Genomic DNA, 108,085 nt, shown 5'->3' on the forward strand with positions numbered 1-108,085 from the left:
AACCGACCCAGCGCTGGCGTGCCACTGGCAATCCGTGCAGGACGGCCTTCGGCCACGCAACCCCGCGCCACCGCGATCCGAACCAACGAGGTTCCCGGAATGGGCGGATACCGCCCTGGACACCATCTGCGGCCTACTGATGAGAACCTTCACCTCCAGCAACCCGGCCACCGCGCGGCAAGCTCACTGGCCACAACTCCGACAGCAGCTGATCATGATGATCGAAGGCGAAGCACCGACCAGATCCGAGCATTCCTCGACGACAGTTCCCGCCGGCTGAACACCGGCGCGGTCGTATATGATTGGCGCGCACCAGCTTCGCGATATGTATTCGATCGCTCTCGATCACATATTGCTGGAGTGTTTCTCCGCGATCTGAATGCAAGTCCCCTCTCGCGCACAGATCGGTGGCATATGTGCCACTTTCGGCCACCCGGCACCCGGCACCCGGCACCCGGCTGACGGTGTCATGCCCGGAGAATTGCCTGATCCTCGTCCGCGCCACGACCGACGGATCCGTCCTGGTGACACGTGCCGGGTCTTTCCGGGTCCCGGTCCGCAAGCGCCGCCGCGGCGGGCTGCTCCAGAGCGAACTCCACACCTGACACCAGCTCGTGCTGTCCTTCGCGGTAGATCGAAATGGCCACCGGGATCAGGAAGTGCAGCGCGGCTGGTTCATCTTCGGATTCCGCAGCGGTAGAGCGTGTCCTGGCCCGGCATCCCCTTGGGCGCCTTCCCGAGCAGGTCGGACCTTGCGGCGCCTGAATTACGTCGAAGGCCATTGCCTGGCCAACCTCGATCGGGCGGAGGTCCGACGAATTCGATGGCAGAGAAGTGCAGGCCGAAGAATCCTGCCGAGCGCCCGGCAATCAGCTGTGCAGCGAACACCACCATCTCGCGAGGTCGAGCGCTTCCAAGTCCGTGAGGTCGCGGTGAATCTCACCGCTGGACAGCTTCACGGCGAACAGATCGAACTCGACAGGCCCCTCATCCTCATCCACTGTCGCCAGCTCGACCCCGGCCGGATCCGGCTCGATGAGAGCGAACCGGTTGTCGATCGTCAGGTTCATCCGCTGAACCGCGCGGACAACCCGAACCACCTGAGCTCGATCTTGTTCTGCCACCAGCGCGACGCTAGTCCGCCTGGGGCCCCCGCCTGGAAACTTCGACCGTTTCGTACTCACACGATCAACAATCAGGCACTGTGAGGCAACAACTCTCGACAAGGCTCCGCGAGTCCGCCTGCCACATTCGGAGTTCCATCGCGTCGCCCTCCAGGAACCAGTCCACGGCCCCTGCCGACGAAGCCGCGCACGATGACGTCGGACGCGCTCGACCCCGAAAACAGCGAGACTCCCGGCGAGACTGCGGTTTTCACCGCAGCAGCACCGGGAGTCCGCGAGCCGGGGGCAGTTATCTGCCTACCCGATCGCTCAGGGCAGGACCTGGGGAACGGCCTCGGGGTTCACGTGGCCGACGACGCCACCGATGATGGCACCGACGATCGCATGGGGGATCGTGCCGAGGATGAGGCAGATCGGGTAGCCGACGCCGAGCAGGACCACGGACGGAAGGCAGTTGACCAGGGTGGCGAGCGCACCGATGCCGGCACCGGCGAGAGCGCCGTTGACCACCGGGTCGGAGTTCTCGGCGGTGGGATTGGTCGCCACCTCGTGCAACTGGGTCTCGATCACGTCCGAAACGACGGGAGCGACCTCGGGATCGATCGCCTCCGCGACAGCGCCTTCGCCGGAAAGCTCGGTGTCCTGCGCGATCTCCGCGCTTACCGGGGTCACGGAACCGAACGTGAACTCGGCGATGGCGGTCTGGACGCCGCCACCCGGGATGACCGTCGCGACGGCAGGCTGAGCCTGCTGATCGGCGAAGGCATCCGCCGACGCGACACCGTTACCGGCGAAGGTGACCGCCACAACCACCGGCAGTGCACCGAGAAGAAAAAGGCGAGTTGAGCGCATGAACATTGAGTAATCCCTCTCGACGTTGTGCCCCCCAACCCGGACCAATCGAATGTCGACCGAGCTATTAGTAATAGCTCTACCGTCTTATTGGCAACTTTTATGATCTATTTCACATTGACAGCGGGATACCAATCCGCAATCGCCTGTGCCTCTCGGTGCCGCGCTATGCCGGTTCCGACTGCGGATCAAGTCATTGAATATTCAAGCGGGGCGCGGGGCGTACATGATGACCGCGACGCCGATCAGGCAGATCAATGCGCCGATGATGTCCCATCGGTCGGGGCGGAATCCGTCGAGCGCCATCCCCCACAGCAGCGATCCGGCCACGAAAACTCCACCGTAAGCGGCGAGAATGCGGCCGAAACTGGCGTCGGGCTGCAGTGTCGCGACGAATCCGTAGATGCCGAGGGCAACCACACCGGCACCGATCCAGGCCCAGCCGCGGTGTTCGCGAACGCCCTGCCAGACCAGCCAGGCGCCGCCGATCTCGGCGAGCGCGGCCAGGACGAACAGCAGGATCGAGCGCACCACGGTCATCGGCTGAGCCTAAATGTCCGGGTCACCGGGTAGTGACCGTGGCGGAGCAACCGCACGCCGAGCCCGCGCACGACCCCGCTGTCGCTCCGGTGCCGCATTTGTTGCGCCGCGCCCGCGCGCGGGACCAGATGAGCCCGGCCACCCCGATCGCGATCAGCGCGAAGCCGAGCGGCTCGAGCCAGGACACACTGACCAGCACGGTGCCGCCGCCGAGAATCCCGGCCGCGATCAGGATCGGGGCCAGGCAGCACCCGATGCACAGCAGTGCTCCCGCACCGATCGGTGCCCACCAGCGCCGTGTCTCGGTGTTCGGTTCAGCAGTCACAGCCACCACCGCCGGATCTCGAGGCGTGGATGCCGTCGTCGAACGGGACCGGGCACGTGGGGATTTCGCTGCATGCGACCAGGTCGTCGCAGCCCGCCGCGAGCGCTGCGCGCAGGGTGTCGCGGACTGCGGTCAGTTCGGCGAGTTTCGCGTCGACCTCGGCGAGTTTCTGTGCCGCGCGGGCCTGGAGTCCGGTATCAGCGCGGCGGCGTCTGGTGCCGAGTTGGGTGGCGGCCAGTAGCTCGGCGACCTCGTCGAGAGTGAACCCGAGGCGTTGGGCGGCCTTGATGACCCGCAGGACGGTGACGGCCTGCTCCGGGTACATGCGGTGCCCGCCCAGGGAGCGGTCCGGTTCGGCCAGCAATCCGCGGCGTTCGTAGTAGCGCAGGGTCTGCGCGTTCACACCGGCGGCCGCGGCGAGCTCGTTGGTGCGCAGGCCGGGTGTCATCGCTGGGCCCGGTTCGCGGCGGCGACGCGGGCGGCGAACGCGTCGAGTACCTCGACATAGGCGACCGGGACGCCGACGCGAAGCACAACGCCGGTGTCGGTGGTGTCGAAGTCGAAGGTGAAGAACGAGCAGCAGCTCGACTCCCGGGCGGCGAGATCCCGGGCGACAGCTTCGGCGCCGACGTCCAGGACCAGCTCCAGCCGCGTCGGGCCGGTCCGGTTCGAGCTGCGTACCGACTCGGCGAAGAACCGGTCGAACTCGGCTATCCGGATCGGTTGCTCGACGGTGGGCAGGGTGCACGCGGCCGGCACCCAGTCCCCCTGACCTGGTGAGATCGTCATGAATCCACGGTAAGCCTGTACCCGGGTACAGGATGCAAGTGCTGATTCCGATTCTTCCGGCGTATGCGAGCGTTCGGCCCGCTGATCGCCCCGGGGTGCGTTCACCCACTGTTTGCTTGTCGACTGATTCGACAACCGTCAATATCGATGGGTGTCGAAACCGCTCTCGTCCTGTCAGCCGCAGGACGCTTCCCCGTGTGAGGTCACCCCGCTGACCCGGGAACCGCTGTCCGCCGAATCCGCCGCCGAACTGGCGGCAACGTTCAAGGCGCTGGCGGATCCGGTGCGGTTGCGACTGTTCAGCCTGGTCGCCAGCCGCGGCGGCGGCGAAGCCTGCGTGTGTGATCTGTCCGCCGGGTTCGAGGTGAGCCAGCCCACCATCTCCCACCACCTCAAGGTGCTGCGCGAGGCGGGGCTGCTGTCGAGTGAGCGGCGTGGGTCGTGGGTCTACTACCGGATCGAACCGCGCGCACTGGCCCCCCTGGCGCAGGTGCTCGATGTCACGACCGTCCCGGCGGACGCGCGGTGACCGACATTCGACGCCGGCTCCTGGCCGAGTTCGTTGGCACGGCCGCACTGGTCACGGTCGTGGTCGGTTCGGGTATCGCCGCCCAGCAGCTCACCGACGATGTCGCCGTGCAGTTGCTGGCCAACTCCACCGCGACCGTCTTCGGCCTCGGCGTGCTGATCCTGGTTTTCGGTCCGGTGTCCGGCGCGCACTTCAATCCCGTGGTTTCCCTGGCGGATTGGCTGCTCGGACGCCGTCACGGCACCGGCCTGGGCTTGATCGACGCCCTCGCCTACGCGGTCGCGCAGATCGGCGGCGCGGTCTGCGGCGCCGTGCTGGCCAACATCATGTTCGACCTGGGCGCCTGGCAGGTTTCCACCCACGATCGGATCACCACCGGGCACCTGGTCGGTGAGATCGTCGCCACCGCCGGACTGATCGCGGTGATCTTCGCGCTGGCCCGCAGCGGCCGGGCGGCCCTGTCCGCGTCGGCGGTCGCGGCGTATATCGGTGCGGCGTACTGGTTCACCAGCTCCACCAGTTTCGCCAATCCCGCGGTCACTATCGGCCGCGTCTTCTCCGACACGTTCGCCGGCATCGCACCCACGTCCGCCCCCGGATTCATCGTCACCCAATTCGTCGGCGCGGCACTGGGTCTGGCGTTGATCGTGGTGCTGTATCCCCGCTCGGCGAGCGCGGCTGCCGACAACGCGGTGATTCCGCATGCCGCGGATCGTCCCGCCGCCAGTCCCTCCGACCCGACAACTCACTGACTGATCGCGTCCGCGAGCTGCTCGCCTCCCTCGACATCACCACCCACTGAAAGGACACCCCCGTGTCGACCAAGCCCAGCGTGCTGTTCGTCTGCGTCCACAACGCCGGACGATCCCAGATGGCACAAGGCTTTCTGACTCACCTCGCCGGTGACGCCATCGAAGTGCGGTCCGCGGGCAGCGCTCCCGGCGCCGCCCTCAACCCCGCCGCGGTCGAGGCGATGGCCGAAGTCGGCATCGACATCACCAGCCAGGCGCCCAAGATCCTCACCCCGGACGCGGTCGAAACCTCCACGGTCGTGATCACCATGGGGTGCGGGGACGCGTGCCCGTACTTCCCCGGCGTCGACTATCGCGACTGGACGCTGGAGGATCCGGCGGGCAAGGGTGTCGAGGCCGTCCGCCCGATCCGGGACGAAATCCGTACGCGTATCGAGAAGCTCATCGCGGAACTGATCCCGGCGTAGCACCGCCGCCTAGGCCGACACCTCGGCGGTCTGCTTGCGGGCGCGTTCGGCGACGGCGGCGGGCATCGGCTCGTGCCGGAGATAGCCGCGGGCGAACGAGCCCGCACCGTGTGTGAGTGATCGCAGGTCGATGACGTACCGGCTCAGTTCGAGTTCGGGTACCTCGGCCCGGATATCGGTGCGGCCGGGCTCGGCCGGTTCGGTGCCGAGAATGCGGCCGCGCCGGGTGGACAGGTCGCCGAGGACGGCGCCCAGCTGGTCGTCGGGGACCGTGACCCGCACGGCGGCGACCGGTTCGAGCAGCAGGGTTCCGGACGCGTCCGCCGCGTCGCGCAGGGCGAGGGCACCCGCGGTCTGGAAGGCGGCGTCGGAGGAGTCCACCGAATGCGCTTTCCCGTCCACCAGCGTCACCCGCACATCCACCAGCGGATATCCCGGAGTGACCCCGCGCGCGGCCTGCGCCCGTGCCCCTTTCTCCACCGACCCGATGAACTGCCGCGGCACCACCCCGCCGACCACCCGGTCGACGAACTCGAACCCCGTCCCCGCGGGCAGCGGTTCCACCTGGACCTGGCACACCGCGTACTGCCCGTGCCCACCGGACTGCTTCACCAGCCTGCCGCGCCCCTCGGCCGCCGCGGCGAGCGTCTCCCGCAGCGCCACCCGATACGGTTCCACGTCCACCCGCACCCCGAACCGCCCGCGCAACCGTTCCAGCGCCACATCCCGGTGGGCTTCCCCGAGGCACCACAGCACCAGCTGGTGGGTGTGTTCGTTGTGTTCCAGCCGCAGGGTCGGATCCTCGGCGACGAGCCGGGTCAGGCTCTGCGAGAGCTTGTCCTCATCGGCCTTGCCCTGCGCCCGGATAGCCACGGGCAGCAGGGGTTCCGGCAGCGGCCACGGCTCGATCAGCAGGGGTTTCCCGGTGCCGGACAGGGTGTCGCCGGTTTCGGCGTGGCCGAGTTTGCTCACGAACGCGATATCGCCCGCGACGGCCTCGAACAGGGTCCGCTGTTGTTTTCCCAACGGCGCGGTGACCCCGCCGACCCGGTCGTCGGCGTCGTGCTCGGGTCCGCAGACGTGGACGGTGTCCTCGCTGTGCAGCGTGCCGGAGAACACCCGCACCAGCGATACCCGTCCCACATACGGGTCGGACGAGGTCCGGATGACCTCCGCGGCGAGCTCGCCCGCCGGATCGCAGCGCAGCGCGGTGGGCGCGGCGCCGTCGCCGCGCGGCACGGCCGTCAGCGGGTGCTCGATCGGTGTCGGGAATCCGGCCGTGATCAGTTCCAGCAGTTCGAGCGTGCCGAGGCCCTGTTCGGCGTCCTCGGCCGCCGGTGCCGCGAACAGCACCGGATGGAAGCTGCCGCGGGCGACGGCTCGTTCCAGGTCGTCGACCAGGGTGTCGAGTTCGACGGGTTCGCCGTCGAGGTACCGGTCCATCAGCGTTTCGTCTTCGCTCTCGGCGATGATCGCCTCGATCAGCCGGTCGCGGGCCGGGTCGATCACCGCAAGCTGGTCCGTCGAAGGTTCGGTGCGCACCCGTTTCCCGCTGCGATAGTCGGCGACGCGTCGCTCGAGCAGTTCCAGCAGTCCGGTCGCGGGCCGGTGCCCGTCGGGGCTCTTCGGCCCGTAGACCGGCAGGTGCAGGGGCAGCACGGTATCGCTCGCGCCGTCGGTCAGCAGCGCCTGACAGGTCTGCACCAGGTCCGCGTACTCCGCCCGCGCGGTGTCCAGGTGGGTCATCACGATCGCGCGCGGCATCCCCACCCGCGCGCATTCGGCCCACAGGTCCCGCGTCGCCCCCGCCACGCCCTCCACCCCGTCGGCCGCCGACACCAGGAACAGCGCCGCGTCCGCCGCCCGCAACCCGGCCCGCAGTTCGCCGACGAAATCCGGGCACCCCGGCGTATCGATCAGATTGATCTTCACCTCGCCCCACTGCACCGGGACCACCGAGACCTGCACAGACCGGTGCTGTCGCCGTTCGACCTCGTCGTAGTCCGACAGCGAGGTCCCGTCCTCCACGCGGCCGGCCCGGTTCACCGTCCCGGTCGCCAACGCCAGCGCCTCCACCAGCGTCGTCTTCCCCGCACCACTGCTGCCGACCAACGCGACGTTCCGGATGCTCTCCGGTCGCCACGCACCGTTCGTCCGATCCGCCATGTCGCACGCTCCCTCGGGTTGGGGACCCGGCCCCTTCGAGCTTCCCACCGCAGGTAGGGGCACGTCCACGGTTTCTTGCCGATCGTTGTCGGCCACCGCACGGGGAGCCCGAGGCCTTCGCCGAGATCCGGGCGGCGGGCGGGGCCGCCTGCTCCGAGGCGACCGAGCGGCAGGCTGTGCGGTTACGGGTTGTCGAATCCCGCCTCGGTGAAGACCGCGCGGGCCTTGTCCGAGCCGATGAACTCGACGAACGCCGTGGCGGCCGCGGCGTTGGGTGCCTTTGCCAGGGGCGCGACCGGGTAGTCGTTGATCGCCTTGCTCGATTCGGGGAAGTCGATGCCTTCGACCTTCGTGCCCGCGGCGTGCACGTCGGTGCGGTAGACCAGGGCGGCGTCGACCTCGCCGAGCGTCACCTTCGTCAGCACCGCTTTCACGTCGGCTTCGCGGGTGTCGGGCTGCGGGGCGATTCCGGCGGTCTCGAACACCGTCTTCGCCGCGGCACCGCAGGGGACCTGCTCGGCGCACAGGGCGATCTTCGGTTCGGTCTTGCCGAAATCGGCCAGCCCGGTGATGCGGCCGGGGTTCCCGGCGGGCACCGCGATCTCGAGGCGGTTGCGCACGAACGTGACCGGCTTCGCGGTGATCTCCCCCGCGTCGACGACCTGCTGCATGTTCTTGGGCGCTGCCGAGGCGAACACGTCCGCGGGCGCGCCCTGCTTGATCTGCTCGGCCAGCGCGGAGCTGGCGCCGAAGTTGTAGACCACCTTCACCCCGGGATGCGCGGCCTCGAACTGCTTGCCCAGTTCGGTGAAGGTCTCGGTCAGCGAGGCGGCGGCGAAAACGGTCACGGTGCCGGTGACCTTGTCGGCCGAGGCGGGTTCGGTCGTCGTGTCGCTTCCACAGCCGACCGTGGCCAGTGCCAGGGCGCCCGCCATCGCGACGCCACAGACCATGCGAGTCATCTTCAACTTCATCAACTTTCAGCGGTTCCGGTTCAACAGGTGAGGTCGGGCCCGTATCGATCGGGCGGTCGCAGATGCAGCACGGTAGGCAGTCGCTGTTTCCGGGCGGTCACGACACATCCTCCCACCGGTTACGGTTACCTCTCCGCAGATGCGGGGATTCTTGTGAGATCACCTCGGGGATGCGGAATAACAGGGCTGATCGTACTTCAACTGCGAACATCATGTGCGGCGGTCCGAGAGGGCCGGCTCAGTACACGTCGCGGACATACCGCTTGTCGGTGGCGAGTTTCTCGACGTAGGCGTCGGCATCCTCTTCGGACATCGCGCCGTGGTGGGACACGATCTCGCGCAGGGCCGCGTCGACGTCCTTGGCCATGCGGGCGGCGTCGCCGCAGACGTAGAAGTGGGCGCCGTCGCGCAGCCAATTCCACAGGTGCGCGCCGTGCTCGCGCATGCGGTCCTGGACGTAGATCTTGGCCCGCTGGTCACGGGAGAACGCGACGTCCAGGCGGCTCAGCACACCGTGTTGCTGGAGTTCGCGCAGTTCGTCGCGATAGTAGAAGTCGGTGGCTTCGTGCTGTTCGCCGAAGAACAGCCAGTTCGGGGCCTGGTCGCCGCGGGCGCGGCGGTGTTCGAGGAAGCCGACGAACGGGGCGACCCCGGTACCGGGACCGACCATGATCGCCGGGATGGCCGGGTCGTCGGGTGGCCGGAAGTGCGGCGCGGGCTGGACGTGAAGGACCAGCGGCTGGTCGAGGTCGACGTCGGCGAGGTAGGCCGAGCACAGGCCGCCGCGCGGGCGTCCGGTCGGGCCTTCGTAGCGGATCACCGACACGGTGGTCCGCACGATCGCGGCGTCGACCAGCGGGCTGGAGGAGATCGAATACAGGCGCGGCTGTAGCCGTTTGAACAACGCCACCCACTGCTGCGGCCCGGCCGACAGCGCGAATTCGGCGGCGATGTCCACGGGTTGCCGTCCCCACAGCCATTTCGCGAGTTCGCCCTTGTTGTCGGGGCGCAGCAACCACTTGATGGTGCGGTCACCGGCTTGTTCGGCGACGAAGCGCAGCAATTCGGTGGTCGTCTTGGTCAGGTCGAGGTAGCCCTCGAGTGCGATCGACAGCGGCATCGGACCCGCCTTGGGCACCTCGACGACAGCGGCCGGGTCCAATCCGGTGACGGCGAGGAATTCCCAGACCAGGCCGAGGTCGTTGGCCGGTCGGACGCCGAGTGCGTCGCCGACGTCGTAGCGCAGATCCGATCCGGTCAGGTCGTAGGTGAACTGGCGGACCTCCTTCTGCGCGCCGGCCAGGCTGAGCAACCGGTTGCCGACCAGTCGTCCGGTGGGGGTATCGATGCGGACCGCGGTGCTGGTCGAGCCGGACATCGGCGCCGGGACAGTGGCCGGAGGCGCGAGGGCTGCGGTGGACTCGGGTGGCGGGTCGCCCAATGCCGGCAACAGGTGGGCGAGCCACGCGTGCGCGGCTTCCTCGAAGTCGGGTTCGCAGTCGACCCGATCGATGATCCGCTCGGCGCCCAGCTCGGCGAGGCGTTCGTCGAGGCGTTTGCCGTGGCCGCAGAACGCGTCGTAGTTCGAGTCGCCGAAAGCCAGGACCGCGAACCGCGAACCCGCCAGCACGCCCCCGGGCGCCGCCGCCAGTGAGGTCCAGAAGGTGGCGCCGTTGTCGGGGGCGTCACCGTCGCCGAAAGTGCTCGACACCACCACCAGATCGCAGTGCGGCGGAAGCTTGTCGATCGCGATCTCGTCCATGCCGTGGACCGCGGGCGCACGTCCGGTTCCCGCGAGCGCGGGTACCGCGATGGCGGCGACGAAGTCTTCGGCGTTGCCGGTCTGCGAGGCCCACAGCACCACCAGCGGCCGGACCGCGGCTTCCGCGGATGCGGTGCCGACCTCGGCCGGGTGCACCGGTTCGACGGTGGGCGCGAGCTCGTGGGTCACGGCCTGGTGCGGACCGAACACCCCCGCCAGCATCCCGTTCACCCAGGCCGTGGCCGGTGCCGGCAGCGGTGCGCTCGGCGGCAGGACGGGGAGGACGGCGGTGTCGAGGCGGTCGATGCCGGAGAGGAATCCGGCCAGATAGGCCCGGTCGGTCTCCGACAGGGGCGGAAGAGCCAGGTCACCCAGGCCGAGCGCGGCGGCAGCGGCGGCCACCGATCCGGCCGATACCCCGACGCCGGGCACGCTTGTCGGCGGCGCGATGGTGGCCGCTGCGCCGTCGACGACCGGCGCGTCGGCGGTGGGCTCGACGACGATCGGTGCGGGCACCTTCATCAGCCGCACAGCGCAGACCTTGAATTCGGGCTGCTGGGAGATCGGGTCGACGGCGTCGTTGGTGACGGCGTTGACGGCCCGGTACTCGCCGAACAGGTCGTTCCAATGGAACGGGGCGAACACATCACCGACCCGGACACGGTCGGTGACCACGGCGGGCAGCACGGCGCGACCGCGCCGGGAGGCGACCTCGAGCCAGTCCCCAGCCGACACGTCGAGGCGGGCGGCGTCATCGGGGTGGACTTCGACGAACGGGCCGGGATTGAGCTTGTTCAGCTTGGCGATCTTGCCGGTCTTGGTCAGCGTGTGCCATTGATGTTGCACGCGACCGGTATTCAGCACGAACGGGTAGTCGTCGTCGGGCAGTTCGGCCGGTTCCAGATTCGGTCGGGCGAAGAACACCGCGCGCCCCGACGCGGTCGGGAACCACAGGCGCGGCGTGGTGCCGTCCTCGCGGACGCGGAGCTCCTGACTGATCCCGTCGTTGCGGTAGCGGATGGGATTGCGGCACGGGCCGTCCGGGGCGATCGGCCACTGCACCGAGCCTTCGCGGAGCCGGGCGTAGGTGGCCCCGCGCAGGTCGTAGCCGGTGCGCGGATTCCAGGCCTGCTTGATCTCCTCGAAGATCTCCTCGGCGCTGCCGTAGGTGAAGGCTTCGGAATAGCCCATCGCGCAGGCGATTCGGGCGATGATCTGCCAATCCGGGATGGCCTGGCCCGGCGCCGGGAGGGTCTTGGGGATCAGGGTGAGGTTGCGTTCGGAGTTGATCATCACCCCTTCGCCCTCGATCCACAGCGTCGCGGGCAGGATCACATCGGCGTAGGCGTTGGTCTCGGTCTCGGCGAAGACGTCCTGGGTGATCACCAGCTCGGCCGCTTCCAGCCCGGCCAGCACCGTCTTGCGATTCGCCACTGTCGCCACGGGATTGGTGCAGATGATCCAGCACGCCTTGATCTCGCCGGCGGCCATGCGGGCGAACATGTCGATGGTGCCGCTACCGACCTCGGTGCGCAGTGTGCCCGCCGGGACCTGCCACAGCTTCTCGATGAACTCGCGATCACCGTCGACCAGGACCGACCGCTGTCCCGGCAGACCCGGTCCCATGTAGCCCATTTCGCGTCCGCCCATGGCGTTGGGCTGGCCGGTCAGGGAGAACGGGCCGGAGCCGGGACGGCAGATCGCACCGGTGGCCAGGTGCAGATTGATCAGGGCGTTGGAGTTCCAGGTGCCGTGCGAGGACTGGTTCAATCCCATTGTCCAGCAGCTCATCCACTCCCCCGCCGTGCCGATCAGCTCGGCGGCGCGGCGCAGGTCCTCGACCGCGACGCCGGTCAGCGCGGCGACGGTCGCCGGGGTGTAGTCGGCCAGGAACTCCGGCATGCCCGCCCAGCCCTCGGTGAACTCGGCGATGAACTCCTCGTCGACGTGTCCGCCCTCGACGAGCAGGTGCAGTAGGCCGTTGAGCAGTGCCAGATCGCTGCCGGGCGTGACCTGGAGGAACAGGTCGGCCTTGTCGGCGGTCGCGGTGCGGCGCGGGTCGACCACGATCAGCTGTGCCCCGGCCTTGACGCGATCCATCATGCGCAGGAACAGGATCGGGTGGCAGTCGGCCATATTGGCGCCGATCACGAAGAACACGTCGGCGTGATCGAAGTCCTCGTAGGAGCCGGGCGGGCCGTCCGAACCGAGCGACAGCTTGTAGCCGCTGCCCGCGCTGGCCATGCACAGCCGCGAGTTCGACTCGATCTGGTTGGTCCCGATGAATCCCTTCGCCAGCTTGTTGGCCAGATACTGGGCTTCCAGCGTCATCTGGCCCGACACGTACAGCGCCACCGCGTCGGGGCCGTGGGTGTCGATCAGCTGCCGGAGCCGCTGTGCGGTGTCGGCGATGGCGGTGTCCACCGATCGCGCGACGGGCTCGGCGCCTCGTTCGGCGCGCACGAGCGCGGTGTCGAGGCGGCCGTCGACCCCGAGCAGGTCGAGGTGGCTGCCACCCTTGGTGCACAGGCGTCCGCCGTTGGCCGGATGTTGTTTGTCGCCAGGGGCTTTGCGTACTCGCGTGGTGCCGTCGGCTCCGGTCTCGACCTCGAGCGCGATGCCGCAGCCGACACCGCAGTAGGAGCACACCGTGCGGATCGGCCCGGTCATCGCGGGAGCGGGATCAGTTCGGCGAGCGCGCCCCTGGTGCCGCCCGGCGGGAGCAGCGCGAGCGCTTGGGCCTCGACCAGATGCGCCAGGTGCGGGATGCCGACGGGGCCGGTGGCCCGCCACACCCCGCCGCCGACCTGTCCGACCGGGACCACTTCGGTCAGGTCCGCGGTCGCGGCGCAGCGGTCGACCAGGCGCCCGAGCATCGGCGGCACCGGATCGCGCGCGGTCAAGGCCTCGAGGACGCGCCGTCCGGTGACCATGAGCGCGGCGATCGCTTCGAACGGATCGGCGGGCACCGCGAGCAGGGTGCGTCCATCGGGTAGCCGGGCGAGCAGTTGGTCGCCGCCGGGGCGCATCCGGACGCCGTCGACGAGGAGGTCGGCGGCGATCTCGGCCAGCAGGAAACGAACTTCCTCGAGCGCGCCGACGACAACGACGACCTCGGCCTCGGCCGGCAGCGCGAACCACGAGCGCAGCAGTTCGCCGTCGCTCATCGGCCACACCTTGCCGGAGCGGATGTCGCACGCCCGCAGGAAGTCCGAGATCACGGGGGCGACGGCGTCGGGTGCCCACTGCGCGCCGCGGTTGACGCCCCGGCCGAGCCGACCGCTGGTCACGAGGACATCGGCCGACAGCGGTCCGCGCACCGAGGCCTGCCCGACCCGCGCGCTCGATCCGACCGAGACCACCGCCGGGCCGACCCGCGCGCCCGCCGAAGCCAGCACCATGCCCGCGTGCCACTGCGCACCGCGGACCCGGGTGTCGTCGGACTTGGGCGCTCCCGCGGCGCGCATCAGCACGGCCTGGCCGAGCACGCGCGCGAATTCCACGTGAGCGTCGCGGATCACCGCCGTGGTGCACAGCGGTGTCGAGGTCCCGGCGGTGATCCGCGCGGCTTCGCCCACCGCCAGCGCCGGGGTCGTCGAGTTCACTTTGCCCGCGCGGACCACCCAGTAGGGGCCGGGTCCGCTGACGGCGTAGCCGTCGCGGGCGGCGGTGTCGACGGAGGGTTCGGCGGTCTGGGCCAGCAGCGGCCGCGCCAGGGTCGCGCCGACGGCGTCGGACAGCAGTCGTGTCGCCGGCGCGATCGGCCGCAGCCCCCGACGGACCGCCGGCCCGAGGTCCGCGACCGCGATCCGCGCTGCGCATTCCGGCACCGGGTCCGCGGTGAACGTCTTTCCCGCGGCACCGGCCGCGACCTGCTGCAACCCATCGACTCCGACCATGTCACGATCCTCAGTATCGGATATTGCCGCTCAATATCACCGCAGTTGCCCATTTATCACCGACTTCTCACCCGCATTTGCAGGTCGGTGTGCGCTCGCCCGCCGGCCGACCTCAATCGCGAGGTCACGGCGGGTATGAGCGGGAATGTTCGACAGGGAAGGTGGCCGAATCCGCAGGAGAGGAGACTCAGATCACGTTCGTCCGCAAGTGCGGATCTGCTTGAGTCGACACCATGGCCGACATCCTGCTGTTCTCCTACGGAACCCTGCGTCAACCCGAGGTGCAGCGCACCGTGTTCGGCCGCGAGCTCGACGGCAGGCCCGATGCGATCGTCGGCTACCAGCTCGGTGAGGTGACCATCACCGACGCGGCGGTCATCGCGGCCAGCGGCAGCACCGTGCATCCGGCGCTGGTGCCCGCCGACCCGGATTCCGGCGTGGACGGGACCGTATTCGCCCTCACCGCAACCGATCTCGCGGCAGCCGACGACTACGAGGTCGACGACTACACGCGGGTGCTGCTGCCGCTGCGCTCAGGTGCGAAGGCGTGGGTGTATGTGCTGACGGGCGCCGCTCCGGACGGTGTCGATCACGCGGGATAGGTGTGGATCTCGGTCGCTTTCACCGAGGCCCACAGCCGTGCTCCGCTGTGCAGGCGCAGGTCGGCGACGGTGGCGGGGGTGATCTCGGCCAGGACCGGCGGGGCGCCGTCGAGCCGGACTCGGGTGGTGTGCGCGTGCTGTTCGAGGCCGGTGACGGTGACCTGCCAGGTGTTGCGCGGGCTGCCGCTGGGGCGTTCGGGATACAGGCTGACCGCGGTGGGCGCGAACGACACGTGGACCGGGCCGTGCGCGGGTTCGGCGATGGTGAAGGCCGCGCCGCCGCCGAGGTCGACGATGGTGCCCTCGGCCGTGCCCCGGTAGAGGTTGAGCCCGACCAGGTCGGCGACGTAGTCGGTGCGGGGGCGGCGGGCGACCTCGCTCGGCGCACCCTGCTGGACGATGGCGCCGTTCTCGATGATGATCAGCCGGTCGGCCAAGACCATCGCGTCGAAGGGGTCGTGGGTGACCAGCACGGTGTGGCCGGGGTAGTCGCCGAGGTGATGGGCCAGTTCGGCGCGAACCTGCAACCGGGTGCCCGCGTCGAGCGCGGCCAGCGGTTCGTCGAGTAGTAGCAGGGCCGGGTCGGTCACCAGGGCCCGCGCGAGCGCGACGCGCTGGGCCTGACCGCCCGACAGCGCACGGGGTTTCGCGTGCAGGTGCTCGCCGAGGCCGACGCGTTCGAGCCAGGCGCCGGCCGCGGCCCGGGCGGTGGTGCGATGCTGTCCGCGAGCGCGCGGACCGAAGGCGACATTGTCCTGGGCGCTCATGTGCGCGAACAGCAGATAGTCCTGGAACACGACGCCGACCTCGCGTCGTTCCGCCGGGACGAACCGGTCCGGCGGCGCGTCCCAGACGTGATCGTCGAGGACGATCCGCCCGCCGGTGAGCGGGGTGAGCCCGGCCAGCGCCCGCAGGGCGGTGGTCTTGCCCGCGCCGTTGGGTCCCAGCAGGGCGACGACCTCGCCCGGGGCGACCTCGATCGCGATGTCGAGTTCGAACGACGCGCGGGTGACGCGGATATCGGCGGTGAGGGTCACAGGGCACCCCGCGTCCACCGGTCCCGCAGCGCCACCAGCACCGCCACCGACACCGCGAGCAGCACGACACTGAGCACGATCGCGTCCTCGGGATCGGTCTCCAAGGCCAGGTAGACGGCCAGCGGCATGGTCGTGGTCGTCCCGGGATAGCTGCCAGCGAAGGTGATGGTCGCGCCGAACTCGCCGAGCGCCCGCGCCCAGCACAGCACCGCGCCCGCGACGACGCCGGGCAGCACCGAGGGCAGCGTGACCCGGCGGAAGGTCAGCCACCGCGACGCGCCGAGGGTGGCCGCGGCCTCCTCGTAGCGCGGATCGGCGCCACGCAGCGCACCCTCCACCGCGATCACCAGGAACGGCATCGCGACGAACGCCTCGGCCACGATCACGCCCGCGGTGGTGAACGGCAGCGAGAAACCGAACCATTCGTAGAGGTATCGGCCGACCAGACCGCGTCGCCCCAGCACCAGCAGCAGCGCCACACCGCCGACGACCGGCGGCAGCACGAGCGGCACCGTGACCAGCGCACGGACGAACCGCTGACCGGGCACCTCGCCGCGCGCGAGCAGCCATGCCAGCGGGATGCCGAGGACAAGGCATACCAGCGTCGCCGAGCTGGCGCAGATCAGCGAGAGCCGCAGCGCCTGCCAGACCTCGGGACTGCTCAACCGCTCCGGCAGGGTCCGCCACGGCGTCCGCAGCAGCATGCCGAGCAGCGGCAGGGTCAGAAAGACCAACCCGCACACGGCGGGCACCAGCAGGATCAGCGGCCGCCTGCCGCGCACGGCCCGCCGCCGGGCGACCCGTGTCATGATCCGGCCCGCACGATCGACCTCGTCAGCTTTCCGGAACTTCGACGACGACATGCGTCGACTTGACCGAGGCCACCGCGATACTGCCGACCTCGAGCCCGAGCTCGTCGACCGAATCGCGGCTCATCAGCGACACCAGCTGAAACGGCCCGGCCTGCATCTCGACCTGCGCCATCACGGTGTCCTTCACGATCCGCGTGACGATCCCGCGCAGGCGATTGCGCGCCGAGGACGCGACCGTGATCCCCGGCTCCGGCGCCTCCGCATTGTGTTGCAGGAATTCCGCCAGCTCACGACCCTCGACACCCTTGCGCCCGCTGTCGAGCTGGATCGCGGTGAGCCGCCCCTGGTCGATATACCGGCGCACGGTGTCGTCACTGACACCCATCAAGGCCGCAACTTCACTGATCCGCAGATTCGACACGATAGGCAGCATATTCGGAGCACTTGCGGAACACTCGACCCCCGGTCTCTCGGATCCGGTCCGACGCGACGGGCGCCGGATGAACCGGAGTCGACGAGCCGAGGACAATCGCGCTTTCGCGTTGCCGCCGCCCACGGCTCGCAATATCGTGGTGCGCAACCGATCCGGCTGCGGCGCGACGAAGCGCTCGCACCGATGAGACTCACGCCCCGGCCGACCGTTTCCACCACGTCACCGTCCACTCGACGGACCACCCGTAGCCGCACACCGTCGGGTCGACGCCACGACCAGACACCGTTCGCGCCCGCCGTCGGCAGCGCATTCACGCAGTCACCCCGAGCAGGAAAATCTGTGAGCACCACCAGCGTCATCTATCGGCACACCTCTGTCTACAACCTCCTCATGCGCGGGCTCTACGGCCGCCACTACGGAGCCCGATTCGAAGCGATCGCCGCGTTGATCCCCGACGGAGCCGAGGTCCTCGACCTGTGCTGCGGCCCGGCCACCCTCTACACCCGCTACCTGCGCGGAAAGTCGGTCCGCTACAAGGGTTTCGACATCAACGAACGCTTCGTCGAGCGGCTCGTCGCCGCGGGCGGAGACGGCCTCGTCTGGAACCTCAGGGAAGACACCGCGCTGCCCCGCGCCGACTACGTCGTCATGCAGGCCAGCCTGTACCACTTCCTGCCCGAGCCCGACCCGGTCGTCCGGCGCATGCTCGAGGCCGCCCGCGAGCAGGTGATCATCGCCGAACCGATCCGCAATCTCACCACCAGCTCCAACCGGACCCTCGCGCGGTTGTCGGGCCGGTTCACCGACGCGGGCGAGGGCGCTCAGGCGCACCGATTCACCCGCGACACCCTCGACCGGGCACTCGCGCGCTACGCCGACCGCATCGCGTCGACCAGCCTCATCGCCGGCGGTCGCGAGCAGCTGTATGTGCTCACACCGGACCCGCGGGCCCATGTCACCTCGGCGTCCTGACCACCGCGGGCACCGCGATCGCATCCCCTGCCGAGTGCCGCCCATCGCTGTAGGGTCTGCTGCGTGACCGACAGAGCTGTACCGATCACGGCGGCTGACCCCACTGGCTCCGAATCCCGCGAACACGAAGCCGGAGAACCGTTCTCCCGATCCGGGAGGATTCGCTGGGGCATCGTCACCGTCGTCGGCACGATCGTCGGCTACCTGGCGGTGCTGCTGGCCGACCCGCGCCACTACTACCTCGACGACACCGAATCCCAGTACACCGGCTTGTGGGTCGGGCTCGGGCGCTCCCTGCGCGCGGGCGATTTCCCCGCGCTGTGGCCCAACCAGTGGATGTCGGGCAACAACACCATGGACGACGCGGGCCTGTTCAACCCGGTGCAGCTGCTGATCGACGTCATCGCGCCGTCGGTGGACAACATGGCCGTCTACGCCACGGTCGTCAAGCTGGTGTTCTCGATTCTGTGCGCGCTCGGCGTCTACCGGATCTGCCTGGTCTATCGAGCGGCTCCCGCGTGGAGCGCCGTCGCCGGTGTCGCGTTCCCGCTGTCCGGGTTCTTCCTCTTCTTCGACCAGGCCAGCTGGATGACGGCGCTGACCGGAACCGCCTGGATGCTGCTGGCCTGGGCCTCGGCCGTGCGCTACACCCGCGGTGACGGCGGACCGATCCCCGTCTTCGTCTTCCTGTACCTGACGATCTCGACGCAATACATCTTCCCCGCCGTCGAGGCCGTGCTGATGCTGTTCGCCATCGCCGTCGGCGAACTGGTCGCCCGGGGCGACTGGCGATCGGTCCTGCGGCTGACGGCCGTGTCGGCGTGCGCGGGCCTGGCCGGGCTGCTCACCTTCCTCCCGTCGATGCTCTCGGCGAAAGTCACCTGGCGCGGCACGGCGCAGATCAACAACGACAATTTCCTCGCGGTGCCGTGGTCGGAATCCCTCAACGCGAGCCTGCCGACGGTGTCGCCGGCGTTCACCACCTGGTGGGGCTATATCCAGCCGTTCCCGGTCACCTACGTCGCGTGGTTCCTCATCCCGATCCTGGCGTTCGTCGACTGGGACCGGGCCCGCCGCCACTGGCGCGAACTCACCACCGTCGCCCTGTTCACGATCATGATGCTGATGTGGACGGCGGGCCCGGGCACCATCGGCCCGCTCCGGTGGCCCGCGCGGGTGCTGCCGATGCTCGCGATCGGTCTGCTCGTCCTGGTCTGCGTGCTGGTGGGACGCTTCGGCACCACCGCCAACGCGCGGGCGCGCGGCATCGCCGCCGGCGTGCTGATCGGCTTGCTGTGGATTCGCACCGCCTCCGCCGATCCCGCCGACTGGATCAGCCACGGTGTGGCCGCGGGGTTCGTCGCCGCGGCGGGCGCGGGCGTCTTCTGGCTCGCCCGGCATCGCAACACCGCGGCCGCGTGCGTGGCGACCATCGCGGTGATGTTCCCGATCGCCTTCTATCAGGTGGGTCACGCCCTGCCCAACATCATGTCCTACAACCTGCCGACCAGCCGTGCCGAGGCCAAGGCGGCGTTCCCCGACCTGCCCGGGTCGACGATCCAGCTCGCCGACCGCGCGCTGCTGCAGCCGGGTGACAAGAGCCTCGACGGCGCGTACGGGTCCCTGGTGTTCGGCAACTACGCCAAGTCGCTCGAGCTCGACTACGTGAACGGCTACACCCCGACCGGCCATTTCTATTTCGGTGAACTGCTGTGCATGCGCTGGGATTCGAGCGTGTGCCCCGATGCCTATCGCCGCATGTTCGCCCCCGAGTCGACGACCGGGCGGACCCTGGTCGATCTGATGCTGCTGGATCGGGTGGTGCTGCAGAAGGCACTGTTCCCCGAGGCGGGCAACCAACCCGCGCCCACCGGATGGCATTTCGTCCGCTACCCGGATCACGAGCGCTACATCTGGGTGCTGGAACGCGATGGTGGCGCGGTATCGACGGTCAACGGCCGGGTCTCCGCCCTGCGCGGAGTGTCGGCGACCTCGCTCACCGAAGCCGATATGTCGAGCACGCTGCGGGTCAGCTCCGCCGACGGCGGCCGGATCGTGTTCGCCCGCCTGGCCTGGCCCGGTTACCGCGCGACGCTCGACGGCAAGCCGATCCCGATCACCAACGTCGCGAAATCGATCACCGCAGTTGATATCCCCGCGGGCACCGACAACGCTGTCCTCGAACTGACGTGGCGCCCACCGGGCTGGAAGATCGGCGCCGCGACGGCCGCCGCCGGTCTGACGGGCCTGGCGGTGCTGCACTGGCTCTACCTCCGCACCCGCCGCCGCGCCGCCATCGCGTCACCTCCCGACCACGACGACCCGGTCGCCGCCCCGGCCGATGCACACCCGGCTTCGGCCGGATCGACGCCCGATCAGACCGACTTGGCGACCGTCATCGCAGCGCCGCGTCCAGAGCGGCAGCCAGGTCGCGTGAACCGCTGACCGTGATCTTCTCGCCGTTGAGGAAGAAGCTGGGCGTGCCCGCCACGCCCAGCGTCAGCCCCTCGTCGAAGTCCGCCCGCACGCGCGCCGCCGTCGCGGGGTCGGTGTAGGCGGAATCGAAAGCTGCCATGTCCAAGCCGATTTCGGCGGCCAGGTTCCGGAACACGGCGTCCTGGGCCACGCGCTTCTCACCCCAGTCGGCCTGCGTTTCGAACAGGCGTTGATACATCCGCTCGAACCGGCCCTGCCGCGCCGCCGCCTCGGCGGCACGCGCCGCGCGCCCCGAGTTGACGTGCGCCGGAATGGGGAAATAGCGCACGACGAAGCTGACACGGTCGCCGTACTCGGCGCGTAGTCGCTCCATGGCCGGATACATCGCCCCGCAGGCCTCGCACTCGAAGTCCAGGAACTCCACCAGCGTCACCCGTGCCCCGGCAGGGTCCGACAGCCGATGACTGTCCGGCCGGACCGCCATCGCGGGTTGATCGGTCGCGGCGGCTCCTGGCACCGGAGCGCGGTCGTCAGTGCGGGCCGCGGCCAGCACGACGGCGCCCACGACGATGACGAGCACCGTGGCCAGCGTGGTCAGAATCCTCGTGCGGCGGGAGACCGTGCGCGTGTTCACCGACGCCAACTCCTGATAAACAAGACAAATCGGGCAGATTCGATCATGGCCGCCATGCTAGCCATACAGTGCGGACATGCGGATACACCCCTGCGGGGCCGACGATCTGGACGAGCTGGCGGCCCTGCGAGCGGACCTGTGGCCCGACAGTTCCGTCGACGAGCACCGTGCCGATGCCGGCGAACACTACGACGGCTCCCGCGCCGCCGCCGCGTTCCTGGCCCGCGACGAGCACGGCACGGCCGTCGGCTTCGGCGAGGTCACCCTGCGCCACGACTACGTCAACGGCTGTGAGACCTCACCGGTCGCCTTTCTCGAAGGGCTCTACGTCGTTCCCACACACCGTCGCGGCGGAGTGGCCCGGGCGCTGTGCGAGGCGCTGGAGACTTGGGGCCGACACCAGGGCTGCACCGAATTCGGTTCCGACGCCCTGCTGGACAATGCCACGGGACAGCGGATGCACGCCGCCCTCGGCTTCACCGAACGCGAACGCGTCGTGTACTACCGGAAGATGTTGTGACAGAGGCGGTACGGCCGCGCCGAACCCGCACCCGCCTCACGTCGTGGTGTTGAGATGCACGGCGACGCCGGCCGTTCCGAGGATCGTCAGAGCGTGCGCGGAGACCAGGTCGGGGCGGCCGTCGCTGTTGAAGTCGGCGGTGGCCAGCGCGTTGTTCAGGGTTCCGCCGGGCAGCTGACGGGCCGGGGCGAAGGTGACGGTCGCGGCGCCCGGCGTGGTGTCGTTGCGCAGGATCGAGATCCCGCCCGGCAGGCCCTGGACGGATCCGTCGTTGGCGGTGGCGAGGTCGAGACGGCCGTCGCCGTCGAAGTCGGCGGTGACCACGTACTCGGGGACCAGGCCGGTGCCGAATACGGCTGCGCCGGAGAACATGTCGGGGAAGACGGGCGTCGCCGCGCCGTCGGGCGTGTGGTTGGTCATCACCATGACCCCGCCGAGCGGGGTGCCCAGGCTGAGCGCGGCGGCGATGTCGGGCATGCCGTCGCCGTCGAAATCCCCGGTCGCCACGGAGTTGGCCAGGGGTGAGATCAGGTGGTGGGTGCGGAACACCGGCTGCTCCGCGCCCGCGGGGGTGTCGTTGACCAGCACGCTCACCTGACTCGAAAAGGTCTGTCCGACGATGAGATCCGGCTTCGCGTCGGCGTTGACGTCGGTGATCGACAACCCTTCGGCGACGAAGCCGCCGTCGAAGGAGAACGGGCCGCTGAAGCTGATCTCGGCGGCACCGGCCTGCGTCGTGTTGACCAGGACCTGGACGTTGGCGACGACCACATTGAGCGCGTTGCCGATCACCAGATCCGGTTTCCCGTCACCGGTGACGTCACCGGCTTCGATCTGCGTGGCGCCCAGACCACCGGTGAACGTCCGCGCCGCGTCGAACCGTGCGGTCATCGCGTGATCCGGGGTTCTGTTGGCGAACACCGCGACTCCGCCGTCGTTCACGGTGCCGGTGTTCGCGGAGGCGAGATCGAGCGTGCCGTCGGCGTTGAAATCGGCGGCGGCGATCCCCGAGGTGAACGGCCCGGACGGCAGCTGGGTGGCGGGACCGAAGCGGGCGTCGACACCGCCGGCCGCGGTGTCGTTCATCAGCACCGAGATTCCGCCCCAGCCCAGCTGGAGGGCCTCGGCGGTGGCGATATCGGGACGGCCGTCGTTGTTGAAGTCACCGGTCGTCACATCCCACAGCACGCCCGAGGCGGAATCGAAGAATCGCGGCTCGGTGAACGACAGTGGGCCCGCCGCGGCGGGCCCGGCGCCGAGGACCACGACCGCGGACAGCGCCATCCCTACCGTGACGGCGCGGCGGGTGAACGGCACAGGTTTCATCATCGAATTCCCATCTCTACTGACCGGTGATGGGACGAAAAGTTATCGGCGGCACCTCGCCGAATCCATGTCCGCACGCGACACCATGGTGATATTTTCGGCCACTGTCGCAGACAGTGAAGCGCGAGCAGGAGGTCGCGATGATGGTGACGACACGGCGCTCCTCGGTCGGCCTGGCGCTGCTGGTCGACCTCGGGCGCGAGTTCGGCGTACCGGTCGCCGACTCGTTGCGCGGCACCGGGCTGAGCGAGGCACAGGCCCACGATCTCGCCGGCGAGATCGACGCGGCCCAGGAACTCCAGGTCGCCCGCACTCTGCTCGCCACCTGCGACGAGCCGTGCCTGGGGCTGCTCGCGGGCGCGCGCTACAACCTCACCACCTACGGCAGCTGGGGCCTCGGCATGGCCACCAGCGCGACAGTGCGCGACGCGACCCAGTTGGCCATTCGCTACCTCGCGCTGACCCACTCGTTCTGCCGCATGAGCCTGGCCGAGATCGACGCCACGGCCTGCTTGCACATCGACGCCGACGACGTCCCCGCGGATCTGCGGGTCTTCTGCACCGAGCGCAGCGCCGCGGCGGCGTTCATGACCGCCCGCGACGCCCTGACCACCCTCCGGCTCGACCGCGCCGAGTTCGACTACCCCGCCCCACCCGACGCCGACCGATACGACCTCTTCGATGCCCCGATCCGGTTCGGCGCCGACCGCACCCGCCTGGTCTTCGATCGCACCCTGCTCGACCAGCCGATGCCACGGGCCAACGTCTCGACCACCCGCTGGTACGAGCGCCAGGCTCGCGACCTGCTCGACCGGCGCAGCCCGCACCCGACCTTCACCACCCGGATCCGCGCCTACCTGCTCGAGCACCCGGTCGAACTGCCCTCGGCCACCGAGACCGCGGCCGACTTCGGGATCGGCACCCGCACCCTGACCCGGCGACTGACCGCCGAAGGCACCACGTTTCGCGCCGTCCTCGACGAGGTCCGCGAACAACTCGCCGAAGAACTGCTGCTGTCCGGCCTCACCGTCGAGCAGACCAGCCAACGCCTCGGCTACGCCGAGCCCGCCAGCTTCCACCACGCCTTCCGCCGCTGGAAGGGCATCACCCCGGGCAGCTTCGCCCGTGATCGCGACTGAGCCCTTGGCGGCGACGCGGGCGCGGGTCATGCTCTACGGGTCGGCCATCGACGTCAGGGAGGGACCGATGGGATCGAGGCATGAACCGGGCACGTGGTGGCGGTTGGCGATCGCCGCCTCGGCCGGTGTCATCGTCGCCGTGGCGGGCCTGATCTTGCTGCAGTGCGTGTACATCGCGCTGCGCTCGCGGCTGTCGACCGATCCGCTGGCCGATCCCCACGGCTACGAACTCATCGCCGGCACCGTGCTCGCCTTCCCCGCCGCCGCCGTGGTCGCGGTGGCCGCGCCGCTTCTCGTCGCGCCGGGCCCTGGCCGGGCACGCTTGACGAAGACCGTGACGATCCTGCTCGTGGTCCTGACGCCGCTCCCCCTGATAGCACTGCTCACCGCCTGAACCCGACCTCGAGCCACACTCGGCGGCGCCTGATCAGGTGCAGCAGTTGGGGTCGAGGACCACGCAGAGCGCGGAGAGGGAGTCGCGGCGGGCGCGGTGGAAGGTGTTCATTCCGCGCCGCTCGGATTCCACCAGTCCGGCCTTGCGGAGCTGACCGAGGTGATGGGAGACGGTGGACTCACCCAGGCCGACCTCGGCGGCCAGGTCGCCGCCGTTGCGCTCCCCCTGCGGGGCGGTGAGCAGCAGCGACAGCAGCCGGACCCGAACCGGGTCGGCGATCGCCTTGAGCCGCAACGCCACTTCGAGCGCGGCGGCGTCGTCGACCGGTCCCGCCGCGACGGGGGCGCAGCAGACCGGGGCGGACATGTCGATCACGGGTAGCGCCTTGGGCATGACATCGAGACTACCCGCGGTATTGACATATGTCGAAAAGGTGAGCAGACTCGGCAGCAGAAGTTCTTCGATATATGTCACACAAGTGGAGGTTCGATCATGTCTCGCATCCAGCTCGCCCTCAATGTCGACGACCTCGACACCGCCGTGCGGTTCTACTCGACCCTGTTCGACACCGAACCGGCCAAGCGCAAGCCCGGCTACGCCAACTTCGCCGTCACCGACCCCCCGCTCAAGCTCGTCCTGATCGAGAACGCCGGACAGGGCGGGTCCATCAACCACCTCGGCGTCGAGGTCGAAACCTCCGAGCAGGTGCACGGCGAGATCGCCCGGCTCTCGAACGCCGGCCTGTTCACCGAGGAGCAGATCGCGACCACGTGTTGCTTCGCCACCCAGGACAAGGTGTGGGTGACCGGCCCGGGCGCCGAGCGGTGGGAGGTCTACACCGTGCTTGCCGACAGCGAAACCTTCGGCACCGCACCCGAACTCACCGACGCCGCAGCGGTCGAGGTGTGCTGCGGCACCGCCGCCGAAGCCGAGGCAGAAGGCGCGTGCTGCGGCAGCCAGGCCAAGGAGAAGGCGGTGGCATCCGGCGCCGGCTGCTGCGGCTGATCGGAGCGCCTCGCGACCGTCCGAACCTCGCTTTGCCGGGCGCGTTCCCGACGATGGTGACGCGCCCGGTGTTCCCGATGCGGGCGGGCCGCAACCTACGCGGGCGAATCCAGCGTGACGGCGCCGGGCCGCGCCCCGACCGGAGCCAAGGTCGGCCGCTTGGCCACCCGGCCGTCGCCGGACGACTTGCCGGTGAGGCGTCGCAGCACCCACGGCGCGAGAAATCCAGTCACCCAGCGGATTTCGGTGGCGACGGCGGCGGTCACACCCTGCTGGGCCGGGTCGGGCGGCAACGGCTCGGTCCAGGCGCTGCCGGATCCCGGCAGATCCAGTACTTCGGCCAGCGCGTCCGCGATGCGCTGGTGTCCGAGCGCACTGGCGTGCAGGCGATCCCACGACCACATACGCGGATCGGTGCACACCGGGTGGGCGGCGGTTTCCGCCACGAGCACGCCGTGCCGTCGCGCGACGGCGCGGATCTCCTCGTTGAGCGCGGCGACGCGGCCGCCGAGGGGCCTGGTCACGGGGTTGATCCGGGTGATGTCGGGGACGGTCACCGTCGCCACCACCGCGCCCTGCGCGATCAGCGCCGCGAACATCGCGTCGAGATGGCGGCCCACCGCGCCCGCGTCGAAGTCCGGGCGGAGCAGGTCGTTCACGCCGGCGATCACCGTGGCGACATCGGGGCGCAGCGCCAGCGCGGCCTCGAGCTGCTCGTGGCGCACCTGGCCCGCGAGCTTCCCGCGCACCGCCAGATTCGCGTACCGCACGTCGGGATTCGCCCGCGCCATCGCCATCGCGAGCCGGTCGGCGAGGCCGATCAGCCCGGTGTCGTCGGTGCCGTCGCCGACCCCTTCGGACTGACTGTCCCCCAGCGCGACGTAGCGGGCGAACGACGGATCGCTCACGCCGAAGCCTGGCTCTCGATCGCCGCGCGGGCTTCCTCCTGGATGCGCGGGAACTGCTCGGCCATCCGGGCGGCCAGCGCCTGGGCCGCCGAGAGCGGTCGCACCATCACCGTGAACTCGTCGATCCTGCCGTCGGCGTCGAAGTGCAGGAAGTCGCAGCCGGTCAGCTGCAAGCCGTTCACGGTGGCCTCGAACACCAGCGCGTGGTCGCGACCCGCCGGGTCGCCGATCTCGCGCACGTAGCGGAAGTCCTCGAACACGCGCAGCACCCCGCGCAGGATCGCCGCCGTCACCGCCTTGCCGGGGTACGGGGCGAACGCCACCGGGCTGGTGAACACCACCTCGTCGGCCAGCAACTCCTCCACGTTGTCGAGATTCCTCGCCTCGACCGCGGCCCGAAATCGTTGATGCACACGTGCCTCCTAAGCAAATAATTGAATAGATCTGATCGAGGCTATCCCGCGTCGACATCGCTGTCCAGGGTCGCCTCGCCAGTGCCCGAATTGAATAGTTCAATCCTGTAGGATCAGCCGATGGCGTTACGACATGCGGTACTGGCCACGCTGATGGAAGGCGAGGCGTCCGGCTACGACCTGGCCAAGCTCTTCGACGCGGCGGTCGCGAACTACTGGATGGCGACCCCCCAGCAGCTGTACAAGGAGCTCGAGCGGATGACGGCCGACGGCCTCATCGAGGCGCGGGTGGTCGAGCAGGAGAAGCGCCCGAACAAGCGGCTGCATTCGATCACCGAATCCGGCCGGGAGGCCCTGCGCGCCTTCATCGCCGACTCGACCAAACCCACCGTCATCCGCGACGAGATGCTGGTCAAGGTACAGGGCATGGACTCCGGCGACGCTCCGGCCGTGGCCGCGGTCCTGATCGAGCGCATCGGCTGGGCGGAGGCGAAGCTCGCCCGCTACGAACGGTCGCGGACCCGCATGCTCGCAGGCCGCAGCGAGCAGGCCTACCTCAGCGAATCCGCGCACATCGGCCCCTACCTGACCCTGTTGCGCGGCATCGCCTTCGAACAGGAGAACATCCGCTGGGCTCAGTTCAGTCTGGACGCCATCCGCCGCCGCGACGCGGCCGTGGCCGATCCGGCCGACGGCGAGGACTCGACCGCCCGCCGGTGACCACGCGACCGGAGCCCGCGTATCCCGGCGGCGAAAGTGCCCGTCGAGCGACGATCAGCGCAGATACGCCTCGATCCAGTTGCCGAACTCGCAGGCCAGGTGCCACTGGTGTTCGGCGATGTAGAGCTCCGGCACCGCGGCCGGGAAAGCGACCTTGAGCTGCGCGCGGAACCCGCCACCCGGCTCGTCCCGGAATTGGTGGCAGACCCCGCCGATGACCTCACCGTCGTCCACCGAGGCGATTCCCGCGACCGCGAGCGGATAGCTGGGGTCGGCCGGGACCATCACCCGGGCGGGATCGGTGTAGTCGACCAGGAATCGGCTCGCCAGCATCGCACCGCCGGTCACCTCGACGACCTCCTGGCGGCCGTCGGGCAGGGTGGCGATGATGTAGTGGTCCGGGCACGCGTCGGTCCACACCGCCCGGTTGTCGCGCACCCGGGCGCGGTCGAACCAGTCCACGAAGCCCTGGGCGGTGCCCCGCTCACTGGCGATCTCGGTGGTCGCCACCACCCAGCGCCCACCGGAGGCCGCCAGCGCCGCCCTGGTCCCGGCCTCGGAGGCGACCAGCTCACCGGCCAGCAGTTCCCGCAATCCGTTCTCGCCGATCAGGATTCGCGCTCGCGCCAGCGCCACCCTGGCGGCGGGGATGTCGTCCACCTCGACCGCGAAGCGCGCGATGAGCGAGTCCAGCTCACCGGCCAGCAAACCCGCGTAGTCCTGGCGCAATCGCGCCGCGGCGACCGACAACCGCCGCCGCTCCCACTCGACCACCCGCGTCTGATCCACGACGGCGCCATCGATGTAGGTGCGCAGGCCCACACCCCTCGCGGGTACGTCCGGAGCCGCCAGACTCCCGCCCGCGCCGACATAGGCCGCCGCCGCGGTCACCGCCGCCGTGGTCCCGGCCGCACGAATCATGAAACTTCTCCTGGTCAGCATCGACCATTCCCTTCGGATACCCGCTGTCCGCGCCGCACCGCGGCCGCACGACAGCCCTTCAGTTAAAGCAAGGCAAACTTGCGTTAAGACAGCATCCGTTAGCTGGACCACAGTGTCAACAGCCGGCTATCGATAAACGCCACGAACATCTGCGTTTATCGAAGCAACGTCGGCGCATGGCGGCGATCACAGGGTCCGGGGCCGCAGGCGACCGGCCGTGAAGAGCGGCGTGAGCGGCCGGAGCGGGATCGGGGGCACCCACACACCGAGCAGGTCGACCCGGTGCAGCCGGGCCTCGAGAACGCGGCCGATGCCCATCTGGTCGAGGGGATCGCGTTCGGATCCGCCCACCGTCAGCTGGAAGTCGTCGATCCGGCGGACCTCGACAACGCGCTCGCGCGGCGTGAAACCCACCAGCCAGGACGGGAAGACCCCGGCGAGGCCGACCACATTGCGGTGCGGGCGACCCAGGATCGGCGGCGGATCGGGGAGAATCGCGCCGAGCCTGCCGCTCATGCCGAGCAGCGTGTGCCCACGGCGGGTGGCCTCCGCGCGGATCTCGGTGTCGGTGACGGTCCAGTCGATCTCGCCCAGTTTCTTCGGGTAGCCGAGCAGTTCGCGGCCGATGATCAGGGCCACGTCGTCGTCGAGAATCATCCAGGGGCAGTGGATTCCGGTGCCCCGCACGGTCTTGACATGGACGAACAACCCGGCCTCGTGGTAGCCCGGCGAGCCGAAGTTGTTGTCGGGGAAGTACGCGGTGAACAGGTCGGCGCGCGCAGGTCCGGTCAGCCGGACCCCGGCGGGCAGCCACTGCCGCATCCGATCCGGATCGATCTCGACCGTCGCGCTGAAGTAGTGGGCGTCGCGGTAGAGGCTGCGGCGCGGATCGCCCAGGGTGAGCGCGCGACGTAGATCGGTGCTCAGCGACCGCCCGACGGTGCGCAGCGCGGGTTCCCAGACCATGACTACGTGACCTTCCGGTAGACGGCACGCAGCAGCGGCCCGACGAGCGCGCGTGGGGTGTACTGACCGCCGACGGTCTGCACTTTGGCGAAGACGCCGGGCACAACCCGGCGCCGCCCGGCCGCCATGCCCGCGATCGCCTGCGCCGCGGCCTGCTCCGCGCTCACCCACAGCGGGCCGGGAACCAAGCGGTCGAGCTCGGGCACCTCGGCGACCTCGGTGTACTCGGTGCGCACCGGCCCGGGCGCGAGCAGGGTGCACCGCACCCCGGAACCGGCCAGCTCACTGTGCAGCGACTCGGCCAGCGTGTTGGCGAACGCCTTCGTCGCGGCGTAAGTGGCGTTGCCGGGCCCCGGCTGATTGCCCGCCGTCGAGCCGGTGATCAGGATCGCGCCCGCGCCGCGCGCCACCATGCCGGGCAGCACGGCGAGGGTGAGATCGTGTACCGCGACGGTGTTCACCTCGACCTGTCGGCGCTCGCGCGCCGGATCGGCGGCGGCCAGCGCACCGTAGGTGGCGAAGCCGGCGTTGTTGCAGAGCACGGCGATCTCGCGCCCGGCGAGTTCGTCGCACAGCCGCGCACGTTCGCCGCGATCGGCCAGATCGACCGCGCGGACCTCGGATTCGACACCGTGGCGCGCGGCCAACCGGTCGGCCAGCTCGCGCAGCCGATCCTCGCGGCGCGCCACCAGGATCAACGAATATCCACGCTGGGCGAGACCTTCGGCGAGCGCGGCGCCGATCCCGGACGACGCTCCGGTGACGACGGCCCTGGTGCTCGGCGTGGGAGTGGGCAGCGACATGGGTCCTCCTCGGAAGTCAGAACTGGGTGAGGGCGCGCGCGGTGACGGTGGTGCCCGCGGCGGCCAGGGTGCGCAGCGCCCCGGGGCCGGACACCTGCTCGTCCCCGGCCGCGATGCGCCGGAAATTCGCCGCGTGCCAGGCGAGCTGGAGGTAGGAATCGACCGCGGTGGCGGCCGCGACGGGGATGCGCGGCGCGGTGGGCAGCTGCTGCGGCTCCCCGGTCCCGGCCAGCAGCTCCGCCGCGATACCGGGCCGCACGGCGAACGGACGGGCGAGCCCGATCACGTCGACCGCGCCGTCGGCGAGCACCTCGTCGATGAACGCGCGGGTCCGGACGCCGCCGGTGAGCATCAGCGGCATCGTCGAGCGGGCACGCAGGTCGCGGGCGTAGCGCAGGAAGTACGCTTCGCGTTCCCTGCCGCCGTCCTGCACGACGCCGGTCATGGCGGGCGCTTCGTAGTTTCCGCCGGAGATCTCCAGCAGATCGATACCCGTCTGCTCGAGCGCGAGGGCGACATCCAGCGATTCCGCCTCGGTCAGTCCCCCACGTTGGAAGTCCGCCGAGTTGAGCTTCACCGAGATGATCGCGCCCGGCCCGATCGCCCGGCGCACGTCGGCCACCACTTCCAGCAGCAGCTGACGACGGTTGGCCGGGCTGCCGCCGTATCGGTCGGTTCGCTGATTGGCGACCGGCGAGAGGAACTGTGACAGCAGATAGCCGTGCGCGGCATGCACCTGCACCCCGGAAAAGCCCGCCGCCACCGCCAGTTCCGCAGTACGGGCGTAGCGGCGGCGCAGATCGGCGATGTCGTCGAGGCGCATCGCCCGCGGCCTGCGCAGGTTGAAGCCGAGCGCCCGCGGCCGCAGCGCCGACGGCCCGACCGGGCGGCGGTGCAGCGGTCCGACCGCGACGCGGCCGGGGTGATTGATCTGCATGACCATGACCGAGCCCGCGCGGGATCCCGCACGCGCCCAGTTGCCGACGGCCTCGAGGTGCCGCTCGTCCTCGAGCGTCACATTGCGCGGCTCGACATAGGCGCGGCGGTCGATCATGACATTGCCGGTGATGAGCAGACCGGCGCCGCCACGCCCCCAGGCGCTGTAGAGCCGGGTCAGCGTCGCGCTCGGCGCGCCGGTGAGCTCACCGAGCTGTTCGCTCATGGCGGCCTTGGCGATCCGGTTGGGCAGGCTCACCCCGCACGGCAGTGCCAGCGGACTGCCGACGGCGACGACGCGGGGCGAACGATTCCTGGGTGGCATGGGAACTCCTGGTGTGGCGGAACGATTTCGGGGTCAGGCGAGGAGACGGGCGGCAGCACGTACCGTCAGCAGCTGGGCCAGCGCGCGCATCAGCCAGCGACCACGCACCACCTCCCAGCGCAATTCCGGTCCGCCCGCCAGGATTTCGGCCGACGGCTCGGCGAAGCGGGCGTAGAGATCGCCGACCGGGGTGCGCAGCCGCTGCTGGAGCAGCGCGGCTTCGGCGAGCAGCCGGGAGCTGTTCATCAGCAACATCCCCGCGCCCGAGCGCGGCGCGACCAGTCCGGCGAAATACAGGTTGGCCAGGCCGGGCGCGAAGGTGTGCGACACCAATCGGGGCTGGCCGTTCCGCCAGTCGAGCAGGCCGTCGCGCAGGAACGGGAAGGTGGTCTTGAACCCGGTCGCCCAGACGATGGTGTCGTAGACACCGCTCGTGCCGTCGGTGAAATGCACCGTGTCACCGTCGAAACGCGCGATCTCCGGCCGGACGGCGATCCGGCCGTGCTTGAGGAAATACGGGAGCTGCTGGTTGACCACGAGGTCCTGATCGAAGATCCGGTGCTCGGGCCTGGTCAGTCCGAAGCTTTCGTACCGGCCCATCCCGAGGAGGACGAGCGAACGGAAGACGGCCTCCTGCACCACCCGCGGCACCGGTACCGAGCCGACGTCGAAGTTGCCGCTCGGAATTCCCAGCACGTACTTGGGGATGAACCAGTAGCTGCGGCGCAGCGAGATCTCGGCGGTCCCGAAGGTCACCGCGGCCTCGACGGCCAGATCGCAGCCGGAGTTACCCGCGCCGACCACGAGCACCCGCGAACCCGCCAGGTCGGCGGGGCGCTTGTAGTCCTTGGAGTGGATCTGTTTGCCGGTGAACTCGCCCGGATAGACGGGGATGCGCGCATCCCAGTAGTGGCCGTTGGCGACCACGACGCCGTCGTACTCCCGTGCCGTGCCGTCGGCGAATTCGACCCGCCAGCCGGCCAGGCCCGTCGCGTCCAGCGGGGCGATCTCCGTGACCAGGGTGTCGAACGCGATGCGGTCATCCAGCCCGAACTCGGTCGCGAAGCCGCGCAGGTAGTCACGCATCTGCGCGGCGCTCGGGAAGTCCGGGTAGTCGGCGGGCATCGGGTGATCCGGGTACTCGGTGACTCGCTTGGAGCTGATCAGGTAGGTGGAGTCGTACACCCCGTGCGACCAGTTGCCGCCGATCGCGGCCGTGGCTTCGACATGGTCGTAGTCCAATCCCAGATCCGTGTAGGCCTTCGCCACCGCGAGCCCGGTGTATCCGGCCCCGACGATGCAGTACCGACGCGCCATTGCTACCTCCCAAAAGCTACAGTCACTGTAGCTACAGTGTGTGTAGTATTTGCGCAGGCGCTGCCGGATGTCAAGCAGCCCGCGATACCGAGAGATGGACGGCGATCATGGCCGAACGGCGAAACCGTGCGTACGCACCGCGCATGGCACCCGAACAGCGGCGCGAACAGCTGCTCGACGCGGTCTTGCGGGTGATCGTCGACCAGGGCGTCCACAAGGTGTCCATCGACACGGTGGCGCGGGCGGCCGACGTCAGCCGTCCCGTCGTCTACGGCCTGTTCACCGATTCCGACCAGCTGCTGCGCGCCTCACTCGACCGGGAGGAAGCCGCGGCGCTGTCCCAGCTGGCCGCGGCGGTGCCGGTCGCCACCGCGGACGAGCCGGCCGCGGCGATCGCGGCAAGTCTCGAACACTTCCTCACGGCCGTACTGGCCGCGCCCGACCGCTGGCGAGCCGTCTTCCTCATCGCGGATGCCAGCACCCCGGCCTTCCGCCACCGTATCGACCGCGGGCGGCAGTCCTTCATCGGCGCGCTGACCGCTTTCGTCCGCGACGCCTGCCCACCCGAACGCCTGCCCACCCTCGACGTGGAACTCACCGCCCGCACCCTCTACGCCCTCTTCTGGGAAGCGGGCCGCCTCGTCCTCGCCGACCCCGAATCCTTCCCCCCACAACGCATCCGCGCCTACGCCGACACCCTCATCCCCGCCCTGCCCGGCTTCCGCGCCCCGCAGTGAACGACCGGCTCCGCACCACACCGCTCCAGCGGTGACCATTTGATCGAACCGGAGTCGTTCGGGCAGCCGCTGCCCGCGCGCGCGTGGCACGTGCAGTACAAGTCGATCGACAGCGCAGGCCGGCGCTATCGTGACGCAAGCGCAGCGCGCCTATGCCCGGAGCTCCGGGTGACCGGGGTCGCACTGGGCGGGATCGTCGCGGATCTCGAGGCCACTTGAACGCGGTGGTGCGGCGTGCCAGCCCCGGTACCGACCGGGCGCACCCACCGCGCCGACCCTGATCTACCACGCCGTCGCCGACGAATTCGCCCCCGTGGCGGCCCGCGCCTTGGCCGGGAACTACTGTGCCACCGGCATTCCCGTCCAGGTCGTCGAGCATTCGATCGGCGAGCACGGCACCGAGGCCATGGTCGGACTGCCGACGGCCCTGACCTACCTGGCCGACCGTTTCGCCGGCAAGCCGGCGGCGAGCACCTGCTGAGGTCAGGTCATCGTGGTCCGGTCGGACACTCCCCGCCAGCCACACGGCAGACCGCAGGTAGCGACCACCTCGGTCACGATGTGGCCATCGACGAAGGTGGCGACCGCGTGGGCTTGCGCCGGGTATCCACAGGCGCCACAGGTGCCGAAGTAGTTGAGGATCTCCTGGCTGACCCCGGCGGCGTAGTTCGGCACCGGATTCACGGTCACCCCCTCAGCGGTAGTAGTTCGCCCATCGCCCGAGGACGACCTGGACGAACGGACGGAGGAGGGGGGCGGTCCAGCTCAGCGGGACGAAGGCGAAGACAGCGGGCCTGCCTGCGATCGTCCATCGGAGAAGCGTTGCGCCGTCCGGTGTTTCGGTGAGCCGGAAATCCATGGTGTAGGACTCGACGAGCAGCGGGATCGAGGTCTTGACGGCGGCCACGCTCAACCGGGTGTGCGGATCGCGGCGGGTGACCTGTTCCGCGGCGGCGAAGACGATGGCGTCGAGGGTACGGACGGTGCCGGGACCACGCGCCTGGTCGCGGTAGCTGACGCCGTCGATCATCGGGATCCAGGTGAAGGCCCCGTCTTCGAGGGCGGACCACACCTCCCAGGGCATGGCGGGGAAGTACTGCTCGACCGTCATCCGGAAGGTCGGGCGCCGGGATTCGAGCAGCCGGATCGTCGGGTCGTCGACCGGTGGGATCTCGGTGGCGCGCAGGCGGACGGCACGGCGCTGCAGGACGAGGAGGACGACGAGACCGCCACCCGCGGCCACGAGGAGCGCGCCGAGCGCGGAACCGAGGAGAACGAGCCACATCACGGGTGTCACGGGGCGGGGCGCAGCAGGGGCGAGGAGACTTTGCTGGTCAGCCATCGGTCGCCGGACTTGGTCAGCGACAGGGTGATCGACAGCTGACCGCGCCGGGGCTGCTGTTGTGTCCCGACACTGGCGATGGACTGGTCGACGACCACGATCGCCTCGGCGGTGTCGGTGTCGCTGGTGGCGATCGCGCAGTCGACGGTGCCCGCCGTCGACTGCACCCGGCCCTGGACCAGCACCTCGCGCAAATCGGCGCTGGTGGACTCGAATTCCTGTTTCCACGCGCCGGTGGCCCGGTCGAGCACGGCGGCGAAGTAGGCATCGAGATCGGTGGCGTTGTAGGTCGACAGCACCGAGCCGTAGGCGCAGGCCGCCGCCCGCGCCTCGGTGCGCGCCCGGTCGAGTTCCCCGGCACGGTGGTGCTGCCAACCGAAGTACCCGCCGGCGGCTGTGCCGCCGATGCCGAAGGCGACCGCCAGGGCGACCACGATCGAGGTGGTGCGATTCCGGCTCCTCGATGGTGGTGTTGCCGCGGTGGCGGTTTCCTCGGATTCCGCCGCGGCGGGGGCTGTCGATTCGTCGGTGTCGGTCATGGAGTTCCTTTCGGTTGCGGGGGGCATCAACGGCCGGGCAGCGGCGCGGACCGCTCGTCGCCGGTGCTGCCCGGCGGTGGTCCGGCGGTGTTGTCGGGCGTCGCGGGCCGTGGCGCGTTGGCCGACCCGCGGACCTGCTGCGCGGGATCGCTGGTGACGCAGTAGTTGTAGAGGCGGACGGTGCCGTCGGAGACGGTGGCGGGCGAGACCGGGATGGTGTCGTACTCGCAGAACGGCCGCGGCCAGATGTCCACCATCGTGTGGAAGGCGTTGTCGTGCGCGGGAACTCCGAGCAGTGCGGTGCCGGTGCGCAAGGCCGGGAACAGCGCCGTCAGCGCCGGTGTGCGCAGCCGGGCCGCCTGGGTGATGGCCCGCAGGTTGGTCACCAGGTTCGTGATCGGGTCGGTGGTCTCGGCGACCACGCCGCCGAGTGTCGCCAGCTGTCCGGGGCCGAGGTCGAGCAGGCGCCGCAGCTCCTGGTCGGCGGCGGCGAACTGCCCGAACAGCACACCCGACCCTTCGACGAGCGTGCGCAGGTCCGGCTGGGCGTGCGAGGTCGTCTCCGCGATGACGGACAGCTTCTCGACGAGGTTGCGGGTCTGCGGAAGCAGTTCCGTCATCCCCACCATGGCCTGGCTGATCCCGCTGATCACGGTGCGCAACTGGTCCGGCCCACCGGCCAGCGCCCTGTCGAGTTCGGCGACGATGACGTTGAGCCGTTGCGGATTCAGGCCGCCGATGAAACCGGCCGTGTCGGTGAGGAACTCGTCGATGGTGACCGGTGTCGCGGTCCGGTCCCGTTCGACGACCGCGCCGTCGGACAGATAAGGGGCGTCGTTGGAATCGGGCCGGAAATCCAGATACTGCTCCCCCGCCGCCGACAATCGGGCGACGACGACAGCGCCACCCGCGGGCACGTGATACCCGGCATCGATATCGACGACGGCGGTGACGCCGGTCTCGGACAACTCCAACGAGCGCACCGTCCCCACCCGCACGCCACGGAAGGTGGCATCGGAATGCTCGAGCAGCCCACCGGAGCCGGCCAGTTCCACCCGGACGGTGAAGCTGTCCCGCAGCGGGTCGACCCGGATGACATCGACGAGCAGATATCCGCCGCTCACCAGCAGCGTCAGCACCAGGCCCACCGCCGCGATGCCGTTGACGTGCTGTTTCGCCCAGGCTGCGGCCCGGAGCAGGTATTGCGCGGCGACCTCGAGTGCCACACCGGCGAACCAGATTCCGGCGGTGAACACGAGCGCCAGCGTGTACCGGACGCTGCCACGGGGGTACTCGGTCATCGCCCACCACCCTGCAATCGGCCGATCACCCGGGCGAGGACTTCGGCGAGGCTGCCGACGAAGGCGCCGGGGTCGGATCCGTCGGGCAACCTGCTGCCCTGCGGGTCGGTCAGGGCGCCGACGCTGAGGTAGGAAATCGTCGCCGCGACCGCGAGGCTGGTGCCCTGGGTGGTCGCCAGCAGCGACGGGTGCAGCGCGTGCAGCTGGTCGAGCGCGCCGGCCAGGTTGTCGCCCATCTGGGTGAAGCCGGTCATCAGGGCCTGCACGCTGTCGAAGAGGCCGACGAAATCCGCGCTGCTGGTGGCCGTGAACTCCCCCAGCGCGCCGAGGGTGACCGAGACGTCGGCGGTGAGCTCGGTGATGGCGCGATTGTTCTCGGTGAGCACCGAGATCAGCGGCGGGAAGGTGTCGGCGGCCTGGCCGAGCTCGGCTCTGCGCTGGTTGAGGGTGGAGCTGAGCGCGTCGAGACCGCGCAGGACGGCGTCGATCTGACCGGTTCGCTCGTTGAGCGCGGCGAGCGTGGCGGTCAGCTCGGTCAGCAGGTGCGCGAGCTGGGGACCGCGGCCCGCGAACATCGAGTTCGACTCGCTGGTGATCCGGGCCACCTGGCTGAGCGCGCCGCCGTTGAGCAGCATCGACAGCGACATCATCAGTTCCTCGACCGAGGCGCCCGCAGAGGTGTGGTCCCGATCGATCACATCGCCGTCGGCGAGCATCGGTGTGCCGGAACGGAGTTCGGGCAGCACGATCGCGACGTAGATGTCGCCGAGCGGGGTCGGCTGGCGGAGTTCGGCCCGCGATCCGCGCGGCAGCCGAACATCCGCGCGGATCTCCAGGTCGACGGTGGCCACGAAATCGGTGGTGTCGAGGCCGGTGACGACGCCGATGTCGGTCCCGCCGGTCTTCACGTGCGCGCGATCGGGCAGGTTCAGCGCGTTGTCGAACAGCGCCCGCACCGTGTAGGTGGGGCCGTCGAGGCCGGGCTTGGGCAGCGGCATGGAGTCGACGGTCACCGTGCAGCCCGCGACCGAGCAGGCCGCCAGCGCCAGGACCACCGCGCGGGCGAGCTGGGGCCTCATCGGGTCAGTCCCAGCAGTGCGGCGAACAGTCCGAAGTCGGGCCCGAAGTCCTGGAGCTTGCCGGTCCGGCATCCGTCGGCCCTTAGCTCGACCCGCTGGCAGAACAGCGCGAGCAACTCGTTGTCGAGCAGGCTTTTGTCCGTCAGCAGGTGCAGGCGCACCGCCTTGGCCTCGGGACTGACCGCGTTGCCGAGGTTGTCGAGGAACAGCGGTGCGATGTCGACGATCTCGGTGAGTCCGCGGGCATGGTCGCGCATCTGCGCGGTGATCGTGATCAGGCGCAGCAGCGCGTCGGTCAGCGGTTGCTCGTTCTCTCCGACGACGGCGCTGGTGTTGGCGACGAAGTCGTTGATCTGGGTGAGCACGGCCTGCAGTCCCGGGGACTGCTCGCGCATCAGCGTGACCAGCTGGGTGAGCCGGGCGCTGAAGTCACGGACCGTCGCGTCGTTGTCGGCGAGGATCTGGGTGACGTCGTTGAGCCGGACGATCGCGTTGGCGATCTGGTCCTTGTTGGCCAGGGTCACGTCGAAGGCGCCGGCGAGCGCGTCCAGGGTTTCGCGAATGCGGTCACCGTTCCCGTCGAGCAGCGGGAACAGCACCCGGCTCGCCATCGGACCATCGGAGTTGTTGCCCGCCAGCGCCTTTCCGATGTCGTCGAAGTTGCGCAGGATGCGGTCCAGCTCGACCGGGGTCCTGGTGCGGGCGAACGGGATGTGGGCGCCGTCGGACAGGGTGGGGCCACCGGTGTAGGCGGGGGTGAGTTCGATGTGCCGGTTGGTGATCATCTGCGGGGAGACCAGCGCCGCGATCACGTCGGCCGGCACGTCGACCTCGGGGTCGACGACCATGTGCACCTGCACGTAGTCACCTTTGGGGACCAGCGCGGTCACCCGGCCCACCGGCATGCCGAGGACGGAGACCTCGTTGCCGACGTACAGGCCCGCGACATTCTCGAAATCCGCCGTGACGGTCTTCTCGCGGCCGAGCAGCCGATCCGGCAGCGAGGTCAGGCTGTGCGGCAGCGCCGAGCAGCCCGACAACAGCAGGGCGACGGCGGCCACGACGGCCAGCCGGACGAATCTCGTGCGCATCAGCGACACCCCTCTACGGCCTGAACGGCACACAGCCAGTTGTCGGGGAACATCCACGGCAGGTAGAGCTCCCCGTACGGGCCGTTGCCGAGGGAGTTGTTGAACTGCCGGAGCGTGACCGGCATGATCTGGAACAGGTTGTCCAGGTTGGCCTTGTTGTTCTGCAGACCCGCCGACATCGTGTTCAGATCGGCGATCAACGGCGCGAGCTGTCCCCCGTTGTCGATGCCCATCGCCTGCAGGTCCTTCGAGACCGCGGCGATACTGTCGAGCAGCTGGGTGACCAGGGTCTGCCGCCGGGCGACCGCGTCGCCGATGGCCTGGCCGCGGGTCAGCAGCAGGAGGACGGCATTCTGGTTGTCGGAGACCACGCTGGAGACCTTGTCGATATTGCGCAGCAGCTGCTCGACCTCGTCCCGGCGCTCGCTGATCACCTGGGCCAGCGAGCCCACCGAGTCCAGTGCCGCCGCGGTCAGCTGCGGCGAGTCGCCCATCTGCCGGGCAAGGGCGTCCAGCGATGCTCGCAGGGCCACGGGGTCCACCCGCTCGAGGTGCTCGAAGGAGTGGGTGTACTTGTCGTCGTTGACGACCTTGGCCAGGTTGTAGGGAACTTCGGTCCGGTCCAGGGGAATTCGCTTGCTTTCTGGTGCCGAGGGCGCGCCCGGATCGAGTTCGACGTGCATCCGGCCGAGGATGGTCGACATCTTGATCGCGGCTCTGGCGTCGTCGCCGACCCGGATGCCGTTGTCGATCGAGAGCGCGGCCTCGATCCGGTCGCCGGCCAGTCGCGTCGACTTCACCGTGCCGACTTCGATGCCCGCGATATCGACGCTGTCACCGGTCCGGAGCCCGGCGGTCTGTGCGAATTCGGCGTGCACGGTGCGGTTGCCGAGGTCGAATCGGGTGAGCGCGCTCGAGCCGAACAGCAGCACCAGCACCGCCGCGCCCGCGCCAAGGCCGAGCCACCAGTGCCGATTGTCCGCGAAGCTCGGTATCGCCTGCCACAGTCGCCGCGCCGTGGGCAGCAGCGCGCGCAGACGCTCGGATGGTCGGGTGGACGTCATTACCGGCATACCTCCGAATGGGAATTGCCACCGATCTGGGTCAACATCCCGGGCGGCAGCACCACACCCCACAGCGAGACGTCGAGACTGCAGACATAGGAGTTGATGTAGGTGCCGTTGCCGCTGATCCGGGCGAGGCCGGCCAGGACGAACGGCAGTTCGGCGGCGGTGATGTCGAGTCGCGCGCCGTTGGCGATCAGCAGGCGCACGCCCTCGTTCGCGGACTGCTGCGCCTGCGCGAGTCCGGGCCTGATCCGGGCGATGAGATCGGCGAGCTGCCGGGTCGACCCCGAGGCCTGCTCGACCGCGGACGCGAGCGTCGTGCCCTGCTCATAGAGCTCGACGGTGAGGGTGCGAGACTGGGTGATCAGTGTCTCCAGCTCACCGCTGCGGTTGGCCAGACCCTCCACCACCCCACCGAGGTTGGTGATCACCTGGCCGAGGATTTCGTCCCGGTGGCGGAAGGTACTCGCCAGTTGCGCGGCCTGGGTGACCAGCGCGCTCAGCGATACCCCGTCACCCTGGAGGGCTTGAATCAGGGTGTGCGACAACGAGTTGATGTCGTCGGGCTCCAGGGTCGCGAACAGTGGTTCGAAGCCCGCCAGCACCGTGGACACGTCGAAGGACGATTCGGTGCGCTCGTAGGGAATCGTCCCGTCCGGCGGCAGCCGGTTCCCGCCACGGTCCCCGGCGGCCAGCGCGACGTACCGCTGCCCGATCAGGTTCTGGTAGCGGATCAGCGCCTTGGTCGTGGTGGTGAGCTGATGGCGCGACTGCACGCGCAGCACCACCGACGCGCGGCGGTCGGCGTCGAGTTCGATGGCATCCACTCTGCCGACGCGGATTCCGGCCATACGGACGTCGTCGCCCACCCGTAGACCGAGGACATTGCCGAACGTCGCGGTGTAGCGGACGGTGTCGCCGCTGACTCCGCGCTGCAAGGTCGAGAAGATCGTGTAACTGGCCACCAGGGCCAGCCCGACGAACAGCGTCAAGATCAGCAGGGCGGTGCGGGTTTTCATCATGTCAGTTCCCCATCGGCGGTGCGTCGGCGTAGGTGACCTGGACTGCCCCGTCGGCCAGGACCGGCGTGAGCAGCACCAGTTGCGCGGCGTTCGGTGGTCGCCCGACGAGCGCCTCGATGGCCTCGACGCCGTGCAGCGACGCCGGTGCGGTAGCCGACGCCGGGGCGGCGGGGCCGGGGACGACCGCGCTCGGTGTCAGACCGGGGATCGCGGGCAGGCCGGGAATCGCGGGGAGGCCAGGGATCACGGGCGGTGGGCCCGCCGCTTCCAGCCTGCCCGGCAGCAGCTGGGTCGGAATGTGCTGTTCCGGCGCGGTGTACGGCACCGTCGCTCCGCCACAGCGCGGCCCGGCGAGACTGCCGTATCTGGGGCAGTCCGCCGCGGTGTACTGGGTGAACGGGGTGAAGCTGACGTCGACGACCCAGCGCATCTGCCGGTCGGGTCCCCAGTTGAAGACGGTCGCCAGCTTGCTCAGCGCGGTGGCGAGATTGGCGACCGCGGTACCGATGGCGCCGGAGTCGGCGGCCAGCGCACCGAAGGTCTCGTGCAGCCCGCCGACCAGTTCCGGGCCCGCGTCCGGATTGCGCTCGAAGAGGGTGTTGGTGACACCGACCGCGCCGCGCGCGGCGGTCAGCAGCGCGATCAGGTTCGCGCGCTTCTCGGTGAGGGTGCGCGCCGCGGTCACCGACGAGACGAGGGTGTCGACCAGCTGCGGCGCGGACTCGTTGACCGCCGACGCCGCGGCGCCGAGATCGCCGAGCAGGTCACCGATCCCCGGTGTCGCCCGGACCTGGGTGGTCCAGGTGTCGAGTCGCTCGATGGTGGAGCCGGGCATGCGGTAGCTGGGGTCGAGCGCGTCGGCCAGCGTGCCGAGGACGGTGGCCAGCCGGATCGGATCGATGGCGTCGAGCACGGTCCGCAGGGTGGTCAGGGTCGTCTGCAACTGGGCGCCGACCTCGCTGGTGTCCTGGGTGATGGTGGCGCCGTCGCGCAGCGGGTCCGGCGCTGGGCCGTTGTCGACGAGTTCGACGGCCGTGACGCCGAAGATGTTGTTCGGCACCACCCTGACGGTGACCGTGGCGGGAATACGCTGGGCCAGTGCGGGTTCGATGCGCAACCGCACCTCCTGACGCTCGCCCCGCGCGGCGATGTCGGTGCCGGCGACCTGGCCGACCAGTACCCCGCGGAAGGTGACGTCGGCGCGCTCGGGGACGCCGTCGCCGGTGCTGGTCATCCGCGCGGTCACCTCGACGGTGTCGAGGAACTCGCCGTTGTAGCGCAGTCCGAGCAGGTAGACGACCGCGGCGAGGAGCACCGCGATGAGCACGCCGAACAGGCCGAGTCGCAGCGCACTCGGGCCGCGGCCACTGGGATCGAGAATCATGGTCGCCACCTATCCCGTGATCCGGATGCCGGGGTCGATCCCCCAGATCGACAGGGAGAACAGGAGATTGACGAACACGACGGTGACGATGGTCATCCGGATCGCCCGGCCGGAGGCGACGCCGACCCCCTCGGGTCCGCCCGCCGCGGTGAAGCCGTAGTAGCACTGGATGAAGGTCGCCACGGCGGCGAAGACGATGATCTTGAGGATCGAATAGGCCACGTCCACCGGGTCGAGGAACTGGTGGAAGTAGTGGTCGTAGGTGCCCAGCGTCGTCCCGCCGAGGAAGGCCACGGTGAATCGCGTCGCGAGGTAGGCGACGGCCAGGCCCGCGGTGTAGAGCGGCACGATGGCGACGACCGCCGCCAGCATGCGCGTCGTGATCAGGTAGGGCAGCGGCCGGATGGCGATGGACTCCAGGGCGTCGATCTCCTCGGAGATCCGCATCGAGCCCAGCTGCGCGGTGAACCGGCAGCCGGCCTGGGCGCCGAACGCGAGGGTCGCCAGCAGCGGCGCCAGTTCCCGCGTGGTGGCGAATCCGGAGATCGCGCCGGTCAGCGGGCTCATGGTGAGCAGGTTCAGCGCGGTGTGCGACTCCATGCCGACGGTGATCCCGCCGAAACCGCAGAGGATGACCACGACGCCGATCACCCCGCCGCCGACGATCAACGAGCCGTTGCCGAAGCTCACGTCGGTGATCAGCCGCAGCAGTTCCTTCCGATAGTGCTTGAGCACGAAGGGAACAGCCGCGACCGCCTGCAGGAACACCAGTCCCTGATGGCCGAGCCGCACCGGCACGGTCGCCGGCGCGGTGGCGGCGGCGCGCAGCCGGGAGAGCGGCCGCAACAGTGGTGGAACGTAACCGGACGCCATCTCAGAGCACCTTCGACGGGAACACCGCGTTGTAGAGCTGGGTGAGGATGATGTTGGCCGCGAACAGGACGATCGCGGAGTTGACGACCGCGGAGTTCACCGCGTCGGCCACGCCCGCCGGGCCGCCCCGGGTGTGCAGCCCGGTGTCGCAGGCGATGATCGCCGCCAGCGCGCCGAAGACCGCGGCCTTGACCATCGCGACGACCAGATCGGCGGCCACCGCGAAGGAGGCGAAGGTGCCGACATAGGAGCCCGGCGTCCCGTCCTGGATGTAGACGTTGAACACGTAGCCGGTCGCGAAACCGACGAACACGACCAGCCCGCACAGCAGGGTGCTGATCACGACGGCCGCGGCCAGGCGCGGGGCGACCAGGCGGCGGACGGGATCGACGCCCATCACGACCATGGCGTCGATCTCCTCCCGGATGGTGCGCGAACCGAGATCCGCGCAGATCGCCGACCCCACCGCGCCGGCGATCATCAGCGAGGTCACCAGCGGGGCGCCCTGGCGGATGATGCCGAGCCCGTTGACCGCGCCGATGAAGGTGGTCGCCCCGACCTGGCTGACGAGCGAGCCGACCTGGATCGAGACCACGACGGCGATGGGAACGGCGACCAGCAACGTCGGCGTCGCCGACACACTGGCCATGAACGCGCACTGCTTGACGAATTCCGTGGCCGGAAAACGCCGGGTGACCAGCGCGCGGATCAGTTCGGCCAGCGCCCGCCCTGTCATCAGGACCTGGCGCCCGGCCGTCTCGACGGCCCGTTGCGGGTGGTCGCGCCAGTAGGTCAGCCCGAAGGTGATGACCTGATCACGGGCATCTTCGCCCGGTGGTGGAGCTGTAGTCGACGACTGCTGCACGATGGTTCACTCTCCGCGGACATTTTCTACGGTGAAGTAGTTACGAATTACTACGCTAGAGTAGATATATGGACACTGACGGCGCCGACAACGCGGCACCCTGCCGGTGGGGGATCATTTCTCGATGAGCATCGAAGAGGACACCGACGGCGTCTGGCGGATCGCTCCGCCGCGCCCGGCCCGGCCGCGGCGCCGCAACGGACCGCGACTACCGCCGGAGGAACGCCGCGAGCAACTGCTCGACGCCGCCCGCGCGGTCGCGGGCCGGGACGGCTTGGCCGAGCTCACGATGCAGGCGGTGGCCAAGCAGGCCGGCGTCGCGAAGCCCGTGCTGTACGCGATCTACCCCACCGCACCCCAGCTGCTCGACGCCCTGCTGCGGCGCGAACACTCCCGGGGCATCGCCCAGGTCCTCGAGGCCCTGCCCGCGGGCTTCGACGACGCCGACCCGGACGTGGAGTTCGAGGAGGCCGTCATCGCGTTCCTCACCGCCGTCCAGGACGATCCGGTGCGCTGGCGGTTGATCCTCATGCCGGCCGACGGCGCCCCCGCCTCCTATCGCGGCCTGCTCGCGGGCGCCAGGGAGAAGGTCGTCGAGCGCTGCGCCCAGCTGCTCGAGACGGGCATCGCGCGGCGCGGTGGACCCAGCGACGTGGATGTCGAACTGGCCGGTCGCGTCATGCTGGGGTTCATCGAGTCGCTCGGCCGACTGGTGCTGTCGAATCCGGAACTCGCTTCCCCCCAGGCACTCCGGCCCACGGTGCGGGCACTGACCAGGACACTGCCCAAGGCCGGGAACGCGCGGACGCCACCCGAGCATCCGGCGTCACCGTAACCGGATGTCGGAGATCAGCAACGGCGGCCAGGCGATGATCTCGCCGATCGCCGAGAACAGCTTGTCGAAGCCGTGCAGTTCGGCGAGGTGCTCGTGGTGGTAGCCCAGCCAGAACAGCCCGATCAGGAAGTACGGCACGCCGAAGGCGATGCCGAGGAAGATGAGCTGGCGCAGGCTGATCCGGTAGCCGAGCAGTTCTTTGATCATCACCGCTCCCCTTACGCGATCTCGCCGAGCACGGCCTGCGACTCGATCAGTCCCTGGTCGTCCGGCGCTTCCCCGCGACCGAAGACCCTGGCCCGCTGCTTGTCCCGCAGTGCCTGATGTGCCTGTGCGGGAATGTCGTAGCCGTAGCGCTCCTGCGCCTGACGCGGGGTCATCGTGGTCGCGTTGACCGGCGGGATCTTCAGCAGCACCGGACCGGCCACCGGCACCGACATCGGCGAGATCAGCCGCAGCAGCTGAATCTGCAAGCGCGCGTTGAGACTCACCACCGTGAACGCGACGCTCATCGGCGTGGTGACGAGCGCGTCGAGCAGCCTGCCGGTCGGTAATCCGGCCATCTCCCGCATCCAGCGCGGCATGGTTGCCAGGGTGCCCCGGCGCAGGAAGGCGTAGACGATCTTGAAGATCGGCCGGAGCGGCAGCGGGATCTCCGGCATCATCACCTCCGCCCGCAGCAGGTGCCGCATCGCCTTGCGGGCGATGTCGGACCCGATCAGCTGCGGGCGCATCCGCTCGAAGTACTCGCTGATCCCGGCCCTGGTGCGCGGCACGTCCGCGGGGTCGCAGGTCTGTAGTTCCGCCGCCCGCGCGCACTCCGCCCAGTACTGCAGCTCGTCGGCCTCGCTGAGCCGGCCCGGCCCGTACTTCTCATAGGCGACGAGGATGGAATGCCAGGCCGTCAGGTGGATCCACAGCTGGGACTGTGGATCGTTCGCGTCGTAGGACCGCTGGGTGACGGGATCGACGCCGATCCCCTTGGAGTGGATCTTCACCAGGATGTCGGCCGCGTGCGCGGTCGACCGGCTGTCGGCGAACATCACCATGGCGAAATACCGCAGGGTGCGGTCGTAGCGGGTACGCGGCCGGTCGTAGATGGCATGGGTGGCGTCCACCGAGGCGACCAGCGCCGGGTCGAGCTCCTCGATCACCACCGCCCGCTGGAAGCCGACCGTCAGGCTGGTCGGATAACTCCAGACCTGCCACGCGACCGACTCCGGACCGAAGAAACCGTAGTCCTCCGCGGGCGTCAGTGGGGGTATCGACAGCCACTCACGCAAGGACGCCATCGTTGCCATCGCGGGCTCCAATCCATTTACTACCCATGCGTAGAAGTATTACTACGCGTGAGTAGAAACGATAGACCCGCTCCGGGCGGCCAGTCAACGGTTTCGGCCGAAAAATTGCCCACTGACTCAGACAGACACTCGCACGGGCCTTCCTCTGAAAATTGCTGACCGAGGCGATACTCGAGTACAGAGTCGCCGCACAGCAGTCAGACTTCGAGCACATTATCGGGAAATCGACATCAACCAACCCAGACACTGACACTTCAGCTGCGATGCCGCCTCTCGACACAAGGCCGGGTGGCCGAATTGCGTTCGGGCTGAGCGGAATCCTGTCCGTCGGCCGCCGGATCGGATTCCATCGATGACATGGCTACCCAGGCGACTCCGGCGACCGAGACCGACGCGTTCACCAGCGAGTGGCGGGAGTGGCACCGCCGACAGGAGGCGCACCTGTCCGATCGGCACGGATTTCTGGCCATCACGAGCCTGCACTGGCTCGGCGAGACCCCCGAACGGTTCGACGACGCCCCCGGCGCCTGGTCCACCGGCGTCGACGGCGTGGTGGTCGTCCTCGACGAGGGCGAAGAGCTCAGCATCGACGGCGAGACGGTGCGAGGCCGGTACGCGTTCGGCGTCATTCCCGAGCGCGGTGGCGTGAACGCTGTCTGGGGTGACGCGGTGATCGAGGTCGCCAAGCGAGGCGGCAACGACATCGTGCGACCGCGGCATCCAGACAACCCGCTGCGCACGGCTTTTCGCGGCACGCCCGCCTTCGCGCCGGACCGCGCATGGGTGGTGACCGGCCGCTATGTGCTCTTCGACGCGCCGCGGCCGACGACGGTCGGCGCATCGGTGGAGGGGCTCGAGCACATCTACGACGCACCCGGACAGGTCGAGTTCGAGGTCGACGGTCAGCCGTTGCGGCTGACCGCGTTCCCCGGCAAGAACCCCGGGGACCTGTCGGTGCTGTTCACCGACGCGACCTCGGGAGTCACCACCTACGCGGCGAACCGGGTCCTGCAGGTGCCGACGCCGGCGGCCGACGGCACGGTGGTGCTCGACTTCAACCGCGCGGTGAACCTGCCCTGCGCCTACACCGATCTGGCGACGTGCCCGCTGCCCCCGGCGGAGAACCGGTTGCCGATCGCGGTCGAGGCGGGCGAGCAGATCCCTTACGAGCGCCGGGGATGAGCACGCCGCGGATCAGCTCGCTGGCGTTCCTGACCCCGGGCAACTACCTCGACGAGGATCCGTACACGGGCCTCGAGGACACCCTGCGGCTGTTCGAGTACGGCGAGCGTCTGGGGTTCGACGGCGCGTGGGTCCGGCAGCGGCATCTCGAGCACGGGGTCGGGTCGGCGGCGGTGTTCTTGGCCGCGGCGGCCCAGCGCACCAGCCGGGTGGAGTTGGGCACGGCGGTCATTCCGATCGGATACGAGAGCCCGTTCCGGCTGGCCGAGGACCTGTCGCTGGCCGACGTGCTGTCGCGGGGACGCCTGCAGCCGGGGTTCAGCGCGGGGACACCGCCGCACGCCGACCTGATCGGCGATCTCGTCTTCGACGGCGACTGGCGCACCTTCGACCTGTCCTACGGCCGGGTCGCCCGGCTGGTCGAGAACCTGCGCGGCCACTACCTGGGCGACGCCGACACCGTCATCCACTCGCCGGGCAACACCCAGCGACCCCGGCTCCAGCCGCACAGCCCCGGCCTCGCCGATCGTGTCTGGTACGGCGGCGGGAGCACCCGGTCGGTGCGCTGGGCCGCGGAGAGCGGGCTGAATCTGCTCAGCGGCAATATCGTCTTCGGTGATCGCAGCGATGACTTCGCGACCGCCCAGCAGGGCCTGATCAGCGATTACCGCGAGCGGATCGATCCGGCGCGACCGGCGCGTGTCGCGGTCGGCCGGGTCGTGGTTCCGTTCGACAGCGCCGATCGCGCGACCCGCGAGCGGTACCGGGCCTACGCCGCGAGCCGGCACGAACGCACGCTCGGACCGCAGGGCGAGCGGCGGGTGCTGTTCGCCCCCGATGTCGTCGGGACCGCCGAGCAGATCCTCGACCAGCTGCGCGCCGATCCGGTGCTCGCGCTGACCACCGAGCTGCGCCTGGAATTGCCGTACGAGTTCCACCGTGCGGACTACGAGCAGATCCTGCACGACACGGTGACGCTGATCGCTCCCGAACTCGGGTGGAAACCCGCGCTCGGCTAGTTACTCCGGCGGTCGATACGTGACATCCAGCCCCGTCGCGGCATCGATCTGCTCGGGAGTGACCAGCCCGACGGTGTGCGAGACGGCGGCACCGGCGGCCGCGGTGCGGATCGCGAGCGCCGCGGCGGCCACCTCGTCGGGGACGTCACCGATCACGAACAGATCGTCGTCGCCGAAGGCGAAATAGCAGGCTTCCACCCGCCCACCGACGCTCTCGACCATCTCGGTGATGGCCGCGCGGCGAGCGCTACCACCCTGTGCGAGGAGGCCGTTGGCCCCGTCTTGCAGATAGCTGACCCGCCACATGTACTTCGGCATACCTTCGAGCCTCCTCGGACTGGGACGCGATCTCGGCGTCAAAAGCCTAGGTCACGACGGCACGCGGCACGGAAAGGCGCGGCCGCAATGATGCGCCACCGTGACGATGGCGATACCGCCTGCCGCAACGACACCGACGGCACCTGGGAACACACCCCGCCCGAGGTCCGGCCGGGTCCGCTGGTCGGCACCATGGCGACCGGGGTGGTCCACCTGTCGGCCGAGGTCGACAACGGTCCGCGGCCGGACAGCGGTTCCGGCGGGGCGTGAGCGCTAGTCCGCGCGGGCGCCGTGCAGGGTGAGGGTGTCGTCGATGCAGCGCGCGATGAACGCGTCGTCGAGCGGCTCGTCGCCGACCAGCAACCGGAAATACAGTGGCGCCGAGAGGGTTTCGAGAACCTCGCGCGGCCGCACCGTCGCGGGCAGTTCCCCGCGTTCGACGGCCTTGGTGATCACCTGGGAGCTTCGTTCGAAACGATCGTTCCAGAACTTGCGGCGGGCGGCGTCGACCTCGGGATCGGCCGAGAGCGCGATGGTGGTCCCCACCAGCCGCGCGATGCCGGGGCGGGTGATCAGGTGGGAGATCTGCTCGGCGAGCACCAGCAGGTCGGTGCGCAGGGCGCCGGTGTCCGGCGCGGGGTTGCCGACGGCGGCGAGCTCGGTGACCGCCTCGGCGATCAGGGCGGTGCGGGTGCCCCAGCGGCGGTAGATCGTGGTCTCGGCGACCCCGGCGCGGGCCGCGACGTCACCGATGGTCAGCCCCTCGATGCCGTGCTCGGCGACCTGCTCCAGGGTGGCCGTCAGCACGGCTTCACGCACCCGCGCCGAGCGTCCCCCGGTCCGCTTGCGCGGGCCCGGTGCCGCCACCGGCTGCTCGTCGTCGGTCTCGGGTGCACGCTGCGCCATGCCCCCAGTTCTACTCGACGACGGCGGCGTGCGCGGCCGCGGCCGCATCGACGTGCGCCCCGATGATCCCGCGAATGCGTCTAGGCTCGGCGAACGGCGATTGGCCCGGCGTGGTGTGGGTACGCGCCGGGTGGAGCTCATCACACGGGAGTCCACCGGTCAGCGACGACGAAGGGAGGCGGCGTGCGGAACGGCAACCAGGACGGCGCGCCGCGATCGCGGGCCGTCGGCTTCACGGTTCCGGCCGAACTCGACCAGTTGACCATGGCGCACGCCCTCGCCGAGACGATCCTGCTCATCGAGGGATTCGCCCTCGACGAGGTCACCGACCTGCTGCTGGCCCTGGACGAGGTGGTCACCGCGCTGGTGCTGGCCGCCGTCCCGGGTTCGCACCTCGAGTGCGTGTTCACCGGGCGCGACGGCGTGCTCGGCGCACGTGCCTCCACCCTCGCGCGGGCGCCCTCGGCGATCGACGAGAACGCCTTCGGCTGGCACGTGGCGTCGACCCTGACCGACGCGCTGGCTACGGAGTACAGCGAGTACGACCCGGCACGCGACGGCTACCCGACGACCATCGAATTCGGCTGGATTCGCCGAGCTCACCGGCCCGCGCTGCCCGAGTAGCCCGCCGCCGAGGCATAGCCACCGTGGTGCTGGGTACCCCATTGTCATCCAACTCCGCCCGGAAGCGAGGCACGTGGCGATGACAGTGGAAACGATGACGGCAGGCGAGACGGGTGTCCGGCGATCCCGGTCCAGCGGCGACAGCTACGACAACATCGAACCCTGGTTCGAGAAGCTGCGGGCACTCCCGCCCGACGACGAACACCACGAGGCCCTGCGGGCCGAGGTGATCCGGCGGTGTCTACCACTGGCCGACCACATCGCCCGCAAGTTCACCGGCCGTGGCGAGGCGTTCGACGATCTGGAGCAGACGGCCCGGGTCGGGCTCGTGCTCGCCGTCGACCGGTTCGACGTCACCCGGGGCTTCACCTTCCTGTCCTTCGCGATCCCCACCATCATGGGTGAGGTCCGCAGGCACTTCCGCGATCGCACCTGGGCCGTGCACGTCCCGCGCAGGCTCAAGGAGATCCAGCTGCGGATCGGTCCGGCCACCGAGGAACTGTCCCAGCGCCTGGGCCGGATGCCGAACGCGCCCGAGCTGGCCGCGGAACTCGAGGTCGAGCTGGACGAGGTCACCAGGGCGCTCGTGGCGAGCAACGGCTACCAGACCAACTCGATCGACGGGATCACCGACGACGATCGCGACAACCCGGCGCCGCCGATCGCCGACACCCTCGGCGCCGACGAACCCTGCTACGAGCTGACCGAGAACGCCATCGCGGTGGCGCCCCTGATCGACGCGCTGCCCGCGGAGAGCAAGCGGGTGCTGGTGATGCGGTTCTACGAGAACCTGACGCAGAGCCAGATCGCGGAACACCTCGGGGTGTCCCAGATGCAGGTCTCACGCATCCTGGCCAAGACGCTGGGCGACCTGCGCGAACAGGCGCTGGGCTGACATCCCATAGCCACCGCGCGGTGCGAGCGAGCCCGCTCACATCCCGGTAGCGCCTGGTCGTCCGACCACGATCTGCACGGTGACAGATGTGGACTCGGGAAGGACATGACGGTGGCTGGACGGCATCGAGCAGTGAGCAAGCGCGGCAAGGCCTTGCGCGGACTTCCCGTGGCGGTCGCGCTGCCCGCGGCGATCGCCTTCGGCATCGGGCCGGGCGCCGCCCAGGCCGCGCCGGTGGAAACCGTCTCCTACACCCCTGACCTACCGGATTTCGCGGCCACGCAGGTCGCGTTCGAGACCGCGTCGACAGACCTCGAACACCGTGCCGCGCAGCAGATCTCCTTCGTCGATGACGAGCCGTACCTCGGTGCCGACACGGAAACGGTTGTCCCGCAGCAGAGCACGGACACCCGGCCGATCGCGACGGCGGCCCCGATCGCCAGCCCGATCGAGAACGCCACCTTCCTCGGCTCGACGGCCGGGCAGGTGATCGGCGGCCTGGCCGGTGCCGGGCTCGGCGCGGCGGGCGGTGCGGCGCTGGCCACTCCGCTGGCGGTCCCCACCGCGGGCCTCGGCATCCCGGTCGGCGCGGTCGCCGGTGGCGTCGTCGGCGGTGTGGTCGGTACCTATGCCGGTTACTACGCCGGTGCCTACCTCGGCACTCTGGTCGCCCAGCAGGCGCCGCAGATCATCCCCAACGTGCTGTCCTGACCGGCGTGCGGTGGCGGGCCGGGGTGGCCCGCCCACCGCACGGCTATGCCGGTTGCTGGACCTGGACGGGCGGGTTGTCGGCGTAGAGTTCGGCGATCTCGGCCGTGTACTTCTCGGCGATCACCTTCCGCTTCAGCTTCATGGTCAGCGTCACCTCGTCACCACCGGCTTCCCAGAACACCGGCAGAATCCGGAACCGCTTCACCTGCTCGACCCGCGACAACTTCGCGTTACCCGCCGCCACACCCGCCGCGATCTCCTTGACCACCTCGGGATTCACCGCCAACGCCGCGGCCGAGGCATCGGACAGATTGTGCTGGGCCGCATACGGTTCCGCGCTCTCGGCATCGATGACGATCAACGCGGTGTTGTAGGCCCGGCCATCACCGATCGTGGCCATCGCACCGATCAACGGAGTCGCCGCCTTGATCGCGTGCTCGATAGTCGTCGGTGACATGTTCTTGCCGGAGGCGTTGATGATCAGTTCCTTCTTGCGGTCGACCACCCGCAGATAGCCGTCGTCGTCTACGGTCACCACGTCACCGGTACTCAGCCAGCCCTCGGCGTCGACCGCCTCGGCCGTCTTCTCCGGCTCGCCGCGATAGCCCTTCATCACCAGCGGGCCCTTGACGAGCAGTTCCCCGTCCTCGGTGATCCGCGATTCCATGCCGGCCAGCAGTCGCCCGACCGTCCCGAGCCGGGTCTCGCCCGGCGCGCTGACACTGCAGATGCACGACAGCTCCGACATGCCCCAGATCTCCGAGATCGGCACCCCGAGCCCGGCGAAGAAGCCCAGCGTCTGCGGCGGAATCGGCGCGGCGCCCGAGAGCGCGAAGCGCAGCCGGTCGAAACCCAGCTTCGCCCGCAGCTTCGACAGCACCAGTTCGTCGGCCTTGGCCCACTCGGCGGCGACCTCGTCGGGAACCGGCTGTCCGGCCAGCTGATACCCACTGCGCTCGGCACCCACCGCCAGCGCCCACCGCATGCCCTGCTTGCGCGTCTCGTCGGGCTCGTTCGCGACGACGAATTCGATAGCGGCCTTGAGCTTTTCCCACACCCGCGGCACCGCGCCCCAGATGGTCGGGCGCAGATCCGCCAGCGCGGCCGCGATCAGCTTCGGGTCCGACACCGCGGTGACCTGGGTGCCGAACACCTCCTGGAGATACAGCGCGGTGAGCCGGTCGGCGATGTGCGCGCTCGGCATGAACGAGGTGATCGAATCACCGAACTCGAAACCGAGCACGTCGCCGAGTCCGTAGGCCTGGAACATCAGGTTCGCGTGCGTGGTCTCCACACCCTTCGGGTTACCGGTGGTGCCCGAGGTGTAGATCAACGTCGCCACATCGCCCGGCTCGACCGCCCGCCAGGACGCGTCGAAGTCGAAATCCGCTGCACCGCCGGCGATCAGCTCGGCCACCGGCACGGTGCCCTCGACCGCGTCGTCGAGACAGACGATGTGGTCCAGCGGCACCCCGCTGTCGCGCAGTCGCTGCACGTACTGCGGCTCGCAGATCACCACGCGCGCGCCCGCGTTGCCGAGGACGTGGGCGAGCTGCTCGGCGGAGAGCGTGTTGTAGACCGAGAACGACGTCGCGCCCACATGCTGGGCGCCGACCTCGAGCGGATAGAACTCGACGCGATTGCCCATCATCAACGCGACGGTGTCACCGCGCCGCACGCCCAGCGCCGCCAGACCCGCCGCCGCGGCACGCACACCGTCGGCGTACTCGCGCCAGGTCATGGTCTGCGCGTCACCCGGTGTACGCAACGCGACGGCGTCGGGATCGATGGTCGCGTTGTATTGGAAAGCGGCACAGAGGGTTTCGAAACGTGGTGTCGACATAGTGTGTGGTTCTTCCGTGTATCAGACCGCGGTCGCGGCCGGTGATTCGAGCAAGGAGGTGACGAAGCGACCCGCGGCGCCGAAGGCGAAACGGGCCTCGGGGGCCAAGGCGGGCATGACCTGGAAGACGTGCATCTGGTCCGGCCACACCTGGAGTTCGCAGGCCCCGCCGACCTGCCGGAGGCGATCGGCCAGTTCGATCGCGTCGGCGGCGAAATACTCGGCCCCACCGGTCTGGATCAGCGTGGGCGGCAGCGTCATGCCCCGTTCCGGCCGCAGTTCGAGGCGATCGCTGGTGAAGTGCGCGACCGCCTTGACCGACAGCGCGTAGGAGATCACCCCGTCGCGGTTCCGGTCGCCGGTGTGGGCGATCCGCAGACCGAGGTCGGCCATCGGCGAGAACAGCACGAGTCCAGCGGGGCCGGGGATCCGCAGGCGGGCGTTGGCGAGGGCTAGATCGGCGGCGAGGAATCCCCCGGCCGAATCGCCCGCGACCACGATCCGGTCCGGCGCGAACCCACGGCGCAGCAGCCACCGGTACGCCCGCGCCACGTCGAGCTGGGCGCACGGGCTCGGGTGCTCCGGTGCCAGCCGGTAGTCGGCGACGAACACCGGGGTGCGGGTCGTCGTCGACAGGCGCGACGCCACCCCTCGATACGCGGCGACCGAGCCGGCGACGAAGCCACCGCCGTGCACGTACAGGATCACCGCGTCGAGGCGATCGGCCTTGGGCCCGGTGACGAACTCACCGCGGACCGCGCCGTCGTCGACCCGGTGCACCGACGTGCCCGCCAGGCTCGGCCCCACCACCCGCATCGCCGCCTCGATCACGAAGCGGGCCACCGGCAGGGTCGCGGTGTTGACCGGGAGCGCGGCGGCCAATGGCTTGACCGTGTGTTCGGCCACCAGCCGGGTTGCCCTGGTACGCAACGACCCCCGGTCCGGCGCGGTCACCGGCCGCTCCGCCGCTCGACCCGGTCGAGCAGATCCTTGACCTTGCCGCTGCCCGCGAGCTGGGCGTCGAGCACCACGTTGACCAGGCCGCGCAGCAGCGCGTAGGGCTCCCACCCGCTGGGGGCGATGGTGCGGGCGGCGCGGCGCGCGATGCCGTCGGCGATCACGGTCGCCGCGTACGTCGCGCTGATCCGGACGTTCAGCGGCCACGGCAGCAGCTCGTCGAGTTCCCGGCCGAGATCGTCCTGGTCGAGCATCGCGTGGGTCATCTCGGTCTCGACGACGCCGAAGTAGGCGATGCCCGCGCTGGCGCCCGCCGCGGCGAGTTCCACCCGCAACGCGCGCCCGAACTGCTCGACCGCGGCCTTGCTCATCATGTACGGCGACCCGGCCATGCCCGGCGCGAACGACGCGCACGACGAGACGACGACCACGTGCCCCTCGGCGGCGACGATGTGGTCGAGGGCGGGATGCACGGTGTTGAAACAGCCTTCGAGATTGATCGCCATCACCCGGTCGAAATCCGCCGGGTCCATGGTGCGGACCGTGGCCGGCTTCGGGGTGACCCCGGCATTGGCTACGACCACATCGAGGCGGCCGAAGTAGTCCACGACGAGCTGCGTCGCGTCCGCCATAGCCCCGCGATCACGCACATCGGCCGTGATCGCCAATGCGCGGCTGCCGAGGCGTTCCGCGGCAGTCTTGGCGGCAGTCTCGTCGATGTCGACGAGCGCGACGAACGCCCCACGGTCGATGAGGATTTCGGCCAGCGCGAGCCCGATGCCCTGTCCCGCGCCGGTGATCAGGACCACCTTGTCGCGGACATCGAAGGACCGGCGACCGAGCAGGTTCGACGGGGTGAGCGCGGTGATGTCCATCAGGCACTCACCTCGTAGGACGAGGCGTCGAATGCGCTGGTGCGCTTGCGGTATTCGAAACTCCAGCTCGGGTAGAGCCCGGCGTTGCGACCGTCCGCGGTCGTGTAGTAGCTGTCACAGCCACCGGTGAGCCACACCGTGGACGCGCTGCGCCGGTGCATCTCCTCGACGAAGCGGTCCTGGACGTCCTGGCGGACCTCCACCCGATGCGCGCCCTTGTCGTGCAGCGTCTTCAGTGCGTCGACGATGTAGGCGACCTGGGATTCGATCATGAACACCGCCGACTGGTTGCCCACCGCGCCGAACGGCCCCAGCGTCAGGAACAGGTTGGGGAATCCGGCGATGGCGGTGCCGAGATAAGTCCGGCGCTGCTTGCGCATGACATCGCCGACCGACATCCCGTCACCGTCCATGACCCGGTCGAAGAACGAGGGCGCCGGATCGAAGCCGGTGCCGTAGATGATGGTGTCGACCGGGATCTCGACCCCGGCGCGGGTGACGACGGAATGCGGCCGCACCTCGGCGATGCCGTCGGTCACCACCTCGACGTTGTCCCGGTCGAGCGAGGGCAGGTAGGCGTCGGAGAAGATCGCTCGCTTGCAGCCGATCATGTAGTCCGGCGTCAGCTTCGCGCGCAGCTCCGGATCGCGCACCTGGCGGCGCAGCTGCCAGCGACCCAGCAGCTCGTACGGGTGCCGGAAGCGGTTGTCGACGAAGCCGACCAGCCCGAATCCTTCGATCGCCGCGTACCAGGCGCTGCGAATCGCCTTCCGCGCCAGGGGCACCCGGCGCAGGACGAAGCGCTCCAGCTCCGGGATCGAGCGGTCCATCCGCGGGATGATCCACGGCGCCGAACGCTGGAACACGGTCAGCGCCGCCACCTTCGGCTGGATCTCGGGGACGAACTGGACCGCCGAGGCGCCGGTGCCGATCACCGCGACCCGCTCGCCGGTGAGGTCGTGGTCGTGGTCCCAGTGCAGGGAGTGGAAGGTCTTGCCCGCGAAGGTGTCCAGGCCCGGCAGCGCCGGGTACTTGGCCTCGGCGAAGATGCCGGTCGACGAGATCAGGTAGTCCGCGGTGAGCGCCCCCTGGGAGGTCTCGAGGTGCCACAGCGAGCGATCCTCGTCCCAGCGGGCCTCGAGCAGTTCGGTGTTGAGCCGGATCCGCGGGACGACATCGAATCTCGTCGCCACGTCGCGCAGATAGGCGAGAATCTCCGACTGCTTGCCGTAGGTCCGTGACCAGTCCGGATTGGGCGCGAACGAATAGCTGTAGAGCTGGGACGGCACATCGCAGGCGCAGCCCGGATAGGTGTTGGCCTGCCAGGTTCCGCCCAGATCCGCGGCGCGTTCGAGGATCGTCAGATCGTCGAATCCGGCTTCGCGCAGTTTGATCGCGAGCGCGATGCCGCCGAATCCGGCACCGATCACGACGATGTGACGGTGTTCGGTTGCTGCCATGATTACCGATTCCTTCCGTGCAGCACGGTGACCAGGCGATCGACGAGGGCGTCGGTGGTCTCGCCGCGGGTGAACGTGGTCAGCGCGGGCGGCATCGCGAAGCGCTGACGGGTGGTCGCCTTGGCGTAGGTGAACTCCTTGAGTCCGTCCTCGCCGTGCACGCGGCCGAAGCCGGAGTCACCGACGCCGCCCAGCGGCAGGCGCGCGATGGTGGCATGGGCGACATAGGCGTTGATGGAGGTGCCGCCCGCGCGGATCCGGTCGGCGATCCGCTTGCCGTTGCGCCGGGAGAAGACGGTGCTGCCCAGCCCGTAGGGCCCGGCGTTGACCCGTTCGATCGCCTCGTCCATGTCCCGCACCCGGGCGACGGTGAGGGTCGGGCCGAAGGTCTCCTCGGTGACGGCGAGCGCGTCTTCCGGTACACCGACCAGGATGGTGGGCTGCACGAACTGACCGTCGATCGCGCGGGCACCCCCCAGCAGGGCCCGCGCGCCGCGCGCCAGCGCGTCCTCGATGTGATCTCGGATGATCTCGATCTGCTTGGGCATGGTGATCGGGCCGATCTTCGCCGCGCCGGTGCCCGCCCGCAGATCTGCCGCGCGGTCGAGGAGTTCGGCGAGGAAGTCGTCGTAGACGTCGGTGTGCACGTACACCCGCTCCACCCCGAGACAGGTCTGGCCCGCGTTCGACATGCCGCCCCACACCGCGGCGTCGGCGGCCGCGGCCAGGTCGGCGTCGGCGTCGACCACGAGCGCGTCCTTGCCACCGAGTTCCATCAGCACCGGCGTGAGTGTCTCCGCGCACGCGGCCATGACCCGCTTGCCCGTGGCGGTCGAGCCGGTGAACCCGATCTTGCCCACCCCGGCCCGGCACAGGGCGGCGCCGGTTTCCCCGAGGCCCGTGATCACCTGGAACACCGGCTGTTCCGGCACCACCGCCGCGAACCGCTCGGCCAGCCAGTGCCCGACACCCGGCGTGTACTCGCTCGGCTTGAACACGACCGCGTTGCCCGCGGCGAGGGCGAACGACACCGACCCCAGCGGCGTGAACACCGGATAGTTCCACGGCCCGATCACGCCGACCACCCCGAACGGGCGGTACTCGAGCGTGCATTCCTGATTCAGGGCGAGCAGCCCCGGCCGGACCGCGCGCGGGCCGAGCACCCGGCGCGCGTTGCCCGCCGCCCAGGCGAGATGTTCGAGCGCCATGGCGATCTCGAGCCGCGCGTCCGAGCGCGGCTTGCCCATCTCGGTGTGGATGAGCTCGGCGAGTTCGGCCCGCCCCCTGGTGATCTCGGACCGCCAGGCGTCCAGTCGCCGGGCCCGCTCACGGAAGCCGATCCGCGACCACCAGTCGGCGGCCCGGCGCGCGTCGGCGACCGTGGCCGCGACGTCGGACGCGGTGTGCAGCGGATACGTGCCGACGACCTTGCCGGTCGCCGGCGAGACGACGTCGAAGGTCGAGTCCTCCCGCGCGGGAACAGAATTCACGGATTCCGCGGAAGAGAGTGTTGTTCGCCCCATCGACGACCCTTTCTCGTTCATGCCCTGCTCAGAGATCGAGGACCAGGGATTCGCCTGCCGCGCGGGACACGCAGGTCAGCATGTGGTCGCCGCGCTCGGCGTCGAGGAGTTTGCGGTCGCGGTGATCGACCTCGCCGGCCAGGACCGCGACCTTGCAGGTGCCGCAGAAGCCCTGCCTGCACGAGTACACGGCGTCCGGCTGGACCCGGGTGATGGCGGACAGGGCGGTCTCGTCCGCGCCCACCCGGACCGTGGTCCCCGATCGGGCCAGCGTGATCGCGAATTCCCGGCCGTCGACCACCGGTGCCGCGGAGAACCGCTCGGTGTGCAGCGAACCCGTCGGGTTGACGGTGAAGGCGTGGCGGTGCGCGGCGTCGAGGACCGGCGGCGGACCGCAGACGTAGATCGCCGCACCGGGCGCGGCCCGGCCGAGCAGTTCGCCGACGTCCGGGGTGCCGAACTCGTCGTCGGGCCGGATGTCGATCCGGCGGCCGCCGAGAACGGCCAGTTCGTCGAGGAACGGCATGGTCGCCCGCGAGCGCCCCAGGTAGATCAACTGCCAGCGCGCACCCGCGCGGGCCGCCGCCCGGACCATCGGCAGGATCGGCGTGATCCCGATCCCGGCCGCGACGAACAGGTACGACGGCGCATCGATGAAGTCGAACGCGTTGCGCGGGCCGCGGATTCGCAGCGCGTCGCCCACCGCCAGCTGGTCGTGCACCTCGATCGATCCGCCCTCGCCGTCGGCGATGCGGCGCACCGCGATCCGGTAGCGGCGCCGATCCGCGGGGTCACCGCACAGCGAGTACTGGCGTTGCTTGCCGGAGGGCAGCACGATGTCGAGGTGCGAGCCAGGCCGCCACGGGGGCAGCGGCGCGCCGGTCGGCGAGGTCAGGGTGAGGCTGGTGACGTCGACCGCCACCGGCTCGATTCCCGCGACGGTCACCGGAATCTCGAAGCCGGTGTGCCGCACCGGGTTCGGTCGCGAGATGAGCGATGCCGCGCGCCCGGAGACGAACAGCTGCCGATAGCCGTCGGCGACGGCGCCGATCGCGCGCAGGGCGGCGGGCGGGGTGTACCGCTCGGTCATCGCCGTCACTGCTCGGCCGCCCGCGCCGCGGGCGAATGCGCGAGATAGCGCAGCGCGCGATCCATCGGACCCAGCTGGGACGGATGGAAGCCCGGCCGCAGGTAACGCGGGATCTCGGTGAGGAACAGACCGAAATTCGGCATGATGCCCCGAGCGGTCGCCCGCACCAGCTGCACCGGCCAGGACGGGCCCTTCTTCGGCGACGGGTCCTTGGCGTAGAGGTAGGCCGAGGACAGGATGAAGGTCGCGAGCAGACTGGTACTGGCCGCCACCGCGGTGCGCGCCTTGCGCGCGTAGCCGCCGTCGACGTACATGTAGGCGTCGTAGACCACGCTGCGGTGCTCGACTTCCTCGGCGCCGTGCCAGCGGATCAGATCGAGCATGGTCGGGTCCATGCCGAGGTCTTCGAACTTGTCGTTCTCCAGCAGCCATTCGCCGATGACGGCGGTGTAGTGCTCCATCCCGGCGAACAGCGCGAGCCGCTCCTTGAGCCATTCCTCCTTCGCCCGGCCGGTCAGGCCGTGGTCGCCGAGGATGCGATCGACGAACCAGGCGAAGGTGCGGACCATCGAGTCGACGTCGAGGCCGATGGCCTGGAGGTGGTCGCGCGCGCCGGCGTGGCTGCTGGCGTGCATCGTCTCCTGGCCGACGAAGCCCTGCACCTCTTCGCGCAGCCGCTGGTCGTCGATGTAGGGCAGGGCCTCGGCGAGCGCCTGGGCCATCGCCCGTTCGCCTTCCGGCAGTACCAGGTGCATGACATTGATGACATGGGTCGCGAAGACCTCGCCCGGGATGTAGTGCATCGGCACATCACCGAAGTCGAAGTGCACGTCTCGCGCGTGGATCGCGTGCGCTTCCTCGCGGTGATGACGCCTCGTTGCGTCAGCGGAGTGAGCCATGCCTCAACCGTACGATGCAACACAAATGATTGCAATGTTGCAGCAACAAATTGTGTGGATATGTTGCACCGGGCCCCGAGTTGCTACCGTGGTTCCCATGACCGCGGCGTCCCCCACCTCGACGAACACCCCCGACACCGACGATTCCGCGGCGGCGCGCATCCTCGACGCGGCACTGGTCCAGTTCGAGCAGGTGGGCGTCAAGAAGACGACGATCGAGGACATCGCCCGCCAGGCCGGCGTCGACCGGGCGACGGTGTACCGCCGGGTCGGCTCCCGCGACGACGTGGTCACCGCGGTGTTCGCGCGGGAGGTCGCGCGGGTATTGGCCGACCTGCGCAGCCTGCCGGGCAAACACGACGACCTCGACGACCTCGTCGCCGACATCCTGGTGACGGTCGTCGGCCGGTGGCGCGATCACCCGCTCGTGCAGCGACTGCTGGTCCTCGAACCGGACCGGGTGATGCCGCACCTCACCACCGACAGCGCGTCGACCTTCACCATGTCGATCCTGACCACCGAATCCATGCTGCGGGAAGCGATCTCGGCCGGACTCCTACCCGAGCCATCGGACCTGCTGGCCCGCGCCGAGGTGCTGTGCCGGGTGGTGCACTCGATGATCCTGGCGCCGAGCGGCCTGCTCCCCTTACGGACCGACGAAGAACTCGACGCCTTCGCCCGCACCTATCTCGTTCCGATCATCACCCGCTGACCGTGCGCGACCAGGTCCACCACGGACAGGTCGCGCGAAACGCGTCCCGTCAGCGCATCGGCGCGACGGGTATCAGCGCACGCAGCACATCGGTGAGACTCGCCGCCGGGATGCGCGGGTCCATCGCCCGCTGCGCGCCGATGCCGTAGGCCAGGCCGACGAAGGCCAGCGCCGCCAGCTCCGGGTCGAGGCGCCGGGTGAGCGCCGGCGAACTCCGCCACGCGGTGGCGATGGCCTGCCGCATCCGCGCCTGCCGGTGCGCGATCGCGGCGCGCAGCGCCTCCTCGTTGGGATCGGCGGCCAGCACCTCGAGTTCGAGTCGCACCCAGGCCAGATTGCCGAGGACATCGGCCAGCTCGACCTCGGCGGAGTCGAGCAGCGCGGGCAGATTCCCGGCGTCCAGCTCGCCGAAGTTCGCGATGACCCGATCCACCGTGCCGATGTAGAGCTCGTCGAGCACAGCGGTGCCGAGCGCGGCCTTGTTGGCGAAATTGGAGTAGACCGCACCCACCGTGTAGCCCGCCCTGGCGGCGACGGAGACGAGCGATGTCGCGCGAAATCCCTGCTCGAGGAACATCGCGGTGGCCGCCTCGATGATCAGCTTGCGCGTCTGCTGCTTGGCCTCGACCCGGTTGACGCGTTGCATGCGGTCAGTCTACTCAGATAACGTGATTATCTGAGTGCTGACGAAAGGCCGCGAAATGCGCGAGGAAAAAGTCACCTTCTGCCGGATCTGTGAGCCGTTCTGCGGCATGATCGCGACAATCGAGAACGACAAGCTGGTCGGCCTGCGACCGGATCGGGATCACCCGTTGTCGAAGGGATTCGCCTGTCCGAAGGGCATGGCGTACCCGAACGTCCAGAACGACCCCGACCGCGTGCGCTACCCGCAGCGGCGGCGACCCGACGGCGGCTTCGAGCGCGTGAGCTGGGACGAGGCGATGACCGATATCGCGGCCCGCCTGCGGCACCTGCGCACGGAGTACGGCGGGCACACCATCGCGAGCTACATGGGCAACCCGGCGGCGCTGAACTACTCGGGAGCGCTGTGGGGTCAGGTCGCCTTGAAGGCCTTCGGCGTCACGAAGTTCTACTCCGCGGGTTCGCAGGACACCAACAGCCGCCTGGTCGCGAACTACCTGCTCTTCGGCAACCTGCTGCTGCAGCCACTGCCGGACCTCGACCACACCGAACTGCTCGTGATCCTCGGGGCCAATCCGGTGGTCTCCCATCTCAGTCTGGCCAGCGTGCCCCGGGTGTCGGACAAGCTGCACGCGATCACCGGTCGGGGCGGTCGCGTGCTGGTGATCGACCCGCGCCGCACCGAGACCGCGCGCGAGTTCGAGTGGCTGCCGATCGTGCCGGACGCCGACGCCTGGCTGCTGCTGTCGCTGGTCCATGTCCTGTTCGAGGAGGAGTTGGTCCCGCACCGGGTCCGCGAGATGGCAACGGGGGTGGACGCCATGCGGGCGCTCGCGGCGCCGCACACCCCCGAGGCGACGCACGCGCACACCGGTATCGACCCGGAGCAGGTCCGCTCGCTGGCCCGTCAGCTGGTCGCCCGGAAATCGGTCATCTACGGCCGGCTCGGCGCCTGCCTCGGATCCTCGGCCACCCTGGTCAACTTCCTGATCGACACGGTCAACCTGCTGGCGGGCAACCTCGATGTGCGCGGTGGCGTGGTCTTCGGACAGTCGCCGCTGCGCCTGATCGAGCTGGCGGCGCGGGCGGGGATGGGCAGCGACTACCAGCCGGGAGATCCGGACACCGGACGGCTCCCGGTGGTCATGGGGATGTATCCCGCCGCGCCGATGGCCAGCGAGATGACCGTCGACGGTCCCGATCGCGTCCGGGCGCTGATCGTCCAGGGTGGCAACCCGGTCCTGTCCACGCCGGCGGCGGCCGATCTGGAGACGGCGATGCAGGGGCTGGACCTGGTGGTTTCGCTCGACCTGTACGTCAACGAGACCAACCAGTACGCCGACTACATCCTGCCGTGCACGGCGATGTACGAGCGGGAGGACCACGCGCTGTTCGCCGGCGCGCACTACCTGCAGCCCTTCCTGCAGGTCACCGACGCGGTCGTCCCCGCGCCCGGCGAATGCCGAGAGGAGTGGGTCATCCTGCAGGAGCTGATGGAGCGCGTCGGCGTCGGGCCCGCGCCACACTGGTTGGTCGCGGTCACCAGCCGGGTCGGCCGGCTGCTCCGGATACAGCCCACCCCGCGCCGGATCCTCGACGCGCTGATCCGGATGGGCACCGTCGGTGATCGGTTCGGCCTCCGTCCCGGTGGGCTCACCCTCGCCGAACTGCTGCGCAGGCATCCACACGGCCTCGTCGTCGCCGAGCAGGTCGAGGTGGGCAGGCTGCGCGAGATCGTGCGGCACAAGGACCACCGGGTCGCGCTCGACCATGCCGAGATCCGCGCCGAGGTCGCGCGGCTGGCGGCCCGCGAACCGGCCGCCGACTTCCCGCTGCGCCTGATCGGACAGCGGGAGCCCCGCTCGGAGAACTCCTGGATGCACAATGTGGCCACGCTGCGGGCGGCCCGCGATCCGCACGCCGCGCGGATGCACCCGGCCGATGTGGTCGAGCTCGGGTTGACCCACCGGGGCCTGGTCCGGCTGGTGTCCAAGGCCGGGGCGATCGAACTGCCGGTCCTGGCGACCGAGGACATCAGCCGCGGCGTGGTGGCCGTGCCGCACGGCTGGGGTCACGGCGGCCGGGGGTCGTGGCGGCGCGCGAACGCGGAGGGCGGGGTGAACGTCAACGAGCTGGCCTCCACGGATCCGGCCGATCTCGACCCCCTGGCCGGAATGTCGCACCTCACCGGCATTCCGGTGCGGGCCGAGCGGGTGGGAGCCTGACGTGGCGTACGTGATCGGTCCGGCCTGTGTCGCCGACTATTCCTGCCTCGAGGTCTGTCCGGCGGACTGCATCCGGCCCCGCCCGGACGACCCCGGGTTCGACTCCGCCGAGCAGCTCTACATCGATCCCCGGTCGTGCATCGACTGCGAGGCGTGCGTGTCGGCGTGCCCGGTCGGCGCCGTGCACGAGGCGACCCGCTTGCCCACCGAGATCGCCGACTACGCCGGGCACAATGCCGCCTGGTTCGAGGAGACCGCATGAAGCCGCTGCGCGTCGCCGTCGTCGGGGCCGGTCCGTCCGGGCTCTACGCCGCGGGCCACCTGCTCGAGGGCCCCGGGGGGACCTACCTCGACGGTCGCCTCACCGCACTGCACACCCGGGCCGTCGAAGTCGACGTCTTCGACCGGCTGCCGACCCAGTGGGGACTGGTCCGGCACGGTGTCGCGCCGGACCATCCCGACAAGAAGCAGGTCGCCACGGTCTTCGAGCAGATCGCGGCGCGTCCCGGGTTCCGGTTCTTCGGCAATATCGAGGTCGGTCGCGACGTGTTGACCCGGGAGCTCGCGCAGTGGTACGACGCCGTCGTCTACGCCGTCGGCGCGACGGGTGACGCCACCCTCGGCATCCCCGGCGAGGACCTGCCGGGCTGCCTGGCCGCGCGCGCCTTCGTGGCCTGGTACAACGGCCACCCCGACTACAGCACGGCCCCGATCGACCTCTCCGGCGAGCGGGCGGTCGTGATCGGCAACGGCAACGTGGCCATGGATGTCGCGCGTCTGCTCACCACCCCGATCGACACACTGGCACGGACCGACATCGCCGATCACGCGCTCGACGCCTTGCGGGCGAGCCGGGTGCGCGAAGTCGTCGTGCTCGGCCGCCGGGGCAGACAGCACGGCGCGTTCAACAACCCCGAGCTCGAAGAGCTGGGGCACCTACCAGGCGTCGACCTGGCCGTCGTGCACGGCGAGCCCGAGGACTCCGCCGCCCTCGACCCGTCGACCGCGCGCAAGCTGCGGACGCTGCACGACTACGCGACCCGGCCGTCGACCGGTGCCGAGCGCCGCATCGTCCTGCGTTTCCAGACCTCGCCCCTGGAGGTCCTCGGCACGGAGTCCGTGCGCGGCCTGCGGGTCCGTGGCCCGGACGGTGACGAAGTGCTCGACGCGGGCTTGGTGCTGCGCGCGATCGGCTACTTCGGGACACCGACACCCGGCCTGCCGTTCGACCACGATCGCGGCGTCATCCCGCACACGGACGGCCGGATCACCGGCGTCCCCGGCAGTTACGTCACCGGCTGGATCAAGCGGGGACCGCGCGGGATCATCGGCACCAACAAGAAGTGCGCGCGCGACACGGTCCGTTCCCTGCTGGCCGACGCCGACGCGGGTGCGCTCCGTCCCGGAACCCACACCGGCGAGCAGGTGGAGCGGGCGCTGCGCGAACGTCGGCCCGCGCTGGTCGACCAGGTCGGCTGGCTGGCCCTCGACCACCACGAGCGCGCCGCGGGCCTCGCGGCCGGGAGGCCACGGGTGAAGGTCACCGACCTCGCCGGGCAACTCGCGCACGGCGTGCGCTGATCCGATCCGGCGGACAACCGGTCAGTCGAGGCAGAATTCGTTGCCTTCGGGGTCGGCCATGACGATGAAGCCGAAGCTCATCGGGGGCTCGGGTTCGAAGCGGCGCAGCCGGGTCGCGCCGAGGGCGACCAGACGCGCGCATTCGGCTTCCAGGGCGGTCATCCGCTCCTCGCCCTGGAGGCCGGGGGCCGCGCGGACGTCGAGGTGGACGCGGTTCTTGGCGACCTTGCCTTCCGGCACCTGCTGGAAGAACACGCGCGGGCCGTCCCCCGCCGGGTCTTCGATGGCCGATCGGGTGTTGCGCTGTTCCGCCGGAACACCGAGCCGGGCGAGGAATTCGTCCCAGGCGGCCAGCGGGTCGGCGCCGTCCGCCAGCTCGACCCCGGGCGGGCCGGGATGCGCATAGCCGAGCACCTCACGCCAGAAGGTCGACAGCGCCTTCGGATCGGCGGCGTCGAAGGTGACCTGGAATCGGCGGCTCATCGCGATAGCTTCCTCTCGTCGGTTCAGCGGATGGTCCCAGTCGAGGCCGACTGCGTCCCTGCGGACACTCTCGCACCAATAGCGGACAGATCAGGTCCGCTATCTCTGGCACGCTGAGAAACGTGACCACCGACAGCGCGGAACGCGGCCAGACCGAGCGGGTCCTCACACTGCTCGGGCTCCTGCAACAGCGGCAGGTGTGGACCGGTCCCGAGCTGGCCGAACGGCTCGGGATCACCACCCGCACGGTCCGCCGCGATGTCGACCGGCTGCGCGCTCTCGGCTATCCGGTCCAGGCCGGTCATGGGGTCGGCGGCGGCTACCGGCTCGGTCCCGGTCAGGAGCTGCCGCCGCTGCTGCTCGACGATCAGGAGGCGATCGCCACCGCGGTCTCGCTGCTGGTCGGCGCGGGCGGGGCCGTCACCGGCGACGGCGCGCTGCGGGCACTGACCAAGCTCGACCGGGTGCTGCCGACCCGGCTCCGGCACGAGGTGCGCGCGCTGACCGGCTCGGTGGAGTCGTTCGGCACCGGGCACACGCCGGTCGACCCGGACGCGCTGATCACCCTGGCCAGGGCCTGTCGGGACGAGGTCGAGGCGGGGTTCGGCTATCCGTCCGCAGGCGCGACGCGACGCAGGCGGGTCGAGCCCTATCGCCTGGTCGCCTCGGATCGGCGCTGGTACCTGTTCGCCTACGATCTCGACCGCGCCGACTGGCGCAGCTTCCGCGTCGACCGGATGACCGAGGTCGCCGCGCGCACCTGGCGGTTCCGGCCGCGCCCCGCACCCGACGCGGCGACCTACGTGCAGGAGGGCGTGGCGAGCCGGGTCTATCCGAAGCAGGCGCGCTTCCTCGTGCACGCGGACGCCGACACCGTTCGCGCCCAGCTCCCCGGCTCGACCGCCGTGGTCCGCGAGCGCGACCGGACGTCGTGCGAAATCCTCAGTGGTGCCGCCGATCTCGACATCCTGCTGGTGCGGATACTGCTGCTCGGCCACGACTTCGCGGTGCTCGATCCCCCGGAGCTGGCGGCGCGCTGTCACGCGCTGGCGGACCGGCTGCGGGCGGCGGGCACCGCGATCCCGGGCGGGACTTGACCTTGACCCTGCGTCAGGGTCGCAGAGTGGTCGCATGACGAACATCAGCGACCACGCCCCGCCGATCGGCGGGTTCCAGGAGATCGACGGCCGACGCCTCTTCGTGTTCCGGTCCGGTACCGGTGGGCCCGCGGTCGTCTTCCTGCCGGGCGCGAGTGCCGTCGGCCTGGACTATTTCGGTGTCCAGCAGCAGGTTTCGCAGTTCACCACCGCCGTCGTCTACGACCGTGGCGGCACCGGGTACAGCGACGCGCTGCCACTCCCGCGCACGGCGGCCGAGGTCGCCACCGAGCTGCGGGAACTGTTGCGGGCCCGCGACATTCCCGGCCCGTACGTGCTGGCGGCCCACTCCCTCGGCGGGTTCTACGCGCATCGGTTCGCGCAGTTGTACCCGGGCGAGGTCGCGGGGCTGGTCTGGCTCGACGCCCTGCACCGCGACTGGGACGACCACGTGCCGCCCGAGGCGCGGCTGGCCGCGACCGAGCGACTCGGGCCCGACCTCGCCCAGCTCGCCGAGCTGCGGCCAGCCATGCGCGCCATGCGGGCCGAGCTGCTCACCGGCTATCCGGCCGCGATCAGGGACGCGCTGCTCGACGCCAAGGGCAGCGACGCCTGGCTGCGCACCGGGATGGCCGAACGCCGCACTCTCGTACCGCTCGCCACCGAATTGCAGGGCGGGCCGGGGATTCCGGACGTGCCGGTGGTCGCGCTGACCGTGGTCTCCGACGACCCGGCCCAGCACGAACTCGACGCCGCCAAGACGCGGATGGACGCGGCCCTGGTCGGCGCCGTCTCGCACGGCGAGCAGCGCGTGCTCACCGACACCTTCCACCACCGGCTCTGTTTCGACCGGCCGGATGCGGTGGTCCGGGCGATCCGGGACGTCCTCGACCGGGCGGCCCGCCCGTAGACTCGGCGGCGACGATATTCGACGACCCGAGGGGACCGGTGCTCACGATCGGCCAGCTCGCGGCGACGGCCGGGGTGACCGTGCGCGCCGTGCGCCACTACCACCACGTCGGCCTGCTGCCCGAGCCGCAGCGCGACGCCTCGGGCTATCGCCGCTACGGCGCGCAGGCGGCGGTGGACCTCATCCGGATCCGCACCCTCGCCGACGCCGGGGTGCCGCTGTCGCGCATCGACGCACTGCTGCACGCCGAGCCCGCCGAGTTCGCCGCCGCCGTCACCGCCATCGACGACGAGCTCCGACGCAGGATCGACCAGCTCACCGACTACCGCCGCCGGATCGCCGCGCTCGACAGCGGCGAGCGCCTGGTGCTGCCCGCCGAGGTGGTCGACCTGCTGGACCGGATGCGCGCGCTCGGCATCGGCGAGCGCCGGATCCGCCTCGAACGCGACGCCTGGATCCTGTTGCAAGCCATCGACCCGCGCGCGCTCCCCCGCCGCGTGCGCGAGAAGAACGCCGACTTCGACGACCCGGCGACGACCCGGTTGATGCTGGCCTGCGACCGATCCGTCGACTGGGACCCGCGCGAACCACGCCTCGACCAGCTCATCGACGAGCTGGACGCCTGGGAGATCGCGCACGAGAGCGACACCGACCGCCCGGCGAACCACCTCGTCACCGCACACATCGCCGAGGCGTCCCCAGCCTGGCAGCGCATCGTCGAAACGCTCGCCCACCGGGCCGAACAGCGTCGGACTTCGGTGCGCGACGGCTGAACCGAACTCAGTCGCCGGGGCCTGCCGGGACCAGCAGCACCGGGCGGTGCGCGTCGTGGACGAGGTGGGCGGACACCGACTCACCGAGCAGGCGTTCGACGAGCGACTGGAGTCCGTGCCGGGGTGCGCCGATCACGATCATCGACGCGTCGTAGGTCTCGGCGAGGGCGTCCAGCAGGTGCGCCGGGTTGCCGCGGCGCGCGTAGTAGGTCCAGTTGCCCGGCAGTTCGGCGAGCCGAGCGCACGCGGCGGCACGTTCCCGCTCGACCGTTTCGGTGACGGCCCGCTCCCAGTCGGCGGCGTCGGGATCGGTGGGCAGATCGTCGGCGTCGATGACGTGGACGACGTGCAGGTGAGCGCCGAGCCGGGTGGCCAGGCCGATCGCGACACCGAGGGCCACATCACTGGCCCGGTGCCGGTCGTAGCCCACCACCAGGTGTGTGGCCGCCGCCGGACCGGCGGGACCGTCCACCCGCAGCACCTCGCTCCGGTCACCCGGTTGTCCGGAACCGTCGGTCATCGGTCCTCCTGAGAAGTCCGGCCGGGCCCACCGAGGCGGTCACCCGCTCCCCACCATCATGCGCTCCGCGGCCCGGCGGCCGGTATCCGCGCCGGACGGGGGTACCGCCAGACCCTCCATCCCGCACAACAACCGCCTTAACCTGGAGGGATGGAGTTCGCCGAGGACATCAAGGAGTTCCTGACGACCCGTCGCGCCAAGATCGTGCCGGGGCAGGTCGGGCTGCCGACCAGCGGGCGACGCCGGGTCGCCGGGTTGCGCAGGGAGGAGGTCGCGCTGCTGGCGGGGGTGAGCGCGGAGTACTACATCCGGATCGAGCGCGGGCGCGTGGACGGGGTCTCCGACGACGTGCTGCACGCGATCGCGAGTGCGCTGCGGCTCGACGAGGCCGAGACCGAGCACCTGTTCGATCTCGCCCGCGCCGCCACCACCCGGCCGGGGCGCAGGCGCGGCCAGGCGCCGAAACGCGAACAGGTGCCCGAGGGGATTCTGGCCCTGATGGATTCGATGACCGCGCCTGCGGTCGTGCAGAACGGCTGCCTCGATCTGCTCGGCGCCAACACACTCGGCCGCGTCCTGTACGGGCCGGTGTACGAACGGCAGACCGGCACCCCGAATCTCGCGCGGTTCCTGTTCCTCGACCCGCGCGCGGGCGAGGTCTTCCCGGAGTGGGAACGCGCCATCGACGAGGTGGTCGCGCTGCTGCGGGTGGAGACGACGCGGGCGCCGCAGTCGACCGCGCTGACCGGGCTGATCGGCGAACTGGCCACCCGCAGTACCGAATTCCGCACCCGCTGGGCCGCCCATGACGTGCGGGTTCATCGCCGGGGCACCAAGACGTTCCGGCATCCCGCCGTCGGCACGCTGGCCCTGCGCTACGAGGCGCTCGAGATCGGCGGCACGGCGGGCCTGACCCTGATGGGTTTCACCGCGGTACCCGGCTCCACCGCCGACGAGGCGCTGCGGCTGCTGTCGAGCTGGGCGGCCACCGAGCAGACAGCCGCGACCACACCGGTGTCCCCGGCGATCGACGAGTAAGCCCTTCGACGACGCGAAAACAGCGCAGCGGCGGAGGATTCCGCCGCTGCGCTGTTCCGGTGTGCGCTCAGTTCCGCGCGGCCAGGTTCTCCTGGAAGAACGGCGTCGCCTCGGTGACGGCCCGCTCGACGTACTTCGGCACGTCGTAGAAGTCCATGTGCGCGGCACCGTCGACGACCACCAGTCGCTTGGGGCTGCGCACCCGCGAGTACAGCCCCGCCGAGGCCCACAGCGAGCCGGCCTCGCTACCCGCGATGATCAGGATCGGCTGTGTGAGCAGGTCCTCCACCAGGTGGAACGCGTCGAAGCCGAAGATCTTCGAGATGCTCTTGGTGAACAGCTTCTTGTTCTGCGCGTTGGGGTGCTGCGCGCGCGGGGTCAGGTAGTAGTCGCTCGCCTCGACCAGGTCGCGCGGTGTGTTCTCGTCCGGCTGCGCGGGCACGTACGGGATGTAGGCGGGTTCGGCGCCCTGCGCCTCGGCGGTGCGCTGCCCGGCGACGGCGTCCAGGGTCGGCACGGCGGCGGAATCGGGGTCGGTGCCCAGCCAGCCACGGCGGTAGGACGAGCCGATGTCGATGCCGCTGACGGTGGCCAGCGCCTTGATCCGGTGGTCGGTCTTGGTCGCGGCGACGGAGTAGCCGCCACCGGCGCAGATGCCGAACACGCCGACGCGCTCGGCGTCGATGTAGCCCAGCGACTGCAGGTAGTCGACCGCGGCGCGGACGTCCTCGACGCGGGCGCCCGGGTCCTCCAGGAAGTGCGGTTCGCCGCCGCTCTCGCCCTGATGCGACGCGTCGTAGGCCAGCGCGACGAAGCCCTGCTCGGCGAACTTGCTCGCGTAGAGCCCCGCGGTCTGCTCCTTCACGCCGCCACCCGGATGCACCGTGATGATCGCGGCGTAGCTGCCGGCCGGGTCGAAACCGGCGGGCAGGTGCAGGTTGCCCGCGATATCGATCGGCCCACTGGGGAACTTGACGGATTCCATGAAAACTCCCTGCTAGAGAAGGTGCTCGACCGATCGGTGCGAGCCTCGATCTCTACTCTGCTGCGCCGTGGGCGAGCGCGGGAGAGCCGGTTTATAGGGGGTACCGGCTGTTCCCCCCACCGGTGCGGATTGACGCCCCAGAAAGAGTGAGTGTACAGTCACTCACATGAGCAAGAGCGGAGCCACCCTCTCCAAGTCGGACGTGCGGCGCGATGCCGTGGTCGACGCCGCGATCGTCGAGTTCGCCAGAACCGGCTATCACGGCACGCCGATCAGCACGGTGGCGGCGACGGCTCAGATCTCGCCGGCGTACGTGTTCAAGCTGTTCCCCGGCAAGGTCGCCCTGTTCGTCGCGGCGCTCGAGCGGTGCTTCGACCGGATCGTGGCGGCCATGTCGAGCGGTGCGGCCAGGTCCACCGGCGAGAGTCCCGAACAGATCCTCTACGACATGGGCGGCGCCTACGCCGAGCTCATCGGCGACAAGAGCCTGCTCATGCTGCAGGTGCACGCCCAATCCGTCGCGGACGTGCCGGAGATCGGCGCGGCCCTGCGCGACGGGCTGGCCAGGGTGACCGAGCTGGCCAAACAGCGCTCGGGCGCCGCGGACGAATACGTCCAGCGCTTCATCGCCTTCGGCCAGCTCTGCCACCTGATCACCACCCTCGGCCTCGACGGCGACAACAGCGCCTGGGCGCAGATCGTCACCGCGGGCATCCGCCACCCGAAACCCCACTGACCGGCAATGCCCCGCCCGGGGCATTTTTTCGGACCATCGAGTGATTGACCAGTCACACACTAGGAGTATCGCCATGTCCACCACCGCCACCGAAATCGTCCTGCCCGGCCGCGTCGAACCCGCGGGCCTGCTGATCACCCGGCGCGAACTGCCCGCGCCCGCCGCCGGCCAGGCGCTCGTCCGCGTCGAGGCCAGCGGCGTGTCCTTCGCCGAGCAGCAGATGCGGCGCGGCAAGTACTACGACCAGCCGCCGTTCCCGTTCGTGCCGGGCTACGACCTGGTCGGCACGGTCACCGCGGTCGGGGCCGACGTCGACCCGGCCCTGGTCGGCACGCGGGTCGCCGCGCTCACCAAGATCGGCGGCTGGGCCAGCCACGCCGTGCTCGAGGCGGCCGACCTGGTGCCGGTACCGGCCGCGCTCGACGCCGCCGAGGCCGAGACCTTCGTCGTCAACGGGATCACCGCCTGGCAGATGCTCTTCCGGACCGCGAAGGTCCGCGCCGGGCAGACGATTCTGGTGCTCGGCGCCAACGGTGGCGTGGGCTCGACCCTCGTGCAGCTGGCTCGCGCCAACGGAATCCATGTCATCGGGACCGCCTCGGCCCGCCATGCCGAGGCGGTGCGCGCCCTCGGCGCGACCTGGGTGGACTACCGCGGCGAGGTCGCGCGGCAGGTGCGGGCGCTCGCCCCCGGCGGGGTGGACGCCGTCTTCGACCATGTCGGCGGACCCGGGATCGCCGACTCGTTCGCGCTGCTCGCACCGCACGGCACGCTGGTCTCCTACGGCACCGCGGCCACCAAGAACGACGAGGGCGATTCCCGGCTGCCGGTGCTGAAGCTGTTCGCCCGGCTGATGCTGTGGAACGCGTTGCCCAACAAGCGCAATGCGCACTTCTTCAATCTCTGGGCGGGCAAGCGGAACCGCGCCGGCTTCCGCGCCCGCATCGCCGCGGACCTGGGACAGGTCTTCGCGCTCGCCGTCCGCGGCGACCTGCGCGCCCAGGTCGCCGCCCGCATCCCACTCACCGAGGCCGCCCGTGCCATGGAACTCGCCGAGTCCAGCACGGTCGTCGGCAAAGTCGTCGTCGTCGCCTGATCCGTTCCACCCCGCACCCAGGAGATCTGTGATGTCCCAGCCTGTTTCGTCCACCGAAGCCCGACCGTCGACCCTGCGCGTCCTGCTCGACAACCGGCCGTCCTACCTGAGTTTCGGGCTGGCCTGGCTGCTCGGCCACGGCGCCTACGCCCTGTCCCACGGCGCCGATCCGCTGCTGCGCCTGCCCGCCGCCGTGCCGACCGCGCTACTGATCGCGGGACTGCTGATCGCGATGGTGATCACCAGCGTCGTGACGATGCGGGCGCAGCGGGGCGCCACCGGCGCCGACGCGGTCGTCGGCAACCTGCTCGCGGTGTCCTGGCTGGTCGGATTCGGCGCCCTGTTCCTCGTGATCACCGCGCTGAGTTCGGCACTGGCCCAGGACGATCTGAAGATGCTGCTCTGGCCGACCGGTTCCGGCTTGATCGTCGGCCTGCTCTATCTCGCGGGCGGCGCCGCCTACCGTGACGTCCTGCAATACGCGCTCGGCGCCTGGCTGGCCCTGACCTCGACGGCCGCCCTGTTCCTCGACGGCGCCAGCCCGTACTGGGTGCTGGCCCTCGCGGGCGGCGGCAGCTATCTGGTCGCCGCGGCGGTCGAACCCCGGCGACGGGCCTTGGCCGCCTGACGTTTTCGCCCGATCGCCCGCCCGGACCCGCCGGGCGGGCAATCGGTGGTTCAGCCCGCGGCGGCCTGCTCGACGACCTCGGCGACGACCTGCGGCTGCGCGACCAGGGAGGCGTGCGACGCGGGGATCTCGCTGGTCGTCGCCCCGATCCGGCCCGCCATGAAACGCTGGGACGCGGGCGGGATGACCCGGTCCTCGCCCGAGACCAGGTACCAGCTCGGCAGGTTCCGCCAGGCGGCGGGACCGGACAGCTCGAGATTGGCGGCGACGGCGATCGAGCGCTGGTGGGCGATCATGTCGGCGGCGGTCGCGTCGTCGACGTCCTGGGCGAACACCCGGTGGAACGACGCGGGATCGACATAGCCATCCAGGCTCTTGCCCGCGAGGCCCTGCGGGTCGTCGACCAGTGCGAGTTGCAGGACCGGGGGCAGCAGCTGGCTGCCGGGGAAGCGGATCGGGTCGAGCAGGAGCTGGGTCGGCTCGCCCTGCGTCGGGGCGAAGGCCGCGATGTAGACCAGGGCGGTCACGTCGGGATCGTCGACATTGGTGATCACCGCGCCGCCGTAGGAGTGGCCGACCAGCACGATCGGCCCGTCGATACCGGCGATGGCGCGTTCGACGGCCGCCGCGTCGTTGGCCGGGCCGCGCAGGGGGTTGTCCGGCACCACCACGCGATAGCCGTCGGCGCGCAGGGCGGCGGCGACACCGTCCCAGCTGGTGGTGTCGGCGAACGCGCCGTGCACCAGCACCACGGTCGGGTGCTCGGCGGCCAGGGCGGGCGCGGCGGTGAGCACGCAGGCGCTCAGCCCGGCGGCCAGCGCGAGGGCCGTGCTCGGTCGGATTCTGCTCATGATCGGTCTACCTCTCCCGGCGATCTCGGATTCAGATGACGTGCGGCACGGATCTCTCCTGTCCACCATCACCGCTGCGGCAACATCTGGCAAACAATCCGCGCGATCCGGTTGACCCTCGGTCGACCCCGGCTGACCATGAAGTCATGGCCACCGATGAAGCTCAACAGATCGACGAAGTCGTCGTCCGCCTCACGCAGCGATATCCCAGCATCGCCCCCGAGTTCATCTCCGACACCGTCCACACGGCCTACGACCGGTTCGCCGACGTGCACGTCCGCGACTTCGTCCCGCTCCTGGTCGAGCGCCGCGCCAGCCGCAGCCTGTCGACCCCGCCCACGTGAGCCGATGAGTGACTTCGGTCCCGCGCGAAAGTGCGCAAAGCCCGTTTCGGCCGTCCGGATCCCGGGCCAGGCTGGATGACATGACCGAGCAAACGGTTCCCCCGATCCCCGACCACCCCACGGTGCGCGCGGCGATCCGGCTCGGGTGCCGGGCGCCGTCAGTGCACAACACCCAGCCGTGGCGCTGGGTCTTCGACGGCACCGCGCTGGAGCTGTGGCGCGACCCCACCCGCGTGCTCACCGAGGCCGACCCGACCGGACGGCAGGCCGTGATCAGCTGCGGCGCCGCGCTGCACCATGTGCGGACCGCGTTCGCCGCCGCCCACTGGCACACCGAGGTCACCCGGCTGCCCGATCCCGACCGCCCGGATCTGCTGGCCCGCATCGAGTTCGCGCCGTGGCCCGATCCGCCGATCGGCGAGCTGCGCCGCGCGGAGGCGATCGACCGCCGCTACACCGACCGGCTGCCGATGGCGGCGCCGATCGGCCTGTCCTCGGTGATGTCCACCGTCGGCGCACTCGTCGCGCCGCACGATCTCGACGTGGATGTGCTGCCGGAGGACGCCCGTCCCCGGTTGACCACCGCGTCCGAGCAGGCCGACGCCCTGCGCACCTACGACATGCAATACCAGGCCGAACTGCGCTGGTGGGCGGGACATTCCGAGAAATCCGACGGCGTCCCGCCGACCGCGCTCGCCTCGGAATCCGAGCGCGCCAGGGTGGGTGTCGCACGCGCGTTCCCGGCACCGGGGCGCTCGGCGCGACGCGGCGAGCTCGACGACGATCACGCGCGCCTCGCCGTGCTGTCCACCGGTGCGGAAGCGACGCTGGACTGGCTGCGGGCGGGCGAGGCGCTCTCGGCGGTGCTGCTCGAGTGCACCGCGGCGGGCCTGTCGACCTGCGCGCTGACCCACATCACCGAACTCCCCGCGAACCGGCGCCTGCTGGCCGGCCTGGCCGGGCGGCCGGGTGCCCCGCAGGTCGTCGTCCGGATCGGCATCGCCCCCGGCGACGAACAGCATCCGCCCACCCCGCGGCGCCCGCTGACCGAGGTGCTCACCGAGAAGTAGCGGTCAGGCGTCGGCCCGGAAGGCCTCGATCGCGGTGGGCAGGGTGGGAAACAGCAGGTCGGGACCGATGCGCTCGGTGAGACCGGACGCGTCAAGATCGTCGCGCAGATCCTGTTTGACCCGCGCCATCGCGAAAACCACCCCGCGAGAGGTCAATTCGTCGCGGACCTGCTCCACGGCGTCGAGCGCGGTGAGGTCGACCTCGACATTGGCTTCGGCGTTGAGCACGAACCAGCGCACCGGTTCGCCGCTGCGCTCGGTCCACCAGTCGACCGCGGCCAGCGCGCGCTTGCGGAAGTCCTCGGCGTTGGCGAAGCACAGCGGCGCGTCGTAGCGGTACACCACCAGTCCGGCCAGCGGTGTCGCCTCGGGGTAGTCGTCCACGTCGTGCATGCCGTCGAGGCCGGGGACGAAGCCGAGGACGGCATCGTGGCCGCGGGCGATCCGGCGCAGCAGGTCGAACACCGACAGCGCGATCGCGACGAGCACGCCGTAGAGGACGCCGAGCACCAGCACCGCGGCGACGGTGCCGAGCGCGAGGAACAGCTCGCTGCGCCGGAACCGGGCGATCCGGCGGAACTCGCGCACGTCGATCAGCCGCAGCGCCGCGTAGACGACCAGCGCGCCCAGCGCCGCCGAGGGGAATTGGGCGAGCAGCCCGGTCGCACCGAACAGCACGACCAGCACCGACACGAGGGTGACCAGGGCGTAGAGCTGAGTGCGCGCGCCCATCAGGTCGGCGATGGTGGTGCGACTGCCGCTACAGCTCACCGGGAAACCGTGGGTGAACGCGGTGGCCACATTCGTCGCGCCGAGACCAGCCAGTTCGGCGTTGGCCTGCACGCGCTCGCCGTGCCGGGCGGCGAAGGCCCGCGCGGTCAGCGCGTTGTCGGAGAAGCCGACGACGGCGATGCCGACCGCGGGCAGCAGCAGGGCCACCACATCGTCGAAGGCGATGGCGGGCAGCCCCGGCACCGGCAGCCCGGCGGGCACCTCCCCGACGACATCGATGCCGAAGCGCTGCAACGAGAACACCCCGACCGCCAGCGCCGCGGCCAGCACCGCGATGAGCGGGCCCGGCGCGCGTGGCGCCCACCGCGCCATGATCAGCAGGGCCGCCAGCACGGTACCGGCCAGGAGCGCGGTGGCCGGATGCCACTGCGCGAGGTTGGACACGAACGATCGCACCTGGTCCAGGACGGACTCCCCCTCGACCGGCACACCGGTGACGGACTCCAGCTGACCGGCGATCATCAATCCGGCGGTGCCCGCCAGATACCCGACGAGGACCGGCCGGGACAGCAAATCGGCCAGTACCCCGAGCCGCGCCAGCGCCGCGACCAAGCACAGCACCCCGACCAGCAGCGCCAGCAGCGCGGCCAGCGCCGCGTAGCGGGACGGGTCGCCCGCGGCCAGCGGCGCCAGCGCGACCGCCGTCATCAGCGCGGTCGTCGACTCGGGGCCGACCGAGAGCTGTCGCGAGGTCGCCAGCAGCGCGTACACCGCCAGCGGCCCGATCGTGGCCCACAACCCGACCACCGGCGGCAGCCCGGCGACGGTCGCGTACGCCATCACCTGGGGGATCAGATAGGCGGCGACGGTCACGCCCGCGACCACGTCCGAACGCAGCCACGCGCGCCGATAGTTCCGGAACTGCCGCAGACCGGGCAGTGCGCGCTCCAACACAGTGCGAACATTGTGCGCCGTCGCGGCCGCGCGCGGCGCCGACGTCACCGGATCGGGACGCGAGTCCCACTCCCGGAGGACCTTCGGCCCTGCCCCCGGCCACCCGCCGGGGGCAGGCTCGAAGCATGATCGGCTACCTGCGGTGTCCCCGGCCGGCGAGGACGGCGGACAATGGAACGCGACGGTCGGTCTTCGAGAGAGGGTCAGCGATGATCACGGTGTTCCTGGTCGACGATCACGAGATCGTCCGGCGCGGCGTGGGTGACCTGATCGCGCTCGAATCCGATCTCGGGGTGGTCGGTGAGGCGGGTACCTGCGCGGAGGCGCTGGCCCGCATCCCCGCGCTGCGACCCGACGTCGTCGTGCTCGACGTGCGCCTGCCCGACGGCAACGGCATCGAGCTGTGCCGCGAACTGCTCTCGGCCGACCCGGCGCCGCGCTGCCTGATCCTCACCTCGTTCACCGACGAACAGGCCATGCTCGACGCGATCCTGGCCGGCGCCAGCGGCTACGTGGTCAAGGACATCCGCAGCCTGGAGCTGATCAACGCCGTGCGCGAGGTCGGCCACGGCAAATCGCTGCTGGACAACCGGGCCGCCGCCGCGCTGATGGCCAAGCTGCGCTCGGAGGCGGCGGAGAAGTCCGGACCGCTGGCGACGCTCACCGAACAGGAGCGCACGCTGCTGTCTCTGCTCGGCGAGGGCCTGACCAATCGGCAGATCGCCGCGCGCATGTTCCTGGCCGAAAAGACGGTCAAGAACTACGTCTCCCGGCTGCTGACCAAACTCGGCGTCGAGCGTCGCACCCAGGCCGCCGTCATGGCCGCCGACCTGGACCGACCGCCACGCGCATGACGTCGGCCACGGCGCCCCTGCCGTGGAAGAATGCCCGGCATGGACGACGAATCGGCGGCCGCGGGCCGGCCCCCGGTGACCGAGACCCTGTCCCAGCTGCGTCTGCGTGAACTGCTGACCGAGGTACAGGACCGGATCACCCAGATCGTCGACGTGCGCGACCGGATGGACCGGTTGATGGAGGCGATGCTCGTCGTCACGGCGGGCCTCGACCTGGACAACACCCTGCGTACCATCGTGCACACCGCGATCGAACTCGTCGACGCCCGCTACGGCGCGCTCGGCGTACGTGAAACCGACAAGACCAGCAACCAGCTCGCCGAGTTCGTCTACGAGGGCATCGACGACCGCACCCGCGTGCTGATCGGCGACCTACCGCGCGGGCACGGCGTGCTCGGGCTGCTCATCGCCGAGCCGAAACCGATTCGGCTGACCAACCTTTCGGACCACCCGTCCTCGGTGGGGTTCCCCGACCGGCATCCGCCGATGCGCACGTTCCTCGGCGTTCCGGTGCAGGTGCGCGGCGAGGTGTTCGGCAACCTCTATCTCACCGAGAAGGCCGACGGACTCGAGTTCACCGAGGACGACGAGGTGGTGGTGCAGGCGCTGGCCGCCGCCGCGGGCATCGCGATCGAGAACGCCCGCCTCTACGAGCAGTCGCGGATCCGGCAGCAGTGGCTGGAGGCGATCCGGGACGTGGCCACCGAACTGCTGGCGGGCAGCCCGTCCGAGGACGTGCTCGAGCTGATCGCCGAACGTGGCCGCTCCCTGACGAATTCGGCGTGCACCTTCCTGGCCCTGCCCGAGGACCCCGATGTCCCGTCCGAGGAGATCACCGAACTGGTGGTGGTCGCGGCGGCCGGTGCCGACGCCGGTGTCCTGGTCGGCAGGGCCATTCCGCTGACGGCGAGTTCGCCGGTGGCGGCGGCGTTCCGGTCGGGCCTGCCGGTCACCTCCGATGCCCCCGCCCACGATCCGGTCTTCGACTCGATCGCCGACTTCGGGCCGGCGCTCACCCTGCCGCTGCGGGCGAACGGCCTGGTCACCGGGGTCCTGACCACGGTGCTCCCGGCCGGGACCACCCCGCCCAGCGACGAGGACCAGGCGCTGATGACCACCTACGCCGACCAGGCGGCGGTGGCGCTGCAACTGGCCGCGACCCAGCGCCGGATGCGCGATCTGGACGTCTACGCCGACCGCGACCGGATCGCCCGTGGGCTGCACGATCACGTCATCCAGCGGCTGTTCGCGGTCGGCCTGTCGCTACAGGGCACGATGCAGCGGGTCCGGACGCCGGAGGTGCGGACCCGCCTGGACGAGACCATCGACGATATCCAGGCGATCGTGCAGGACATCCGGTACTCGATCTTCGACCTGCAATCGAACACCACCACCGACTCCTCGCAGTACCGGAAACGGCTGCACCACATCATCACCGAGATGACCGCCGAGACCGGGCTGCGCACCACGGTCCGGCTGGCCGGGCCGGTCACCGTGCTGGAGCCGCCGCTGTCGGATCACGTCGAGGCGGTGCTGCGCGAGGCGGTGAGCAATGTCGTGCGGCACGCGAAGGCGAACGCGGTCGCGGTGGAACTCGTGGTGCGCGACGAGGTGACGATCGAGGTCGCCGACGACGGCATCGGCATCTCGCCCGAGGTGACCCGGCGCAGCGGACTGGCCAATCTGGCCGCCAGGGCCGCGGCCGCCGGCGGCGTCTTCACCGCCACCGCGCGGCCCGAGGGCGGCACGCTGCTGCGCTGGTCGGCCCCGCTGGACTGAGGGACCAAAGTCCCTGCGGCCCAGGTCCTGCGACCCTGTCCCGGCCCGGCGTCCGGGGCGCAGGGTGGACTCGAGAGAGAGGCCGTCATGTCCCTTCCCGAGTACCCGGGCCGCCCGGTCGTCGCCGGTGTCGACGGTTCGGCGCAGTCGCTGATCGCGGTGCGCTGGGCCGCCGACTACGCCGTTCACCACGGAGCACCGCTGGAGCTCGTCTACGCCGTCGAGATCCCGATCGACTACGGGCCGGGACTCAGCGGTCCGCTCTTCGACGGTGAGGCGCTGCACGCGCACGGTGAGTCCGTGGTCGCGGAGGCGGCGGCGCTGGTCGCCACCGACCGGCTCACCGTCGGCACGGCCGTCGAGGTCGGGGACGCGCGCGCGGTGCTGCGGGACCGCAGCGAACGGGCCGGGCTGGTGGTCGTCGGCTGCCGGGGACTCGGTGCGTTGCGGCGCACACTGCTCGGCTCGGTCAGCACCGCGATCGCCCGGCACGCCGCGTGCCAGGTCGCGGTGGTGCCGGAGGCACCGGTCACCGCCGGTGCGGTGGTCGTGGGTGTCGACGGTTCCGGGGTCAGCGCGGACGCGATCGCGGTCGCCTTCGACGAGGCGAGCAGGCGCGGGGTCCGGGTGATCGCGGTGCACGCCTGGTCGGAGTTCTTCCGCTACGAATCGCGGGCGACGATGCGGGCCGAGGCCGAGGCGGAGCTCTCGGCGAGCCTGGCGGGCTATCGCGAGAAGTATCCCGAGGTGTCCGTCGAGCGCATCGCCGTCGAGGACCGCCCCGCCCGAGCGATCCTCACCGCCGCCGCTGGCGCGCAGCTGATCGTGGTCGGCAGCCACGGCCGCGGCGGTTTCGCCGACGCCGCGCTCGGCTCGGTCGCCCAGGCCGTCCTCCACGGCACCACCTGCCCGCTGATCATCACCCGCCCGGAATCCCCGCGCTGATCGGGGTCACCGCGAGCCGGTGTGCGGTGGCGGCCGGTGCTCGTCCTGCGCCACCGCGCTGCCGAGGTCGGCGAGGAACGCCTTCCAGGTGTACAGCTCGACGCCGGCCCGGCGCGCCGCGTCGTGCGCGTCGGGCCCGAATCCCGTCGCCGCGGGGTTGCTCGACGCGATGGCGTCGATGGCGAGGGCGCGGTGTTCGGCCACCAGGCTCCGCACCTCCCCCGCGGTCAGCTCGTATTCCTTCGTGATCACGACCCGTCTGGTCCCGGCCGCGACGGCGCCGAGCACCACCTCGTAGGCCCGTTTCGCGATCCGCCCGAACCCCTCCACCCCCGCGTGCCGGGCCAGGCCGTTCTCGATGAAGATCCGCTCACTCGTGCGCGCGCTCGCCACGTCCGCGTGCCGCAGCGCGAACAGCAGGTCACCGAGCGAGCCGAGGCCGATGCCCAGCACGTCGGCGCGGTGATAGGTCTGATGGGCGATCGGGCTCGACCGGGTGCCCACCACGAAGTCGACCTCCGGGATCTGCGCGCAGACCGCGTCCAGATCCGCGGCGGTGAACTCGGCCGCCGACCGCTCCAGGCACACCACGATCGCGGGCCCGCACGTCGGCATCCGCTCGACGATCAAGACCTGCTCACCCTCGGGCCGTGTCCGGTAGGTGGCGCCCCTCGACTCCTCCACCTTCTCGGCGATCCACTCGCGGGTGTCCATTCGCTTCCCTCCCGGCCATGGCTCCCCTGCGCCCACCCCTCGATTGTATGGCGCGAAACATGTTGGTAATCAAAAGAACTCGATCGTTACCGATATTCGGGTTGCGGAATCCGGTAACCGGGGGTTTACTGGGCCCTCGATCGGCACCCGGCACCGCCGGGTGCGCGGGTACACGCCGCGAAGTGGGCGAAAGGAGGTGGTTGTCGTGTCCGACGGAAGTCATCGAGCTGTGCTGTCCTTCGTTCACCCGGCGATCGCCTCCGCGACTGCGCGGTAGCGACGCCACCACCCGCCGAAAGGTGTGGTCGTCATGTCGACTCTGGAAATGCTGCTTCGTCTCGGCGCCGGCATCGGTCTCGGTGCGCTGATCGGGATCGAGCGGCAATATCGCGCCCGGATGGCCGGGCTGCGGACCAACGCGCTCGTCGCCGCGGGATCCGCACTCTTCGTCCTGCTGTCCGCCAACGGTTTCCACGGCGCCGACGCCGACCCGACGCGGGTGGCGGCGCAGATCGTCTCCGGCATCGGGTTTCTCGGCGCCGGGGTGATCCTGCGCGACGGCGTCAATATCCGCGGGCTGAACACCGCGGCCACGCTGTGGTGCGCGGCGGCGGTGGGCGCGCTCGCCGGCGCGGGCATGTACGCCACCGCGGCGGCGGGCACGGTCGCCGTCGTCGTCACCAATGTCGCGCTGCGGGCGGCGGGGCGCGCGGTGGACCGGCAGCCGGAGCCCGAAACGGCGGGTGAGCGTGTCGAGTGAATTCTGTTGCCCTGCACCCCGCTCCGCGAGTCCGTAGCCTGGATTCGTGATTACGCTGAAGAAGGAAGACGGCGCGGCCGACCTCGCCGGCATCACCAAGATGAGCGTGGGGGTGAGCTGGGATCCGTCGGCCGGATCCAGCGGCGGCCTGCTCGGCATCGCCCGGCGCAAGCGCGGTGTCGACCTGGATCTGATCGCCATTCTGTTGCAGGGCGGCGAACCCGTCCGGTTCGCCGGGCTGGATTCGCTGAATCCGCTGGGCAACGGCGCGGTGGTGCACACCGGTGACGAGCAGACCGGCGCCGCCGCGGGCGACGACGAGACCGTGCACGTCACCTTCGCCGAGGTCCCGCCCGGCATCGACGCGATCGTGTTCGTCGCCGCCGCCTTCAAGAAGGGTTCCTCGTTCGAGAAGGCGAACAACGTCTCGTTCAAGATCTACGACGCCACCGGCGCCGACAGCCAGCCGGTCGCCGACATCTGGCCCTCGCTGCTCGGCCAGGAGAACGCCAACGCGATCGCCAGGGCGTTCCGCAACGGCCCGGTCTGGCAGCTGGAAGTGCTCGACCGCAAGGGCAAGATCAAGCAGGGCGACCGCCAGGCCCTGCTGCGCTTCGCGATCCAGTAGTCAGTCGCCGAGCTCGGCCAGCCAGGCCGTCGGCGACCGGCCGATCCGCTGGGTGAAGACCCGCGACAGGGCCGAGCTGTTGGCGTAACCGAGCTCGGCGGCAACGGCTTTCACCGAATGCCCGGCCTGCAGCCGCAGCTGGGCGAGCGCGAGCCGCCACGCGGTCAGATAGTCCAGCGGGGTCTGGCCGAGGACGGCCCGGAACCGGGCCGCGAAGGCGCTGCGCGACATCGCCGCGTGCCGGGCCATGCTCGCGAGCGTCCAGTCGCTGCCCGGCGCCTCGTGCAGGGCGAGCAGCGTCGGGGCGAGCTGCGGATCGGCGATGCCGGTGAGCAGGCCGGGTGGCATCGCGACGTCACCGGGGTGATCGAGCAGCCAGCGCAGCAGTTGCAGGAGCACCACTTCGAAGAGGCGATCCGCGAGCACCCGGTGCCCGCACCGATGCCGGTCGATCTCACCGAACAGCAGTTCCAGCGCCTGATCGAGCCCCTCGACCCGCGCGAGCGGGACGACGATCACCGGCGGCAGCGCCCTGGCGAGCGGATGCTCGGCGCCGCCGTCGAAGTCAACGGTGGCACAGGCGAAATCGGTGTCGCCGCAGGCGTCGGTATGGAAGACGTGCGCCAGCGGCCGCGGATAGAACACGACGCTCGGCTCGGCCACCTCCAGCCGGTGCGTCGCGCCGAGCGGATCGCGGTGCTCGACGGTCATCCGCCCGGCGCGAATCAGATGCAGGAACCCCCGCCCCCGCTCGGCGCCGAATCGCGTGACGCCGCACAGCGGTCCGGTGTGCAGCACGTGCGCACGCACCCGGAACTGTTCGAGCAGTGGGGACAGCCGATCGACCGAAGACATCCCCCAAAGTTAGACGATCCGGTACGCATCACGGACTTTTGGTACCTTTTCGACCGATTTCGACGACGAGGCTGGAGGCATGCCCAGGCATCCACCGGAGCCGATCGGTCCCGGTGGCAACCCCCGCACCACGGAGGAATCACCATGTCGCACGTCTCGCTCATCGCCCGGACCGACACCACGGGCGGCACTCGCGAGCTGCTCGATCAGATCGACGGCGCCTTCGGCACCACCCCGGCCATGTTCCGGGCGGTGGCGAATTCGCCCGCGGCACTGCGCAGTATGTGGGGGTCGTTCACCGCGCTCGGCGAAGGCACCTTCGGCCCGGCCCTGACCGAGCTGATCGCGGTGGCCGTGGCCAATCGCAACAGTTGCGAATACTGCCTGGCCGCGCACACCGGCCTCGGCCGCAAGGCCGGGCTGTCCGCCGACGCGCTGTCCGCAGCCCAGATCGGCGCTGCCGACGACCCCAAGACGGCCGCGCTGCTCGGGCTCGCGCTGGAGCTGGTCGAGCAGCGCGGACACGTCGACGACGAGCACGTCGAGCGGGCGCGCGCGCTGGGCTGGACCGACGCCGAGCTCGTCGAACTCATCGCGCACGTGGCGCTGAACCTGTTCACCAACTACGTGAACGTGGCCCTGCGCGTGCCGGTCGACTTCCCGGTGGTCGCCCTGCGGTAGCCCACCCGCGATCCGCCGGGCGGGCGACCCGCCCGGCGGATCGGAGTGACTTTGCGAAGTTTGGTCAAGGGCACTCGATTTCCGTGTTCCCTGAATAGTTGCTGAGTTACCGTTTCCCGCATGGACGACATCGAGTTGGATTTGCCGAGCGTCGCTTCTGCCCATAACGCCGGACGAATTCTGGAAATCGGCGCGGTCGGTCTGCGCAACCCACTGCCCGTCGACGGCGAGCGGACACACGCCTACGTGTCCTGCGTCGACGGCACCACCCTGCGCCTGCCGGATTCGCTGCAGAACTGGGCGATGCAGACCCTCGCGGCGAACTACGACCTACGCTCCACCGGCCTACCCTCGCTGTTCCCGTGCCGCTTCGAATTCGGCATCCGCGACGGCGCCGCCTACGCGATCCCGGTCACCGAGCGGCGCGCCAAGCGCACCCCGCAGCCCACCGCCTGAGCTCCCTCGGCGCTCTATCGTCGACGGTATGCCCGCGGCACTCACCTATCACCCGGCGGGGGCGACCCGCCCCGCCGAAGAATCCTGGACGGCGGAACTCCCCGGGTTCCGCCGGTTCGAGACCTCGGTGGTGATCGGCCACGGCGACCACGTCTGGACCGCCGCGACCGACACGATCCTGCGCTGGGGCATCAAGCGCCGCAGCGGGTTTCGCGTGGCGCCCGACACCCCGGTGGTGACGGACGCCGACTACCGGATCACCGCGGGCTTCGGCCCGATCGTCGTGCACGAGCCGGTGCGGGTGGTGGCGGTCGTCGACACCGGCGACCGGTGCGGCTTCGCCTACGGCACCCTGCCCGGCCACCCGGTGACCGGCGAGGAGGCGTTCGTGGTGCACCGGCGCCCCGACGGTGCCGTTGTCCTCACCCTGCGCTCGCTGACCAGGCCCGCGCGGGCGGGCTGCTGGCGTGCGGCGTTCCCGATCCTGCTGCTCGCCCAGCGTGTCTACCGGCGCCGGTACCTGCGCGCGCTGGTGCGCTGAGCACCGCTCAGGCGATCGGCGGCAGATGCACCACCTGACCGGCGTAGGCCAGGCCCGCGCCGAAGCCGAGCAGCAGCGCGGTGTCGCCGGGCTTCGCGCCGCCGGAGCGCAGCAGCTGCTCCATCGCCATCGGGATCGAGGCGGCGCTGGTGTTGCCGGTCTCGATGATGTCGCGCGCGACGGCCACCGACTCGGGCAGCCCGAGGGTGCGCACCAGCGCGTCGGTGATGCGGATATTGGCCTGGTGCGGGACGAACGCGTCGAGGTCGGCCGCCGCGACCCCGGCCTGATCGAGCGCGGCCCGGCACGCCTTCTCCAGGAACGTCACGGCCCAGCGGAACACCTCGGTCCCGTTCATCCGGATGTACGGGCGCACCGACGTGCCGCCGTTCGCCTCCGCCTCCGCGACCTCGGCGAAGTACTCGAGGAAGTCCTTGTCCTGTTTGATCGCCGAGGTCCGGCTGCCGTCCGAACCCCACGCGACCGGGCCGATGCCCTCCTGCTCGGCCGCGCCGACGACCACCGCGCCCGCGCCGTCGGCGAAGATGAACGCGCAGCTGCGGTCGGAGGTGTCGAGCAGGTCCGACAGCCGCTCCACGCCGATCACCAGGACCTTGCGGGCCTGACCGGAACGCACCAGGTTCGCGGCGTCGCCCAGGGCGTAGCAGAAGCCCGCGCACCCGGCGGAGATGTCGTAGGCGGCGGTGTCGTCCATGCCGAGTTCGGTGGCGACGACCGCGCCCGCCGACGGGCCGAGCACCATCTGCGAGGAGGTCGCGAGCACGACGACATCGATCTCCGCGGCCGTGACGCCGGCCGCCGTCAGCGCGTCGCGAGCGGCCGCGACGCTCATCCCGACGATGGTCTCGTCGGGCTCGGCCCAGTGCCGGGCGGCGATCCCCGAGCGGGTCTTGATCCACTCGTCGGAGGAGTCGATGGCCTCGACGATCTCGGCGTTGGGCACAACCCGGCGCGGGCGATACACGCCGAGGCCGAGAATTCCCGTATGGGTGACCGGAACTGCGGTGGCGATGGGGGTGGGCATGGCATCCTCTCCATATGAACCGATCGGTTCACGCTGGAATAGGTCTAACATGGACCGATCGGTTCAATCAAGGGTTGGGAGGAGATCGGATGGCAGCCGGACCACGCGCCCGACTGATCGAACACACCATCAGCACCGTCCAGCAGCACGGCGTCCACGCGGCCGCGCTGAGTGAACTGCTCAAGCGCAGCAACACCTCACGCAACTCGCTGTATCAGCACTTCCCTTCGGGCAAGGGCGAATTGGTGCAGACCGCGGGCCGGATCGTCTCGCGACTGGTCTACTCGCACGTGAGCACCATGGCCGACGCGTTGCAGACGGCGCCGTCGGTGCAGCAGTGGCTCACCGACCTGCTCGCCTTCTGGCGCATCCCGCTGGAGAAGTCCGACTACAGCGCCGGCTCGTTCATGATGGCCGCCGCGCTGGACGAACTCGACCCGGCCGTCCAGTCCATCGCGGGCCAGGCCTTCGCCGAATGGACCGCGCGCCTGGCCGACGGCATCGTCGCGACCGGCATCGAACGCGCCACCGCCGTCTCACTGGCCGGGTTCCTGCTCACCACCATCGAGGGCACCATCGTGCACAGCCGCGCGCTCAAGTCCCCGCACCCGTTCGATCAGGCCGTCACCCAGCTCACCATCCTGCTCAACCTGCACCTGTCCCAGCGCTAGAGGTGGGCGCGCAGCGTCTCGACGATGGTGCGGCGGGCGGCGGCGCCCTCGGGGGTGGGGGTCAGCGGATAGACGTGGACCAGGCCGTCGGCCTCGTGATAGTCGACCTCGACGCCCGCCGCGCGCGCCTTGTCCACCAGCAGCCGGGTGTCGGGGTTGAGGATGTCGTAGGTGCCGCTGAACACGGTGAGCGGGCCGAGGCCGGCGTGGTCGCCGAACAGCGGGCTGACCATCGGATCGGTCATCGGCAGCTCGCCGCTCCACAGTCGGCCGAAGACCAGGCCGCCGTCGCGGCCGAGCCAGGGATCGAGCGGCAGCACCTCGGTGATCTGCGGATTCTCCAGCGTGAGGTCGAGCGCGGGTGAGATCAGGATCGTCCGCGGCAGGGTGATCGACCGGGTGTCGCGCAGGTGCAGTGCCGTCGAGAGGGCGATCTGGCCGCCCGCCGAGTCACCGGCCACGAAGGTGGTGCCATGCCGCTCCGCACTGGCGGCGACGATCTCGGCGAAGCGCGGAATCACCTGGGCGGCGGTGCCCGCCGGGATCAGCGGGTAGATCGGCACCGTGACGGTCAGCCGCAGCTGGGCGGCCAGCCGGGCCGCGAGCTGCCAGTGCTGCGGCGCGATCTCGCCGACCCAGCCACCACCGTGCGCGTAGACGAGCCCGCCGCGCGAGTCGCCGGTGGCCGGGGTCAGCGTGTAGACCGGCCAGCCGCGATCCTCGAGCTTCGACACCACGACGCCGCGCAACCGCTTGGGCGGGGCATAGTCCACCGGCGCCGCGCTCAGCTTGCGGACGTGCTCGCGCGCGGCCTCGGCGTCGATGTAGTTCCGGTTGCGCCGGGTGATCCGCAGGAAGGCGGGGAGCACGATCCGGCTCATCACACTGGGCACCGGCAACCTCCTGGTCAATCGTCCGAACCGAGGATAGGCCACCGACAGGGATCGCGGGTCAGACCTGGCCGAGCCGATGCTCGGTGACCTCGCCGCGCAGGCTGGTCCCGTTGAGATCCAGGTACAGCACACCCTCGGTGACCGACAGGCTCAGAGTGTTGCGGCGATCGATCAGCGGCACGGCCTCGTCGATGAAGGCGCGGTCGATGCCGTAGAGCGGGATGTCCTCGGCGCGGTGGATCTTCTTGCCCGCGTACTGCGCCAGCACCTTCGCCGGGTCGCGATGGGTGTAGACCGCCGCGCGACCGGCCAGCTTGCTGCCGCGATGCACGCGGTCGGCGTCCGGCGCGCCGACCTCGATCCAGGCGGTGACCCGGCCGGTGAGGTCGCGGATCTGCACGGCGGGTTCGTCGGTGGCCGAGATGCCGCCCTCGCTGAAGACGATGCCCTCCTCGTACTGCAGGCAGTAGGCGAGGATGCGGGTGAGCATGTACTCGAGGGTCTCCGAGGGATGACGGGCGACCCGCAGCTCGAGGTCCTCGTAGACGCCGCGGTCGACGTCGGCGAGCTGGACGGCGAAATGATGCAGGGTTGCGCTGAGTGCCATAGGAGTTCCGAGACTACCGCTTGCGCTCGACCGCCCCGACGGCCAGCATCTCCGCATGCGAATCACTCATGTTTCAGCAATAGCCGCCACGTTCCTCGCCCTCGGCGCGGGAACCGCTGCGGCAGTACCGAATCCGGCCGACACCCCGCGCCAGGCCATCGCCCGCGCCTACATCGACGCGCTGGTCTCGCACGACGCGAGCGCGGTGCCGTTCACCCCCGACGCCACCCGGGTCGAGGTCGGCTTCCAGACCGGGTACTCGGGCCCGCAGCTGAGCGCGGATCTCGAGAACGGACCGCAGTACCGGGTGATCCAGGGCGTGCGCGAGCTCACCATGTCCGAGTCCGGCGACACCGTCACCACCCGCTACCTGCTCGACACCGGCATCGCGGGCGTGCGGCTGACCACCGTCGAGATCGTCGAGACCTTCGTCATCCCCGACGACGCCATCCGCACCATCGAGGCCGACATCAGGCCGGCCGGCTACTGATCGGCGGCCTCGAGCAGGGCCCGCGGTGCGGCCAGCCGCCACGAGTCGGTGACGATCGCCGTCAGTTCCGCGCGATCGTCGAGGGCGGCCAGCCGGACCCGGACCCACGGATTGCCCGACTCGTGCGCGGCGATCCAGAACTTGTCCGGTTCCGCGACGACCAGTTCGTCGCGGTCCACGATCGGGCAGCGCACCGCCATCGAGGTCTCGTCCTCGGGCAAGGTCAGGAACAGTTTGCCCGCGACCTTGAAAATCGGCATGCCCCAGGCGAACTGCTCCACCGTCTCCGGTAGCGCGGCGACGATCGCCCGGACGTCCTCCCCAGTGGCCTTCATGACCGTCATCCTGCCAGCAGGCCCCGACAGCTCGCCGGGCTCACCGCTCGGCCAGCAGCGCCTTCCACCGCGCCCCGACCGGCCGGGCGACCGGAACGGCCCAGGCCGGGAGCGTCGCCCGGCGGCAGAACGCGACCGGTTCCACGGTGCCGGACACCCCGAACCAGGCGGTGGACGCGGGCCGGTCCAGCAGCGTGATGACCGCGACCGACACCACCACCGCGGGCAGCGTGAGCAGGCCGAACAGCGCCACACCGGCGATCAGCGCCGCCCCGTACCAGCCCAGCGCGTGCACGTACCGGCTGCGGTTGGCGAATTCGCTGGTGAGCACCGCGAGCAGCACCGTGCCGATCGCGGCGGCGTAGGCGAAACCCTCGTAGCGCAGCAGCAGGGCATCGGCGGGCAGCAGTTCCGTGGCCGGAATGGTGACCAGCGCGAGGCCGGTGCAGTAGACGGCCTGCCACACCGCCAGCTGCTGGGCCCGCCGGACCTCGCGCGGACGCCCGTCGGGCGCGTCCAGCGAGAGGGCGACGGAATCGAGAATCCCGAGTCCGAACATCGAGCGACCTTTCCCGCGTGCCGCCACGGCCGACGGCCGGGGGCAACTGGAACACGTTCCAGGTCACATGGTGCGACGCGGCACGGTTCCGCGCGGTCGATTCGCCGAAATCAGCGCGCGACGGCCACCTTCGCGCGCGCCCGCGCGGCGGTCAGCCTGCGGCCGATGACGCCGTGCCGGGGCGCGAACAGGTAGACCAGCGAGAAGGCCACACCCTGGGTGACCACCACCATGCCGCCCGCGGCGGTGTCGAGGTGGTAGCTGAGGTAGAGGCCGGTCACCGCGCACACCACCGACACCGTCGGCGCGATGACCAGCATCCGGGCGAACCGGTCGGTCAGCAGGTACGCCGTCGCGCCCGGGATGATCAGCATGGCCACCACCAGCACCACGCCGACGGCCTGCAGCGCCACCACCGAGGTCAGCGCGAGCAGCGCCAGCAGCGCGGTGCCGAGGATCCGGGGGTTCAGCCCGATGGCGTGCGCGTGGGTGGCGTCGAAGGCGTAGAGGGTGAAGTCGCGACGCTTGAGCACCAGCGCGGTCAGCACGATCGCGGCCAGGATCATGATCTGGATCATCTCGCCGCGCCTGACGCCGAGCAGGTTGCCGAACACGATGTGGTTCAGGTCGGTCTGGCTCGGTGTCACCGATACCAGCACCAGGCCGAAGGCGAACAGCGTCGTGAAGACGATGCCGATCGCGGCGTCCTCCTTCACCCGGCTGGTGTCGCGGACGACGCCGATCAGCGCCACCGCGAGGAAACCGAAGATCACCGCGCCGACCGCGAACGGCCAGCCGACGATGTAGGCCAGCACCACACCGGGCAGCACCGCGTGCGAGACGGCGTCGCCCATCAGCGACCAGCCGATCAGCACCAGCCAGCACGACAGCACCGCGCACACCACCGCGGCGGTGACGGTGGTCGCGAGCGCGCGCACCATGAACTCGTAGCGCAGCGGGTCGAGGAAGAATTCTTCGAGGCTCATCGGTACTTCCTCACGCGTCCACGTCGAGCCCGAAGGCCTTGGCCAGGTTCTCCGGTCGCAACACCACATCGGGGTCGCCGTGCTCGAGCACCCGGCGGTTGAGCAGCACCGCCTCGTCGGCCAGTGCCGGGAGGGCGTGCAGGTCGTGGGTGGAGACCAGGATCGTCGCCCCGTCGGCGGCGAGTTCGCGCAGCAGCGCGGTGATGGTGGCCTCCGAGCGCTTGTCGACGCCGGCGAACGGCTCGTCGAGCAGCAGGATCGTCGCCTCCTGGGCGATGCCGCGGGCCACGAAGGCACGCTTCTTCTGGCCGCCGGAGAGCTGACCGATCTGGCGGTCGGCCAGCTCGGTGAGCTCCACGCGGGCCAGCGCCTCGGCGACGGCGGCGCGATCGGCCCTGCTCGCCCGGCGGGTGAAGCCCATCTTCCCGTAGCGGCCGGTCATCACGACATCGCGCACCGACAGCGGAAAGGTCCAGTCCACGTCCTCGGACTGCGGCACGTAGCCGAGGCTGCCCGCCTTGCGGGCCGCGACGGGCGCGCTGCCGTTGATCAGCACCCGGCCGCGGTCGGGGGTGACCAGGCCCATGATCGTCTTGAACAGCGTCGACTTGCCCGAGCCGTTCATGCCGATCAGGCCGCAGACCCGGCCGGATTTCAGGGTCAGTTCGACATTGTCGAGGGCGAGCACGTCACCGTAGTGAACGGTGACGTCCTGGATCTCGACGACGGGCGCGGTGGTCATTTCGGGGCTCCGGCGAGTGCGGTGGCGATGGTGTTCGCGTCGTGGCGGATCAGCTGGAGGTAGGTCGGCACCGGGCCGTCGGCCTCCGAGAGCGAGTCGACGTAGAGCGTGCCACCGAACCGCGCGCCGGAGGCCTCGACCACCCGTTGCATCGGCGCGTCGGAGACAGTCGACTCGCAGAACACCGCGGGCACGCCGCGCTGGCGCACGAAATCGATGGCCGAGCCGATCTGCTGCGGGGTCGCCTGCTGTTCGGCGTTGACCGGCCAGATGTACTTCTCGGTGAGACCGGTGTCGCGGGCCAGGTAGGAGAACGCGCCCTCGCAGGTCACCAGGGCCCGCTGCCCGGCGGGCAGGGTGTTCACGGCGGCGACCAGGTCGGTGTGGACGGCGGCGAGCTGGGCCTTGTAGGCGGCGCCGTTGGCGCGGTACTCCTCGGCGTGGCCGGGGTCGAGGTCGGCGAAGGCGCGGACCATGTTGTCGACGTAGATCTGCGCGTTCACCGGCGACATCCACGCGTGCGGATTCGGCTTGCCGCGATAGGCGTCCTCGCTGATGTCCATCGGGGTCACGCCCTCGCTGACCACCGCGTGCGGCACCGTCAGATCGGCGACGAACTGGGCGAACCAGGCCTCCAGGTTGAGCCCGTTGTCCAGGATCAGATCGGCCTTGGCCGCCTTCTTGATGTCGCCCGGCGTCGGCTCGTAGCCGTGGATCTCGGCGCCGACCTTGGTGATCGACTCGACCCGTAGGTGATCGCCCGCGACATTGCGCGCCATGTCGGCGAGCACGGTGAAGGTGGTGAGGACCACCTTCTTCCCGTCGTCGGAGGCGGTGGCTCCACCGCACGCGGTCAGCGCGAACGCCATGACACTCAGCACACACGCCGCGACAACTCGACGCCGCGACGAACCCGGCGCGCGGTGAAACCCAACCTTCATTCCAGAATTATATTGTTCGGGTTACCGAACTTTCAAGTTCAACGTCTAGAACAGACGCCGTGACGGTTCAGGATGCCCAGGGCGGAACGAAAGTCGAGCCATCGGGCAGTTCCGCGGAGAAGCCGACGCGCACCGTCACGAGCAGCACCGCGGGCTCGGCGGCCGCGTTGGTGAGGCCGATCATCGACCCGGCGGGCGCGACGGCGGCATCGCCCGGCCGCAGCGGCGCCGAGTCGCCATCGATGGTGATCTCGACCTCGCCCGCGAGCAGGTAGAAGGCCTCCTCCCCCAGGATGCGGTGCGGCACGCCCACCGAATCGGGCGCGACCTCGGTCTGCCAGACGCAGAGTTCGGCACTGCCGGTGCCGGGGCGGATGAGCGAGGTGAAGCGGGCGTTGTGGATCTCGTGGACCTGAGCGTCTTCGGAACGGGTGACCGGCATGGGCGCCTCTTTCAGATAGTCAAGCAACTTGTCTATATGGTCAAGTAGATTGACCATCATGTCAAGTGCCAGAATGACGGCCGTGCACCGGAACCCGCCGCCCGCCACCGATCTCCCCCTGTTGCTGCTGGCGGCGGCGAGCGAGGTGAGCGCGGCGATCCAGGACGGAGTGACCGCCGCGGGCTTCACCGACATCCGTCCGGCGCACGGCTTCGCGTTCGTCCGGATGGCACCCGACGGCGCGACCGTCGGCGAGATCGCCGAGCACCTCGGCGTCACCAAGCAGGCCGCGAGCCAGCTGGTCGACGAGTTGGTCACCAAGGGTTACGCCGACCGCAATCCGCACCCGCGCGACGCGCGCGCCCGCCTGATCACCCTCACCGATCGCGGCTGGGCCTGCACCAGGGCGGCCGACGCGGCCGCCGCCGCCTTCGCCGCGCACTGGGTCGACACCCTCGGTCCGGCGATGTTCGCGCAGACCAGAAATGCCATCGCCAGGATGGTCACGCCCGGCCGGGTCCGCCCGTCGTGGTGATCATGACGAAGTGATGACGAGTAGCCGTTAATCCGAAGAACAGGATTTTCAAAAGAACCCGCGTACTGTCGCGTCGCGCGGCATACTCGGCAGCGAGCGGTGACGCGCCACCGCGGCATCCGGACCATCGGACCGGACGCGCCTCGTCACGTCAGTCACCGTTTCCCACCCTCCCGACAGGATCGTCATGTCAACCCTTGCCACCGTCGCCACGGTCGACACCATCACCCGCCACAAGTACGAGCGGCTGCAGTACACCGGCTCGGCGGGTGTCATCGACTCGCTCGAGGACCCGCGCCTGGTCGGCCGCTGGCACACCGAGTTCCCCGGCTGGCACGGCGAGCACTGGGCGTTCGAGGCGGGCACCGCCAGCCCGGGCCGGCTGCGCCCGATCAATGTCGCGGTGCGCCAGAGCTGATCAGGCCGCGCCCTCGGCCGCCGTGCGGTCGACGATGCGCGGGAACGGGCTCGCCGCCTCCAGCTGGTAGGCCAGGTCGAGCAGCGATCGCTCGTCGCCCCGCCGGGCGGCGAGCTGGATCGAGCCGGGCAGCCCGTGCGGGAGCAGCCCGTGCGGCAGCGACACCGCGGGCCCGCCGCCGACATTGTTGAGCGGCGTGAAGCCCACGTAGTCGACCAGTTTCGTGAACAGCTCGTCGAAGGGCTGGCCCGGCGCCAGTTCGCCGATCCGCGGCGCCGGATGCGACAGCACCGGGGTGAGCAGCACGTCGACGTCGGTGAAATGCCGGTCGTAGGTGGCGGTTCCGGACCGCAGCCGCCAGGTGGACGCGGCGACACCGAGCGGATTGCGCTTGGCCAGCCCGATCAGGCCGCTGGTGAACGGGTCGAGTTTGCCCGCGTCGAAGTGGTCGCGGTGCCCGAACCGGAACGACAGCGTCATCGCGGCGGCCATCATCGCCCAGTACCGCTTGAAGTCCTCGACGAACCGCGGCTCCACGTCGAGCCGCATCTCGACGACCTCGTGGCCGAGGCCGGCCAGGATCGCCGCCGCCGAGGCGAGCACCGCGGCATTGTCGGGGTGCACCGGGCGGCCGAGCACGTCCTCGCTGATCAGCCCGATCCGCAGCCGCCGCGCGCTCGGCCCCTCGACCAGGCCGATCGGCGCCAGCTTCGGATTCGCGCCGAACCGTTCGACGGCGGCCAGATAGTGCGCGGTATCGCGCACCGAGCGGGTCACCACGCCCTCGGCGACCAGGTGCACCGGCAGTTGCCGGGCGCCCGGCTGGTCGAGCAACCGGTTGCGGGTGGGCTTCAGGCCGACCAGGCCGTTGGCCGCGGCCGGGATCCGGATCGAGCCGCCACCGTCGTTGGCGTGCGCGATCGGCACGACGCCCGCCGCGACCAGTGCCGCCGAACCGCCCGAGGACGCGCCGGCGGAGTACTCGATGTTCCACGGATTGCGGGTCGGCGCCCGGCCGGCGAACTCGGTGCTGGCGGTGAGCCCGAATTCCGGCAGCGTCGACTTGCCGATGACGACCACACCCGAATGCAGGAACTGCGCGCCGGGCCCGCTGGTCGCGGTGGCCGCGCGCGGCGTGAACGCGGCCGACCCGTGGCAGCTGGGCAGCCCGGCGATATCGGTGTTGTCCTTGACGAAGGCGGGCACGCCGGCGAACACGCCCGCGGTCTCCGGCGCCGACGCGGCCCGTTCGAAGCAGGCCACCTGCACCGCGTCCAGGCTCGGGTCCACCCGCCGGGTCCGCGCGATCGCGGCCTCGAGCACCTCCGCCCGGCCGACCTCCCCCGCCCGCAACGCCGCGGCGACCCCGACGGCATCCAGCGTGCCGAGGGCATCATCGGTGAATCCATGGACGGTAGTGCTCATAGCCGCAGCGTAATGCGATCCGGTGGCCATTTGCGGCGGTAACGAATTTCCTCGAGAAACCCTTAGAGTCCCGTGACCAGCGGGCCACGGGACCCTCGCCTACTTGGCGGGTGGGGTGAATGGCTGGTTGATCGTGGTGAAGTACTGGATCGCGGCGCCGAGGGCGACCGGTGCGGTGACGAAGATCTGTCCGGCGACGGTGCCCAGGGCGCCGATGGCGAGGATGCCGCCGAGGCAGCCGACGGCGGCGGCGGGCAGGAACGGGCCGAAGAGTCCGACGATGGTGGCCGAGGCGACGGTGGCGCCGATGATGCCGCCGAGGACGCAGCCGACGGCGGCGCCGCCGAGTCCACCGACCAGGGTGCCGATGGAGGCACCCAGGGAGATGGTGCTGGTCATGCGCGACCACGCGGCCTGTTCGCGGTCGTATTCGGACTTCCAGGGTGCCTTGTCCTCGAAGGGCAGGGCGACCGGCTTGTAGACGGCTTTGTCCATGCTCAGCTGGGGGGTGAGGGTGGCGGTGCGGCCGGTGATCTCGGCGGCGATCGGGAACTCGAAATCGTCGACCGCGAACGTCAGCGGTGTCGCGGCCACGACGGTGCCGGCCAGGTCGCGCACCTGCAGCGCGCCGTCCGCGACCACCAGGCCACCCTGCTCGACCTCGATGATCGACGCGGTCTCGGTGGCGTGCGCGGTGAACGCGACCGGCCGCTCCGGCGCCTGCGCCTGCGCGGTGCCGGTGGCCACCGTCAGGGCGGCCAGCGAAAGCACGGCGGGCACAACGAATTTCCTCATCAACATGCGATTTTCCTCATCATTTCCGGTCGAGCGAGCGCTCGACTGTCGCAATCCTAACGATAATGGTTATCATTAGCACCTTGCTGGCGGCTGGGAGGCTACATGGGACATCTGCTGATGGTGGAGAGCTGGGTCGGCTCGATGAGCACCCTGCTCCCGGCGGGAATCCGGGATTCCGGACACAGATTCAGCTTCCTGACCAGGGATCTCGCGCACTATCTCCGGCCGGGCACACCGTCGCCGCACCCCCTGCTGGCCGCGGACAACGTGTTCACCGCCGAGACCAACGACGAGGCCACGCTGCTGCCGTACGTGCGAAAACTGCACGAGGTCTTCGGTTTCGACGGCGTGCTCACCTCCTGCGACTACTACCTGCCGACGGTCGCCGCAATCGCCGCCGACCTCGGCCTGCCGGGCGCGGGCCGCACCGCCGTGGCCGACGCGTGCGACAAGGACCGGACCAGGCAGATCTGCCGGGTCGCCGGCGTCGCGGGACCCGACTTCGCGGTCGCCCAGGAGTGGGACGAGATCATCGGCGCGGCAGCGGGTCTCGGCTATCCGCTGGTGGTGAAGCCGGTCGATCTGTGCGGTGGGATGTTCGTGCGCCGGGTCGAGGACGAGCCCGAACTGCGGGCGGCGGTGGACCGGATCGCCGGTTTCCCGGTGAACGCGCGCGGCCAGCGCCGCTCACCGCGGGTGCTGCTCGAAGAGTGCGTGGAAGGACCGGAATTCAGTGTCGAGACGGTGACCGTCGGTGGCCGCACCACGGTGATCGGGGTGACCGACAAGCAGCTCACCGGCGCGCCCGCGTTCATCGAATCCGGGCACATGTTCCCCGCCGCGCTGCCCGCGGCCGAGACGGCGGCCGTGGTCGAGCTCGCGCTGGCGGCCGTCGCCGCGCTGGGTCTGGACGCGACCGTCGCGCACACCGAGATCAGACTCGGCGCGCGGGGCCCGCGGCTGATCGAGGTCAACCCGCGCCCTGCGGGCAACCGGATCACCGAACTCGTCCGGCGCGTCACCGGAATCGACTTGGCGGCAACGTATGCCGAGGTGGCCGCGGGTGGGACCCCGGATCTGACACCGCGTCCGAGCGACGTGGCGAGCGCGGCGGTCGCGTTCGCGGTGCCCACCGGGACCGGCGAGCTCGACGGTGTCGACGGCGCGGCGCACTGGGCCGACGACCCCCGGATCGTGGAGTACACCCTGGCGGCGCCGGGGACGCGGGTGCGGCCCGCGACCGACAACAACAGCTACCTCGGTCATGTCATGGTCACCGACACGGAGCCCGGTGGCGCGGGCGCGCTGGCCCGGACACTGATCGGGGACCTGCGCTTCGCGCTCGCCACACCGGAGGGTGCGGCATGACCGTCGCCGCCTGTCCCGCCTCGGTCGCCGAACTCACCGAGTGGGCGCGCACCGGGCTGCTCGGGCCCGACGCCGCGTCGCTGCACGCCTCGACCGCGTTCCGCACCACCTACGGCACCCGTCATCCGGGCCGGACCCGCGGCTACCGCAACGAGGTACTGAGCATCCGGCTCGGCGCGGCGGTCGGCTCGTGCGGGCTCGAACCCGGCACGGCCACCGCCGAACTCGTCGACGACTGCGTCGCGGCCCCGATCGCCGAGCTGCTCGCGCATCCGCGCGCCGAGGTCAGGATCGCCGCGCTGGACGCCTATCTGATGCACGCGCATCCGCATCCGCACGCGGCGGGCGCGGCGGGCCGACCGGTGCGCATCGACGGGCCGACATCGCTGACGAAATCCCGGCACCGGGCCGCCGCCGTGGTCGATCTGCTGCCCGCCGGGGTCGGCGACGTCCTGGTCGTCGGGGTGGTCGGCTCGTTGCTCGCCGAACTGCGGGCACGAGCGATCGGGTATCTGCCGTGCGATCTCGCGGGCGGCGTCACCGAGTGGGACGAGCCCGTGTACGAGTCCGTCGCGGCGGCGCCGACCGGCTACGACGCCCTGCTGGTCACCGGAATGACCCTGGGCAACGGCAGTTTCGACGCGCTGCGGGCCGTCGCCGTCGAGCGGGAGCTGCCGCTGGTGATGTTCGCGCAGACCGGAAGCGCGGTGCTGCCGTGGTTTCTCGGCGCGGGCGTACACGCCGTCTCGGCCGAGCCCTATCCGTTCTTCTCCCTCGACGGCGGACCCAGCACCGTCGTCACCTATCGAGAGCGCTCATGACGACACCGCAGCCCGCCCTGCTCCAGCTGATCGGCGGCACGCCCGCCGTGCCCGTGCCCACCGAAAACAGCTGGTACACCGCGAAACTCGAGGCCGCGAGCGTCGCGGGCATGAAGGCCCGCGCGGCCGTGTCGATGCTGCGGGGCGCCGCGGCGCGCGGTGAGCTCGCGCCAGGGGCGACCATCATCGAGTCCACCAGCGGCACCCTCGGCCTCGGCTTGGCGCTGGCGGGCAAGGCGCTCGGGCATCCGGTCCTGCTCGTGGTCGACGACGAGCTGGAACCCGAACTGCGCTCGCTGTTCTCGGCCTACCGGATCGGGCTCGACGTCGTCCGTACGCCGCATCCGACCGGCGGCTGGCAGCGGGCCCGGCTGGACCGGCTCGCCGAACTGCTCGCCGCGACACCGGGCGCCTACTGGCCCGACCAGTACGACAACCCCGACAACGCGGGCGGCTATCAGGCCATGGGCGCGGAGATCCTCGACCAGGTCGACGCCGTCGACGTGCTCGTCGCCTCGATCGGCTCGGGCGGGCACTGCGCCGGACTCACCCGGGTGCTGCGCACCCGATGGCCCCACCTGCGGGTGATCGGGGTGGACGCCGTCGGCTCCCGCATCTTCGGCCAGCCCGACCGGCGCAGGCTCATGCGTGGTCTCGGCAGCAGCATCCTGCCCCGCAATGTGGCCTACGCCGACTTCGACGAGGTGCACTGGGTGGGCGCGCGCGAGGCGGTCGCGTCGTGCCGGGGGCTCGCGGCGTCGACCGGGATCGCGGGCGGCTGGAGCACGGGGGCCGCCGCTCTGGTCGCGGGCTGGGCCGCCGAGCGCGCGCCGGCGGCCCGGGTGCTCACCGTGTTTCCCGATGGTCCGCACCGCTACCTGCGCACCATCTACGACGACGGCTGGTGCCGGGCGAACGATCTGCTCGGCGAGTACGCGCACGCACCGGCCGAGCTCGCCTCGCCCACCGGGTCCGAGGTCACCGGCTGGGGCCGCTGCGCGGTCGTGCGCGATCCCGCCGCGGAGGTGGCGCGGGTCGCCGACAGTGTCGCCGGGACACCGGATTTCGGGGCGAGGGCCGCCGGATGAGCGGGCTCGCCACCTTCCGCGCGATGCCGGGCGCGGTGCGGCTGCTGCTGGTGAATCACCTCGTCGGGCATATCGGCTTCTACCTGCTCGTGCCCTTCCTGGCGGACTATCTCCTCGACGACCTCGCCCTCTCGGCCGCCGTCGTCGGTGTGGTGCTCGGGGTCCGCAATCTGAGTCAGCAGGGTCTGTTCCTGGTCGGCGGCTCGGCGGCGGATCGGCTCGGCGCGCGTGGCGTGATCATGACCGGGCTCGCCATCCGGGCGCTCGGCTTCGCGCTGTTCGCCGTCGGCGGGTCGCTGCCGGTGGTGCTGGCGGCGTCGGTGCTCACGGGTTTCGCGGGCGCGCTGTTCAATCCGGCGGTCCGCGCCTTCATCGCCCGCGACAGCGGTGCCCGCTCCGCGCAGGCGTTCGCGCTGTTCAACGTGTTCGGCAACGCGGGCTCCGCGATCGGCCCGGTGCTCGGCACCGTGTTGATCGCGGCGGGTTTCCGGCTGTCCGCGCTGGTCGCGGCGTCGATCTTCGCGGTGCTCGCGGTGGTGCAGTGGCTGCTGCTGCCCGCCCGTCCGGTGCCGCGGCACGAGGGTGGGGTCGGGGCCGACTTCGCGACGGTGTTCACCGATCGGCGCTTCTGGGCGTTCACTCTCGCCCTGATGCCGATGTTCGCGTTGCAGAGCCAGATCTATTTCGTGTTCACCCTGCAGGCCCAGGACAGCGCGGGGCCGGGGCACGGTCCCGCCGCGGTGGCCGCGCTGTTCGTCGTGGAGACGATCGCGGTGGTGGCGTTGCAGGTGCGGGTCACCACGGTGCTGGCGCGCCGACCGCACCGTGGACCGGCGATGGCGCTCGGGATGGCGGTCATGGGGCTGTCGTTCCTGGTGCCGCCCGCCGTCGCGGGACTCGTCGCGGCGGCGGGAGATGGTCTGGCGGGCACGGTGATCCGGGTCGCGCCCGTGGTGGCGGCCGCCGTGCTGCTCGCCCTCGGGGTGACGGCGGTGCAGCCGTTCGTGAACGAGGCGATCGGCCGCTTCGCCGGAAATCGGCTCACCGGAACCTATTTCGGCGCGTTCTATCTGGCGTCCGGGGTGTTCACGGTCGTGGGCACCTCGGTCACCGGCGCCGTCCTCGACCGGTCGGGCGGGTCGCTGACCTGGCCGCCCGCCGTGCTCTGCGCCGCCGCCGGACTGCTGTCGGCCCTCGCCGTGCTGCGGCTGCACCGGCGCCGGGTACTGCCCGGTCCCGGCGAGCCGACGGCGGAGCCCGCTGTCGACGACACCGCGGCGAAAGACGGTGCCGCCGATGTCCGCTGACCTCACCGCCACCGGGATCGGCGTCGGGCGCGCCTACGGCAGCTGCGGAGAACTCCTGCAGGGTGTCACCGCGCGGGATCGGCACTTCCTGGTCACCCTGCCCATCCGGCGCGGGTCCGTGGCCGTCTTCGAACCGGGCGGCGACGATATCACCGTGGTGCCGGAACGGAAATCGAAGGCACGCGGGCTGGCCCGCGCGATGGTCGCCCGGTCCCGCGTACTGCGCGGCGGCCGGCTGACGCTGCACAGCGAGCTGCCCGAGGGCAAGGGACTGGCCAGCTCCACCGCCGACCTCGTCGCCACCGCCCGCGCGATCGCCGACGCCGAGGGCCGCACCGTGCCCGTCGACGAACTCGAGGCCGACCTGCGCGCCATCGAACCCTCCGACGGCGTCATGTACCCGGGCACCGTCGCCTACTTCCATCGCGAGGTCAGGCTGCTGGCCAGGCTCGGCACCTTGCCGCCCTTGACCATCGTCACCGGCGACGAGGGCGGCGCCGTCGACACCGTCGAATTCAACCGCGCCGGACCGTGTTTCGGCTCGGCCGCGAAGCACGAGTACGACCGGCTGCTGAGCGCGCTCGGCGTCGCGGTCGCGCGCGGCGACCTCGCCGGGATCGGGGCCGTCGCCACCCGCAGCGCGGTGCTCAGCGCGACGCTGCGGGACCGGCCGCACCTGGACGCCACGATCGGCGCGGCGCGCGCGATCGGCGCGCTCGGCGTGGTCGTCGCGCACAGCGGCACCACCACGGGCATCCTGCTGGCCGACCGCGATCCCCGCCTGCGCGCGCAGGTCCTCGCCGCGCGGCGGATCTGCGACAGCTTCGCCTGCTCGGTCACGGTGCACCACTCGTGGCGGCCCACGGCCGACACGCCCCGCGACCGCGTCCATCCCTCGCCCCACCCCCGAGCAGAGAGCACTCCGCGATGATCACCGTCGACCAGATCCGCTTCACCTACGACGGCCGAACGACGCTCGACGGCATCACCTTCCAGGTCGAGCAGGGCAGCACGATCGGGCTGATCGGGCCCAACGGGTCCGGCAAGTCCACCCTGCTGCGGCTGATGTATCGCGCGCTGCGCCCGGCGGGCGGGACCGTCGTGATCGATACGACGCCGGTCGACCAGCTGCGCGGGCGGGCGCTCGCGAGCAGGCTCGCCGTGGTCGCCCAGGAAGCACCGCCGGATACGCCGGTCACCGTGGCCGAGACGGTACTGCTCGGCCGCTCGCCGTGGGTCGGTGCGTTCCAAGGGTATTCGCGGGCCGACCGGGTCGCCGCCGCGGCCGCGCTCGAGCAGGTCGGGGCGCGCGCGCTGGCCGACCGCCGTTTCGCGACCCTGTCCGGCGGCGAACGTCAGCGCGTCCTGATCGCCAGGGCGCTGGCCCAACAGGCCGATCACCTGCTGCTCGACGAACCTACCAACCACCTCGACATCCGGTACCAGCACGAACTGCTCGGCCTGGTCCGCGCCCTCACCGCGACCACCACCATCGTCGTGCTGCACGAGCTGAACCTGGCCGCCCGCTACTGCGACCGGCTCGTCCTGCTCGACGGCGGCTGCGTCGCCGCCGCGGGCACCGTGCCCGACGTCCTCACCCCGGAGGTCCTCGAACCCGTCTACGGCATCCCGGTCCGCCGGACCACCGCGTTCGGCGCGATCCAACTCCTCTTCGGCCCGACCGACGAACCAGCGACCACCCCTGTCGACAGGTCGACCGACGCCCCGGCCGACGCTCGCGCAGCCGTTCCGGCTGACAGATCGGCGCAGGTGCCAGGACCCGGCTCCGACCGCTCCGACCACGGCGTACCAAGGGCCGACACACCGTCGCCCGCGACCCGAGAGGCGGCTGCGCGATGACCGCGACGCTCACCGCGGCCCCGGCCGTCGACGATCTCGACCACGCCCGGCATCGGGGCCGCGCGCTCCTGCTCGGCGCGGGACTCGGCGTCGCGCTGGTGGCGACCCTGCTGGTGGCCGCGGGGCTGGGGCCGGTGGCGGTGCCGCCGGGCACGGTCGCGCGGATCATCGGCCACCACACCGTCGGGTATCCGGCGACCGCCGACTGGACCGCCGCGCAGGACTCCATCGTATGGCTGGTGCGGGTACCCCGGGTGCTGCTCGGCGCGCTCGTCGGGGCGGCGCTGGCGATCACCGGCGCGGTCTTGCAGACCGTGGTGCGCAATGTGCTGGCCGATCCGCACATCCTGGGTGTCACCTCCGGCGCGTCGACCGGTGCCGCGGTGTACCTGCTGTTCGGGATCACCGCGGCGACCACGGCGACGGCCCTGGCGGCCAGCGCGTTCGCCGGCGCGCTGGCGGCCACGGCGCTGCTGTTCCTCCTCGCGCGGATCAACGGGCAGCTCACCTCGCTGCGGCTGCTGCTCGGCGGCGTCACGATCGGCTACATCTTCTCCGCGGCGACCAGCTTCCTGATCTTCGCCTCCGACCGGCCCGAAGGCGCGCGGACCGTGCTGTTCTGGCTGCTCGGCTCGCTCGCGCCCGCCGCGTGGTCGTCGGTGGCCACCACGGTGGCCGTCGTCGCGGCCGCCACCGTGGCGGTGCTGCTGCTCGCGCCACGCCTGGACGCGCTGGCCGCGGGCGACGACACCGCGCGCACGCTCGGCGTCGCGCCGAATCGGATCCGGTTGCTGGCGTTGCTGATCGTCGCGCTGGCCGTCGGCGCGGTGGTGGCCGTCGCGGGGGCCATCGGCTTCGTCGGGTTGATCGTGCCGCACGTCGCCCGGCTCTGCGCGGGGGCGGCGCACCGGCAGCTGCTGGTGGTCAGCGGTCTGCTGGGGGCGTTGTTCCTGGTCGTCGCGGATGTGGCCGCGCGGACGGTGTTCGCGCCGCGCGAGCTGCCCATCGGCATCGTCACCGCGGCCGTCGGCGCGCCCCTGCTGCTCGTGCTCATCCGCCGCCTCCAGGCGCCCTCCGCTTCCTGAATTCTTCGCTCCACGAAAGGAAAACCGATCACCGTGTTCTCAGGTGTCCGTCCGTCGCACCGTGCGACGCTGCCCGTGCTCGCCCTGCTCACCAGTGCCGTCGTCGCCGGTTGCGGTACGCCCGCACCGGCCACCACCCCGGCCGGCGGCGGCTTCCCGATGACGATCTCGAGCTGCGGCCGCGACGTCACCTTCGCCGCGCCGCCGCAGCGCGTCGTCACCGTCGGGTCCATCGCCGCACCGCTGATCGCCGCGGCGGGCGCGGCCGACCGCATCGTCACCCGCACCTTCGAAGCCGCCGCCTTCCCCGGCGAATACGGCGAGCGGCTGCGGGGCATCGAGATCACCGCGCCCACCGCGGAACTCGCGCGCGAGGAGATCATCAGCCGCTCCCCCGACCTGGTGGTGAGCGTCGAGGGCCTCTCGGTGACCCCCGACGACCTCGCCCAGGTGAACATCCCGCTGATCGTGACCCGCGGCTACTGCCGCGACGCGGCGGGCACCTTCGAGGACGTGTTCGCCGATATCGCGCTCTACGGCAAGCTCTTCGGCACCGCGAGCGCCGCCGACGCCGAGGTCGCCGCACTCGGGCGCCGCGTCGACGCCGTCACCCAGCGGCATCCGGCGGCCGCCACCCGCACCCCCGCCGCCGCGCTGATCATCTCCCGCGACGGCGCCCAGCTGAAGGCCTACGGCGCCAAGAGCACCGTCGACGCCCAGATGAAGATCCTCGGCCTGGAGAACATCTACGGCGGCATCGACAAGCGCAACTTCGAAGCCAATACCGAGACCCTCATCGCCCGCGATCCGGCGGTGATCATCCTGCTCACCCAGGGCGACCAGACGCCCGACGCGGTCCGCACCGCACTGCGCCAGCGCCCCGAACTCGCCGGACTGCGCGCGATCCGGGAGAACCGGATCATCGTGGCGCCCTTCGGGTACACCGGGCCGGGACCGGTCGCGGTCGAGGGGCTGGAAGTGCTCGACCGCGAACTGGCGGCGGTCCGATGACGAGCGCGACCACCACCGGTTACCTCGTCCGGCCCGCCGGACCCGCCGATCTGGCGGGCGCGCGCAGCGTCATGCTGGACACCTTCTATCGCGTGTTCGGCATCGGCTACCTGCCCGAATACCACCAGGACGTCATCGATCCGGAGACCGCGTACCTGCGCGATCCCCGCCATCGGCTCTGGGTCGCCGAACACGACGGCGCGATCGTCGCGACGACGGCGATCCGGGCGCAGGGACCGGCGCACCCACCGCATCCGGCCGAGCTGGCTCTGGCCTATCCCGACGCGACCACCGCGCAGCTGTTCCGGGTCTACGTCCGGCCCGAGCACCACCGGCGCGGCCTGGCCACCCGGCTGGTCGAGGCGGCGGTCGAGCACGTGCGGGCCACTCCGTCGTTCGAGCGGTTGTACCTGCACACCGACGCGCGGACGCCCGGCGCGCTGGAGTTCTGGCTCACCTTCGGCCGGGTCGTGCACGACGCGCGCGGCCCGCACGACGGCTTCCAGACCGTGCACCTGGAAATCCCGCTGGACCGGGAACAGCCGCGCTGACAGGGGCAGCTGGCGCGGCGGCGGCGCACACGGCACTATCGAGGCCGTGGAACGATTTCGAATCGGACAAACCACCCGGTCTTGGGTCGTGGTGTCGTGACCGCGCTGGCTCCCGGCGAGAACCGCCCCGCGCCCGGTGACGAACTGACCGTCACCGTGGCGAGCTCGGCCCCGGTCGACGTCTCGGCGCTGTTGCTCAACAGCGCGGGCGTCGTGCGTTCGGACGCCGATTTCGTCTTCTTCAATCAGCCGACCGGACCGGGCGTCGTCTACCGGCACGGCAACGGCGGACCGGACGTGGTGCAGGTGCGGACCTCCGCGCTACCCGCCGACGTGGACAAGGTGGTGGTGACCGCGAGCCTGGACGGCCGCGGTCCCGCCACCTTCGCCGCCGTCGGCGAGCTGACCACTACGATCGGATCGTCCTCGGGCACACTGACTTTCCCGATTCCCCGGCTCACCACCGAGAGCGGTGTGGTGTGTGTCGAGATCTACCGGCGCGGTGACGCGTGGAAGGTCAGGGCGATCGGGCAGGGCTACGACGACGGGCTCGCCGGCATCGCCTCGGCGTTCGGCGTGAACCTCGACGACGAACCCGAACCGCCCGCACCCGCCCCGCCGCCTGTTCATCCACAGAGCCCCCCACCCGCCTACCCACCGAGCGCGCCGACCGTGGCATTCCCGCCCGGCCAGGCCGCACCCGTCCCACCGCCGTATCCGGGAACTCCCGCCCAGCAGCCTCCATTCCCTTCCCAGCAAGGAGCCCCGCCCGTGCACAGCGACCTGTTCGACCCCTCGCACGCCGAGGTCAACGGCCTCGGGATCCAGAAGCAGGGCGGCAAGATGATCAAGGTCGGCCTCAACGGCGAGGTCATGGCCAGGGCCGGCTCGATGGTGGCCTACCAGGGCGACCTGCAGTTCCAGGCGCTCGGTTCCGGCGGCATCGGCCGCGCCATCCGCCAGCACCTCACCGGTGAGGGCGTGCCGCTGATGAAGGTCACCGGCCGCGGCGACCTGTTCGTCGCCAACAGCGCCGCCGACGTGCACATCATCGACCTCGACGGCTCCGACGGCCTCACCATCAACGGCGCCAATGTGCTCGCCTTCGACTCGACCCTGCGCTACGACATCGGCCGCGTCCAGGGCGCGGCCGGCTACGCGTCCAACGCGGGCCTGTTCAACTGCGTGTTCACCGGCCGGGGCCGCATCGCCATCACCACCCACGGCACGCCCGTCGTCCTCACCGTCGACCAGGCCACCTTCGCCGACCCGAACGCCGCGGTCGCGTGGTCGTCGAGCCTGCAGACCGGGATCAAGCGCAACGACTCGTTCGGTCTGGGCAGGCTGATGGGCCGCAGCACGGGTGAGGCGAGCACGCTCGCGTTCAGCGGGCGCGGCTTCGTCATCGTGCAGCCGTCGGAGCTGCCGCCGGGCGGCTTCGTCGGTGGTACCGGTGGTGGCCAGCAGGCGGGTCACTCGGGTGGCATCTTCGGCTGACCGCCGGGTCGGCCCGGGTCGGCGGTAGCGCGCAGCCGCCACCCGGCCAGCGCCGCGCAGCCGAGGATCACCACGGTGGCCGCGGCCAGCGGTAGCTCGGTGCGGGTGGTGACCGCGTAGGTGTCGGGCGTGTACGCCGTCCAGCCCGGCTCGAGGTCGGACTGCCAGGTGGCCCGGCTGTTCTCGAAGAGCCGGGCCACCACGGGCAGCACCGACATCCCGATGACCGTCAGCGGCGAGACCGGCAGACAGGCGCCGACCGCGAATCCGATCGCGGCGGGCAGGACGAACCGGAACGCCAGTTCGGCGACCGCCGAGCCGCCGACCAGCGCGGACACCAGGCCGCCCAGCGTCACCAGCGCGCACAGCCCGATCCCGGCGACCGGCACCCGCCACACCGTGCCTGCCAGCGCGCCCGCCGCCAGCACGCCGATCTGGATCGACAGCCCGATCCGGTCCGGCC

Annotated in this window: 120 protein-coding genes and 1 pseudogene (2 of these 121 cut by a window edge); 56 read left to right on the forward strand and 65 right to left on the reverse strand. The window is 70.4% G+C overall.

Going from position 1 to position 108,085, the window contains the following annotated elements; translation table 11 throughout:
- Positions 1–280, forward strand: the 3' portion of a protein-coding gene (locus tag ACFYWJ_RS30630; protein ID WP_355276811.1) for a TetR/AcrR family transcriptional regulator. The gene continues 359 nt to the left of window position 1, outside the view; the window shows 280 of its 639 coding nt (coding positions 360–639); the start codon falls outside the window, past its left edge; its stop codon occupies positions 278–280.
- A gap of 589 nt (positions 281–869) precedes the next feature.
- Here ACFYWJ_RS30630 and ACFYWJ_RS30635 read toward each other — a convergent pair.
- From ACFYWJ_RS30635 to ACFYWJ_RS30660, 6 genes are all read right to left on the reverse strand, one after another.
- Positions 870–1,124 carry a hypothetical protein gene (locus tag ACFYWJ_RS30635; protein WP_355276810.1) on the reverse strand — a complete coding sequence of 85 codons (255 nt, stop codon included), beginning with the start codon at positions 1,122–1,124 and terminating at the stop codon, positions 870–872.
- A 309-nt stretch (positions 1,125–1,433) separates the two neighbouring features.
- Positions 1,434–1,937 (reverse strand): hypothetical protein, encoded by a 504-nt coding sequence (locus ACFYWJ_RS30640; RefSeq protein ID WP_355276809.1) that lies wholly within the window; start codon positions 1,935–1,937, stop codon positions 1,434–1,436.
- Between the two features lie 243 nt (positions 1,938–2,180).
- A complete protein-coding gene (locus tag ACFYWJ_RS30645; RefSeq protein ID WP_355276807.1) occupies positions 2,181–2,516 on the reverse strand; it encodes a YnfA family protein in 336 nt (111 codons plus the stop codon).
- Between the two features lie 22 nt (positions 2,517–2,538).
- A complete protein-coding gene (locus ACFYWJ_RS30650) occupies positions 2,539–2,841 on the reverse strand; it encodes a hypothetical protein (protein ID WP_355276806.1) in 303 nt (100 codons plus the stop codon).
- Positions 2,831–3,289: a MerR family transcriptional regulator gene (locus ACFYWJ_RS30655; RefSeq protein WP_355276804.1), complete on the reverse strand. Its 459-nt coding sequence runs from the start codon at positions 3,287–3,289 to the stop codon at positions 2,831–2,833. Before ACFYWJ_RS30655 ends, ACFYWJ_RS30650 begins: the two co-directional genes overlap by 11 nt.
- Positions 3,286–3,630, reverse strand: a complete 345-nt coding sequence (locus tag ACFYWJ_RS30660; RefSeq protein ID WP_355276803.1) for a hypothetical protein — start codon at positions 3,628–3,630, stop codon at positions 3,286–3,288. Before ACFYWJ_RS30660 ends, ACFYWJ_RS30655 begins: the two co-directional genes overlap by 4 nt.
- Before the next feature lie 151 nt (positions 3,631–3,781).
- On the opposite strand from ACFYWJ_RS30660, the gene ACFYWJ_RS30665 reads away from it, so the two are divergent.
- From ACFYWJ_RS30665 to ACFYWJ_RS30675, 3 genes are all read left to right on the forward strand, one after another.
- Complete coding sequence (locus ACFYWJ_RS30665; RefSeq protein ID WP_355276802.1) at positions 3,782–4,159, forward strand: metalloregulator ArsR/SmtB family transcription factor; 378 nt, start codon at positions 3,782–3,784, stop codon at positions 4,157–4,159.
- Positions 4,156–4,911, forward strand: a complete 756-nt coding sequence (locus tag ACFYWJ_RS30670) for an MIP/aquaporin family protein (protein ID WP_355276801.1) — start codon at positions 4,156–4,158, stop codon at positions 4,909–4,911. Before ACFYWJ_RS30665 ends, ACFYWJ_RS30670 begins: the two co-directional genes overlap by 4 nt.
- A 62-nt stretch (positions 4,912–4,973) precedes the next feature.
- Positions 4,974–5,378 (forward strand): arsenate reductase ArsC, encoded by a 405-nt coding sequence (locus ACFYWJ_RS30675; RefSeq protein WP_355276800.1) that lies wholly within the window; start codon positions 4,974–4,976, stop codon positions 5,376–5,378.
- A 9-nt stretch (positions 5,379–5,387) separates the two neighbouring features.
- On the opposite strand, the gene ACFYWJ_RS30680 is transcribed toward ACFYWJ_RS30675, so the two are convergent.
- The 4 genes from ACFYWJ_RS30680 to ACFYWJ_RS30695 all read right to left on the reverse strand — a co-directional run bounded on the left by ACFYWJ_RS30680 (position 5,388) and on the right by ACFYWJ_RS30695 (position 14,179).
- Entirely contained in the window at positions 5,388–7,544 is a 2,157-nt protein-coding gene (locus tag ACFYWJ_RS30680; RefSeq protein WP_355276798.1) for an elongation factor G-like protein EF-G2, read from the reverse strand.
- 182 nt (positions 7,545–7,726) lie between these two features.
- Positions 7,727–8,506, reverse strand: a complete 780-nt coding sequence (modA, locus tag ACFYWJ_RS30685; protein ID WP_355276796.1) for a molybdate ABC transporter substrate-binding protein — start codon at positions 8,504–8,506, stop codon at positions 7,727–7,729.
- A 250-nt stretch (positions 8,507–8,756) separates the two neighbouring features.
- Positions 8,757–12,950 carry a bifunctional nitrate reductase/sulfite reductase flavoprotein subunit alpha gene (locus ACFYWJ_RS30690; RefSeq protein WP_355276795.1) on the reverse strand — a complete coding sequence of 1,398 codons (4,194 nt, stop codon included), beginning with the start codon at positions 12,948–12,950 and terminating at the stop codon, positions 8,757–8,759.
- Positions 12,947–14,179, reverse strand: a complete 1,233-nt coding sequence (locus tag ACFYWJ_RS30695; protein ID WP_355276793.1) for a molybdopterin biosynthesis protein — start codon at positions 14,177–14,179, stop codon at positions 12,947–12,949. Before ACFYWJ_RS30695 ends, ACFYWJ_RS30690 begins: the two co-directional genes overlap by 4 nt.
- 233 nt (positions 14,180–14,412) lie before the next feature.
- On the opposite strand from ACFYWJ_RS30695, the gene ACFYWJ_RS30700 reads away from it, so the two are divergent.
- Positions 14,413–14,781 carry a gamma-glutamylcyclotransferase family protein gene (locus ACFYWJ_RS30700; protein ID WP_355276791.1) on the forward strand — a complete coding sequence of 123 codons (369 nt, stop codon included), beginning with the start codon at positions 14,413–14,415 and terminating at the stop codon, positions 14,779–14,781.
- Here the strand turns inward: ACFYWJ_RS30700 and ACFYWJ_RS30705 are convergent.
- From ACFYWJ_RS30705 to ACFYWJ_RS30715, 3 genes are read right to left on the reverse strand one after another with little or no spacing between them, the layout of a single operon-like run.
- The gene (locus ACFYWJ_RS30705) at positions 14,769–15,818 is read right to left on the reverse strand and encodes an ABC transporter ATP-binding protein (RefSeq protein ID WP_355276789.1); all 1,050 of its coding nucleotides are present in this window, start codon (positions 15,816–15,818) and stop codon (positions 14,769–14,771) included. The two genes, ACFYWJ_RS30700 and ACFYWJ_RS30705, sit on opposite strands and share 13 nt — an antisense overlap.
- Positions 15,815–16,627, reverse strand: a complete 813-nt coding sequence (modB, locus tag ACFYWJ_RS30710) for a molybdate ABC transporter permease subunit (protein ID WP_355277180.1) — start codon at positions 16,625–16,627, stop codon at positions 15,815–15,817. Before modB ends, ACFYWJ_RS30705 begins: the two co-directional genes overlap by 4 nt.
- Positions 16,628–16,652: 25 nt before the next feature.
- Complete coding sequence (locus ACFYWJ_RS30715; protein ID WP_355276787.1) at positions 16,653–17,051, reverse strand: helix-turn-helix transcriptional regulator; 399 nt, start codon at positions 17,049–17,051, stop codon at positions 16,653–16,655.
- Between the two features lie 351 nt (positions 17,052–17,402).
- On the opposite strand from ACFYWJ_RS30715, the gene ACFYWJ_RS30720 reads away from it, so the two are divergent.
- Complete coding sequence (locus tag ACFYWJ_RS30720; RefSeq protein ID WP_355276785.1) at positions 17,403–18,035, forward strand: methionine biosynthesis protein MetW; 633 nt, start codon at positions 17,403–17,405, stop codon at positions 18,033–18,035.
- 159 nt (positions 18,036–18,194) lie between these two features.
- A complete protein-coding gene (locus tag ACFYWJ_RS30725; RefSeq protein ID WP_355277177.1) occupies positions 18,195–20,480 on the forward strand; it encodes a hypothetical protein in 2,286 nt (761 codons plus the stop codon).
- Here ACFYWJ_RS30725 and ACFYWJ_RS30730 read toward each other — a convergent pair.
- Entirely contained in the window at positions 20,431–21,051 is a 621-nt protein-coding gene (locus tag ACFYWJ_RS30730; RefSeq protein WP_355276783.1) for a thioredoxin domain-containing protein, read from the reverse strand. The two genes, ACFYWJ_RS30725 and ACFYWJ_RS30730, sit on opposite strands and share 50 nt — an antisense overlap.
- Positions 21,052–21,181: 130 nt before the next feature.
- Between ACFYWJ_RS30730 and aac(6') the strand changes: the two genes are divergently transcribed.
- Positions 21,182–21,625: an aminoglycoside 6'-N-acetyltransferase gene (aac(6'), locus tag ACFYWJ_RS30735; protein ID WP_355276781.1), complete on the forward strand. Its 444-nt coding sequence runs from the start codon at positions 21,182–21,184 to the stop codon at positions 21,623–21,625.
- 36 nt (positions 21,626–21,661) lie between these two features.
- Here the strand turns inward: aac(6') and ACFYWJ_RS30740 are convergent, their stop codons facing one another.
- Positions 21,662–22,951 (reverse strand): VCBS repeat-containing protein, encoded by a 1,290-nt coding sequence (locus tag ACFYWJ_RS30740; protein ID WP_355276780.1) that lies wholly within the window; start codon positions 22,949–22,951, stop codon positions 21,662–21,664.
- Positions 22,952–23,067: 116 nt separating this feature from the next.
- Here ACFYWJ_RS30740 and ACFYWJ_RS30745 point away from each other — a divergent pair, with 116 nt between their 5' ends.
- Both ACFYWJ_RS30745 and ACFYWJ_RS30750 read left to right on the forward strand, forming a co-directional pair.
- The gene (locus ACFYWJ_RS30745) at positions 23,068–24,090 is read left to right on the forward strand and encodes an AraC family transcriptional regulator (RefSeq protein ID WP_355276778.1); all 1,023 of its coding nucleotides are present in this window, start codon (positions 23,068–23,070) and stop codon (positions 24,088–24,090) included.
- A gap of 67 nt (positions 24,091–24,157) precedes the next feature.
- Positions 24,158–24,484, forward strand: coding sequence for a hypothetical protein (locus tag ACFYWJ_RS30750; RefSeq protein WP_355276776.1), 327 nt, complete (start codon positions 24,158–24,160; stop codon positions 24,482–24,484).
- 33 nt (positions 24,485–24,517) lie between these two features.
- Here ACFYWJ_RS30750 and ACFYWJ_RS30755 read toward each other — a convergent pair whose 3' ends face one another.
- On the reverse strand, positions 24,518–24,877 hold the full coding sequence (locus tag ACFYWJ_RS30755; protein ID WP_355276774.1) for an Rv2640c family ArsR-like transcriptional regulator: 360 nt from the start codon (positions 24,875–24,877) through the stop codon (positions 24,518–24,520).
- A gap of 99 nt (positions 24,878–24,976) precedes the next feature.
- On the opposite strand from ACFYWJ_RS30755, the gene ACFYWJ_RS30760 reads away from it, so the two are divergent.
- Positions 24,977–25,489 (forward strand): ArsI/CadI family heavy metal resistance metalloenzyme, encoded by a 513-nt coding sequence (locus ACFYWJ_RS30760; protein ID WP_355276772.1) that lies wholly within the window; start codon positions 24,977–24,979, stop codon positions 25,487–25,489.
- 95 nt (positions 25,490–25,584) lie between these two features.
- On the opposite strand, the gene ACFYWJ_RS30765 is transcribed toward ACFYWJ_RS30760, so the two are convergent.
- Together ACFYWJ_RS30765 and ACFYWJ_RS30770 are read right to left on the reverse strand one after the other, a co-directional pair.
- A complete protein-coding gene (locus ACFYWJ_RS30765) occupies positions 25,585–26,397 on the reverse strand; it encodes an SGNH/GDSL hydrolase family protein (protein ID WP_355276770.1) in 813 nt (270 codons plus the stop codon).
- The gene (locus tag ACFYWJ_RS30770; protein ID WP_355276768.1) at positions 26,394–26,810 is read right to left on the reverse strand and encodes a nuclear transport factor 2 family protein; all 417 of its coding nucleotides are present in this window, start codon (positions 26,808–26,810) and stop codon (positions 26,394–26,396) included. Before ACFYWJ_RS30770 ends, ACFYWJ_RS30765 begins: the two co-directional genes overlap by 4 nt.
- A 120-nt stretch (positions 26,811–26,930) precedes the next feature.
- Between ACFYWJ_RS30770 and ACFYWJ_RS30775 the strand changes: the two genes are divergently transcribed.
- Positions 26,931–27,530 (forward strand): PadR family transcriptional regulator, encoded by a 600-nt coding sequence (locus tag ACFYWJ_RS30775; protein WP_355276766.1) that lies wholly within the window; start codon positions 26,931–26,933, stop codon positions 27,528–27,530.
- 54 nt (positions 27,531–27,584) lie between these two features.
- Here the strand turns inward: ACFYWJ_RS30775 and ACFYWJ_RS30780 are convergent, their stop codons facing one another.
- The 5 genes from ACFYWJ_RS30780 to ACFYWJ_RS30800 all read right to left on the reverse strand — a co-directional run bounded on the left by ACFYWJ_RS30780 (position 27,585) and on the right by ACFYWJ_RS30800 (position 32,819).
- Positions 27,585–28,451: a hypothetical protein gene (locus ACFYWJ_RS30780; RefSeq protein ID WP_355276764.1), complete on the reverse strand. Its 867-nt coding sequence runs from the start codon at positions 28,449–28,451 to the stop codon at positions 27,585–27,587.
- Between the two features lie 207 nt (positions 28,452–28,658).
- Positions 28,659–29,438 (reverse strand): acetoacetate decarboxylase family protein, encoded by a 780-nt coding sequence (locus ACFYWJ_RS30785; RefSeq protein WP_355276763.1) that lies wholly within the window; start codon positions 29,436–29,438, stop codon positions 28,659–28,661.
- A gap of 2 nt (positions 29,439–29,440) precedes the next feature.
- On the reverse strand, positions 29,441–30,241 hold the full coding sequence (locus tag ACFYWJ_RS30790; protein WP_355276762.1) for an SDR family oxidoreductase: 801 nt from the start codon (positions 30,239–30,241) through the stop codon (positions 29,441–29,443).
- Between the two features lie 16 nt (positions 30,242–30,257).
- Positions 30,258–31,502, reverse strand: coding sequence for an NADH:flavin oxidoreductase/NADH oxidase family protein (locus ACFYWJ_RS30795; RefSeq protein WP_355276760.1), 1,245 nt, complete (start codon positions 31,500–31,502; stop codon positions 30,258–30,260).
- A 33-nt stretch (positions 31,503–31,535) separates the two neighbouring features.
- Positions 31,536–32,819, reverse strand: a complete 1,284-nt coding sequence (locus tag ACFYWJ_RS30800; protein ID WP_355276758.1) for an NAD(P)-binding domain-containing protein — start codon at positions 32,817–32,819, stop codon at positions 31,536–31,538.
- Positions 32,820–32,962: 143 nt separating this feature from the next.
- Here ACFYWJ_RS30800 and ACFYWJ_RS30805 point away from each other — a divergent pair, with 143 nt between their 5' ends.
- Both ACFYWJ_RS30805 and ACFYWJ_RS30810 read left to right on the forward strand, forming a co-directional pair.
- A complete protein-coding gene (locus tag ACFYWJ_RS30805) occupies positions 32,963–33,556 on the forward strand; it encodes a helix-turn-helix domain-containing protein (RefSeq protein ID WP_355276756.1) in 594 nt (197 codons plus the stop codon).
- Between the two features lie 202 nt (positions 33,557–33,758).
- A complete protein-coding gene (locus ACFYWJ_RS30810; RefSeq protein ID WP_355277175.1) occupies positions 33,759–34,037 on the forward strand; it encodes a lipase family protein in 279 nt (92 codons plus the stop codon).
- Between the two features lie 2 nt (positions 34,038–34,039).
- Here ACFYWJ_RS30810 and ACFYWJ_RS30815 read toward each other — a convergent pair whose 3' ends face one another.
- The 11 genes from ACFYWJ_RS30815 to ACFYWJ_RS30865 are packed head-to-tail and all read right to left on the reverse strand — an operon-like array spanning position 34,040 to position 44,062.
- Positions 34,040–34,246: a hypothetical protein gene (locus tag ACFYWJ_RS30815; RefSeq protein ID WP_355276755.1), complete on the reverse strand. Its 207-nt coding sequence runs from the start codon at positions 34,244–34,246 to the stop codon at positions 34,040–34,042.
- 4 nt (positions 34,247–34,250) lie between these two features.
- Positions 34,251–34,844 carry an SRPBCC family protein gene (locus ACFYWJ_RS30820; RefSeq protein ID WP_355276753.1) on the reverse strand — a complete coding sequence of 198 codons (594 nt, stop codon included), beginning with the start codon at positions 34,842–34,844 and terminating at the stop codon, positions 34,251–34,253.
- Between the two features lie 5 nt (positions 34,845–34,849).
- Positions 34,850–35,437, reverse strand: a complete 588-nt coding sequence (locus tag ACFYWJ_RS30825) for a hypothetical protein (RefSeq protein ID WP_355276752.1) — start codon at positions 35,435–35,437, stop codon at positions 34,850–34,852.
- Positions 35,438–35,463: 26 nt separating this feature from the next.
- Positions 35,464–36,738: an MCE family protein gene (locus tag ACFYWJ_RS30830; RefSeq protein WP_355276751.1), complete on the reverse strand. Its 1,275-nt coding sequence runs from the start codon at positions 36,736–36,738 to the stop codon at positions 35,464–35,466.
- On the reverse strand, positions 36,735–37,817 hold the full coding sequence (locus ACFYWJ_RS30835) for an MCE family protein (RefSeq protein WP_355276749.1): 1,083 nt from the start codon (positions 37,815–37,817) through the stop codon (positions 36,735–36,737). Before ACFYWJ_RS30835 ends, ACFYWJ_RS30830 begins: the two co-directional genes overlap by 4 nt.
- Complete coding sequence (locus ACFYWJ_RS30840; RefSeq protein WP_355276747.1) at positions 37,814–38,908, reverse strand: MCE family protein; 1,095 nt, start codon at positions 38,906–38,908, stop codon at positions 37,814–37,816. Before ACFYWJ_RS30840 ends, ACFYWJ_RS30835 begins: the two co-directional genes overlap by 4 nt.
- Positions 38,908–39,972: an MCE family protein gene (locus tag ACFYWJ_RS30845; protein ID WP_355276745.1), complete on the reverse strand. Its 1,065-nt coding sequence runs from the start codon at positions 39,970–39,972 to the stop codon at positions 38,908–38,910. The genes ACFYWJ_RS30840 and ACFYWJ_RS30845 overlap by 1 nt, the downstream gene beginning before the upstream one ends.
- Positions 39,972–40,997, reverse strand: a complete 1,026-nt coding sequence (locus ACFYWJ_RS30850; protein WP_355276744.1) for an MlaD family protein — start codon at positions 40,995–40,997, stop codon at positions 39,972–39,974. The genes ACFYWJ_RS30845 and ACFYWJ_RS30850 overlap by 1 nt, the downstream gene beginning before the upstream one ends.
- A 1-nt stretch (position 40,998) precedes the next feature.
- A complete protein-coding gene (locus tag ACFYWJ_RS30855; RefSeq protein ID WP_355276743.1) occupies positions 40,999–42,381 on the reverse strand; it encodes an MCE family protein in 1,383 nt (460 codons plus the stop codon).
- Between the two features lie 9 nt (positions 42,382–42,390).
- Positions 42,391–43,254 (reverse strand): ABC transporter permease, encoded by an 864-nt coding sequence (locus tag ACFYWJ_RS30860; RefSeq protein WP_355276741.1) that lies wholly within the window; start codon positions 43,252–43,254, stop codon positions 42,391–42,393.
- A gap of 1 nt (position 43,255) precedes the next feature.
- Positions 43,256–44,062, reverse strand: a complete 807-nt coding sequence (locus tag ACFYWJ_RS30865; protein WP_355277173.1) for an ABC transporter permease — start codon at positions 44,060–44,062, stop codon at positions 43,256–43,258.
- Between the two features lie 181 nt (positions 44,063–44,243).
- Here ACFYWJ_RS30865 and ACFYWJ_RS30870 point away from each other — a divergent pair, with 181 nt between their 5' ends.
- On the forward strand, positions 44,244–44,954 hold the full coding sequence (locus tag ACFYWJ_RS30870) for a TetR/AcrR family transcriptional regulator (RefSeq protein WP_355276740.1): 711 nt from the start codon (positions 44,244–44,246) through the stop codon (positions 44,952–44,954).
- Here ACFYWJ_RS30870 and ACFYWJ_RS30875 read toward each other — a convergent pair.
- Together ACFYWJ_RS30875 and ACFYWJ_RS30880 are read right to left on the reverse strand one after the other, a co-directional pair.
- Positions 44,946–45,161 (reverse strand): hypothetical protein, encoded by a 216-nt coding sequence (locus ACFYWJ_RS30875; protein WP_355276739.1) that lies wholly within the window; start codon positions 45,159–45,161, stop codon positions 44,946–44,948. The genes ACFYWJ_RS30870 and ACFYWJ_RS30875 overlap by 9 nt on opposite strands.
- An 11-nt stretch (positions 45,162–45,172) precedes the next feature.
- A complete protein-coding gene (locus tag ACFYWJ_RS30880; protein WP_355277171.1) occupies positions 45,173–46,246 on the reverse strand; it encodes an oxygenase MpaB family protein in 1,074 nt (357 codons plus the stop codon).
- A gap of 366 nt (positions 46,247–46,612) precedes the next feature.
- Between ACFYWJ_RS30880 and ACFYWJ_RS30885 the strand changes: the two genes are divergently transcribed.
- Positions 46,613–47,437: a DUF1684 domain-containing protein gene (locus ACFYWJ_RS30885; protein ID WP_355276737.1), complete on the forward strand. Its 825-nt coding sequence runs from the start codon at positions 46,613–46,615 to the stop codon at positions 47,435–47,437.
- Complete coding sequence (locus ACFYWJ_RS30890) at positions 47,434–48,456, forward strand: LLM class flavin-dependent oxidoreductase (protein ID WP_355276735.1); 1,023 nt, start codon at positions 47,434–47,436, stop codon at positions 48,454–48,456. Before ACFYWJ_RS30885 ends, ACFYWJ_RS30890 begins: the two co-directional genes overlap by 4 nt.
- On the opposite strand, the gene ACFYWJ_RS30895 is transcribed toward ACFYWJ_RS30890, so the two are convergent.
- Positions 48,457–48,774, reverse strand: a complete 318-nt coding sequence (locus ACFYWJ_RS30895; protein ID WP_355276733.1) for a GYD domain-containing protein — start codon at positions 48,772–48,774, stop codon at positions 48,457–48,459.
- Positions 48,775–48,861: 87 nt separating this feature from the next.
- Between ACFYWJ_RS30895 and ACFYWJ_RS30900 the strand changes: the two genes are divergently transcribed.
- A complete protein-coding gene (locus ACFYWJ_RS30900; protein WP_355276731.1) occupies positions 48,862–49,044 on the forward strand; it encodes a hypothetical protein in 183 nt (60 codons plus the stop codon).
- A 3-nt stretch (positions 49,045–49,047) separates the two neighbouring features.
- On the opposite strand, the gene ACFYWJ_RS30905 is transcribed toward ACFYWJ_RS30900, so the two are convergent.
- Positions 49,048–49,680 (reverse strand): TetR/AcrR family transcriptional regulator, encoded by a 633-nt coding sequence (locus tag ACFYWJ_RS30905; protein ID WP_355276730.1) that lies wholly within the window; start codon positions 49,678–49,680, stop codon positions 49,048–49,050.
- Positions 49,681–49,863: 183 nt separating this feature from the next.
- Between ACFYWJ_RS30905 and ACFYWJ_RS30910 the strand changes: the two genes are divergently transcribed.
- From ACFYWJ_RS30910 to ACFYWJ_RS30920, 3 genes are all read left to right on the forward strand, one after another.
- Entirely contained in the window at positions 49,864–50,304 is a 441-nt protein-coding gene (locus ACFYWJ_RS30910; RefSeq protein WP_355276729.1) for an anti-sigma factor, read from the forward strand.
- Between the two features lie 94 nt (positions 50,305–50,398).
- A complete protein-coding gene (locus ACFYWJ_RS30915) occupies positions 50,399–51,199 on the forward strand; it encodes a SigB/SigF/SigG family RNA polymerase sigma factor (RefSeq protein ID WP_355276727.1) in 801 nt (266 codons plus the stop codon).
- 111 nt (positions 51,200–51,310) lie between these two features.
- Positions 51,311–51,910: a hypothetical protein gene (locus ACFYWJ_RS30920; protein WP_355276726.1), complete on the forward strand. Its 600-nt coding sequence runs from the start codon at positions 51,311–51,313 to the stop codon at positions 51,908–51,910.
- 43 nt (positions 51,911–51,953) lie between these two features.
- Here the strand turns inward: ACFYWJ_RS30920 and fadD11 are convergent, their stop codons facing one another.
- From fadD11 to ACFYWJ_RS30955, 7 genes are read right to left on the reverse strand one after another with little or no spacing between them, the layout of a single operon-like run.
- A complete protein-coding gene (gene fadD11 / locus ACFYWJ_RS30925; RefSeq protein ID WP_355276725.1) occupies positions 51,954–53,753 on the reverse strand; it encodes a fatty acid--CoA ligase FadD11 in 1,800 nt (599 codons plus the stop codon).
- Positions 53,754–53,774: 21 nt separating this feature from the next.
- A complete protein-coding gene (locus ACFYWJ_RS30930; RefSeq protein WP_355276723.1) occupies positions 53,775–54,707 on the reverse strand; it encodes an alpha/beta hydrolase in 933 nt (310 codons plus the stop codon).
- Positions 54,704–55,585, reverse strand: a complete 882-nt coding sequence (locus ACFYWJ_RS30935; RefSeq protein ID WP_355276722.1) for a short-chain dehydrogenase/reductase — start codon at positions 55,583–55,585, stop codon at positions 54,704–54,706. Before ACFYWJ_RS30935 ends, ACFYWJ_RS30930 begins: the two co-directional genes overlap by 4 nt.
- Positions 55,585–57,045, reverse strand: coding sequence for an NAD(P)/FAD-dependent oxidoreductase (locus tag ACFYWJ_RS30940; RefSeq protein WP_355276720.1), 1,461 nt, complete (start codon positions 57,043–57,045; stop codon positions 55,585–55,587). Before ACFYWJ_RS30940 ends, ACFYWJ_RS30935 begins: the two co-directional genes overlap by 1 nt.
- A gap of 2 nt (positions 57,046–57,047) precedes the next feature.
- Positions 57,048–58,568 (reverse strand): aldehyde dehydrogenase family protein, encoded by a 1,521-nt coding sequence (locus ACFYWJ_RS30945; protein WP_387162853.1) that lies wholly within the window; start codon positions 58,566–58,568, stop codon positions 57,048–57,050.
- Positions 58,569–58,596: 28 nt separating this feature from the next.
- Positions 58,597–59,658 (reverse strand): PDR/VanB family oxidoreductase, encoded by a 1,062-nt coding sequence (locus ACFYWJ_RS30950; RefSeq protein WP_355276717.1) that lies wholly within the window; start codon positions 59,656–59,658, stop codon positions 58,597–58,599.
- Positions 59,659–59,663: 5 nt separating this feature from the next.
- Positions 59,664–60,557 (reverse strand): metal-dependent hydrolase, encoded by an 894-nt coding sequence (locus tag ACFYWJ_RS30955; RefSeq protein ID WP_355276716.1) that lies wholly within the window; start codon positions 60,555–60,557, stop codon positions 59,664–59,666.
- A 97-nt stretch (positions 60,558–60,654) separates the two neighbouring features.
- Here ACFYWJ_RS30955 and ACFYWJ_RS30960 point away from each other — a divergent pair, with 97 nt between their 5' ends.
- Positions 60,655–61,269: a helix-turn-helix domain-containing protein gene (locus ACFYWJ_RS30960; protein WP_355276714.1), complete on the forward strand. Its 615-nt coding sequence runs from the start codon at positions 60,655–60,657 to the stop codon at positions 61,267–61,269.
- Positions 61,270–61,318: 49 nt separating this feature from the next.
- Here ACFYWJ_RS30960 and ACFYWJ_RS30965 read toward each other — a convergent pair whose 3' ends face one another.
- Entirely contained in the window at positions 61,319–61,915 is a 597-nt protein-coding gene (locus tag ACFYWJ_RS30965) for a TetR/AcrR family transcriptional regulator (protein ID WP_355276712.1), read from the reverse strand.
- A 55-nt stretch (positions 61,916–61,970) separates the two neighbouring features.
- Here ACFYWJ_RS30965 and ACFYWJ_RS30970 point away from each other — a divergent pair, with 55 nt between their 5' ends.
- The 3 genes from ACFYWJ_RS30970 to ACFYWJ_RS30980 are packed head-to-tail and all read left to right on the forward strand — an operon-like array spanning position 61,971 to position 65,717.
- Entirely contained in the window at positions 61,971–64,136 is a 2,166-nt protein-coding gene (locus ACFYWJ_RS30970) for a molybdopterin-dependent oxidoreductase (RefSeq protein ID WP_355276710.1), read from the forward strand.
- Between the two features lies 1 nt (position 64,137).
- Positions 64,138–64,398 carry a ferredoxin family protein gene (locus ACFYWJ_RS30975; protein ID WP_355276708.1) on the forward strand — a complete coding sequence of 87 codons (261 nt, stop codon included), beginning with the start codon at positions 64,138–64,140 and terminating at the stop codon, positions 64,396–64,398.
- Complete coding sequence (locus ACFYWJ_RS30980) at positions 64,395–65,717, forward strand: FAD-dependent oxidoreductase (protein WP_355276706.1); 1,323 nt, start codon at positions 64,395–64,397, stop codon at positions 65,715–65,717. The genes ACFYWJ_RS30975 and ACFYWJ_RS30980 overlap by 4 nt, the downstream gene beginning before the upstream one ends.
- Before the next feature lie 21 nt (positions 65,718–65,738).
- On the opposite strand, the gene ACFYWJ_RS30985 is transcribed toward ACFYWJ_RS30980, so the two are convergent.
- Positions 65,739–66,200: a VOC family protein gene (locus ACFYWJ_RS30985; RefSeq protein ID WP_355276704.1), complete on the reverse strand. Its 462-nt coding sequence runs from the start codon at positions 66,198–66,200 to the stop codon at positions 65,739–65,741.
- 122 nt (positions 66,201–66,322) lie between these two features.
- On the opposite strand from ACFYWJ_RS30985, the gene ACFYWJ_RS30990 reads away from it, so the two are divergent.
- The 3 genes from ACFYWJ_RS30990 to ACFYWJ_RS31000 are packed head-to-tail and all read left to right on the forward strand — an operon-like array spanning position 66,323 to position 68,980.
- A complete protein-coding gene (locus ACFYWJ_RS30990) occupies positions 66,323–67,297 on the forward strand; it encodes a YafY family protein (protein ID WP_355276702.1) in 975 nt (324 codons plus the stop codon).
- A gap of 34 nt (positions 67,298–67,331) precedes the next feature.
- Entirely contained in the window at positions 67,332–68,207 is an 876-nt protein-coding gene (locus tag ACFYWJ_RS30995) for an alpha/beta hydrolase (RefSeq protein WP_355276700.1), read from the forward strand.
- 38 nt (positions 68,208–68,245) lie between these two features.
- Positions 68,246–68,980, forward strand: coding sequence for a MerR family transcriptional regulator (locus ACFYWJ_RS31000; protein ID WP_355276699.1), 735 nt, complete (start codon positions 68,246–68,248; stop codon positions 68,978–68,980).
- A gap of 7 nt (positions 68,981–68,987) precedes the next feature.
- On the opposite strand, the gene ACFYWJ_RS31005 is transcribed toward ACFYWJ_RS31000, so the two are convergent.
- Positions 68,988–69,500, reverse strand: coding sequence for a universal stress protein (locus ACFYWJ_RS31005; protein WP_355276697.1), 513 nt, complete (start codon positions 69,498–69,500; stop codon positions 68,988–68,990).
- A gap of 150 nt (positions 69,501–69,650) precedes the next feature.
- On the opposite strand from ACFYWJ_RS31005, the gene ACFYWJ_RS31010 reads away from it, so the two are divergent.
- Complete coding sequence (locus tag ACFYWJ_RS31010; protein WP_355276695.1) at positions 69,651–70,538, forward strand: helix-turn-helix transcriptional regulator; 888 nt, start codon at positions 69,651–69,653, stop codon at positions 70,536–70,538.
- Positions 70,539–70,605: 67 nt separating this feature from the next.
- Here ACFYWJ_RS31010 and ACFYWJ_RS31015 read toward each other — a convergent pair whose 3' ends face one another.
- Positions 70,606–71,523 carry an alpha/beta hydrolase gene (locus ACFYWJ_RS31015; RefSeq protein ID WP_355276693.1) on the reverse strand — a complete coding sequence of 306 codons (918 nt, stop codon included), beginning with the start codon at positions 71,521–71,523 and terminating at the stop codon, positions 70,606–70,608.
- A gap of 166 nt (positions 71,524–71,689) precedes the next feature.
- Between ACFYWJ_RS31015 and ACFYWJ_RS31020 the strand changes: the two genes are divergently transcribed.
- From ACFYWJ_RS31020 to ACFYWJ_RS31030, 3 genes are all read left to right on the forward strand, one after another.
- Positions 71,690–72,259: a TetR/AcrR family transcriptional regulator gene (locus ACFYWJ_RS31020; protein WP_355276692.1), complete on the forward strand. Its 570-nt coding sequence runs from the start codon at positions 71,690–71,692 to the stop codon at positions 72,257–72,259.
- Positions 72,260–72,332: 73 nt separating this feature from the next.
- Positions 72,333–73,355: a medium chain dehydrogenase/reductase family protein gene (locus ACFYWJ_RS31025; protein WP_355276690.1), complete on the forward strand. Its 1,023-nt coding sequence runs from the start codon at positions 72,333–72,335 to the stop codon at positions 73,353–73,355.
- 31 nt (positions 73,356–73,386) lie between these two features.
- A complete protein-coding gene (locus tag ACFYWJ_RS31030; protein WP_355276688.1) occupies positions 73,387–73,983 on the forward strand; it encodes an ABC transporter permease in 597 nt (198 codons plus the stop codon).
- Positions 73,984–74,033: 50 nt separating this feature from the next.
- Here the strand turns inward: ACFYWJ_RS31030 and ACFYWJ_RS31035 are convergent, their stop codons facing one another.
- Positions 74,034–74,834 (reverse strand): alpha/beta hydrolase, encoded by an 801-nt coding sequence (locus ACFYWJ_RS31035; RefSeq protein WP_355276686.1) that lies wholly within the window; start codon positions 74,832–74,834, stop codon positions 74,034–74,036.
- 146 nt (positions 74,835–74,980) lie between these two features.
- Here ACFYWJ_RS31035 and ACFYWJ_RS31040 point away from each other — a divergent pair, with 146 nt between their 5' ends.
- Both ACFYWJ_RS31040 and ACFYWJ_RS31045 read left to right on the forward strand, forming a co-directional pair.
- Complete coding sequence (locus ACFYWJ_RS31040; protein WP_355276684.1) at positions 74,981–75,178, forward strand: three-helix bundle dimerization domain-containing protein; 198 nt, start codon at positions 74,981–74,983, stop codon at positions 75,176–75,178.
- 80 nt (positions 75,179–75,258) lie between these two features.
- Complete coding sequence (locus ACFYWJ_RS31045) at positions 75,259–76,248, forward strand: Acg family FMN-binding oxidoreductase (protein WP_355276682.1); 990 nt, start codon at positions 75,259–75,261, stop codon at positions 76,246–76,248.
- A 3-nt stretch (positions 76,249–76,251) separates the two neighbouring features.
- Here the strand turns inward: ACFYWJ_RS31045 and ACFYWJ_RS31050 are convergent, their stop codons facing one another.
- The gene (locus ACFYWJ_RS31050) at positions 76,252–77,934 is read right to left on the reverse strand and encodes a sulfate permease (protein WP_355276680.1); all 1,683 of its coding nucleotides are present in this window, start codon (positions 77,932–77,934) and stop codon (positions 76,252–76,254) included.
- A gap of 209 nt (positions 77,935–78,143) precedes the next feature.
- Between ACFYWJ_RS31050 and ACFYWJ_RS31055 the strand changes: the two genes are divergently transcribed.
- The 3 genes from ACFYWJ_RS31055 (at position 78,144) to ACFYWJ_RS31065 (ending at position 81,512) form a co-directional block, all read left to right on the forward strand.
- Positions 78,144–78,788 (forward strand): response regulator transcription factor, encoded by a 645-nt coding sequence (locus tag ACFYWJ_RS31055; RefSeq protein ID WP_355276678.1) that lies wholly within the window; start codon positions 78,144–78,146, stop codon positions 78,786–78,788.
- 39 nt (positions 78,789–78,827) lie between these two features.
- Positions 78,828–80,567, forward strand: a complete 1,740-nt coding sequence (locus ACFYWJ_RS31060; protein WP_355276676.1) for a GAF domain-containing protein — start codon at positions 78,828–78,830, stop codon at positions 80,565–80,567.
- An 87-nt stretch (positions 80,568–80,654) separates the two neighbouring features.
- A complete protein-coding gene (locus ACFYWJ_RS31065; protein ID WP_355276675.1) occupies positions 80,655–81,512 on the forward strand; it encodes a universal stress protein in 858 nt (285 codons plus the stop codon).
- Positions 81,513–81,518: 6 nt separating this feature from the next.
- Here the strand turns inward: ACFYWJ_RS31065 and ACFYWJ_RS31070 are convergent, their stop codons facing one another.
- The gene (locus ACFYWJ_RS31070; protein ID WP_355276673.1) at positions 81,519–82,226 is read right to left on the reverse strand and encodes a hypothetical protein; all 708 of its coding nucleotides are present in this window, start codon (positions 82,224–82,226) and stop codon (positions 81,519–81,521) included.
- Positions 82,227–82,536: 310 nt separating this feature from the next.
- Here ACFYWJ_RS31070 and ACFYWJ_RS31075 point away from each other — a divergent pair.
- Positions 82,537–82,956 (forward strand): annotated as a pseudogene (locus ACFYWJ_RS31075) (MgtC/SapB family protein); the annotation flags it as partial.
- Positions 82,957–83,032: 76 nt separating this feature from the next.
- Positions 83,033–83,614 (forward strand): TerD family protein, encoded by a 582-nt coding sequence (locus ACFYWJ_RS31080; protein ID WP_355276671.1) that lies wholly within the window; start codon positions 83,033–83,035, stop codon positions 83,612–83,614.
- Here ACFYWJ_RS31080 and ACFYWJ_RS31085 read toward each other — a convergent pair whose 3' ends face one another.
- Positions 83,615–84,469 carry an AraC family transcriptional regulator gene (locus ACFYWJ_RS31085; protein ID WP_355276669.1) on the reverse strand — a complete coding sequence of 285 codons (855 nt, stop codon included), beginning with the start codon at positions 84,467–84,469 and terminating at the stop codon, positions 83,615–83,617. It lies immediately after the preceding gene.
- 144 nt (positions 84,470–84,613) lie between these two features.
- Between ACFYWJ_RS31085 and ACFYWJ_RS31090 the strand changes: the two genes are divergently transcribed.
- The 3 genes from ACFYWJ_RS31090 (at position 84,614) to ACFYWJ_RS31100 (ending at position 86,147) form a co-directional block, all read left to right on the forward strand.
- Positions 84,614–85,150 (forward strand): carboxymuconolactone decarboxylase family protein, encoded by a 537-nt coding sequence (locus ACFYWJ_RS31090; protein ID WP_355276667.1) that lies wholly within the window; start codon positions 84,614–84,616, stop codon positions 85,148–85,150.
- A gap of 120 nt (positions 85,151–85,270) precedes the next feature.
- Positions 85,271–85,606, forward strand: a complete 336-nt coding sequence (locus ACFYWJ_RS31095; RefSeq protein WP_355276665.1) for a hypothetical protein — start codon at positions 85,271–85,273, stop codon at positions 85,604–85,606.
- A gap of 28 nt (positions 85,607–85,634) precedes the next feature.
- Positions 85,635–86,147 (forward strand): DUF1990 domain-containing protein, encoded by a 513-nt coding sequence (locus tag ACFYWJ_RS31100; RefSeq protein ID WP_355276663.1) that lies wholly within the window; start codon positions 85,635–85,637, stop codon positions 86,145–86,147.
- A 7-nt stretch (positions 86,148–86,154) separates the two neighbouring features.
- Here the strand turns inward: ACFYWJ_RS31100 and ACFYWJ_RS31105 are convergent, their stop codons facing one another.
- Positions 86,155–87,192 carry a beta-ketoacyl-ACP synthase 3 gene (locus ACFYWJ_RS31105; RefSeq protein ID WP_355276661.1) on the reverse strand — a complete coding sequence of 346 codons (1,038 nt, stop codon included), beginning with the start codon at positions 87,190–87,192 and terminating at the stop codon, positions 86,155–86,157.
- A gap of 89 nt (positions 87,193–87,281) precedes the next feature.
- Here ACFYWJ_RS31105 and ACFYWJ_RS31110 point away from each other — a divergent pair, with 89 nt between their 5' ends.
- Positions 87,282–87,863 carry a TetR/AcrR family transcriptional regulator gene (locus ACFYWJ_RS31110; RefSeq protein ID WP_355276659.1) on the forward strand — a complete coding sequence of 194 codons (582 nt, stop codon included), beginning with the start codon at positions 87,282–87,284 and terminating at the stop codon, positions 87,861–87,863.
- Here ACFYWJ_RS31110 and ACFYWJ_RS31115 read toward each other — a convergent pair.
- Both ACFYWJ_RS31115 and ACFYWJ_RS31120 read right to left on the reverse strand, forming a co-directional pair.
- Positions 87,860–88,756, reverse strand: a complete 897-nt coding sequence (locus ACFYWJ_RS31115; RefSeq protein ID WP_355276657.1) for an alpha/beta hydrolase — start codon at positions 88,754–88,756, stop codon at positions 87,860–87,862. The genes ACFYWJ_RS31110 and ACFYWJ_RS31115 overlap by 4 nt on opposite strands.
- Before the next feature lie 58 nt (positions 88,757–88,814).
- Positions 88,815–89,363 (reverse strand): YaeQ family protein, encoded by a 549-nt coding sequence (locus ACFYWJ_RS31120; protein WP_355276655.1) that lies wholly within the window; start codon positions 89,361–89,363, stop codon positions 88,815–88,817.
- Positions 89,364–89,418: 55 nt separating this feature from the next.
- Here ACFYWJ_RS31120 and ACFYWJ_RS31125 point away from each other — a divergent pair, with 55 nt between their 5' ends.
- The gene (locus ACFYWJ_RS31125; RefSeq protein ID WP_355276653.1) at positions 89,419–89,853 is read left to right on the forward strand and encodes a hypothetical protein; all 435 of its coding nucleotides are present in this window, start codon (positions 89,419–89,421) and stop codon (positions 89,851–89,853) included.
- On the opposite strand, the gene ACFYWJ_RS31130 is transcribed toward ACFYWJ_RS31125, so the two are convergent.
- The 6 genes from ACFYWJ_RS31130 to ACFYWJ_RS31155 form a co-directional block, all read right to left on the reverse strand.
- Positions 89,847–90,188 carry an MmcQ/YjbR family DNA-binding protein gene (locus tag ACFYWJ_RS31130; protein WP_355276651.1) on the reverse strand — a complete coding sequence of 114 codons (342 nt, stop codon included), beginning with the start codon at positions 90,186–90,188 and terminating at the stop codon, positions 89,847–89,849. The two genes, ACFYWJ_RS31125 and ACFYWJ_RS31130, sit on opposite strands and share 7 nt — an antisense overlap.
- A gap of 40 nt (positions 90,189–90,228) precedes the next feature.
- Complete coding sequence (locus ACFYWJ_RS31135) at positions 90,229–90,747, reverse strand: hypothetical protein (RefSeq protein WP_355276650.1); 519 nt, start codon at positions 90,745–90,747, stop codon at positions 90,229–90,231.
- A 110-nt stretch (positions 90,748–90,857) separates the two neighbouring features.
- Positions 90,858–91,733: a metal ABC transporter permease gene (locus ACFYWJ_RS31140; RefSeq protein WP_355276648.1), complete on the reverse strand. Its 876-nt coding sequence runs from the start codon at positions 91,731–91,733 to the stop codon at positions 90,858–90,860.
- A 10-nt stretch (positions 91,734–91,743) separates the two neighbouring features.
- Positions 91,744–92,475, reverse strand: a complete 732-nt coding sequence (locus ACFYWJ_RS31145) for a metal ABC transporter ATP-binding protein (RefSeq protein ID WP_355276646.1) — start codon at positions 92,473–92,475, stop codon at positions 91,744–91,746.
- Positions 92,472–93,416: a metal ABC transporter substrate-binding protein gene (locus ACFYWJ_RS31150; protein ID WP_355276644.1), complete on the reverse strand. Its 945-nt coding sequence runs from the start codon at positions 93,414–93,416 to the stop codon at positions 92,472–92,474. Before ACFYWJ_RS31150 ends, ACFYWJ_RS31145 begins: the two co-directional genes overlap by 4 nt.
- A gap of 67 nt (positions 93,417–93,483) precedes the next feature.
- Positions 93,484–93,918, reverse strand: a complete 435-nt coding sequence (locus ACFYWJ_RS31155) for a cupin domain-containing protein (RefSeq protein ID WP_387208261.1) — start codon at positions 93,916–93,918, stop codon at positions 93,484–93,486.
- Between ACFYWJ_RS31155 and ACFYWJ_RS31160 the strand changes: the two genes are divergently transcribed.
- Together ACFYWJ_RS31160 and ACFYWJ_RS31165 are read left to right on the forward strand one after the other, a co-directional pair.
- The gene (locus ACFYWJ_RS31160) at positions 93,917–94,393 is read left to right on the forward strand and encodes a MarR family transcriptional regulator (protein WP_355276640.1); all 477 of its coding nucleotides are present in this window, start codon (positions 93,917–93,919) and stop codon (positions 94,391–94,393) included. The genes ACFYWJ_RS31155 and ACFYWJ_RS31160 overlap by 2 nt on opposite strands.
- Before the next feature lie 187 nt (positions 94,394–94,580).
- Positions 94,581–94,811, forward strand: coding sequence for a hypothetical protein (locus ACFYWJ_RS31165; protein WP_355276638.1), 231 nt, complete (start codon positions 94,581–94,583; stop codon positions 94,809–94,811).
- Here the strand turns inward: ACFYWJ_RS31165 and ACFYWJ_RS31170 are convergent, their stop codons facing one another.
- Positions 94,812–96,236 carry an amidase gene (locus tag ACFYWJ_RS31170; protein ID WP_355276636.1) on the reverse strand — a complete coding sequence of 475 codons (1,425 nt, stop codon included), beginning with the start codon at positions 96,234–96,236 and terminating at the stop codon, positions 94,812–94,814. It lies immediately after the preceding gene.
- A 99-nt stretch (positions 96,237–96,335) separates the two neighbouring features.
- A complete protein-coding gene (locus ACFYWJ_RS31175) occupies positions 96,336–97,031 on the reverse strand; it encodes a hypothetical protein (RefSeq protein ID WP_355276634.1) in 696 nt (231 codons plus the stop codon).
- A 105-nt stretch (positions 97,032–97,136) separates the two neighbouring features.
- On the opposite strand from ACFYWJ_RS31175, the gene ACFYWJ_RS31180 reads away from it, so the two are divergent.
- The 10 genes from ACFYWJ_RS31180 (at position 97,137) to ACFYWJ_RS31225 (ending at position 107,622) form a co-directional block, all read left to right on the forward strand.
- A complete protein-coding gene (locus tag ACFYWJ_RS31180) occupies positions 97,137–98,402 on the forward strand; it encodes an ATP-grasp domain-containing protein (protein WP_355276632.1) in 1,266 nt (421 codons plus the stop codon).
- A complete protein-coding gene (locus ACFYWJ_RS31185) occupies positions 98,399–99,223 on the forward strand; it encodes a hypothetical protein (protein ID WP_355276631.1) in 825 nt (274 codons plus the stop codon). Before ACFYWJ_RS31180 ends, ACFYWJ_RS31185 begins: the two co-directional genes overlap by 4 nt.
- Positions 99,220–100,311: a pyridoxal-phosphate dependent enzyme gene (locus ACFYWJ_RS31190; protein WP_355276629.1), complete on the forward strand. Its 1,092-nt coding sequence runs from the start codon at positions 99,220–99,222 to the stop codon at positions 100,309–100,311. The genes ACFYWJ_RS31185 and ACFYWJ_RS31190 overlap by 4 nt, the downstream gene beginning before the upstream one ends.
- Positions 100,308–101,618 (forward strand): MFS transporter, encoded by a 1,311-nt coding sequence (locus ACFYWJ_RS31195; RefSeq protein ID WP_355276627.1) that lies wholly within the window; start codon positions 100,308–100,310, stop codon positions 101,616–101,618. Before ACFYWJ_RS31190 ends, ACFYWJ_RS31195 begins: the two co-directional genes overlap by 4 nt.
- Positions 101,608–102,549, forward strand: coding sequence for a hypothetical protein (locus ACFYWJ_RS31200; RefSeq protein WP_355276625.1), 942 nt, complete (start codon positions 101,608–101,610; stop codon positions 102,547–102,549). The genes ACFYWJ_RS31195 and ACFYWJ_RS31200 overlap by 11 nt, the downstream gene beginning before the upstream one ends.
- Positions 102,546–103,478 carry an ABC transporter ATP-binding protein gene (locus ACFYWJ_RS31205; RefSeq protein WP_355276623.1) on the forward strand — a complete coding sequence of 311 codons (933 nt, stop codon included), beginning with the start codon at positions 102,546–102,548 and terminating at the stop codon, positions 103,476–103,478. The genes ACFYWJ_RS31200 and ACFYWJ_RS31205 overlap by 4 nt, the downstream gene beginning before the upstream one ends.
- Complete coding sequence (locus tag ACFYWJ_RS31210; RefSeq protein WP_355276621.1) at positions 103,475–104,563, forward strand: iron ABC transporter permease; 1,089 nt, start codon at positions 103,475–103,477, stop codon at positions 104,561–104,563. Before ACFYWJ_RS31205 ends, ACFYWJ_RS31210 begins: the two co-directional genes overlap by 4 nt.
- A gap of 33 nt (positions 104,564–104,596) precedes the next feature.
- Positions 104,597–105,574 (forward strand): ABC transporter substrate-binding protein, encoded by a 978-nt coding sequence (locus ACFYWJ_RS31215; protein WP_355276619.1) that lies wholly within the window; start codon positions 104,597–104,599, stop codon positions 105,572–105,574.
- A complete protein-coding gene (locus tag ACFYWJ_RS31220) occupies positions 105,571–106,125 on the forward strand; it encodes a GNAT family N-acetyltransferase (protein WP_355276617.1) in 555 nt (184 codons plus the stop codon). The genes ACFYWJ_RS31215 and ACFYWJ_RS31220 overlap by 4 nt, the downstream gene beginning before the upstream one ends.
- A 96-nt stretch (positions 106,126–106,221) precedes the next feature.
- Complete coding sequence (locus tag ACFYWJ_RS31225) at positions 106,222–107,622, forward strand: AIM24 family protein (protein WP_355276615.1); 1,401 nt, start codon at positions 106,222–106,224, stop codon at positions 107,620–107,622.
- Here the strand turns inward: ACFYWJ_RS31225 and ACFYWJ_RS31230 are convergent.
- Positions 107,598–108,085, reverse strand: partial view of a hypothetical protein gene (locus ACFYWJ_RS31230; protein WP_355276613.1) — the 3' end only. The gene runs 796 nt beyond the window's last position; the window shows 488 of its 1,284 coding nt (coding positions 797–1,284); the start codon falls outside the window, past its right edge; it ends in the stop codon at positions 107,598–107,600. The two genes, ACFYWJ_RS31225 and ACFYWJ_RS31230, sit on opposite strands and share 25 nt — an antisense overlap.

The organism is Nocardia sp. NPDC003269 (assembly GCF_042888005.1).
Taxonomy (GTDB): Bacteria; Actinomycetota; Actinomycetes; order Mycobacteriales; family Mycobacteriaceae; genus Nocardia.

What these genes read in the sequence shown, in the direction of transcription:
- ACFYWJ_RS30645 (WP_355276807.1), bottom strand. Translation starts at nt 2,516, where the DNA reads ATGACCGTGGTGCGCTCGATCCTGCTGTTCGTCCTGGCCGCGCTCGCC.
- ACFYWJ_RS30655 (WP_355276804.1), bottom strand. Translation starts at nt 3,289, where the DNA reads ATGACACCCGGCCTGCGCACCAACGAGCTCGCCGCGGCCGCCGGTGTG.
- ACFYWJ_RS30660 (WP_355276803.1), bottom strand. Translation starts at nt 3,630, where the DNA reads ATGACGATCTCACCAGGTCAGGGGGACTGGGTGCCGGCCGCGTGCACC.
- ACFYWJ_RS30680 (WP_355276798.1), bottom strand. Translation starts at nt 7,544, where the DNA reads ATGGCGGATCGGACGAACGGTGCGTGGCGACCGGAGAGCATCCGGAAC.
- modA (WP_355276796.1), bottom strand. Translation starts at nt 8,506, where the DNA reads ATGACTCGCATGGTCTGTGGCGTCGCGATGGCGGGCGCCCTGGCACTG.
- ACFYWJ_RS30690 (WP_355276795.1), bottom strand. Translation starts at nt 12,950, where the DNA reads ATGACCGGGCCGATCCGCACGGTGTGCTCCTACTGCGGTGTCGGCTGC.
- ACFYWJ_RS30695 (WP_355276793.1), bottom strand. Translation starts at nt 14,179, where the DNA reads ATGGTCGGAGTCGATGGGTTGCAGCAGGTCGCGGCCGGTGCCGCGGGA.
- ACFYWJ_RS30700 (WP_355276791.1), top strand. Translation starts at nt 14,413, where the DNA reads ATGGCCGACATCCTGCTGTTCTCCTACGGAACCCTGCGTCAACCCGAG.
- modB (WP_355277180.1), bottom strand. Translation starts at nt 16,627, where the DNA reads ATGACACGGGTCGCCCGGCGGCGGGCCGTGCGCGGCAGGCGGCCGCTG.
- ACFYWJ_RS30740 (WP_355276780.1), bottom strand. Translation starts at nt 22,951, where the DNA reads ATGAAACCTGTGCCGTTCACCCGCCGCGCCGTCACGGTAGGGATGGCG.
- ACFYWJ_RS30750 (WP_355276776.1), top strand. Translation starts at nt 24,158, where the DNA reads ATGGGATCGAGGCATGAACCGGGCACGTGGTGGCGGTTGGCGATCGCC.
- ACFYWJ_RS30755 (WP_355276774.1), bottom strand. Translation starts at nt 24,877, where the DNA reads ATGCCCAAGGCGCTACCCGTGATCGACATGTCCGCCCCGGTCTGCTGC.
- ACFYWJ_RS30760 (WP_355276772.1), top strand. Translation starts at nt 24,977, where the DNA reads ATGTCTCGCATCCAGCTCGCCCTCAATGTCGACGACCTCGACACCGCC.
- ACFYWJ_RS30775 (WP_355276766.1), top strand. Translation starts at nt 26,931, where the DNA reads ATGGCGTTACGACATGCGGTACTGGCCACGCTGATGGAAGGCGAGGCG.
- ACFYWJ_RS30780 (WP_355276764.1), bottom strand. Translation starts at nt 28,451, where the DNA reads ATGATTCGTGCGGCCGGGACCACGGCGGCGGTGACCGCGGCGGCGGCC.
- ACFYWJ_RS30785 (WP_355276763.1), bottom strand. Translation starts at nt 29,438, where the DNA reads ATGGTCTGGGAACCCGCGCTGCGCACCGTCGGGCGGTCGCTGAGCACC.
- ACFYWJ_RS30790 (WP_355276762.1), bottom strand. Translation starts at nt 30,241, where the DNA reads ATGTCGCTGCCCACTCCCACGCCGAGCACCAGGGCCGTCGTCACCGGA.
- ACFYWJ_RS30795 (WP_355276760.1), bottom strand. Translation starts at nt 31,502, where the DNA reads ATGCCACCCAGGAATCGTTCGCCCCGCGTCGTCGCCGTCGGCAGTCCG.
- ACFYWJ_RS30800 (WP_355276758.1), bottom strand. Translation starts at nt 32,819, where the DNA reads ATGGCGCGTCGGTACTGCATCGTCGGGGCCGGATACACCGGGCTCGCG.
- ACFYWJ_RS30805 (WP_355276756.1), top strand. Translation starts at nt 32,963, where the DNA reads ATGGCACCCGAACAGCGGCGCGAACAGCTGCTCGACGCGGTCTTGCGG.
- ACFYWJ_RS30825 (WP_355276752.1), bottom strand. Translation starts at nt 35,437, where the DNA reads ATGACCGACACCGACGAATCGACAGCCCCCGCCGCGGCGGAATCCGAG.
- ACFYWJ_RS30830 (WP_355276751.1), bottom strand. Translation starts at nt 36,738, where the DNA reads ATGACCGAGTACCCCCGTGGCAGCGTCCGGTACACGCTGGCGCTCGTG.
- ACFYWJ_RS30835 (WP_355276749.1), bottom strand. Translation starts at nt 37,817, where the DNA reads ATGAGGCCCCAGCTCGCCCGCGCGGTGGTCCTGGCGCTGGCGGCCTGC.
- ACFYWJ_RS30840 (WP_355276747.1), bottom strand. Translation starts at nt 38,908, where the DNA reads ATGCGCACGAGATTCGTCCGGCTGGCCGTCGTGGCCGCCGTCGCCCTG.
- ACFYWJ_RS30845 (WP_355276745.1), bottom strand. Translation starts at nt 39,972, where the DNA reads ATGACGTCCACCCGACCATCCGAGCGTCTGCGCGCGCTGCTGCCCACG.
- ACFYWJ_RS30850 (WP_355276744.1), bottom strand. Translation starts at nt 40,997, where the DNA reads ATGATGAAAACCCGCACCGCCCTGCTGATCTTGACGCTGTTCGTCGGG.
- ACFYWJ_RS30855 (WP_355276743.1), bottom strand. Translation starts at nt 42,381, where the DNA reads ATGATTCTCGATCCCAGTGGCCGCGGCCCGAGTGCGCTGCGACTCGGC.
- ACFYWJ_RS30860 (WP_355276741.1), bottom strand. Translation starts at nt 43,254, where the DNA reads ATGGCGTCCGGTTACGTTCCACCACTGTTGCGGCCGCTCTCCCGGCTG.
- ACFYWJ_RS30870 (WP_355276740.1), top strand. Translation starts at nt 44,244, where the DNA reads ATGAGCATCGAAGAGGACACCGACGGCGTCTGGCGGATCGCTCCGCCG.
- ACFYWJ_RS30875 (WP_355276739.1), bottom strand. Translation starts at nt 45,161, where the DNA reads ATGATCAAAGAACTGCTCGGCTACCGGATCAGCCTGCGCCAGCTCATC.
- ACFYWJ_RS30880 (WP_355277171.1), bottom strand. Translation starts at nt 46,246, where the DNA reads ATGGCGTCCTTGCGTGAGTGGCTGTCGATACCCCCACTGACGCCCGCG.
- ACFYWJ_RS30885 (WP_355276737.1), top strand. Translation starts at nt 46,613, where the DNA reads ATGGCTACCCAGGCGACTCCGGCGACCGAGACCGACGCGTTCACCAGC.
- ACFYWJ_RS30890 (WP_355276735.1), top strand. Translation starts at nt 47,434, where the DNA reads ATGAGCACGCCGCGGATCAGCTCGCTGGCGTTCCTGACCCCGGGCAAC.
- ACFYWJ_RS30895 (WP_355276733.1), bottom strand. Translation starts at nt 48,774, where the DNA reads ATGCCGAAGTACATGTGGCGGGTCAGCTATCTGCAAGACGGGGCCAAC.
- ACFYWJ_RS30900 (WP_355276731.1), top strand. Translation starts at nt 48,862, where the DNA reads ATGATGCGCCACCGTGACGATGGCGATACCGCCTGCCGCAACGACACC.
- ACFYWJ_RS30905 (WP_355276730.1), bottom strand. Translation starts at nt 49,680, where the DNA reads ATGGCGCAGCGTGCACCCGAGACCGACGACGAGCAGCCGGTGGCGGCA.
- ACFYWJ_RS30915 (WP_355276727.1), top strand. Translation starts at nt 50,399, where the DNA reads ATGACGGCAGGCGAGACGGGTGTCCGGCGATCCCGGTCCAGCGGCGAC.
- fadD11 (WP_355276725.1), bottom strand. Translation starts at nt 53,753, where the DNA reads ATGTCGACACCACGTTTCGAAACCCTCTGTGCCGCTTTCCAATACAAC.
- ACFYWJ_RS30935 (WP_355276722.1), bottom strand. Translation starts at nt 55,585, where the DNA reads ATGGACATCACCGCGCTCACCCCGTCGAACCTGCTCGGTCGCCGGTCC.
- ACFYWJ_RS30940 (WP_355276720.1), bottom strand. Translation starts at nt 57,045, where the DNA reads ATGGCAGCAACCGAACACCGTCACATCGTCGTGATCGGTGCCGGATTC.
- ACFYWJ_RS30945 (WP_387162853.1), bottom strand. Translation starts at nt 58,568, where the DNA reads ATGGGGCGAACAACACTCTCTTCCGCGGAATCCGTGAATTCTGTTCCC.
- ACFYWJ_RS30950 (WP_355276717.1), bottom strand. Translation starts at nt 59,658, where the DNA reads ATGACCGAGCGGTACACCCCGCCCGCCGCCCTGCGCGCGATCGGCGCC.
- ACFYWJ_RS30955 (WP_355276716.1), bottom strand. Translation starts at nt 60,557, where the DNA reads ATGGCTCACTCCGCTGACGCAACGAGGCGTCATCACCGCGAGGAAGCG.
- ACFYWJ_RS30960 (WP_355276714.1), top strand. Translation starts at nt 60,655, where the DNA reads ATGACCGCGGCGTCCCCCACCTCGACGAACACCCCCGACACCGACGAT.
- ACFYWJ_RS30965 (WP_355276712.1), bottom strand. Translation starts at nt 61,915, where the DNA reads ATGCAACGCGTCAACCGGGTCGAGGCCAAGCAGCAGACGCGCAAGCTG.
- ACFYWJ_RS30970 (WP_355276710.1), top strand. Translation starts at nt 61,971, where the DNA reads ATGCGCGAGGAAAAAGTCACCTTCTGCCGGATCTGTGAGCCGTTCTGC.
- ACFYWJ_RS30980 (WP_355276706.1), top strand. Translation starts at nt 64,395, where the DNA reads ATGAAGCCGCTGCGCGTCGCCGTCGTCGGGGCCGGTCCGTCCGGGCTC.
- ACFYWJ_RS30985 (WP_355276704.1), bottom strand. Translation starts at nt 66,200, where the DNA reads ATGAGCCGCCGATTCCAGGTCACCTTCGACGCCGCCGATCCGAAGGCG.
- ACFYWJ_RS30995 (WP_355276700.1), top strand. Translation starts at nt 67,332, where the DNA reads ATGACGAACATCAGCGACCACGCCCCGCCGATCGGCGGGTTCCAGGAG.
- ACFYWJ_RS31005 (WP_355276697.1), bottom strand. Translation starts at nt 69,500, where the DNA reads ATGACCGACGGTTCCGGACAACCGGGTGACCGGAGCGAGGTGCTGCGG.
- ACFYWJ_RS31010 (WP_355276695.1), top strand. Translation starts at nt 69,651, where the DNA reads ATGGAGTTCGCCGAGGACATCAAGGAGTTCCTGACGACCCGTCGCGCC.
- ACFYWJ_RS31015 (WP_355276693.1), bottom strand. Translation starts at nt 71,523, where the DNA reads ATGGAATCCGTCAAGTTCCCCAGTGGGCCGATCGATATCGCGGGCAAC.
- ACFYWJ_RS31020 (WP_355276692.1), top strand. Translation starts at nt 71,690, where the DNA reads ATGAGCAAGAGCGGAGCCACCCTCTCCAAGTCGGACGTGCGGCGCGAT.
- ACFYWJ_RS31025 (WP_355276690.1), top strand. Translation starts at nt 72,333, where the DNA reads ATGTCCACCACCGCCACCGAAATCGTCCTGCCCGGCCGCGTCGAACCC.
- ACFYWJ_RS31030 (WP_355276688.1), top strand. Translation starts at nt 73,387, where the DNA reads ATGTCCCAGCCTGTTTCGTCCACCGAAGCCCGACCGTCGACCCTGCGC.
- ACFYWJ_RS31035 (WP_355276686.1), bottom strand. Translation starts at nt 74,834, where the DNA reads ATGAGCAGAATCCGACCGAGCACGGCCCTCGCGCTGGCCGCCGGGCTG.
- ACFYWJ_RS31040 (WP_355276684.1), top strand. Translation starts at nt 74,981, where the DNA reads ATGGCCACCGATGAAGCTCAACAGATCGACGAAGTCGTCGTCCGCCTC.
- ACFYWJ_RS31045 (WP_355276682.1), top strand. Translation starts at nt 75,259, where the DNA reads ATGACCGAGCAAACGGTTCCCCCGATCCCCGACCACCCCACGGTGCGC.
- ACFYWJ_RS31055 (WP_355276678.1), top strand. Translation starts at nt 78,144, where the DNA reads ATGATCACGGTGTTCCTGGTCGACGATCACGAGATCGTCCGGCGCGGC.
- ACFYWJ_RS31060 (WP_355276676.1), top strand. Translation starts at nt 78,828, where the DNA reads ATGGACGACGAATCGGCGGCCGCGGGCCGGCCCCCGGTGACCGAGACC.
- ACFYWJ_RS31065 (WP_355276675.1), top strand. Translation starts at nt 80,655, where the DNA reads ATGTCCCTTCCCGAGTACCCGGGCCGCCCGGTCGTCGCCGGTGTCGAC.
- ACFYWJ_RS31070 (WP_355276673.1), bottom strand. Translation starts at nt 82,226, where the DNA reads ATGGACACCCGCGAGTGGATCGCCGAGAAGGTGGAGGAGTCGAGGGGC.
- ACFYWJ_RS31085 (WP_355276669.1), bottom strand. Translation starts at nt 84,469, where the DNA reads ATGTCTTCGGTCGATCGGCTGTCCCCACTGCTCGAACAGTTCCGGGTG.
- ACFYWJ_RS31090 (WP_355276667.1), top strand. Translation starts at nt 84,614, where the DNA reads ATGTCGCACGTCTCGCTCATCGCCCGGACCGACACCACGGGCGGCACT.
- ACFYWJ_RS31095 (WP_355276665.1), top strand. Translation starts at nt 85,271, where the DNA reads ATGGACGACATCGAGTTGGATTTGCCGAGCGTCGCTTCTGCCCATAAC.
- ACFYWJ_RS31100 (WP_355276663.1), top strand. Translation starts at nt 85,635, where the DNA reads ATGCCCGCGGCACTCACCTATCACCCGGCGGGGGCGACCCGCCCCGCC.
- ACFYWJ_RS31105 (WP_355276661.1), bottom strand. Translation starts at nt 87,192, where the DNA reads ATGCCCACCCCCATCGCCACCGCAGTTCCGGTCACCCATACGGGAATT.
- ACFYWJ_RS31110 (WP_355276659.1), top strand. Translation starts at nt 87,282, where the DNA reads ATGGCAGCCGGACCACGCGCCCGACTGATCGAACACACCATCAGCACC.
- ACFYWJ_RS31120 (WP_355276655.1), bottom strand. Translation starts at nt 89,363, where the DNA reads ATGGCACTCAGCGCAACCCTGCATCATTTCGCCGTCCAGCTCGCCGAC.
- ACFYWJ_RS31125 (WP_355276653.1), top strand. Translation starts at nt 89,419, where the DNA reads ATGCGAATCACTCATGTTTCAGCAATAGCCGCCACGTTCCTCGCCCTC.
- ACFYWJ_RS31130 (WP_355276651.1), bottom strand. Translation starts at nt 90,188, where the DNA reads ATGAAGGCCACTGGGGAGGACGTCCGGGCGATCGTCGCCGCGCTACCG.
- ACFYWJ_RS31135 (WP_355276650.1), bottom strand. Translation starts at nt 90,747, where the DNA reads ATGTTCGGACTCGGGATTCTCGATTCCGTCGCCCTCTCGCTGGACGCG.
- ACFYWJ_RS31140 (WP_355276648.1), bottom strand. Translation starts at nt 91,733, where the DNA reads ATGAGCCTCGAAGAATTCTTCCTCGACCCGCTGCGCTACGAGTTCATG.
- ACFYWJ_RS31145 (WP_355276646.1), bottom strand. Translation starts at nt 92,475, where the DNA reads ATGACCACCGCGCCCGTCGTCGAGATCCAGGACGTCACCGTTCACTAC.
- ACFYWJ_RS31150 (WP_355276644.1), bottom strand. Translation starts at nt 93,416, where the DNA reads ATGAAGGTTGGGTTTCACCGCGCGCCGGGTTCGTCGCGGCGTCGAGTT.
- ACFYWJ_RS31160 (WP_355276640.1), top strand. Translation starts at nt 93,917, where the DNA reads ATGTCAAGTGCCAGAATGACGGCCGTGCACCGGAACCCGCCGCCCGCC.
- ACFYWJ_RS31155 (WP_387208261.1), bottom strand. Translation starts at nt 93,918, where the DNA reads ATGATGGTCAATCTACTTGACCATATAGACAAGTTGCTTGACTATCTG.
- ACFYWJ_RS31165 (WP_355276638.1), top strand. Translation starts at nt 94,581, where the DNA reads ATGTCAACCCTTGCCACCGTCGCCACGGTCGACACCATCACCCGCCAC.
- ACFYWJ_RS31170 (WP_355276636.1), bottom strand. Translation starts at nt 96,236, where the DNA reads ATGAGCACTACCGTCCATGGATTCACCGATGATGCCCTCGGCACGCTG.
- ACFYWJ_RS31175 (WP_355276634.1), bottom strand. Translation starts at nt 97,031, where the DNA reads ATGAGGAAATTCGTTGTGCCCGCCGTGCTTTCGCTGGCCGCCCTGACG.
- ACFYWJ_RS31180 (WP_355276632.1), top strand. Translation starts at nt 97,137, where the DNA reads ATGGGACATCTGCTGATGGTGGAGAGCTGGGTCGGCTCGATGAGCACC.
- ACFYWJ_RS31185 (WP_355276631.1), top strand. Translation starts at nt 98,399, where the DNA reads ATGACCGTCGCCGCCTGTCCCGCCTCGGTCGCCGAACTCACCGAGTGG.
- ACFYWJ_RS31190 (WP_355276629.1), top strand. Translation starts at nt 99,220, where the DNA reads ATGACGACACCGCAGCCCGCCCTGCTCCAGCTGATCGGCGGCACGCCC.
- ACFYWJ_RS31195 (WP_355276627.1), top strand. Translation starts at nt 100,308, where the DNA reads ATGAGCGGGCTCGCCACCTTCCGCGCGATGCCGGGCGCGGTGCGGCTG.
- ACFYWJ_RS31200 (WP_355276625.1), top strand. Translation starts at nt 101,608, where the DNA reads ATGTCCGCTGACCTCACCGCCACCGGGATCGGCGTCGGGCGCGCCTAC.
- ACFYWJ_RS31205 (WP_355276623.1), top strand. Translation starts at nt 102,546, where the DNA reads ATGATCACCGTCGACCAGATCCGCTTCACCTACGACGGCCGAACGACG.
- ACFYWJ_RS31210 (WP_355276621.1), top strand. Translation starts at nt 103,475, where the DNA reads ATGACCGCGACGCTCACCGCGGCCCCGGCCGTCGACGATCTCGACCAC.
- ACFYWJ_RS31220 (WP_355276617.1), top strand. Translation starts at nt 105,571, where the DNA reads ATGACGAGCGCGACCACCACCGGTTACCTCGTCCGGCCCGCCGGACCC.